This window comes from Streptomyces roseus (genome assembly GCF_001044425.1).
Lineage (GTDB): Bacteria > Actinomycetota > Actinomycetes > Streptomycetales > Streptomycetaceae > Streptomyces > Streptomyces roseus.
This window is the reverse complement of sequence record NZ_LFML01000068.1, coordinates 116,771-224,370: the sequence shown is the minus strand read 5'-3', so window position 1 is coordinate 224,370 and position 107,600 is coordinate 116,771. Positions and strand designations below refer to the sequence as shown.

Sequence of the window (107,600 nt, the reverse complement as noted above, 5' to 3'; positions counted from 1 at the left end):
GTCCGTACCGGTGGTGGGCGCGGGGGTGTGCGCGTCGGTCATGAGAGAGCTCCCTAGAGTGATGTGTGACATTTTACTAGTGGGTGCGAGTCGGCCACAAGGGTCCGGACCCTCCGATCGGCCCGTTCGATCAGGCGTCCGCCGGGGGCAGTTCGGCCAGGTGGCCCAGCGGGACCGGGCAGGACAGGGGCCGCCGGTCGGGCGCGGGCCCGTCCCCGGCCAGGGCGGCGACGGCCGGTCCGCACATGCGGCCCTGGCACCAGCCCATTCCGGCGCGGGTGAGGAGTTTGACCGTACGGGCGTCCCGCGCGCCGAGGTCCGAGACGGCCTCGCGGATCCGGCCGGCCGGGACCTCCTCGCAGCGGCACACGTCGGTGTCCTCGCGGAGCCAGCCGGTCCATCCGTCGGCGGGGCGGTGCGCGGCGCCCATGGCGGCGGCGAAGGCGCGCAGGCGGGCGCGGCGGCGGGCCAGGGCGGCGGGCGCGACCGGGCCGCCGCTTGCGGAGCGGGTGGCGGCGGAGGGGACGCCGGAGCGGGCGGCGGGCGAGTGCGCGGCGACCGAATGCGCGGCGATCTCCCCTTCGAGGAGGGCCAGTTGGGCGCCGCCGATGCCGCCGGTCTCGCCCGCGGACCAGATCCCGGGGACGGAGGTCCGCTGCTCGGCGTCCAGCGCGAGGGCGACGGTTCCGTCGGCGGCCGGCCGCGTGGCGCAGCCGAGGCCGGTCGCCAGCTCCAGCTGCGGGACGAGCCCGTGGCCCACGGCCAGCGCGTCGCACGGGATCCGGCGGGCGGTCCCGGGCACGGGCCGCCAGTGGCGGTCCAGGCGGGCCACGGTGACGGCCTCGACCCGGTCGGCGCCGTGGGCCTCGGTCACGGCGTGCCGGGTGAGGAGGCGGATGTGGCGGCGCAGCAGGGCGCTGCCGTACGTGGCGCCTTCGGCCAGTTTTCCGGGGTTGCGGAGCAGGGCGGGGACGTGCCCGGCGTACGCGGTGTAGGCGGCGGCCTCGACCACGGCCGGCACGCGGGCCCCGGCGGCGGCGAGCGAGCCCGCGACGGCGAGCAGCAGCGGGCCGCTCCCGGCGACGACGACGCGCCGGCCCGGCAGTACGAGCCCGCTCTTGAGCATGGCCTGCGCCCCTCCGGCCCCGACCACCCCGGGCAGGGTCCAGCCGGGGAAGGGCAGTTGCCGCTCGTAGGAGCCGGTGGCGAGGAGCACGGCCCGCGCGTGCACGGTGGCGGCCTCCTCGTCGGGGCCGGTGCCGGCCACGGCGTACAGGGCCCAGCCGTCCGAGCCGTCCGGGACCACCGTCCAGACGTGGTGGGACGGGAGGTAGGTGATGCGGCCTGCCGACCGGTGGGCCTGGAGGGCGGCTTCGCGCTCGGCGAAGGCGGACCACCCGTGGTGCAGGGCTTCGGGGCGCGCGGCCCCGAGTTCCGGCGCGGGGTGGCGGTAGTACTGGCCGCCGGGGCGCTCCCCCGCGTCGAGGAGGGTGACCCGGAGCCCGAGACCGGCGGCGGTCACGGCGGCGGCGAGCCCGGCAGGGCCGGCGCCTACGACGGCGAGATCAGCGGCCGGGTTCGGGTGTGGCATGGCCGGTTCCCTCCTGGGTGGTGACGGTGTCCCCGGGGCGGGCGGGGACGAGGCAGGCGCGCTGGTTCGGGCGGCCGTTGACGGTGACGAGGCAGTCGTGGCAGCTGCCGATCCCGCAGAACGCGCCGCGCGGGGCGCCTCCTTGGCGAGTGGTCCGCCAGGCGAGGATCCCGGCGGCCCACAGCACGGCGGCGATGCTCTGGCCCGCCTGGGCGGTGAGCTCGCGGCCGTCGAAGCGCAGGACGTACGTGGCCTGCGGCGCACCGCCGACGAGGCTGCGCGGGGTGGGGCTCTGGCTCATCGGGGATCCTCCGCGAAGCGGTCCGGCCGGAACGGGGCGGGGGACAGCGGGGGTTGCGCCCCCGCCAGGGCGGCCGCGATCAACACGCCCGTGGCCGGGGCCAGGCCGATGCCGGCCCCCTCGTGACCGCAGGCGTGCAGCAGGCCCGGGATCCGGGGGTCAGGGCCGATCGCCGGGAGGTGGTCCGGGAGGTAGGGGCGGAAGCCGTGGTAGGTACGGAGCACCCGGGCCCGGGCCAGGACGGGGAACAGGGCCGCAGCCTGCGTCGCCAGGCGGCGCAGCGCCTCCACCGACAGCGAGCGGTCGAAGCCGACCCGCTCCCGGGTCGCCCCGATCAGCACCGGCCCCGCCGGCGTCCCCTCGACCACCGCCGAGGACTGGAGCGCCGCCGAACCGCTCGCCACGTCGGAGATATAGTCCGCGGCGTAGACCTTGTGCCGCACCAGCTGCGGCAGCGGCTCCGTCACCAGGACGAACCCGCGGCGGGGAAGCACCGGCAGGGTGACCCCGGCCAGTTCCGCGATGCGCCCGCCCCAGGTCCCGGCCGCGTTCACCACCGCCGGCGCGAGGAGTGCACCGCCGGGCGTACGCACCCCGCGCACCCCCGCCGGCCCCGTCAGGATCTCCGTCACCTCCTGCCCCAGGTGCACCGAGGCGCCCGAGGCGGCCAGCAGTCTCGCCGCGGCCTGGGCCGGCTGGACCTGGGCGTCCTGCGGGTACAGGAAGGCGCCGACCGGCCCCGGGGCCAGATGGGGCTCCAGGTCGCGGAGTTCGCCGGCCCCCGCCTCGACGGCTTCGACCCCGGCTTCGCGCTGGCCGTCGGCGAACGTGCGCAGGGCGGCCAGCGAGGCCTCGTCCGGGGCGACGACGAGCCCGCCCTTGGCCTCGTACTCGATCTCCTGCGGGAGGACGGCCGCGAGTTCGCGCCAGAGGCCGGCCGACAGCAGGGCCAGGTCGAGTTCCGGGCCCGCCTCCTTGTCGGAGACGAGCAGGTTGCCCTCCCCGGCTCCCGTCGTGCCGCCCGCGACGGGGCCGCGGTCGACGACGGCCACGGAGAGTCCGGAGCGGGCCGCGTAGTACGCGGTCGCGGCTCCGACGACGCCGGCGCCGATGATCACGACGTCCACGGGATGTCTCTTGAGCACGGCAGTAATATGTCACATTCTTTAATAGGTGCCTAGGTGCTGGGCACCTGAGCGGCGGGCGGCCGGAGGTGGTGCGGTGGCCGGTCCCCTCCTCCGCCGCGGAAGGGACCGGCCACCGGCGCCCGATCAGCTGCGCAGCGGACCCTCGCAGCTGTAGCTCGACGTGCCCGCCTTGTGGTCGGTCCAGATCTCCACGGGGCCGAAGGAGCAGTTCATGTCGGCCAGGTTGTTGGAGGCCGCGCCCGCCCGGTCGAGGATGAAGTAGTCCACCGTCTCCGACATGTCCTTGAAGTTCTGGTCGTCGCTGCGCCAGTTCTTCAGGTTCGAGGTGATACGGCCGGTGCAGGTGAACCGCCGCTTGCCCGGGTCCCCGTTCTCCACGCAGTCGGGGGTGTTGTACGTGGCGGTCGCGAAGGCCGACTTCACGTTCGCCAGCGCCGCGTCCCTCAGCTGGTCGTTGGGGGTGAAGCTGGTGTTCGGCACGTACAGCTGGTCGACCTTGGCGATCTGCGCGTCCAGGAAGCGGTTGTAGTCGCGCTGGAGGTAGGCGTCCGAGCCCATCCGGTGGCGCCAGGCGTCGTACCCGGCCACGTCGTTGGCCCGCAGGTGGGCGTACATCTCGCGCAGCAGCGAGGGCTTCTCGGTCCACAGGAACTCGAAGAACGTGCCCGCGTAGTTGTAGAAGCGGAAGCCGTCGCCGTCGTAGGTGGCGTTGAGCAGCTGCTCGATCGACATGCGCGGACCACCGCCGGCCGTATCGGCGATGATGCCCTTGACCAGGGACTTGCGGACGGCGATGCCGTTGTCGCGGGTGGCGCCGTCGAAGAACTCGGCCGTGCCCTCGTCCATGGCGGTCGTACGGTCGCCCTCGTACCAGGGACCCTCGCCGAAGAACCCGGGGACGGCGAAGCGGCCGTTGAGGTAGTGCGTGTACTCGTGCCGGAAGAGCTCTTCGAGGGTGAGGGAGGAGTCCTGCGGGACGCGGCGCTGGTAGGTGTAGAAGGTGGCGCCGTTCTCGATGTACATGCCGCCGTTCGCGGTGCCGTACCCGTACAGCATCGTCTGGTAGGTCACGTAGTCGGCGCGGGAGGCGTACAGCACGATGTTCAGCGTGGTGTTGGGGTCGCCGGCCAGCGGCTGGTCGGTCCCGAGGACCCGGTGGAACTGCGTCTTGACCTGCTTGCTGGCGTAGTAGAGCTGGTCGACGGTGGCCCGGTCGAGGGCCGTGCGGACCTTGATGCCGCCGTTGTCGTAGGTGTACGTGTTCGGGAAGAGCATCTTCTCGATGTCCTCCTTGCACACCCCGTACTGCTTGCACGCGTTGTAGGTGTTCAGCCAGGAGACGACCTTGGCCCAGGGCTCGCTGCCCGTGCCCCAGGCCGCCTTGACCGGCTCCAGGAGACCGCCGAGGTCGGCGGATATCTGGTCCTGGAGGCCCTCGATCTGTCCGAAGCGGCCGTACTCGCCCAGCGCGTCGCGGACGACCCACGCGTTGGCGGTGCCCTTGAGGTGGGTGTAGCCGGCGAAGGCCTTGAAGGCGGCCCGGTAGGCGGGGTCGGCCTTGGCCGCGGCGTGGAAGGCGGCGTCCTGGTTGCCCGGGTACACGCCGAGGTAGTTGACGGTGAGGGCGGCGAGGGCCGCACCGCCCCAGTTCGCGTCCGCGCTGGTGGCGGGGTGCGCAGCGTCCAGGGTGGCCAGGACCTTCTTGACCAGCCCGAGCTGGGTCTGGCGCATGCCGGGGCCGGTGGCGTAGAGGGCCTCGCGCAGGGTCCGGGCGTTGGAGGCGGTGGCATCGAAGGTACGGGCCGCGTTGCCGAAGTCGGTGACGGCCCGGCTCATGGCGTCGGCGGTCGCGGCGTCCGTGAGGTCGATCTCCTCGCGCGAGAAGTCGTGGTAGATGGCCGCGTGCAGGTACGTGAACATCTCCTCCAGGTGGGAGGAGTTGCGGCCGTCGTGGGCGGCGGCCAGGCCGGATATCCGGCGGGCGACGGCCTGGACGTGCGCGTCGTCCATGACGGGTGCGAGACGGGCGTCCCAGGTCCAGACGAGCCCGCGCATACAGCCGTCGGCGGTGACGGCCGGGTCGGCGAGGAAGTCGGCGAACTGCTCCGGGCTCAGGCCCGTGATCCCGTCGAGGGTGCAGGGGACGCCCGCGGCGACGCTGCGCGCGACGGGCGCCGCCTGGGCAGCGGCGGCGCGCTCGCGGCCCTTGTCCGCGCCCCCGGTGGGGCGGGCGACGGGGGCGGCGGCCGGGGCGGCACCGGGGACGCGGCCGTCGGCGGCCAGCCCGCCGGGCGCCTGGCCCGTCGCCGGCGCGGCCTCCTTGGGCGAGGCGAGGTGGTCGACCTCGTCGAACGGGTTCGCGCCGGGAGCGCCGGAGGTGAAGGTGCCGGGCACGGCGGCCGGGGCGGGAGCGGCGGCGGGAGCCCGGTCTGCGGTCTGGGACACGGCCTGGCCGGCGGAGGCGAGGAGGGTCACCGCGACGGCGGCGGAGAGGAGGGACGTACGCACAGCTCTGTGCTGGGACACCAAGGACTCCTGGTTGGGAGGGGAGGTGGGGGAAGTGGTGCGCGAAGACGTGGAATGCCTGAACTGCGAATGCCGGAACTGCCCTGCTTCACACGGCGTTTGACGGGGATTAACGTGCCGCGGTGTGAGCTGTAACATAGTAATGTGAAATTGCACTGACAAGCCCTGTGCGCCCACCAGTTCGCGTCTTCTTGAGGGAGCCCCGATGGCCGACACCCCCTCCCGCCTCAACATCGGCAGCCACGACCTGCCGGTATCGCCAGAGTTGTCCCGCTTCATGGCCGCCGACTGGGCGCCGTCCCCCCTGCCCGCCGCCGCGCGGGTCTCCGCGTACGAGGTCACCCCGGCCCGGCGCGAGCGGCTCTCGGCGCGCTTCCCGGGCGAACGGCTGATCGTCCCGGCGGGCGAGCTCAAGGTCCGCAGCAACGACTGCGACCACCGCTTCCGTCCGCACAGCGCGTACGCCTGGCTGACCGGACTGACCGGCGAGGACCAGGTGGGGCACGTCCTGGTGCTGGAGCCCTCCGGCCCGCACGGCCACGAGCCCGTGCTGTACCTGCGCCCCCGCTCCCCCCGCTCCGGCGGCAACGAGGAGTTCTACCGGGACCGCCGCTACGGGGAGTTCTGGGTCGGCCGCCGCCCCGACCTGGCCGAGGCCGAGCGCCTGACGGGCCTGCGCTGCGCCCACCTGGACGACCTGGGCTCCCCGGCGGGGCGCAACGCCGCCACCGACGCCGAACTGGCCTCCGCGCTGTCGGAGTTGCGACTGGTGAAGGACGCCTGGGAGGTCGGGCAGCTCCAGCTCGCCGTCGACCACACCACCGCCGGTTTCGAGGACGTCGTACGGGCGCTCCCGCGCGCCCTGGCGCACCCGCGCGGCGAGCGGTGGATCGAGGGGGTCTTCGGCCTGCGCGCGCGGGCGGAGGGCAACGGCACCGGGTACGACACGATCGCGGCCTCGGGGGCGCACGCCTGCGTCCTGCACTGGATCCGCAACGACGGCCGGCTCGACCGCGGCGATCTGCTGCTGCTGGACGCGGGCGTGGAGACCGACAGCCTTTACACGGCCGACATCACGCGCACCCTACCGCTGTCGGGACGGTTCTCCCCGGTCCAGCGGCAGGTGTACGAACTGGTGCTGGCGGCGCAGGACGCGGGCATCGCGGCGCTGCGGCCGGGCGCCAGCTTCCGGGACTTCCACCGGGCCGGGATGCGGGTGATCGCGGAGGGGCTGGCGGAGTGGGGCGTCCTGAAGGACGCGCGGGGCGACCTGCACCGGCGGTACACGCTGTGCAGCAGCGGCCACATGCTGGGGCTGGACGTCCACGACTGCGCGAAGGCGCGCGCGCAGACCTACCTGGACGGGGTCCTGGAGGAGGGGCAGGTGCTGACGGTGGAGCCGGGCCTGTACCTGCAGCCGGACGACGAGACGCTGCCGCCGGAGCTGCGGGGCATCGGTGTGCGCATCGAGGACGACCTTGTCGTCACGGCGGAGGGCGCCCGGCTGATGTCGGGCGCCCTGCCCCGCACGGTCGCGGGGATCGAGGAGTGGATGGGGGCTCTGCTGGACGGCTGAGCATCCGCCCCACCCCCGTGGAGGCAGATGCCCGGCCGGCCGGGGTCCCGCGCCCGCCCCCTCGCGATCAGTCCCGGATCGGGCCCGGGGCCTGGGACATGCGCAGGCAGCGGAACTCGCCGCGGTCCCAGATCTCCCAGTGGTGCTTGATGCGGTCGCGGGTGTTCGGGCCGTACACGCCGTCCGCGACGAGGCCCTCGGAGGCCTGGACCTTCTTCAGGGCGGCCTCGGTGGCCGGCCCGAACTCGCCGTCCTTGGCGAGGTTGATCTGGCCGTAGCAGAAGTGCATGGTCCACTGCAGGGCCTCGACGCCGTTGCCCGAGGCGCCGCGGCCCATCACGCAGAAGTTGGAGCCGTCCTCGTGGTCGGTGGGCATCCGCATGGTGTAGCCGACGGCGTCCGCGTAGGTGTTGGCGCCCGTACAGGTGGGCATGGCCGCGGACGCGGTGGCCGAGCCGGTGGTCAGCAGGCCGGCGGCGAGGACGGCGATGGTGCCGAGCGAGGCCAGGGTGCGCTTCATGGAACTCTCCGGAAGGGTGGGTGGGCAGGGAGGGCGGGCGGGGAGGGTCAGACGATGCTGGGGATGTATTCGTTGCAGTAACCGGCGTTGGTGACCTTGTCGTTGTAGCCGTAGTTCGGGTCGCCCTCCCACAGGAGCGCGTAGCCGGTGCTCGGGCCGACGACGCCGTCGATCTCGTTGGGGAAGAACGACTTCTGGAAGAAGCGGATCGCCTCGTCCGTCTGGGGGCCGAACTTCCCGTCCTCGGCGATCTGGCCGTGCGAACCCAGGCGCCCGACCCAGTTGTTCGCGAAGGCCCAGTTCAGCTGGTGCTGCACGCACCACACGGCGTGCGTGTTGTTCGTCTGGCCGTATCCGATGTACGGGGCGCCCTGCCGGGCCTGTGCCGTACCGGAGAGGGAGAGGACGGTCAGGGTGGCCGCGGCGGCGAGGGCGGCGGCCCGTGAGGCGGTCTTCTTGAGCATGGCGAATCTGCTTTCCGTGAGGAGCGGGGCGGGGATCGGTACCGGACGGGCTCGACAGGTCGGCGCCGGACAGCCGGAACACTAGGCCGGTTTCGGCCACGTCCCGGTGTCCCGCCCGTCTCCGGGAAGTCCCGGACCGACGGTGGGGTGCTCTCCCGGCGCTTCCGCGCCGCCGGAACCCGGGGTCGGCGCGGAGGAGTCCCGCGAACCGGCCCGGGACGGGCCGCCCGTCCCGGGAGGCCCCCGTCTCGTCCCTGTGCCCGGGACGGTGTTCCCGTCCCGCGGGCCGGGCCCCGTACGGGACGTCCTGGGGAAGGATCCGGCCCCGAACGGCCTTGCCCGGCACCTACATTGCTGGCGTCGGACGGTCCCGGGCCCCTGTGGCACGCCTTGCCCGTCCTCCCTCCCCACTCCCCCGCCGAGGCCGGCGCACGTCCACGACGTCCCGTCGTCGCATGTCGCCCCATGACGCCTCGGTGCGGACGTCACGGAAGAGAAGTCCCTTGAAACGACACAGACGACGGCCGTCGGCCGTCGCCGTGGTGCTCACCACGGCGGCGGCCCTGATGGCTCCGCTCGCGCTGCCCGCCCAGGCGGCGCCCGCTCCGACCGGCACCTCGGGGCAGAGCCCGTCCGCGCCCGGCCCCGACCAGCACCCCACCGCCGTCCCGCCGCGCGACCGGGCCAAGGTGGTCGGCAGCGCCTCGGACCGGGCATGGACCACGTCCGGGGACGCCTCCGGCTTCCACGTGCTGGTCGCCGACGCGAAGGCGGGCTACCCCTGGAAGACGGCGGCCACCCTCGCCGAGCCGGGCTTCGACACCGACACCTGGATCGGCAACGCGTGCGTCACCGCCTCCGGTGAGCGCGCGGTCGTGGCGTACGCGCCCCGCACGTTCACCAACAAGCCGGAGCTGATGACGCGCGGCGCGTTCACCGCCGTGGTCGAGCTGACCACCGGCAAGGTGACGAAGCTGCCGGTGCAGGCCTCCCTGTCGTACTTCTCCCCCGGCTGCGGCGAGGGCGAGACGGCGGTGCTCTCCCAGTTCAGCGACGACGGGGTGAAGGAGAACGCCACCCGGCTGGTCACCGTCGACGCGAAGGCCGGCCGCACGTCGGCCCCGCTGAAGCTGACGGGCCAGGTCACGTCCGCGATCCCCTACGACGGCGGCGAGATCGTCGCGGCCGAGGGCCCGCAGTTGGTCCGTATCGGCAAGGGAGGCAGCCGGCGCCCGATAGCCCGTACGGACCGGGTCCCGTTCCAGATCACCCGGGACGCGGCCGGCGGCATCACCTTCCTGGACGGGCCCGGCGGGCCGGACGCGGGCCCGAAGGCGGTCGGCCAGGTCAAGCACGTCGACGCCGCCGCGGTCCGCTCGGCCGGCAGCGGCAAGGCGAAGCCGCGGCTGGTCGCCTCCGGGCAGCTCAGCGCCCTGGACGTGGCCGGGTCGCCCTCCGGCGAGGTCTTCGTCACCGGCGAGGCCGACAGCAAGGGCAAGCTGCCCGCGCACGTCCACAACCCCGGCGGTCTCGACAAGGGCGCGGTGCTCAGCGTCCGCGGCCAGTCGGCGGTCACCACCCGCTGGGCCCACGGCCAGGACGGCAGCCCGGTCCGGGCCGAACAGGCCGCCACCGAGCGGACCGTCGTCAACCAGGTCAAGGTGCTGGGCACCGGCAAGAGCGTCGCGTTGGAGGCCACGCCCGGGGCCGAGGCCGTGGCCCCGGCCCGGCTCGCCGACGGGCGGGCGCCCTCGCCCGCCCTGCGCTCCTCGGCCGGCCCCACCGGCGCTCCGCAGGGGCCGCTCGCCCCGCAGAGCGTGCAGAACGCGCAGAAGATCCCGTTGGCGGCGGCCGTCTCCGGCGTCTCGGCGGCGGCCGCCTCCTCGCCGCACGACCCCGTCGAGGCGGAGCGCACCTGCGCCGTACCGCGCGGTGACGTGCGCAAGCAGGCCTTCCAGCCCACGCCGCGCCAGGTCGAGTGGGCCGTGGACCAGGCCGTGATCGCGGGCCTGAACCAGCACGTCAACCGGCCGCCCAACTGGAAGGGCACGGGCATGGCGGGCTACAACCCGCAGCTCCTCTTCCCGCTGCGCGTGCTGAGCGGCGACCCCAACGGCTTTGTCGACAAGGCCGACGAGTGGCACATCCCGGCGCAGATCCTGCTGGGCATCACCGCTCAGGAGTCCAACATGTGGCAGGCCGGCCGGTACGTCGTGCCGGGAGCCACGGGCAATCCGCTGATCGGCAACTACTACGGCATCAACTACGCGCCCAACGGAACGCAGGGCGACCCGTGGGCCGTCAACTGGTCGAAGGCGGACTGCGGTTACGGCATCACGCAGATCACCGACGGGATGCGCCTGCCCGGGCACGACCAGCCCACTCTGTCGACCGTGCAGCAGGAGGCCGCGGCCCTCGACTACACGGCGAACATCGCCGCCGGCGCGGACAAACTCGCCGAGAAGTGGAACCAGACCCGCGACGCCGGGCTGACCATCAACAACGGCAAGCCGAAGTACATCGAGAACTGGGCGTTCGCCCTGTGGGCGTACAACGCGGGCTTCTACCCGCAGGCCGACGCGGCGAAGAACAACGGCACCTGGGGAGTCGGCTGGACGAACAATCCGGCCAACCCGCTCTGGAAGGCCAACCGCACCCCCTTCCTGGAAGCGGCCAACGGCGGCGACGACTACTCGCACGCCTCCCACCCGCAGGACTGGCCGTACCAGGAGAAGGTGATGGGCTGGGCGGCCCGGCCGCTCTCGGCGATGTTCAAGCCCGGCGCGATGGGCGTCGCGTACCGCCAGGCCTGGTGGGGCACTCCGGCCGACCGCACCGCGGGGCTGAAGCCCTCGGAGGCGATGTTCTGCGACCCCACCAACGAGTGCGACCCCGACAAGATCGGCCCGGACGACAAGAACGAGCCGGGACTCGGCGCCTGCACCCGGGCCGACCTGCACTGCTGGCACCACCATGCGGTCTCGTACAAGAACTGCGACCAGAACCAGTGCGGCCAGGCGGTACACCGGTTCGACGCCACCTACCCGGAGCAGCCCGACGAGGACTCCTCCTACCCGCCGCGGTGCAGCAGCGGCCTGCCGGCCGGTTCGCTGATCGTCGACGACCTCCCGAACGGCACCCGGCCGGCCGGATCGGACGCCCGCAGCTGCGGCGCGGTCGCATCGGCCGGGTCCTTCGCCTTCGACTTCACCCCGTGGCTCGGCACGTATCCCGGGAAGATCGACACACACCAGGTCGGCGGCGGCTACGGCGGCCACTTCTGGTTCTCCCACGCCCGTGACAAGTTCACCACCGACGGCGGCCGGCTGCTGACCACCGGAACCTGGACGCTGGGCCAGAACATCGGCGGCAGCGGCTGGGCCCGGGTGATGGTGCACATGCCGGACCACGGCGCGCAGACCCGGCAGGCCACGTACACGGTGTACGGGACGGATTCGACGAGCCCCGTACGGGTGGTGCCGCAGCGCACCCGGGAGAACCGCTGGGTGGACCTCGGCGCGTTCCACTTCACCGGCACCCCGAAGGTCTCGCTGAGCACGCACGCCGACGGCGGCAACGGCACCGAGGACGTGGCCTGGGACGCCGCCGCCTTCCAGCCGCTGCCCGGCAGGCCCGCCAACTCCGTCGTCGCCCTCGGCGACTCGTACTCCTCCGGCGAGGGCGCGTCCGTCTCCGGCGGAGCCGACTACTACAAGGAGACCAACTACCGGGACACCACGAACGGCGCCACCCGCGACGCCTGCCACCGCTCCTCCAAGGCCTGGTCCCGGCAGGCCGCGCTGCCCGGCTCCAGCACCTCGATCGGCGCGCTCGCCGATGCCCGCGACCCGTCGATGGACTACCACCTGATCGCCTGCTCCGGCGCCCGTACGTACAACGTCCTCGGCAAGACGGACGGCGGCGGCCAGACGAGTTACGGCGAACTCGCCCAGCTGGACCAGGGCTACCTCGACCAGAACACCACGCTGGTGACGATCTCCATCGGCGGCAACGACACGCTCTTCACGCCCATCTTCTTCTCGTGCCTGGTCACCTCCGAGTTCTGCCAGGCGGACGGGATCGACGACATCGACGTCAACGGGAACAAAACGGGCAAGAAGACGGGGCCGCTGTCGTCCTACGTGCCCGACCGCATCAAGAACCTGGTGCGTCCTCAGATCGTGAAGACCCTGAAGGCCATTCAGGCGCGGGCCCCACAGGCCAAGATCGTGCTGATGGGCTACCCGCCGCTGCTGGAGAACAACGGGAGCTGCCTGGTCACCATCAGCACGCTGGAAGGCCCCTGGCTGAACTCCATCGGCGAGACCCTGCTCCAGGAGATGGACGGGGCGGCCCAGGACGCGCGCGCCCAGGGGGTCAAGGTGTGGTTCTCGAACCCCAAGGAGGCGTTCAAGGGCCAGGCCATCTGCGGATCGCCCGAGACGGTCCACGGCATCGTCACGGACCTGGTCGAGAGCGACGTCCCGAACCTCGACATCGGCGTGGTCAAGGTCGGTGCCTCCGCCCAGTCGTTCCACCCGAAGATCGCCGGCGCGCGGCACTACGCCGACGCGCTGGAGCAGACCCTGCGCGGCATGCAGTGACCTGCTGACACACCGTCCCGTGCCGTCCCACGGTCCCGTGGGACGGCACGGGACGCCGGGACGGCCTTCCGGCTTGTCCCGGCGCCCTTCAATTCCTAGCGTTCACCTGCGACTTCTCGATGAAACGGATTCACATGACCACGCCGACGGCACGACCGCCGCTCCACCGACGCACCCTGCTGGCCGGCGCGCTCTCCCTGGGGGCGGCACTGACCGCGCTGGGCACGGCGGCCGGACGGGTGTGGGCCGCCGACGGTCCGCTGGCATCCAGCTGCGAGGCCTGGGGCGCACGCGCGCCGAAGAGCCCCGTCAAGGTGCTCGCGGCCAGGCCGCAGAAGATCATCGTGCACCACACGGCGACCGCCAACGTGGCCGAGTACGGGCAGGACCGCGCCTTCGCGCTGGCCCGCGCGATGCAGACGTACCAGATGGACACGGAGGGCTGGATCGACACCGGGCAGCACTTCACCGTCAGCCGGGGCGCGTTCGTCACCGAGGGCCGGCACCAGAGCCTGGCCGCGCTGGACAGCGGTACGCAGATCGTCGAGGCCGCGCACTGCACCGGCCAGAACACCGTGGCCATCGGCATCGAGAACGAGGGTACGTACACCACCGAGGAGCCCCGACCCGAGCAGTACGCGGCGCTCGTCGGCCTCTGCGCCCGCATCTGCCTCCAGTACGGGATCCAGCCGTACCAGATCTACGGACACCGGGACTTCAACAACACCCAGTGCCCGGGCGAGCGCCTCTACGCCCTGCTGCCCCAGTTGCGCGCGGACGTGGCGGCCCGGATCGGCGGGGATCCGACGGCTCCGGTGTGGCCGCTGCTGCGTACGGGCGATGTCGGCGAGCGCGTCCGAGTCCTGCAGTGCCTGCTGGTCCAGCGCGGGGCGGCGATCACCCCGGACGGCTCCTTCGGCCCTGCGACCGACGGCGCGGTGCGCGCGTTCCAGAAGCAGATCGGTGCCGGCATGGACGGGGTGGCCGGCAACCAGACCTGGAACCAGCTGTGCGCGCCGGTGGCGCAGGGCGCGGCCGGCGAGGCGGTGAAGGCGGTGCAGAGCCGGCTGTCGGCCCTCGGCTTCCCGACGACGGCGGACGGCGCGTTCGGGCCCGGCACGGCGGCCCGGGTGGCGGCGTTCCAGAGCTCGCGCGCGCTGCCGCAGGACGGCGTCGTGGACGCGCGGACCTGGAGCCGGCTGCTCGCCTGACCTTCGCGCCGGCGGGTAGGGCGAGAACCCCGCTTCGACCGTGGCCCCCCGGGAGTTCGCTCCCGGGGGGCACAGTCATGAGCACGCCACTTCGTGGCTGATACTGTTCCCCGCGGCCAAGGGCCGGGGGGACGGAATGAGCACGAGATGGGGGACTCATCTGATGGCAGGGGGATCAGGGGCAGCCGGTGGCGGCGACGCTCCGAGAGGCGACCTCTTCGCCGAAATGCGCCGGATCAAGGACGCGTCGCAGCTGAGCTACAACCGCCTGGCGGACAAAACGCACTACAGCCGCTCTTCCTGGGAGCGTTTCCTCAACGGCAAGCAGGTCCCGACCCGTATCGCGGTCGAGGAGTTCGCGGCCGCGGCCGGGGCGGATCCCGAACCGCTGCTCGCCCTGCTGGACCTGGCCGTCGTACGCGACGAGGCGGCGGAGGAGCCCGCCGCCAAAGCCGCGGAGCGCCCGAAGCCGGGGCCCGCACCGGTCACGCCCGCGGCGGCGGCACCGAGCACACCGAAGCCGGAAGAAGACACTCCGGTACGGCGGTTCGCCTGGTCCCGGATGCTGCGCGCGGCGGCCGGCGTCGTGGCGGGCGCCCTGCTGGGCAGTCTGCTGACGGTCTTCCTCATCGAACCGGCCGGCGCGGGCACCGCTCGCGACGGCGCCGCCGGGACGACGGGCTCGCCCGCGGCCACGCCCGCGCTGACCCGCCCGAGCGGGCCGGTGAAGGTCGGCTGCAAGAGCGACACCTGCATGCGCCGTGAACCGCAGGCGGAGGACTGCCAGTGGGACGCGATCACGGTGCGCCAGACCTTCCTGCGCGGCATGAGCATCCAACTGCGCTACAGCGAGGCCTGCCAGGCGGTGTGGGGTCGGGTCGAGAACGGCAACATCGGGGACACGGTCATGATCAAGGACAAGCGCAGCTCGTCCGACGAGGCCACGATCCGGATGGAACACGATACCTACACCCGGATGCTGGCCGTCACCCCGGACGCGACGTGGGAGACCATCACGATCTGCGGTGCGATTCCCAGCCAGAAGGAGCAGGAGTGCTCCCCGCTGGGCGCGATCAAGCCCTGACCCGGTCACGGGAAACAGGACGGGACGGCGTCCGGGACACCCCTGGGACGGTCTGAGACGGGTCCCGTCCGCCCGGGAACACCCTTCCCCCACGGGTCCGGGCCTTCCCGGGCCCCTTCTGGGAGGGCGGGCGGGGCGACTTGAAGGGCCCTGCGGCGGCCGACGGCGCGCTGCTAGCTTTCGCCTCGCCGTCGTCCGCCGACACGGCCCATGCCCACGACTCCCCAGGGGGACCCACCCATGAAGCTCAAGCGCACCCTCGCCTCGCTCGGCGCCGTCGCCGCGCTCACCCTCGGCGCACTCACCACGGGTACGGCCACGGCCGGCGCCGCCATGCCCAACTGCTCCGGGTACGCCAAATACCTGGACCGGGCCGGCTACTACGTCAACATCCCGACCGACGGCCAGCAGGGCAGCAACTTCTGCGCGATGCGCCGCGGCGCCTCCGGGGAGCAGGTCCGCTCCCTCCAGGAGACGCTGTGGCAGTGCTACGGCCAGCGCATCGACTCCGACGGCCAGTTCGGGCCGGCGACCGAGACCGCCCTCAAGCGGGTCCAGTCGGCCCTCAACCTCTCGGCCGACGGCGTCTACGGTCCGCAGACCCGCGACGCGCTCAAGTGGAACTGGAACCTCTGGACCACCGGCGGACACCGGTGCCTGCGCCTGACGGAGGCACCGGGCCCGCTCAGCTGAACCTGGGCACTCGGCTAGCGTCCCCCACCGCCACCGCCACCGCCGCCCCCACCGTGGCCTCCGCCGTCGCCGCCCCCACCACCGCCGCCGTCGCCGCCACCGCCGCCGTCGTGGCCGCCACCGCCGCCGCTGTCGTGGCCACCACCACCGCCGCCGCTGTCGTGGCCACCGCCGCCACCGCCGTCGCCACCGCGGCCGGATCCGTTGTCGTTCCAGCCGTTGTCGTGGTTGCCGCTCCAGTTGTTGTCGCCGCGGTCGTCATGGTTGGAGCGGTTGTCGTTCCACCGGCCGTTGTTCCAGTTGTCGTTCCAATTGGCGTTGTCGTGGCGGCCGTTGTTCCGCCAGTCGTTGTCCCAGCACCAGCTGGGCCGGTCGTTCCAGTTGTGCCAGCGGGAGGGGTCGCAGCAGTCGCGCCAGTTGTTGTTCCCGCGCCAGTCGTCGGAGCACCATCCCGAGTTGTGCTGCTGGGTCTGAGGCAGACCTGCGGCGACCGCTCCGCCGACAGGCATCAGTCCGAGCGCGACACCCGCGGCTCCTGCCACGATGGTCGCGGTGATGACACGGCGCATGACGATGCACCTCCGAGGATTGAGACATTCCTTACAAAAAGGTCATTTCCACCCTCACCCCTCCCCGGCCCGCTGTCAAAGGCACCTGGTCAGTGACGCGGCAACCGGAATTACGCCGTATCCAGTACGGCGATGCCGTCCAGTTCCACCAGGGCCGGCTCGTCCCAGAGCCGGACGACGCCGATGACCGCCATCGCCGGGTAGTCGCGGCCGGCCAGCCGACGCCAGATCCGGCCGAGTTCGGGTGCGTGGACGCGGTACGCCTCCACGTCGACCGCGTACACGGTCACCCGGGCCAGGTCCGCCGGTGTCCCGCCCGCCGCCGCGAGGGCCGCCAGCAGGTTGCCCAGCGCGCGTTCGAACTGCTCGGGCAGGGTCTCCCCCACCACCTTGCCCTCGGTGTCGAGCGCGGTCTGGCCCGCCAGGAAGACGAGCCGGGTGCCGCTCGCGGCCACGGCGTGCGAGAAACCGGTCGCCGGGGAGAGCCCCGCCGGATTGATCCGCTGAAGACTCACCGGTAGAGCTCCTTCGCGATGATGGTGCGCTGGACCTCGCTGGCGCCCTCGTAGATCCTCGGCGCCCTGACCTCCCGGTAGAGGTGCTCCAGCAGGTGGCCCCGCTGGAGGGCGACGGCCCCGTGCAGCTGGACGGCGTGGTCCACCACGTACTGGGCGGTCTCCGTCGCCAGCAGTTTCGCCATCGCGGAGCGGCGCGGGACCTCGGGCGAGCCGGCGTCGTACGCGCCCGCCGCCGCGTAGACCAGGAGCCGGGCGGCCTCGGTGCGGGTGGCCATCTCCGCCACCCGGTGGCCCACCGCCTGGAGGTCGCCCAGTACGCCGCCGAAGGCGCGGCGCGCCGCCGTGTGCGCCAAGGTCGCGTCCAGGGCGGCCCGGGCCATGCCGACGGCGAAGGCGCCCACGCTCGGCCGGAACCGGTTCAGGGTGTCCATCGCCACGCGGAAGCCCCCGCCGGGCTGTCCGAGCAGGTCCCGGGGGCCAACCGGGACCCCGTCGAAGGTCAGTCGGCCGATCGGATGCGGGGAGAGCATGTCCAGGGGCTCGCCGGAGAGCCCGGGCCGGTCGGCCGGGACCAGGAAGGCGGTGACCCCCCTGGCGGCGGGGCCCTCGCCGGTCCTGGCGAACACCGTGTAGAAGTCCGCCTCGGGGGCGTTGGAGATCCAGCACTTCTCCCCGCTGAGCCGCCAGCCGCCCCCGGCCGCCGGGGCCCCCTCGGCCCCGCTCCGGCCGGCGCCCCCCTCGGGTACGGCCTCCAGCGCCAGCGCCGCCGCGTCCGAGCCGGCCCCCGGCTCGCTCAGCGCGAAGGCCGCCACCGCCCGCCCGGCCCGCACATGCGGCAGCCAGCGGGCGCGCTGCTCCGGCGTACCCGAGGCGAGCACCGGATGCGCCCCGAGCCCTTGCAGGGCGAGGGCCGTCTCCGCCTCCGTGCACCCGTACGCGAGGGACTCGCGCAGCAGGCACAGCTCCAGCGCCCCCGAGGTGAAGACCCGCTCCAGCAGGCCCAGCTCGCCCAGTGCCGCCAGCAGCGGCCGGTTGACCCGCCCCGGCTCCCCCTGGTCGGCGAGCGGCCGCAGCCGGTCCGCCGCCAGGGCGCGCAGCTGCCCGCACCACTCCTCTTGTTCCGCCCCGAGCGCGAATCCGGTCATCCGAACATCCCCGCTTCTATCGCGTCCTGTTGACTGCCGTCACCATCACGATACGCTCGTAGCGCACTCGTACGGCCCGCTCCGCCACTTCGGCCCCCACCCGGGGTGCCGCTGTCGTTGCAAGGGGGCGCACCCGCCTTGGAGCTCAAGCCTTCCGCCCACGCCGACACCTTCGCGCGCGACCATCTGCCGCCGCCCCACGCCTGGCCGCGGCTCCTCTTCGAGCTCCCCGAACTGGCCTACCCGGACCGGCTCAACTGCGGCGCGGAGCTGCTCGACGCCACCATCGAGCGGTTCGGGCCCGATCGCCCCGCCTTCCTCAGCGGCACCGGCGAGGTGTGGTCGTACGCGGGCCTGCGCAGACGGGTCGACCGCATCGCCCACGTGCTCACGGCCGACCTCGGCGTGGTCCCGGGCAACCGGGTGCTCCTGCGCGGCCCGACCGGCCCCTGGCTCGCCGCCTGCTGGCTCGCGGTGATGAAGGCGGGCGCGGTGGCGGTGACCGTGCTCGCCCAGCAGCGGGCGCAGGAGCTGGCCACGGTCTGCGCGATGGCCCGGGTGCGGCACGCGCTGTGCCACGTGGACGTGCTGGACGACCTGGCCAAGGCGGAGGTGCCCGGCCTGCGGATCACCCCGTACGGCGGGGAGGGCGCGGACGACCTGCTGCGGCTGGCCGACCGGCACCCGGCGCCGTTCCCCGCCGTGGAGACCTCCGCCGACGACGTGGCCCTGATCGCCTTCACCTCGGGGACCACCGGCCGCCCCAAGGGCTGCATGCACTTCCACCGCGATCTGCTCTCGGTCGCCGACACCTTCTCCCGCAACGTCCTGCGCCCCCGGCCCGACGACGTCTTCGCGGGCAGTCCGCCCCTCGGCTTCACCTTCGGGCTCGGCGGCCTGGTCGTCTTCCCGCTGCGCGCCGGGGCCTGCGCGCTGCTGCTCGACCAGGCGGTCCCGCGCCGACTGCTGCCGGCCCTCGCGCAGCACCGGGTCTCGGTGCTGTTCACCGCTCCGACCGCGTACCGGGCCATGCTGGACGAGCTGGGCCAAGGCCAGGTGGCCCCGTACGACCTGTCCGCGCTGCGCCGCTGCGTCTCGGCGGGCGAGAACCTCCCGTCGGCCACCTGGCAGGCCTGGTACGAGCGCACCGGACTGCGGATCATCAACGGCATCGGCGCCACCGAACTGCTGCACATCTTCATCTCCGCGGCCGACGAGGACATCCGCCCGGGGACGACCGGGCGCGTGGTGCCGGGCTGGCAGGCCCGGGTGGTGGACGCCGCCGGGCGGCCGGTCGCGGACAACGAGCCGGGGCTGCTGGCGGTGCGCGGCCCGGTGGGGTGCCGGTACCTGGCGGACCCGCGGCAGGAGGAGTACGTACGGGACGGCTGGAACCTGACCGGGGACACCTACGTCCGGGATCCGGAGGGCTATTTCCGGTACGTCGCCCGGGCAGACGACATGATCGTCTCGGCGGGCTACAACATCGCGGGCCCGGAGGTGGAGGAAGCCCTGCTGCGCCACCCGGACGTGGTGGAGGCGGCGGTGGTGGGGCGGCCGGACGAGCGACGCGGGCAGATCGTGGTGGCGTACGCCGTCGCGCGGGCGGGCGCGCAGCTGAGCGAGGAGGAGCTGCGGGCGTTCATGCGGGCGGAGCTGGCCCCGTACAAGTGCCCGCGCGCCTTCGTCTTCCTGCCGGCGCTCCCCCGGACGGCGACGGGCAAACTGCAGCGGTTCCGGCTGCGCGACGCCCCGCACCCGGCCTGATCGACCCGACACGGCCTAGAGTGAACCCGTGGTCGAGCAGCACACTCCGCGATCGTTGATCGTGACGTTCTACGGCGCCTACGGGCGGTCCTTCGAGGGGCCGGTCCCGGTGTCCGCGCTGGTCCGCCTGCTGGGCGCGGCCGGTGTGGACGCGCCGTCGGTCCGCTCCTCGGTCTCCCGGCTGAAGCGGCGCGGCTTCCTGCTGCCCGGGCGCGCCGCGGACGGCTCGGCGGGGTACGAGCTCTCCGCGGAGGCCCGCCAGCTGCTGGACGACGGCGACCGGCGGATCTACGGGGAGCGTGGCGCCGGGCCCGCGGGGGAATGGCTGCTGGCGGTGTTCTCCGTACCGGAGCAGGAGCGGCACAAGCGGCACCTGCTGCGCTCGCGCCTCGCCCGCCTGGGCTTCGGCGCGGTGGCGCCGGGCGTGTGGATCGCCCCGGCCCACCTGTACGAGGAGACCGGGCACACCCTGGACCGGCTGCACCTGACGGCGTACGTGGAGCTGTTCCGCGGCGGCCACCTCGGCTTCGCCCCGACCGCCGAGGCGGTGGCCCGGTGGTGGGACCTGACCTCGCTGGCCAAGCAGCACGAGGAGTTCCTGGACCTGCACGAGCCGGTGCTGCGCGCCCTGCAGTCGGGTCCGGCCCCCACCGCGGAGGAGGCCTACCGCGGCTACCTGCTCGCCCTGGACACCTGGCGGCGCCTGCCGTACGCCGACCCGGGGCTGCCGCGGGAACTGCTGCCCGCGGACTGGCCGGGCGACCGCGCCGCGGCGGTCTTCACCGACCTGCACGACCGGCTGCGGGACATCGGGGCGGGCTTCGTCGATCCGTAGCCGCTCCCGCGTGCGGCGCCGCCTGCCGCGACGCGGGGAAAAGCACGTGCGCGGGCGCGCGGCCCGGCGCCACCATGGGCCATGACCTGGACGTTCACCCATGACCTGGCGGCCTTTCGGGCCGCGGCGGGTCCGGCCGCGGCCTCCGAGCCCGTGTCCCACACCAGACTGCTGACCGTCCTCGACGCGCTGGAGCGGCGCGGCCCGGCCGCCTACGGGCCCGCCGAGCCCGTCTTCGGCTGGTGGACCGGGGCCGGGGGTGGCGTCGCCGGTGTCGCGCTGTGCACCCCGCCGCACCCGTTGCTGGTCGGGGCGCTGCCCGAGCCGGCCGTGCGCGGGCTCGGGGCCGCCCTCGCCACCGAACCGCTGCTCGCCGGGGTCGGGGCGCTGAACGCCCGGCGCCGCGACGCGGCGACGCTGGCCGCGGCCTGGGGCAGGCCGAGCGAGGTGACCGCGGAGAGCCGGCTGTACCGGCTCGCGGGACTGCTCGCCCCGGCCCCCGCCCCGGCCGGCCGGGCCCGGACCGCCACCGAGGCCGATCTCCGGCTGCTGCTGGACTGGGTCGCGGCCTTCGGGCGGGAGAGCGGGGAGCGGGGCGGCCCGTCCGAGGCCTCCCTGCGCGACCGGCTGTCCTACGGGGGCATGCTGCTCTGGGAGCACGCGGGGAGGCCGGTGTCCATGGCCGGGTTCTTCCGCGTGATCGGTTCGGCCTGCCGCGTCGGCCCGGTGTACACCCCGCCCGGGCTGCGCGGGCGCGGGTACGCGGCCGGGGTCACGCACGCGGCCAGCGGGGCGGCGTACGAGGCCGGAGCCTCGGAGGTGCTGCTCTTCACCGACCTGGCCAACCCGACCAGCAACGGCGTGTACCGGCGCCTGGGCTACACCCCGGTGGAGGACCGGGTCGAGGTGGCGGCCCTGTGAGCGGCGGGCGCGCTGAGCGGCGGCGCTGTGGGCGGCGGCTGAGCCTGTCTCAGCCGCGACCGGTCGGCGGGGTGCGGCTGCCGGCCCGGTACGGGGCGGGCCAGGGCGCGGCCGGGCCTTCGTAGGACTGGTCGGCGGCCGCGTGCAGGGTCCAGTGCGGGTCGTACAGGTGGGGGCGGCCCACGGCGCAGAGGTCGGCGCGGCCCGCCAGCAGCAGGGAGTTCACGTCGTCCCAGGAGGAGATCGCGCCGACGGCGATGACGGGTACGCCGAGCGCGTTGCGGATCCGGTCCGCGTAGGGGGTCTGGTACGAGCGCCCGTACTCGGGGCTCTCGTCGGCCACCACCTGGCCGGTCGACACGTCGATGGCGTCGGCGCCGTGGGCGGCGAAGGCCGCCGCGATGTCCACCGCGTCCTGCGCTGAGGTCCCGCCGGGGGCCCAGTCGGTGGCCGAGATGCGGACGGTCATCGGCCGGTCCGCGGGCCAGACGGCGCGGACCGCGTCGAAGACCTCCAGCGGGAAGCGGAGCCGGTTCTCCAGGGGCCCGCCGTAGGCGTCGGTGCGCCGGTTGGTGAGCGGGGACAGGAAGCCGGACAGCAGGTAGCCGTGGGCGCAGTGCAGTTCCAGCAGGTCGAACCCGCAGCCCGCGGCACGTACGGCGGCGGCCGCGAAATCGGAGCGGATCGATGCCATGTCCGCCGTCGTCAGCGCGCGCGGAACGGCCGAGACGCCCGGCCGGTACGGGGCCTCGGAGGCCGCGACGAGCGGCCAGTTGCCCTCCGGGAGCGGGTCGTCCGTGCCCTCCCACATCACCCGCGTCGAGCCCTTGCGGCCCGAGTGGCCGAGCTGGACTCCGAGCGCGGTGCCGGGCGCACTGGTGTGCACGAAGTCGGCGATCCGGGTCCAGGCAGCCGCCTGCCCGTCCGTGTACAGGCCGGTGCAGCCGGGGGTGATCCGGCCTTCGGCCGATACGCAGACCATCTCGGTCATCACCAGGCCCGCTCCGCCGAGGGCCCGCGCCCCCAGGTGCACGAGGTGGAAGTCCCCGGGCGTTCCCTCGCCGTCCTGCGCGCTGTACATGTCCATCGGGGAGACCACGACCCGGTTGCGCAGGGTCAGTCCGCGCAGCTTCAGCGGTGTGAACATCGGCGGGGTGTGTTCGTCGGGGCAGCCGAAGTCGCGTTCGACGGCCCGGGTGAACCGCTCGTCGCGCAGCCGCAGGTTGTCGTGGGTCACCCGGCGGCTGCGGGTGAGCAGGTTGAAGGCGAACTGCCGGGCGGGCTGGTCCACGTACCCGGCGAGTTCCTCGAACCACCGCATGCTGGCGGCGGCGGCCCGCTGGGTCGAGGCCACCGCCGGCCGCCGGGCGGCCTCGTACGCGGCGAGGGCGGCGGGTACGTCGTCGGGCTCGGCGGCCACGGCTTCGGCGAGCGCGAGCGCGTCCTCCACCGCCAGCTTCGTACCCGAGCCGATGGAGAAGTGCGCGGTGTGCGCCGCGTCCCCGAGGAGGACGACGTTTCCGTGCGACCACCGCTCGTTGACGACCGTGCGGAACTCGGTCCACGCGGAGTGGTTGCCGTGCAGCGGGCGCCCGCGCAGGGCTTCGGCGAAGGTCTTGGCGCAGCGCGCGGCCGACTCGGCCTCGTCGCACAGGTCGAGGCCGGCGGCCCGCCAGACGTCCTCGTGCATCTCCACGATGACGGTGGAGGCGTCGGCGGAGTACGGGTAGGCGTGCAGCTGCATGACGCCGTGCTCGGTCTGCGCGATCTCGAAGCGGAACGCGTCGAAGGCGAAGTCGGCGGCGAGCCAGATGTAGCGGCAGCGCCCGCTCGTCAGGGTCGGGCGGAAGTGCGCGGCGCCGCCCTGCCGCGTCGCGCTGTGCACCCCGTCGGCCGCGACCACCAGGTCGTACGAGGCCGCCAGCGCGGCGGCGGCCGGGGCGGGGGTGCGGAAGCGGAGTTCGACCCCGAGGCCGGCGCAGCGCTCGTGGAGGATCTCCAGCAGCCGGCGCCGGCCGAGGGCGGAGAAGCCGTGGCCGCCGGAGGTCAGCAGCCGCCCCCGGTGCACGATGTCGATGTCGTCCCAGCGCACGAACTCGGCGCCGAGGGCCGCGTAGACCACGGTGTCGGCCCGTTCGATGCCGCCGAGGGTCTCGTCGGAGAGCACCACGCCGAAGCCGAAGGTGTCCTCGGGGGCGTTGCGCTCCCACACCTCGACCGTGTGGCCCTGGCGGGCCAGCAGCGCGGCGGCGTACAGGCCACCGGGCCCGCCGCCGATGACGGCGACCCGCAATGCGCTGCCTGCCGGCATGGCGCTACCTGCCCTTCCACTCCGGGGGCCGCTTCGTGGTGAAGGCGGCGTGGAACTCGGCGTAGTCCCGGCCGTTCATCAGCAGGGCCTGGGTGTTGGCGTCGAGCTCGACCGACGCGGCGAGCGGCATGTCGAGTTCGGCGGTCAGCAGTGCCTTGGTCTGCGCGTACGCGAGGGCCGGCCCGGCGGCGAGGTGCGCGGCGAGTTCGGCGGCGCGTACGCCGGCCTTGCCCTCCTCGGTGACCTCGCTGAGCAGGCCGATGCGCTCGGCCTCCGGGGCGCGTACGGGCTCTCCGAGCATCAGCAGCCGGGTCGCGTGGCCGAGGCCGACGACGCGGGGCAGCAGGTACGCGGCGCCCATGTCCCCGCCGGAGAGGCCGACGCGGGTGAAGAGGAACGCGAAGCGGGCCGTCGGGTCGGCGATCCGGAAGTCGGAGGCGAGGGCGAGGACGGCCCCGGCCCCGGCGGCGACCCCGTGCACGGCGGCGATCACCGGGAAGGGGCATTCGCGGATGGCGCGGACCACCTGGCCGGTCATCCGGTTGAAGTCGAGGAGCTGGGCGGTGTCCATGGCGAGGGTGGCGCCGATGATCTCGTCGACGTCTCCGCCGGAGCAGAAGCCGCGGCCCTCGCCGCCGAGGACGAGGGCGCGTACGGAGCGTTCGCGGGAGAGCTCGGCGAGCAGGTCGCGCAGGTCGGCGTAGGCGCCGAAGGTGAGGGCGTTGAGTTTCTCGGGGCGGTCGAGGGTGACGGTGGCCACGCCGTCCTGCCGGGTCACCCGCAGGTGGCGCCACCGTTCGGTCGCTGCTGTGGAACCGATGAAGGGGCTCACGGGATCGACGGTATCACCACATCGTGACTGCCGTCACAGAAACGCGACACACGGGTGAAGGGGGGTGTGCGGCACCTCCGGGGGCGAAGGTCCCGGTGCCCGGTGACGTCGGCCCCTCCGCGGGACGCCGGGGTGCCCTGCGGCAGCGCGACGGCACTCCGTATCGTTGAAAGCGGAAGTTCCCGCTCCCCGCTCCCCGGCCCCGCTTCCGGCCCCTGCCCCTGCCCCTGCCCCTGCCCCTGCCCCTGCCCACCGGAACGGACGGTCCCGCATGCCCGACGTCTCCGCCTGGCGGATCCCGCTGCCCCGCACGCCCGCCGCCGTGCCGATCGCCCGCGCCCTCGTCCGTACGGCGCTCACCGACGTACCCGCCACGCACACCGACAGCGACACGGCGGAGCTGCTGACCGCGGAGCTGGTCGCCAACGCCGTGGAGCACACCGCCGGCGACGCCCCGATCGAGCTGGTCGTGGAGCTGGGGACGAACGGCTGCCAGGTCGAGGTCCACGACGGGGATCCGCGACCGCCCGGCGTCCTCGGCGCGATCGGCACCCAGGGCACCGCGGGCACCCGCCTGGACGACCTCATGCCCGACCCCTGGCAGGAGCACGGCCGCGGGCTGCTGCTGATCCGCGCCCTCAGCTCGGCCTGCGGCCACCGCCCGACGGCGGACGGGAAGGCCGTCTGGTTCACCCTGGCGGCACGGCCCGCATGACTATGCGGAGCCGGCCCCGCCGTGATCCGAAAGACACGGCCTAGCCGGCGACCGGGCCCGCGAGGGTCGCGACGAGGACCGCCTTGATGGTGTGCAGCCGGTTCTCGGCCTCGTCGAAGACGACGGAGTGCGCGGATTCGAACACCTCGTCCGTCACCTCCAGCGAGTCCAGGCCGTGGCGCTCGTGGATCTCCCGGCCGACCTTGGTGCCCAGGTCGTGGAAGGCCGGCAGGCAGTGCAGGAACTTGACGTCCGGATTGCCCGTCGCGCGCAGCACGTCCATCGTGACGGCGTACGGGGCCAGGGCGCCGATCCGCTCGTCCCAGACCTCCTTGGGCTCGCCCATGGAGACCCAGACGTCGGTGGCGACGAAGTCGGCCTGCGCCACGCCCTCGGCGACCTCCTCCGTCAGCGTGATCCGCGCCCCGCTGGCGGCCGCGAGCTCGCGGGCCCGCACGACCACGGCCTCGGCCGGCCAATACGCCTTCGGCGCGACGATGCGCACGTCCATGCCGAGCAGCGCGCCGGTGACCAGGTACGAGTTGCCCATGTTGAACCGGGCGTCGCCGAGGTAGGCGAAGGCGGTGCGCTCCAGCGGCTTGGCGCAGTGCTCGGTCATGGTGAGCACGTCGGCCAGCATCTGGGTGGGGTGCCAGTCGTCGGTGAGGCCGTTGAACACGGGCACGCCGGAGTGTGCGGCGAGCGCCTCGACGGCCTCCTGGCTGTCGCCGCGGTATTCGATCCCGTCGAACATCCGCCCCAGCACCCGCGCCGTGTCCTTGACCGACTCCTTGTGGCCGATCTGAGAGCTGGCCGGGTCGAGGTAGGTGGTGTGCGCGCCCTGGTCCGCGGCCGCGACCTCGAACGCGCAGCGCGTGCGCGTCGAGGTCTTCTCGAAGATCAGGGCGATGTTCCTGCCCTGGAGGCGGCGCTGCTCGGCCCCGGCCTTCTTGGCGGCCTTGAGTTCGGCGGCGAGCTCGATCAGACCGCGGAACTCGGCGGCGGTGAAATCGAGCTCCTTGAGGAAGCTGCGGCCGACCAGGTCGCTGGCCATGGGGACACTCCAAGGGGTCACACTGACAGGGGATGCTGGAAGTCTATACGATCCCCCGTATTGATATACAGAGGGCCTCAGACCGGATCCCGCTCCACCGGACAGCTCATGCACCGCGGCCCCCCGCGCCCCCGCCCGAGCTCGCTCCCCGGGATCTCGATGACCTCGATGCCCTCCTTGCGCAGGTGGGTGTTGGTCGTCACGTTCCGCTCGTACGCCACCACCACCCCCGGCTCGACGGCCAGCACGTTGCAGCCGTCGTCCCACTGCTCGCGCTCCGCCGCGTGAACGTCCTGCGTCGCGGTCAGCACCCGGATCGAGTCCAGCCCCAGCGCGGAGGCGATCGCCCGGTGCATGTGCTCCGGCGGGTGGTCGGTCACCTTCAGCTCCTGCAGGCCCTCGCCCGGCTCGATGGTGTAGGAGCGCAGCATGCCGAGGCCCGCGTACTGAGTAAACGTATCTCCGTCGACCATCGTCATCACCGTGTCCAGGTGCATGAAGGCCCGCCGCTTCGGCATGTCCAGCGCCACGATCGTCTTCGCCGACCCCGCGGCGAACAGGCCCCGCGCGAGCATCTCCACCGCCTGCGGCGTGGTCCGCTCGCTCATCCCGATCAGCACCGCGCCGTTGCCGATGACGAGCACGTCCCCGCCCTCGATGGTCGAGGGGTAGTCCGCCTGCCCCTGCGACCAGTAGTGGAAGGCCCCGGAGGAGGCGAAGAGCGGGTGGTGCTTGTAGATCGCCTCGAAGTGCACCGTCTCGCGCTGGCGGGCCGGCCAGCGCATGGCGTTGATGGACACCCCGTCGTAGATCCAGGCGGAGGTGTCCCGGGTGAAGAGGTGGTTGGGCAACGGCCCCAGCAGGAAGTCGTCCAGCTCCATCGCGTGGAAGCGGACCGACACCGGCTCCGCGTGCCGCTCCAGGTACTCGCGCTTGGTCATCCCCCCGACCAGCGCCTCGGTCAGCGCGGTCACCGGCAGCTGGTCGAAGACCGCGCGCAGGTGGTCGGTGGCGAGCGGACCGTACTCCTTCTCGTCGAACACCCGGTCCAGGACGAGGTGTCTGGCCTCCGGTACGTCCAGGGCCTCGCACAGGAGGTCTCCGAAGAGGTGCACCTCCACGCCGCGGTCGCGCAGGACGTCGGCGAAACCGTCGTGCTCCTGGCGGGCCCTGCGCACCCACAGCACGTCGTCGAAGAGCAGCGCGTCCTTGTTGCTCGGTGTGAGCCGCTTCAGCTCCAGATCGGGCCGGTGGAGGATGACGCGGCGAAGCCGCCCGGTCTCGGAGTCGACATGGAATCCCATGGCGTACACGTTCGCAGACCGGACGGCTTTTTGACCTGGCGTTCGCTCAGGAGACGCGGCACGGTCGGCATACCCCGCGGTCCCGGCGGCGCCGGCCGGGGTCAGCGCAGGCCGAGGAGCGCGGCCGGGGTGCCGATCACCTCCGGGGCGGTCAGGCCCAGCTTGGGGGTGGTCAGGTTCGGGATGCCGTAGTTGCTGCCGTCCGGCATCGTCAGCGGGGCGCCGACGACCGCGCCGGGGGTGCGGGTGAGCAGGCGGGTGGCCGGGGCCTCCAGCGTGCCCTCGCCGTCCGTCTTCGGGTCGCCGAGCAGGTTCGGCACCGGCGTGCCGACCAGGGTGTCGCCGAGGTCGGTGGTGATCGGCACGACCGGGAGGACCGGGTTGGGGAGCAGGTCGCCCTTGTGGAACCGGGGTGCCTCCGGAGCGCCGACGACGGGCACCGGCACCCCGGTGGCCACGCGCGGGGTGTCCACGCCCAGCGTGGTCTTCACGGCGTCCAGGGGGACACCCACCGGCACCGAGTCGGCCACGGCCGGGGTGGCCGCGCCGGCCGCGGCCATACAGGTCATGAGTGCCGCAATGCTTCCGCGCGCGGTCATCTTCATAGGTGACGTTCCGTCCTTCCAGGGTCGCGGACATTCCGCTGCCCTGGATGAACGATCCCGCCGGTGGTTTTCCCGGCGTTCTCCGGGAAAGTTCCCCCATACGACCTAATTCGGGGCCGTACAGGGGCCTCTCCTTTACGGCGGCGCGTACCGTCCCCCGCTCACAACCGCGGGTCGACCGGCTCCGATTCGAGGGCGAGCACGGCGAAGACCGCCTCGTGCACCCGCCACAGCGGCTCCCCGCCCGCCAGCCGGTCCAGGGCCTCCAGCCCGAGCGCGTACTCGCGCAGGGCCAGCGAGCGCTTGTGCCCCAGGAACCGCTGCCGCAGCTTCTCCAGCTGCTCCGGACGCGTGTACTCCGGACCGTAGATGATCCGCAGGTACTCGCGCCCGCGCACCTTGATCCCCGGCTGGACCAGGCGGCCCTTCCCGTCCCGGGCGTACGCCTGGAGCGGTTTGACGACCATGCCCTCGCCGCCCGCGGCCGTCAGCTCCAGCCACCAGTCGGTACCCGCCCGTACGGAGTCCTCGTCGGCGGTGTCCACCAGGATCCGGCCGGTGCGGCGCAGCAGCCCGGTGCCGGCCGCCTCGTCGGCGGCCACGAGCCGGTCGAGCCAGAACAGCTGCTCGTCGTGGGGTACCGCGGCCAGCGGGCGTCCGGCCGCCGCCAGCAGCTGGAAGGGCGCGAACCGTACGCCGTCCAGCCCGTCCGTGGTCCAGCAGTAGCGGCGGTACGCGTCGGTGAACCGCTCGGCGTCGGCGGCCCGCTCCCGCTGGCGGGCGAGCAGGGCGCCGGTGTCGACGCCCCGCCCGGCGGCCGCGGCCAGGGCGGCGAGGGCGTCCGGGAACACGGCGCGGGAGGCCGCGCCGACCGCGGCGTACTGGTTGCGCAGCAGACCGGTGGACTTCAGCGACCAGGGCAGCAGCTCCCCGTCCAGCAGCAGCCAGTCGGTGGACAGTTCCTCCCACAGGCCGGCGTCGGTGATCGCCCCGCGGAGGCGGGTGAGGACCTCCTCGGTGACCTCGGGGTCCTGGAAGAAGGGCCGTCCCGTGCGGGTGTAGAGCGAACCGGTCGGCCCGTCGACGCCGAAGCGGTCCCGGGCCGCCTGCGCGTCCTTGCAGACGAGGACGGTGGCGCGGGAGCCCATGTGCTTCTCCTCGCACACGACCTGGGCGATGCCGTCCTTGCGGTACTGGGCGAAGGCCTCGGCCGGGTGCTCCAGAAAGCCCTCCGCGGTCGAGGTGGCGGTCGGCGCCATGGTCGGCGGAAGGTAGGGCACCAGCCGCGGGTCCACCGCGAAGCGGCTCATGACCTCCAGGGCGGCGGCCGCGTTCTCCTCGCGCACGGTCACGTTGCCCAGGTGCCGGGTCTCGACGATCCGGCGCCCGTGCACGTCGCCGAGGTCCAGCGGACGGCCGTCGTGTCCGCCCGGCACCTCGGTGGCGAGCGGCCTGACCGGCTCGTACCAGACCTTCTCGGCGGGTACGTCGACCAGTTCGCGCTCGGGCCAGCGCAAGGCGGTCATCTTCCCGCCGAAGACGGCGCCGGTGTCCAGACAGATGGTGTTGTTGATCCAGGCGGTGTTCGGGACCGGGGTGTGGCCGTAGACCACGACCGCCTTGCCGCGGTACTCCTCGGCCCACGGGTAGCGCACGGGCAGGCCGAACTCGTCGGTCTCGCCGGTGGTCTCCCCGTAGAGGGCGTGCGAGCGGACCCGGCCGGAGGTGCGGCCGTGGTACTTCTCGGGCAGGCCGGCGTGGCAGACCACCAGCTTGCCGCCGTCGAGCACGTAGTGGCTGACGAGGCCGCGGATGAACTCCCGCACCTCCTCGACGAACTCCTGCGGCTCACGGCCGAGCTGCTCGATCGTCTCGGCGAGCCCGTGGGTCCGCTGGACCTTGGAGCCCTTGAGGTGGCGGCCGAGCTTGTTCTCGTGGTTGCCGGGCACGCACAGGGCGTTGCCGGTGCCGACCATGCCCATCACCCGGCGCAGGACGCCGGGGCTGTCCGGGCCGCGGTCGACGAGGTCGCCGACGAACACGGCGGTGCGGCCCTCGGGGTGGACCCCGTCCTCGTACCCCAGCTTGGCGAGCAGGGTCTCCAGTTCGGAGGAACAGCCGTGGACGTCACCGATGATGTCGAAGGGGCCAGTGAGGTGGGTGAGGTCGTTGAAGCGCTTCTCCAGGACGACTTCGGCGCTCTCGGCCTCCTCCGGAGTGCGCAGGACGTGCACCTTGCGGAAGCCCTCGCGCTCCAGTCCGCGCAGCGAGCGGCGCAGGTCGCGGCGGTGCCGCTGGATGACGGCGCGGGGCAGTCCGGCCCGGTCGGGGCGCCCTGCGTTGCGTTCGGCGCAGACCTCCTCGGGCATGTCGAGGACGATGGCGATGGGCAGGACGTCGTGCTCACGGGCCAGCTGGATGAGCCCGCGGCGGGCCTCGGCCTGCACGCTGGTGGCGTCGACGACGGTCAGGCGCCCGGCCGCCAGCCGCTTGCCGGCGATGTAGTGCAGGACGTCGAAGGCGTCACGGCTCGCGCTCTGGTCGTTCTCGTCGTCGGCGACCAGACCCCGGCAGTAGTCGGAGGAGATGACCTCGGTGGGTTTGAAGTGCTTGCGGGCGAAGGTGGACTTCCCCGATCCGGTGGCCCCGACGAGGACGACGAGGGACAGGTCGGTGACGGGAAGCACGCGGTTGCCGGTACCGGTCATGCGGCCTCTCCCTCCTTGGCGGTGGCGGTGGCGGTGGCGGTCATGGCGGTGGCGGGGTCTGCGGTGGTGGCCGCGGCGGCGGTGTCGGTCCGGATCCGGGTGAAGACGGCCATCTGGGTCGGCGGCCCCACCTCGGGGTCGTCGTCGCCGACGGGCACGAAGGCCACCTCGTACCCGTGGCGACCGGCCACGGAGGCGGCCCAGCAGCCGAATTCCGCGCGGTTCCACTCGAAGCGGTGGTCACCGTGGCGGACGTGCCCGGCGGGCAGGCTCTCCCAGCGGACGTTGTACTCCACGTTGGGGGTGGTGACGAGGACGGTGCGGGGGCGGGCCGCGCCGAACACCGCGTACTCCAGGGCGGGCAGCCGCGGCAGGTCCAGGTGCTCGATGACCTCGCTGAGCACGGCCGCGTCGTAACCGGCCAGCCGCTTGTCGGTGTACGCGAGCGAGCCCTGGAGCAGCCGGACCCGGCTGCTCTGCTTCTCCCCCATCCGCTCGACGCGCAGCCGCTTGGCGGCCGTGGCGAGGGCCCGCATGGACACGTCGACACCGACGATCTCGGTGAACGACGCGTCCCCCAGCAGCGCCTGGACCAACTGCCCCTGTCCGCAGCCGAGGTCGAGGACCCGGGCCGCGCCGGCGGCGCGCAGCGCGGCGAGGATCGCCTCGCGGCGCTGCACGGCGAGCGGTACGGGCCTCTCCTCGGTGTCGCGCTTCTCGTCCACGGCGTTGTCGAGCTCCTCGACCTCGCTGCCGTCGGCCTCGGCCAGCCGCAGCAGCTCCAGCCGCTCCAGGGCGTCGCGGGTCAGCCGCTTGTGGCGGGCCAGATAACGGGCGCTGATCAGCCCGTTCTCGGGGTGCGCGGCCAGCCATCCGTCTCCGGCGCGCAGCAGCTTGTCGACCTCGTCGGGGGCGACCCAGTAGTGCTTGGCGTCGTCGAGGACGGGCAACAGGACGTAGAGCTGCCGCAGCGCGTCGGCCAGGCGCAGCTCGCCCTCCAGCACGAGCCGTACGTAACGGGAGTCCCCCCACTGCGGGAACTGCTCGTCGAGCGGCAGGGGGTCGGCGCGGACGAGGTCCCAGCCGAGCGGATCGAACAGCCGGTGCACGAGCTCCGGGCCGCCGCGCGCGGGCAGCGCCGGTATCTCGATGCGCAGCGGACGGGTCTGCTCCGCCAGCTCGGGCCGGGCGGTGCACTGCCCCTTGAGCGCGCTGCGGAACACGGAGCCGAGCGCGACGGCGAGCAGCGAGGACGCCGCGTACGGGCGGTCGTTGACGTACTGCGCGAGGGCCGCGTCGGGCGCTCCGCCCCGCCCCCTGCCCTGGCCGCGGCGCACGAGCGCGACGGGGTCGACCTCCAGCAGCAGCGCCGCCGTGCACCGTTCGTCGGCGGCTTCGGGATAGAACACGTGGGCGACGCCGTGGGAGGTGGAGAACGCCTGCGTCTTCCCCGGGTGCTTGTGCAGCAGGAAGCCCAGATCGGTGGCCGGGTGCTCGGCACCGCCAGTGGTGGAGATCGTCAAGAACATGCAGCTCAGGATGGATCCCGCCGGTATTCGGGGGCCACTGGTTTTCCCGCGCCCGCGCCCGCCGCGCCGTGCGCGGATCCCGATTCGGGCAAGTGCCCGTCGCGTTTGCGCCACGCGCTGTACGGTCCGCGGAACACGTCGTTCCCCCGTGCCCCGGCATCCCGGCAGCCCCAGGAGGGCCTCTCCCGTGTACCCGCCGCAGCCCTACCCACCCATGCCCGCGCCCGTGCGCCGCTGGTGGCAGCATCCCGCCCTGATCATCGCTCTGCTGGTCGTGATCCCGCCCGCGGGCATCGCGCTCGCCTGGACGAGCCGGTGGGGGCAGGCCAAGAAGATCACCGCAACGGTCCTCGCCGGCCTGTGGTTCCTGACGCCCTTCCTGGGCGACCCGCCGAAGAAGGCCGAGGCGGACTCCAAGCCGGCCGCCCTCGCGTCCGCCTCGCCGAGCGCGAGCGCCGGCCGGGTCGAGCCGCCCTCCCTCGTCGGCCGGAGCCTGAAGGAAGCGAAGGCCGCGGCGCTCGCCGCCGGGTTCAGGGCGCTCTCGCACGACGCCTCCGACGGGGACGCCGCCCAAGTGGCCGAGGACGGCTGGAAGGTGTGCTTCCAGAGCCTGGTCGCCGAGAAGGCCGGGGCGATACCCGCGCTCGACTTCGGCGTGGTCGCCGCCGACGCCGCGTGCCCCGCGAAGGACGGGGATCCGATCCCCCGTCCGAAGATGCCCAAGGTCGTCGGCCTGACCTTCGCGAAGGCCTCCGAGGCGCTCAAGCCGATCGGCTTCCAGAAGATCGAACCGCAGAGCGCGTTCACGGACGTCACCCTGCCGGCCGCCGTGGACGACTGGGCCGTCTGCTTCCAGGATCCCGCGGAAGGCAAGGAGATCAGCGCCCCGGCTGCCGCTTCCGCCTCGCTGAAGCTGGTGGCCCCGGGGACCGGCTGCCCGGGTACGCCCGACACCCGCCTGCGCCCCGAGCCGGTGCCCACGCATGACGGGGACTCGGGCAGCACGGCATCGGGCGGCTCCTCCTCCGGGGGGTCCTCCTCCGGGGGGTCCTCCTCCGGGGGCTCGTCCTCCGCGGGGTCCTCTGCCGGCGGTTCGTCTTCCGGGGGCTCCTCTTCCGGGGGGTCTTCCTCCGGGGGGTCTTCCTCCGGGGGCTCTGCCGCCTCCGGTGGGTCCGACAGCGGCGGAGGAGGAAGCTCGGGCACCGTCACGCCCGGGGCGTTCTGCTCCCCCGCCGGGGCCACCGGCGTCAGCAAGAAGGGCGTCTCCTACACCTGCAAGGGTCCCGGTCAGCCCCGCTGGCGTCAGTGACGGCCGCCGCCTCCCCAAGTCCCCGCGGCCAGTTCGGTGATGTCCGGCGGGCCGATGCGGCAGCAGCCGCCGATCAGGCGGGCTCCCGTCGTGCGCCAGGCCTCCACGGGCCAGGGGACGGGGTGGGGCGGGGTATGCCAGGTGGCGGTGGCGGCCTCCCAGACCGAGCCGTCGTTGGGGTAGGCGACGAGCGGCTTGGGCGTCACGGAGGCGGCCGCTTCCAGGGCGGGCAGGACGTCCGCCGGGTCGCAGCAGTTGACGCCGACCGCGATGATCTCCGGGGCCCCGGCCGCGAGGGCGAAGGCCTCGGTGAGCGGCTGGCCCGCGCGGGTGCGCGGGCCGTCCACCGTGTAGGTCAGCCACGCGGCCGCACCGGTCCCGGCAAGGACGCCGAGGAGCGCCTCGGCCTCCTCGGCGTCCGGGATGGTCTCCAGCGCCAAGACGTCGGCGCCCGCCGCGAGCAGCGCCTCGATCCTCGGGCGGTGGAAGGCGGCGAGCTCGCGCACGCCCCGCCCGTAGCAGCCGCGGTACTCGGAGCCGTCCGCGAGGACCGCCCCGTACGGGCCGACCGAGGCGGCCACCCAGACCTCGTGGTCGGCGGCCTCGGCCGCCCGGGCCGCCAGCGCGACGCTGCGGTGCAGCAGGGCGGTGGTCCCGTCCCGGTCGTACCCGTGCGCGGCGAAGGCGTCGTACCCGACCTGGTAGCTCGCGGTGATCAGCACCTCGGCGCCGGCCCGCGCGTACGCCGCGTGGGCGGCCTCCACCTGGTCCGGCCGCCCGGCCAGCACCCGGCCGGACCAGAGGCCGCCGGACAGGTCGCAGCCCTGGTCGGCGAGCTGGTTGCTCAGCCCTCCGTCCAGGATCACGACCCTGTCGGCGAGGGCTTCGGCGAGCGGGCGGGACGCGCGGGGCACGGCAGTCCGCCTCCTCAGCCGAGCTGGGACAGGACCTGGGCCGAGATCAGCTCCAGGTGGTCCAGGTCGTCGAGGTCGAGCAGCTGGAGGTAGAGGCGGGAGCTGCCGACGGCCTCGTAGGCGCCGATCTTCTCCACCACCTCGCCCGGGCAGCCGGCCAGGCCGTTGGCCTTCAGCTCGTCCACGTCCCGGCCGATGGCGGCGGCCCGGCGGGCCACCTCGGCGTCGTCCTTGCCCACGCACACCACGAGGGCGTTGGAGTAGACGAGGTCGTCGGCGCCGCGCCCGGCCTCTTCCGCGGCCTGCCTCACCCGGCCGAACTGCCGCTCGCTGTCCACGATCGACGCGAACGGCATGTTGAACTCGTCCGCGTAGCGGGCGGCGAGGCGCGGGGTGCGCTTGGCGCCGTGGCCGCCGATGAGCACGGGGACCTTGGCCTGGGCCGGCTTGGGCAGCGCCGGGGACTTCTCCAGCTGGTAGTGGGTGCCCGCGTAGTCGAACGTGTCGCCGGGGGCGGTCGCCCACAGGCCGGTGACGATGGCCAGCTGCTCCTCCAGCCGGGCCATCCGCTCCGCCGGGAAGGGGATCCCGTACGCCTTGTGCTCCTCCTCGAACCAGCCCGCGCCCAGGCCCAGTTCGACCCGGCCGCCGGACATCTGGTCGACCTGGGCGACCTGGATGGCGAGCACGCCGGGCAGCCGGAACGTGCCGGCGGTCATCAGCGTGCCGAGCCGGATCCGCCGCGTCTCGCGGGCCAGGCCCGCGAGGGTGATCCAGGCGTCGGTGGGGCCGGGCAGGCCGTCCGCCGATCCCATCTTCAGATAGTGGTCGGAGCGGAAGAACGCGTCGAAGCCGAGGTCCTCGGTGGCCTTGGCGACGGTCAGGAGGGTGTCGTAGCTCGCGCCCTGCTGGGGCTCGGTGAAAATACGGAGATCCATGACTCCCATCCTGCCCCGCCCACCCCTCCGGTGCCCCGCCCACCCCTGCCGGGTGAATCTGCGTCAACCGGACGGTCCACCCCCGGCCCCGCCAGTGACCAGCCCGGATGGGGATCGTTGGCCCGGAGGAGCCGGACCGCCCGGCCCGCGCGCCGGCGGCCGTTCGCCGGTGCGTCCACCGCCCCCTTCCGCTTGGGAAGGGCCAGGGCCGAGGAGGCCGCCATGTCCCACGAGGCCGTGCCCGAGGACACCGGGCAGACCGGACAGGCAGCACACGACCACGCACGTCACGAGCCCGTGGCGGCCGCCCGGGGCGGCGCGCCGAAGGGCCTGCTCCAGCAGATGGAAGAGCTGATGGCGGCGCTGAACGCCGACCTGTCGCAGCTCGACGCCGACCTCCAGTCCTCGGCGGACCGCGGCCCCGCCTCGCCGTTGACCCCGGGCAGCCGCACCTCCGAGAGCGAGCGCCCCTCCCACCGGCCGTACTGACCCTGCACGGCGGATGACCCCGCGGGTCCCGTCGCGCACGGCGGGACCCCGAAGCCGCACTCCCCGTACTCACCGCACTCCCGGCCCGCCCGTCAGGGCGCACGCCCTCCCGTCAGGCCACGCCGGAGGCGGACCCGCGCTCGCGGACGGTCAGCCGGCGCAGGACCGCCCGGACCCGGTCGCTCGACTCGTCGGCCGCGTCTATGGACTCTATGCACTGCCAGTACAGACTCTCGTCGTCCGTCGCGCAGGCCACCCCGACCAGGGCTATCCCCACTTCGCCGAGCAGCGCTTGCAGCCCGAGCAGAGCCTGGCGGACATCCGCCACCTCGGTCAGCTGCGCGGCTCTCGGCGGGTAGTCGGGCGTGCTGCCCTCTCCGATCAGGGCCGCTCTGTCGAGCACCCCGCAACCTCTGCCCCCCGCTTCACCCAGCCCCCGTGCCTCCGATCTCAGCTCCGGCGGCCCGGTGACCGCCAGCCAGCTCCCGATCCCCTGCGTGAGCGCCTGGGCCTGCCAGGCCTCGCCCACGATGTCCATCGCCGCCCCGCTCTGTGCCAGCGCGTGCCGGCCGGCCGCGATGAGCCGTACCGCATCCATATGCCGTCCCCCGTCCGCACGACATCCGCCATCCTCACCACTACCCAGAGTGAGGGCAATGGGCCAGTAAAGCCAGGGGTATTCGGAAATCTGTGGACACAATCATGGTTGTGGACGACGCCATCACTCCGAAGAGTGACAATTCGATGTCGGAGCCCCTGTCACCGGGAAGCGGAGCTCGTTCCTCTCGATCTTCGCGGCGAGCGCATCCAGCACATCCACCCCGAGAACCTCACAGAATTGCAGCAGATACGCCAGCACGTCGGCCACCTCATCGGCCACGCGGTGCGCGCTCTCCGGATTTTCCATGACCTTCGCCGACTCCTCCGGGGTCAGCCACTGGAAGATCTCGACCAGTTCGGACGCTTCCACGCTCAGCGCCACGGCCAGGTTCTTGGGCGTGTGGTACGGCTCCCACCCGCGCGCCGCGGCGAACTCGGCCAGCCGGCGCTGGAGTCGGTGCAGCCGCTCGGTCGGGTGCGGCTCTTCCCCGCGCTGTACTCCCTGCTCGTCACTCATGGCGTCAGGTCTACCACCGTCACTCCCGGGGTCACACGGGCGGCCGCGGCCGCAGTCTCCCCCGCCGCCGCCAGCAGGCGGACATGGCCGCGGCCGCAGGAGAGCAGGGCCAGCCTCAGCAGCTCGGCGCACTGGCGCCGGTCGAGGTCGCGGTCGAAGCCCTCGGCGAGGACGGTCAGCGCCTGCCGGGCGGAGAGCAGCTCGGCGGCCGGGTCCATGGCGAGGACCCCGGGGCCGGTCAGCAGGACCAGCGCCAGTGCCAGGAAGCGGAGTTCGCCCGCGCCGAGCCGGCCCAGTTCCGTGGCGGGCGCGGCTCCGCCGCGGTCCAGGACCGCTGTGACCGGGCCGTGCGCGGCGGCCCGTACGTCCAGCCCCTCGACCGGGCCCGCGCATCCGGTCCGGGCGGCCGCGGCGAGCAGCGCGTGGCGGGTGCCGCACTCGTGGCGGGTCCGGCGCAGGACGTCGGCGAGGTTCGCGCAGTCGCCGAGCAGCCGCCCCTCGCCCTGCGGGACGGGTGCGCGCATCCGGTCGGGGCACGGGTCGCAGGGGAACACCGAGCGCAGCGCCACCACCACCTGCTCGGCGGCGGCCAGGACGTGGCGCTGGCCGGCCGTCGAGCCGGCGACGCGCAGCGGCAGCAGGGCGGTGCCGAGCCGGTCGTCGGGGAGCGGGGCCCGGGTGACCCCGACGGCTCCGCCGGTCAGCCAGGAGGCCTGCACGGAGCGCCGACCGGGGTCGCGCAGGGCGGTGGCGAGCAGGATCTGCCCGTCCACCGCGAGCCGTTCGCCGACGATCCGGAGCGTGGGTTCGGCCTGGACGGCGAGGTCGAGGCGGACGGGACCGACGGGGCCGTCGACGGTGCAGCCGACGCGGAACCCGCGCCGCCCCTGTCCGTCGGGCAGCGCCCGGTCGGGGACGCGGCCCCGCGGATCGGGGAACGCCTCCTCCAGGGTGGCCCCGGCCCCGAGCGCGGCCAGCGCCCCGTAGGCGGCGAGGACCTGGGACTTGCCGCTGCCGCTGGGCCCGGCGAGGAAGGTCACGGGGCCCAGCGCGAAGACGGCGCCGCGGTGCGCCCCGAAAGCGGAGAGCCGCAACTCGGTGACGACGGGCCGGTGGTGCACGACGGCGGCAGCCCGAAGCGCGTCGGCGGCGGGAGCGGGAGCGGGAGCGGATAACCGGGCGGGGGCGGGGTCCGCCTGCGCGCCCGAGTCCAAGGTGGCGTCCATGCGCCGGACGGTACGGCCAGCCGGACCCCCGATGGGTCCGGCGAACCGTTCCGCCCCGGCGACCTTCCTACGATCGGGGGACGGCGGCGGCCGCGATCCCCTCGACCTCGGTCCCGACGGGCGCCAGCAGGAACACGTTGCGGTCCACCCGGTGCATCCCGCTGCCCAGCCCGAAGACCACGCCGCTGCTGAAGTCGAGGATCCGCTTGGCCACTTCGCCGTCCGCGCCGGTGAGGTCGAGCAGCACCGGGATCTGCGCGATCAGGTACTCGGCCACCTCCCGCGCGTCGGCGAAGATCTGGACCCGGATCACGACGAAGCGCCGCTGCTCCGCCGCGGACGCCCCCGGCGCCGTGGGGATCGTGCGGTGGTCCACCCGGGAGGGCCACTCGTTGCGACTGCGCAGGGGGACCACCTGCGCGAGCCCCTCCCACTGTTCGTCCGTGACGTCGTACCTGCTCACCGGGCCGCCTCGGCCGTGCGCTTCATGTGCATCCCCCCATCCTCTCGCGTTTCACCCGTTCAGCCCAACTACGACACGAGCGACACGGGGTACTCCCACAGAAGCGAATAGGTTAGGTTAGGCATACCTAAGTCAGCTGCTCACGACGATGGAGAGATCCCGCATGCACACGCCCGGCGCCGCCCCCGCCACCCCGGCCGCCGGCCGGCCCGCCCCTGCCGAGCGGGTCCGGTCGATCCTGGCCGCCGCCCACTCCATGACCGTGGTCACCAACGGGCTGAGCAGCGAAGTCCGCCACCTCGACGGATCGGACCCGATGGGCCGGCTGCACCTGCACCCGTCCGAGCCCGGCGGCGAATCCGAGCACCGGCCCTCCATCCGGCTGGAGTTCACCGACATCGCCCCCACCCCCGTACGGGACCGCGTGCGCGCCCGCGTGACGATCACCGGCCGCCTGCTCACGCCCTACACGGACGAGGGCGCCGACTCCACCTGCATGGAATTCGGCCGGGCCGTCCTGGAGACCGACGAGGGACGCACCTGCGTCGGCCTCGAAGAGCTCGACGCGGCCCGCCCCGACCCCCTCGCCCCGTACGAGGCCGGCATGCTCACCCACCTCCTCGACGACCACGCCGAGCTCGTCACGCTCCTCCTGCGCCTGGTCCGGCCGCTGCCCGCCGCCGCGGTCCTGCGCGTACTGCCGCTCGCCATGGACCGGTACGGGATCACCCTGCGCCTGGAGCTGCACCGCGGCCACCGGGACGTACGGCTCGCGTTCCCCTCCCCGCTGGACGACGTCGAGCAGTCCGGGGTGCAGATCCAGGCCCTGTTCAGCGCGGCCCGGCGGCGCTCGCACCGCAACAGCCTGCCCGCCTGAGAGGTCCCGTACGGGAATAGGGCACCCCGGGCGCCCCGTTGGGGGCGATCATGAAGGCAATCACGTACGACGCATACGGAACCACCCCGAACCTGAAGCTCGTTGACGTAAGCCCGCCCAAGGTCGGCCCCGGCGAGGTGCTGGTCCGGGTCAAGGCGGCCGGCGTCAACCCGGTCGACTGGAAGATCGCCGCCGGATACCTGGACCCCATCCTCGAAGTCCGCCACCCCGTCATACCCGGCTGGGACGTGGCCGGAGTCGTCGAGGCCGTCGGCCCCGACACCTTCGACTTCTCCGTCGGCGACGAGGTCTACGGGTACGTCCGCAAGGAGTGGGTCGAGCTCGGCACCTACGCCGAACTGGTCTCCGCCCCGGTCCGCACGCTCGCCCGCAAGCCGCGGACCCTGACCTTCGAGCAGGCCGCGGGCATCCCGCTGGCCGGCCTCACCGCGTACCAGTCCCTCACCCGCGCGGGCCTCAGGGCCGGCGAGACCGTCGTCATCCACTCCGCGGCCGGCGGCACCGGCTCCTTCGGCGTGCAGATCGCCGTCGCGCTCGGCCTGCGCGTCATCGGCACGGCGGGCGCGCACAACCACGACTACCTGCGCTCGCTCGGCGCCGAGCCCGTCCTGTACGGGGAGGGCCTCGCGGACCGGATCCGCGCCCTCGCCCCCGAAGGCATCGACGCCGGACTGGACTTCCACGGGGACGGCGCCGTCGAAATGCTCCAGTCGCTCGTCAAGGAACGCCCCCGGGTCGTCTCCATCGCCGACTACGAGGCCGCCGCCAAGGGCGCGCACCAGTTGTGGGTGCGCCCGGACACCGCCGATCTGACCTTCCTGGCGGAGCTCGCCGACGCGGGCCGCCTCACGGTCAACGTCGAGCACGCACTGCCGCTCGCCGAGGCCGCGAAGGCCTGGGAGCTCAGCGCGTCGGGCCGCACCCGCGGCAAGATCGTCCTCACCGTCTGACGGCATGCGGCGGCCGCCGGAGTACGAGGCTCCGGCGGCCGCGCGCTCAGCCGGCGGAGCCCCTCAGGAGGCGGCCCGCGCGTACCGGTTCGCCGGGCGCGCGAGGCCGTAGTTCTCGCGCAGGGTCGCCCCCGTGTACTCGGTGCGGAAGAGGCCGCGCCGCTGCAGGATCGGCACCACGTGGTCGACGAAGTCGGTGAGCCCGGTCGGCAGCACGGGCGCCATGATGTTGAACCCGTCGGCGGCGCCCTGCGTGAACCACTGCTCCAGCTGGTCGGCGATCTGCTCGGGCGTGCCCGCGAAGACGCGGTGGCCGCGCCCGGCGCCGAGGCGGGCGATCAGTTCGCGCAGGCTGAGCCCGTCGCGGCGGGCGAGTTCGGCGACGAGGGTGAAGCGGCTCTTGTTGCCGTTGATGTCCCGCTCCTCGGGGAGCTCGGGGAGCGGGCCGTCCAGGGGCAGGCCCGTCAGGTCGGTGCCGAGCATGCCGGAGAGCTGGGCGAGCCCGTACTCCGGCACCTGGAGGTCGGTGAGCTGCTGCTCCAGGGCCTTGGCCTCGGCCTCGGTGGAGCCGATGACGGGGGCGATGCCGGGCAGCACGAGGAGGTCGGACTCGCTCCGGCCGTACTTCGCGAGGCGCGACTTCAGGTCCTTGTAGAAGGTTTGCCCGTCGGCGAGGGTCTGCTGGGCGGTGAAGACGGCCTCGGCGTACCGGGCGGCGAACTCCTTGCCGTCCTCCGAGGAGCCGGCCTGGACGAGCAGCGGGTGGCCCTGCGGGGAGCGGGGCACGTTGAGCGGGCCGGCGACGCCGAAGTACGTACCGCGGTGGGCGGCGGGGTGGAGCTTGTCGGTGTCGGCGTAGATGCCGCGCTCCTTGTCGAGGACGATCGCGTCGTCCTCCCAGCTGTCCCAGAGCTTGGTGGCGACCTCGAGGAACTCGCGGGCGCGCTCGTAGCGCAGGCCGTGTTCGAGGTGCTCGTCCTGGCCGAAGTTGCGGGCCTCGTCCACGGTTCCGGAGGTGACGATGTTCCAGCCGGCGCGGCCGTTGCTGATGTGGTCGAGGGAGGCGAACTTGCGGGCGAGGTGGAAGGGCTCGTTGAAGGTGGTGGAGACCGTGGCGATCAGCCCGATGTGCTCGGTGACGGCGGCGATGGCCGAGAGCAGGGTGAGCGGCTCGAACCCGCCGAGGGCGTTGTAGCGGGCCTTGCCCCAGAGGGCGAGTCCGTCGGCGAAGAAGATCGAGTCGAGCCGCCCGCGCTCGGCGGTCCGCGCCAGCTCCTGGAAGTACCTGAGGTCGGTGACCCGCTCGGGACTGCTGCCGGGGTGGCGCCAGGCCGCGTCGTGGTGCCCGGCGTTCATGAGGAAGGCGTTGAGGTGGAGGGTCCGGGGTGCGGTCATGGTGGTGGTTCCTCGGGTGGGAGAGACGGGTGTCAGGCGGGGACGCGCCAGAGGCTGAGCCGGCGTTCGACGCTGACGAGGAGCTGGTTGAAGGCCACGCCGATGGCGGAGATGGTGACGATGCCCGCGTACATCTCGGGGATCGCGAAGTTGAACTGCGAGGCGTTGATCAGGTAGCCGAGACCCGCCTTGGCGCCGATCATCTCGGCGGCCACGAGGACCAGGATCGAGACGGCGCCGGCCAGCCGGATGCCGGTGAAGATCGCCGGTACGGAGGCCGGGAGGATCACCTTCTGGAACAGCTTCGGCGTGGACAGGTCCATGGACCGGGCCAGTCGGACCAGAGTCGGATCGGCGTTGCCGACGGCGCTGATGGTGTTCAGCAGGATCGGCCAGACGCAGGCGTAGACGACGATCGAGACCTTCGAGGTCTCGCCAATGCCGAGCAGCAGCACGAACACCGGCAGCAGCGCGAGGGCCGCGGTGTTGCGGAACACCTCCAGCAGCGGGCCGAGCAGCACCGCGACGGGGCGGTACCAGCCGATCAGCAGGCCGAGCGGGACCGCGACGACGACGGCGATGCCGAAGCCGCCGAAGGAGCGGACCAGGCTGGCCTGCGTGTGCTCGGCGAGCTGGCCGTTGCCCGCCAGTTCCCACCAGGCCCCCGCGACCTCGCTGACCGGCGGGAGGAAGGTGGAGTCCACCAGTCCGAGCCGGGGCGCCGCCTCCCAGAGCGCGAGCAGGGCGACGATCGCCGCCGAGCGCAGGGCCGCCGCGCGCAGCCACCGGGCGACGGCGCGCAGGACGGCAGGGGCAGCAGGGGCAGCCGGAGCGGGCGGGGCCGGAGCGGGTTCACGTACGGGCGCGGATTCGCGTACGGGCGCGGCCTCCCGTACGGGCGCGGATTCGCGTACGGGCGCGGGCTCCCGTACGGGCGCCGGCGCGGGCGGGCGCCCCCCGTCCGCCCGATCGGCTTCCGCCTCGACCACGGTGCTCTTCGTATCGGTTCCGGTGCTCATACGGTGGCCTCCTCCTTCTCCAGTTGGCGGGCGCGGGCCACCTCGTCGTGGAGCAGGGTCCAGATCTCGTGGCGGTAGCGCGCGAATTCGGGGCTGGAGCGCAGCTCTTCCCCGCCGGCGCCGGTGGCCCGGTCGCCGAAGGAGACGGGGACGGTCTCCTTGATCCGGCCGGGCCGGGAGGTCATCACGGCCACCCGCTGCCCGAGGTACACGGCCTCCTCGATCCCGTGCGTGATGAAGACGACGGTCTTGCCGGTGCGCTGCCAGATGCGGCGCAGCTCGTCCTGGAGGGATTCGCGGGTCTGCGCGTCGAGCGCGGCGAACGGCTCGTCCATCAGCAGGACGTCCGGGTCGTACGCGAGGGAACGGGCGATCGCCACGCGCTGGCGCATGCCCCCCGACAGTTCGTGCGGGTGGCGGTCCTCGAATCCGGCGAGGCCGACGAGGTCCAGGAACTCCCGGGCCCGCTCCTTTCGTTCACGGCGCGGAACGCCGGTCGCCTCCAGTCCGAACTCGATGTTGCCGAGCGCGGTGCGCCAGGGCAGCAGGGCGTACTGCTGGAAGACGATGCCCCGGTCCAGGCCGGGCCCGGTGACCGGCTCCCCGTCGAGGAGGATCCGGCCGGAGGTGGGCCGGGCCAGGCCGCCCAGCAGGTCGAGGAGGGTGGATTTGCCGCAGCCGCTGGGGCCCACGACCACCACGAACTCCCCGGCCCGGATCTCCAGGTCCACGCCGTCGAGGGCGGTGAAGGCGCCCCCGCCGGGGGCCCCGGCCCTCCTGCCCTTCGCCTGCTTGCCCGGGAAGGTCTTGGTCACGGACTCGAACACGATCTTCGCCACGGCGCTCAGCCCTTCCCCTGGCCGTTGAACTCGTTCGTGTACAGGTCGGAGGCCTTGAGCTGGCCCTTCTTGACCTCGCCGCGCTCACCGAGCCAGTCGATCCACAGCTGGAACTCCTTGTCCGCGATCCGGCCGCCGGTCTCGGCCACGCCGTACGAGCGCCAGTACTGGAGCGTGGAGGTGTCCTCGTTGCGGCCCCGCTTCTTGACGATCGCGGTCATCCGGGCGATGACCTCCTCGCGCGGGGTCGTCCGGGACCACTCGATGGCCTTGGCCACGCCGGTCGTGAAGGTCCGTACGGTGTCGGGGTTCTCCTTGATGAACCGCCGGGTCATCACGTACGACCCGGCGCTGAAGGCGCCCAGCAGCTCGTGGTCCTTGAACAGCGGGCGGATGCCGCCGGAGGCGAGGGCCTTGTCGCGCAGGACCCCGCTGAGCACCCCGACCTCGATCTGCTTCTGGCGCAGGGCCTGCTCGGTGTTGACGGGCGGGACCACGAGGGACTCGACCTTCGCCGCGTCGGCCCTGGAGATGCCGCCGCGTTCCAGGTAGATCTCCAGCAGCGCCTGGGCGTGGGCGCCCAGGGTGTTCATGCCGACCTTCTTGCCGATCAGGTCGCGGGGCGAGCGGATCGGGCTGTCCTCCAGGACGTAGTAGCCGAGGTAGGTGTCCTTGTCGGAGCCGTAGTAGGAGATGACGGACTGGATCTGGGCCTTGCTCGCGGCGAGTTTGACGATCGCGCCGTTGAAGGCTCCGCCGAAGTGGGTCTGGCCGGTGGCCGCGGACTGGATGTCCTGGGGGCCGCTGATGGTGTTGCCGACCCAGTCGAGGGTCAGGCCCTCCAGGTAGCCGAGGTCCGCGGCCAGCTCGGGGAGCAGGACCGCGCCGACGGCTCCCTGGTACTTGAGGGTCGTGACCTGCTTGCCGGATCCGCCGGATCCGCCGGTTGCGGTGGCCGTGCCGCAGCTCACCGCGGCCGCCGAGATGCCGAGCAGGGTGAGGAACTGGCGTCGGGAAGTGGTGGAGGCGAGGGCTGCGGGCATGGAGGTGGTCCTTGTTCGGGAATCGGTGGTTTCGGGGCCGCTACGGGGCGGTGGTGGCGAGGGCGGCCGCGGAGGTCTGGGCGCTGAGCGCCCCGGCGAACTCGTCGACGGCCTGGAAGAGGTCCAGCTCCGCCTCGGGCCGCAGCCGGCCGGGGCCGGTCCCGCGCTCGACGGAGGAGTCCAGGACGAACCGGCCGGCGGTGACGTGCCGCGCTCCGAGCGCCGCGAGCACCGGGCGCAGGGCGTAGTCGAGGGTCAGGACGTGGGCGAGGCTGCCGCCGGTGGCGATCGGCAGGACCGTCTTGCCGGCCAGCCCGTCCTGCGGGAGCAGGTCGAGGAAGGCCTTGAGCAGGCCGGTGTACGAGGCCTTGTAGACCGGGGTGGCGACGATGATCCCGTCGGCCTCCGCCACCGCTTCGAGGGCCCGGCGGATCTCCGGTTCGCCGCGGCGGGCGGAGAGGAGATCGGCGGCGGGGAGCTCCCGTACGGCGAGGTGGGCGGTGTCGAACCCGGCGTGGGCGAGCCGGCGCAGCACGTGGTCGGCGACGACGGCGGTACGGGAGTGCGGGGAGGGGCTGCCGGTGAGGGCGAGCAGGGTGGGCACGGTGCCTCCTGGGCTTGGTACGGACTGCGGGTCAGGCGGTGGAAGCGCCCGACGGGATGCCGAAGGACGGGTCGGGGACGGTCTCGGGGCTGATCAGGCGGGACGGCACCCCGTCCGGGCCGACGGGCACGTCGCCGTCGACCGTCACCCGGCGCAGGGTGCGCTCGTGGTCGTCGGAGTCGTCGACGCCGTAGTGCTGGGTGGCGCGGTTGTCCCAGATCGCGACGTCACCGGCCCGCCACTGCCAGCGGACGGTGTTCTCGGGGCGCTCGATGTGCGACTGGAAGAGGTCGACCAGCGCACGGGAGTCCTGACCGGTCAGGCCCTCGATCCGCTGGACGAAGTTGCCGAGGAGCAGGCTGCGTTCGCCGGTCTCGGGGTGGACGCGGACGACGGGGTGCTCGGTGCGGAACTTCGTGGACGTGAACACCTCGCGGTACTGGGCGAGGGCCTCGGGGAGCGCGTCGGGCTTGAGGGCGGCGTAGTCGTACTCGTTGGTGTGGACGGCGCGCAGGCCGTCGGCGAGGGCGCGCAGCGGCTCGGGGAGGTGGGCGTAGGCGGCGGCGGTGTTGGCCCACAGCGTGTTGCCGCCGTACGGGGGGATGGTGACGGCGCGGAGGATGGAGAAGGCGGGGTAGGCGGGGACGAAGGTGACGTCGGTGTGCCACTGGTTGGCGCGGGCGCCGTGGTGGGAGTCGATCCCGAGGGCGTAGCGGCCGTCGGCGGAGGGCACGGTGGGGTGGGCGACGGGCGTGCCGAGCAGCTGGGCGAAGGCTTCGTGGCCGGCCTCGTCGAGGTGGTCCTGGTCGCGGAAGAAGACGACCTTGTGGGCGAGGAGGGCGGCCCGGATCTCGGCGACGGCCTCCGGCTGAAGCTCACCCCCGAGCCGCACGCCCCCGATCTCGGCGCCGATCCGGCCGCCGATCCGGGTGACGAGGGGCTGGGTGCGGGTGGCGGTGGTCATGGGAACTCCTTGGGTGCGTTCAGGGCATGCCGAAGGCGGGTCCGGCACGGGCTGGTCGGGCGGAGCGACGGGAGGGTCCCGGCCCGCGTGCGGGCCGGGGGGACGGGGTGCGACCGCGGGCCGGACGGGTGCCGAGGGCCGGGGTCACGGTCCGCGGGCCACGGTCCTCGGGCCGAACGGACGTCGGGACGGGGACGGCCGGCACGCGGGCCGGCACGCGGCCGTTACGCGGCCGAGGACCGGCTCGGATGGCGAGCGGTCGTCGATGGGGCCCTGGGCGGGGCTCAGGCGCGGCGGGGGGCCTGACAGCGGCCCGGACACGCACCCGGCGCGGTACAGGGGCCGGGGGTGTGGAGCCGCGGGGCGGAAAGCTCGAACGCGGACATGGCTCGGAGCGTGTCAGCCACCCCCGGACGGGTCAAGCCCCGCCCCACACCCCGAAACAAACCCGGACGGGGACCCCCGAGCGCCTCGGAGCCCCACCCCTGACCTGCCCTATCGGCCGCCGCGACGACCGGTTCCCACACCCCCGGACGGCTGAAAACCGTGGCCGGATTTCACGCCCTCGCAACGCGACCGCCACGCACCCGACGGCACCGGCCCGAGAGCGGCCCGAGAGCGGCCCGGCAACGGCACGGGAACGGCCCGGCAACGGCCCGACCACGGCCCGACAGCCCCCGGGCGGCGCCCCGGCCGCAGCCCGGCACCGGACGCCCCGGCGCGCACACCTGTCCCGGGGTGCTCTTTCGTGACCCTCCCCGTCTCACATGAGAGGGGGAGATCACATCCGGTGGTTATAGTCGTTCCCGAGGCGGCCCCCCTAGCATTCGAGCCATGACGGTCCTGCCTGATGACGGGCTCTCCTTGGCCGCCGAGTTCCCTGACGCGACGCATGAGCAGTGGCAGCGCCTGGTAGAGGGCGTTCTACGCAAGTCCGGCAAGGACGTATCCGGCGAAGCCGCAGAAGACGCGTTGTCCACGAAGCTAGAGGACGGGCTCACCACCCGCCCGCTGTACACCGCGCCCGAGGCGGCAGACGAGACCGGGTTCCCCGGGTTCGCGCCGTTCGTACGGGGCGCGACCCCCGCCGGCGGGGCGGCCGGCGGCTGGGACGTACGTCAGCGGTACGTGGGGAGCGACCCCGTTCGCGTGAACGAGGCCGTCCTCACCGACCTCGAGAACGGGGTCACCTCCCTCTGGCTGGCCGTGGGCGAAGGCTGCGGCGGCCTCCCCGTCGACGCGCTGCCCCGCGCCCTCGACGGCGTCTACCTCGACCTGGCCCCCGTCTCCCTCGACGCCGGAGCCGAATACGCCGACGCCGCCCGCGCCTTGCTGCGCCTGTACGCCGACCGGCAGGTGGCCCCCGAGGCCGCCCGCGCGAGCCTGGGCGCCGACCCCCTGGGCCACGAGGCCCGTACGGGTGAGGCCGTGGACCTCGCCGACGCGGTCGGCCTCGCCCGGGAGGCCGCCGCGCACTGGCCCGGCGTCCGCGCGCTCACCGTCGACGCGCTGCCGTACCACGAGGCCGGCGGCTCGGCCGCCGAGGAACTCGGCCTGTCCCTGGCGACCGGTGTCGCCTACCTGCGCGCCCTGACGGAGGCCGAGGCCTCCGGCGCCGGCGCGGAAGGCGACACCGCCCCCGCCGGAGGCCTCGGCCTCCACGCCGCCCTCGGCCAGCTCGAATTCCGCTACGCCGCGACCGCGGACCAGTTCCTCACCATCGCGAAGTTCCGCGCCGCGCGCCGCCTGTGGGCGCGCATCGCCGAGGCCTGCGGCGCCCCCGAGGCCGGCGCCCAGCGCCAGCACGCCGTCACCTCGCCGGTGATGATGACCCGTCGCGACCCGTGGGTGAACATGCTGCGCACCACCGTCGCCTGCATGGCGGCGGGCGTCGGCGGAGCGGACTGCGTCACCGTGCTCCCCTTCGACCACGAGATCGGCCTGCCGGACGCCTTCGCGCGCCGCATCGCCCGCAACACCTCCACCATCCTCCTGGAGGAGTCGCACCTGGCCCGCGTCATCGACCCGGCCGGCGGCTCGTACTACGTGGAGCAGCTGACCGGCGAACTGGCCGAGGCCGCCTGGGAGTTCTTCCAGACGATCGAGAAGGCCGGCGGCCTGGCCGCCGCCCTGCGCTCCGGGCTGGTCGCCGACCGGCTCGCCGCCACCTGGGCCGAGCGCTCCAAGAAGCTCGCCAAGCGCCGTGAGCCCATCACGGGCGTCAGCGAGTTCCCGCTGCTCTCGGAGAAGCCCCTCGACCGCGAGCCCGCCCCGCCGGGCCCCACCGGCGGGCTCCCCCGCGTCCGGCGCGACGAGGCGTACGAGGCGCTGCGCGCCCGCAGCGACGCGCACCTGGCCGCGACCGGGAACCGCCCGCGGATCTTCCTCGCCGCACTGGGACCCGCGGCGGCGCACACCGCGCGCGCCACCTTCGCCGCGAACCTGTTCCAGGCGGGCGGCATCACCCCGGTCCACGACCCGGTGTCGGTGGACCCGGCGACGGCCGCCGGGGCCTACGCGGCGAGCGGCGCGGACGGCATGGCCGTGCTGTGCTCCAGCGATCCGCTGTACGAGGAGCAGGCCGAGGCGGTGGCCGCGGCCCTGCGCTCGGCCGGCGCGACGACCGTGTTCCTCGCGGGCAAGCCCGGCACCTCGGCCGGCGCCGTGGACGAGTACGTCTTCGCGGGCTGCGACGCGGTCGCCGTACTGTCCTCCGTACTCGACCGGATGGGAGTCTCCCTGTGAGCATCCCCGATTTCTCCACCCTCGCGCTGGGCGGCGGCGCCGCCGCGGCCGGGTCCGAGGACCAGTGGCGCGCGGCGGTCAAGGAGTCCACCGGGACCGCCGCCGGAGACCTGCTGTGGGAGACCCCCGAGGGCATCGGCGTGAAGCCGCTGTACACGGGCCGGGACCTGGAGGGCCTCGACTTCCTGCGGACCTACCCGGGCGTGGCCCCGTACCTGCGCGGGCCGTACCCGACCATGTACGTCAACCAGCCCTGGACGATCCGCCAGTACGCGGGCTTCTCGACGGCCGAGGAGTCGAACGCCTTCTACCGGCGCAACCTCGCGGCCGGCCAGAAGGGCCTGTCGATCGCCTTCGACCTGCCCACGCACCGCGGCTACGACAGCGACCACCCGCGCGTCACGGGCGACGTCGGCATGGCGGGCGTGGCGATCGACTCGATCTACGACATGCGGCAGCTCTTCGACGGCATCCCGCTGGACAAGATGACGGTGTCGATGACGATGAACGGCGCCGTGCTGCCGGTCCTCGCCCTCTACATCGTGGCGGCGGAGGAGCAGGGCGTCTCCCCCGACAAGCTCGCCGGGACCATCCAGAACGACATCCTCAAGGAGTTCATGGTCCGCAACACCTACATCTATCCGCCGAAGCCCTCGATGCGGATCATCTCGGACATCTTCGCCTTCACCTCGCAGAACATGCCGAGGTACAACTCCATCTCGATCTCCGGCTACCACATCCAGGAGGCCGGCGCCACGGCCGACCTGGAGCTGGCGTACACCCTCGCGGACGGCGTGGAGTACCTGCGGGCGGGGCAGGCGGTCGGGCTGAACGTGGACGCCTTCGCGCCGCGCCTGTCGTTCTTCTGGGCGATCGGCATGAACTTCTTCATGGAGGTCGCGAAGCTGCGCGCCGCCCGCCTGCTGTGGGCGCGGCTCGTCAAGCAGTTCGACCCTCAGAACGCCAAGTCGCTCTCGCTGCGCACCCATTCGCAGACCTCGGGCTGGTCGCTGACCGCCCAGGACGTCTTCAACAACGTGACGCGCACCTGCATCGAGGCGATGGCGGCGACCCAGGGCCACACCCAGTCGCTGCACACCAACGCCCTCGACGAGGCGCTCGCGCTGCCGACGGACTTCTCGGCGCGCATCGCCCGCAACACCCAGCTCCTGCTCCAGCAGGAGTCGGGGACCTGCCGGTCGATCGACCCGTGGGGCGGCAGCGCGTACGTCGAGAAGCTGACGTACGACCTCGCGCGCCGGGCCTGGCAGCACATCCAGGAGGTCGAGGCGGCCGGCGGCATGGCGCAGGCCATCGACGCGGGCATCCCGAAGCTGCGCGTGGAGGAGGCCGCCGCCCGTACGCAGGCGCGGATCGACTCGGGGCGCCAGCCGGTGATCGGCGTGAACAAGTACCGGGTGGAGAACGACGAGCAGATCGACGTGCTCAAGGTCGACAACTCCTCGGTGCGCACGCAGCAGATCGAGAAGCTGCGCCGGCTGCGCGAGGAGCGCGACGAGGCGGTCACGCAGGACACCCTGCGGGCGCTGACGAACGCGGCCGGGCGCGGCGACGGCAACCTGCTCGCGCTGGCGGTGGACGCGGCGCGCGCGAAGGCGACCGTGGGCGAGATCTCGGACGCGCTGGAGAAGGTGTACGGGCGGCACGCGAGCCAGATCCGTACGATCTCGGGTGTGTACCGCACCGAGGCAGGGGAGTCCCCGAACGTGGAGCGCACGCGCGCACTGGTCGACCGCTTCGAGGAGGCGGAGGGCCGTCGTCCGCGCGTCCTGGTCGCCAAGATGGGCCAGGACGGGCACGACCGCGGCCAGAAGGTGATCGCCACCGCCTTCGCCGACCTGGGCTTCGACGTGGACGTCGGCCCGCTGTTCCAGACCCCGGCGGAGGTGGCCCGCCAGGCCGTCGAGGCGGACGTCCACGTGGTGGGCGTGTCCTCGCTGGCGGCCGGTCACCTGACCCTCGTACCGGCGCTGCGCGAGCAGTTGGCGGAGGAGGGCCGCGAGGACATCATGATCGTGGTGGGCGGGGTGATCCCGCCGGCCGACGTACCGACGCTGCTGGAGATGGGCGCGGCGGCGGTGTTCCCGCCCGGCACGGTGATCCCGGACGCGGCCCACGACCTGGTGACGCGGCTGGCCGCGGATCTGGGCCACGAGCTGTAGGCGCGGCGGATGCCTCCGAAGATCGAGATCGAGGCCTACGCGAAGGGGGTGCTCGGCGGGAAGCGCGCGTTCGTCGCGCGCGCCATCACCCTCGTCGAGTCCACCCTGCCCGCCCACCGCGCGCTGGCGCAGCAACTGCTGACGGAGCTGCTCCCGCACACGGGGCGGGCGCGCCGGATCGGGATCAGCGGGGTGCCGGGGGTCGGCAAGTCCACGTTCATCGACGCGTTCGGCACGATGCTGACCGGGCTGGGCCACCGGGTGGCGGTCCTCGCGGTGGACCCTTCCTCCACGCGCACGGGCGGCTCCATCCTCGGCGACAAGACGAGGATGGAACGCCTGTCGGTGGACCCGGCGGCGTTCGTACGCCCCTCCCCCTCGGCCGGCACGCTGGGCGGGGTGGCGAAGGCGACCCGCGAATCCATGATCGTGATGGAGGCGGCGGGCTACGACGTGGTCCTCGTCGAGACGGTGGGCGTGGGCCAGTCGGAGACGACGGTCGCCGGCATGGTGGACTCCTTCCTCCTGCTCTCCCTGGCCCGTACGGGCGACCAGCTCCAGGGCATCAAGAAGGGCGTGCTGGAGCTGGCGGACGTCCTCGCGGTGAACAAGGCGGACGGGCCCCACGAGCGCGACGCGAAGGCGGCGGCGCGGGAGCTGTCGGGCGCGCTGCGCCTGATGCACCCGGCGGACGCGGCCTGGACCCCGCCGGTCCTCACGTGCAGCGCGCGGGAGTCGGCGGGTCTGGACGAGGTGTGGAACCGCCTGGAGCAGCACCGCCGTCTGCTGGACGCGGGAGGCCGTCTGGCGGCCAAGCGGGCGCAGCAGCAGGTGGAATGGACCTGGTCGATGGTGCGCGACGAGCTCTTGGACCGGCTGCGCGGCAACCCGGCGGTACGCAAGCTGTCACCCGGCCTGGAGGCGGCGATCCGTGCGGGCACGGTCACGCCCACCTCGGCGGCGGACCGCATCCTGGCGGCGTTCGGCACCGGCGGCGGCTGAGCGGGGGGGCGGCTGAGCGGCGGGGGCGGCGGAGCCGCCCCCGCGAGCACCGGCCTCAGGCGGTGACGAGCGCCGGTCCGTCCGAGGACACGCTGCGCCGCAGGATGCGGACGCGTTCCGCCTCGTCCTCGGAGGCGAGCAGCGCCGACAGCACGGCGATCCGCGCCTGCGGGGCGCGCAGGGTGCCGGTCGCGACGGCTCCCGCCGCCACCAGGTCCACCGCGCCGCCGTGCGTGTAGATCTCCGTCACCGGCCCGGCGGGAACCCGTGTGGTCAGCGCGACCAGCACGCCGCGCGCGATGGCGTCCCGTACCGCGTCCACGATCTCGGGGGTCGCGTTCCCGGCCCCCGTACCGACCAGCACGAGCCCCCGGGCGCCCGCCGCGACCGCCGCGTTCAGGAGCACCGGGTCCCCGTCGGCGTGGTGCATGACGACGTCCACCCGCGGCGGCACCTCCGGCATCGCCGGCAGCGGGAGCGGCTCGGGGCGCTGCGGGGCGCGCAGCATCGTGACCTTGCCGAAGCCGATCTTCCCGAGCAGTTCCTTCGAGGGGTCGGCGAACGCGTCCAGCGCCACCGCCTGCGTCTTGACCGTGCCGCGGGCCGCGTGCACGCGCCCGCCGAAGGCGATCAGCACGCCGAGCCCGCGCGTGCTCGCGGCGGTGAGCAGCGCGTCGTACAGGTTGCCGGGGCCGTCCCCGTCCGCGGTGCCCATGGGCCGCTGCGCGCCGGTGAAGACCACGGTGCGCGGGTCGTGGTGGTGCAGGTCGACGAGGAACGCCGACTCCTCCAGGGTGTCGGTGCCGTGCGTGACGACGATGCCGTCCACGCCCGGATCGGCGAGCACCTCGTGCACGGTGCGGAGCAGGGTGAGCTGGTGGGCGGTGGTGAGCCGGGGGCTGTTCACGCTGAACAGGTCCACCACCTCGATGGTGATGTCCTCGGGCAGCGGCGCGGTGGCCATGACCTCACGCCCGTCGGCGTCGGCCGCGAAGCCGGCACCCTGCCAGCGGCTGGCTATCGTGCCGCCGGTGCTGATGACGACGATCCGTCCCATGGCCACCCTTCCGTTCACTCGTCCACAGGTCGCACACACGTACCCAAAGCAGCAATGATAGAGCGATATGGACGCAATGTGATTGCGTCTTCCACTCGGCGCACCGCTTGCCCCTGGTGGATAATTGCTCCATGGACGCGATCGACCGAGAAATCTTGCGCGAGCTACAGGCCGACGGCCGCCTCAGCAACCAGGAGCTGGCCCAGCGCGTCGGCTTGACCCCCTCCCCCTGCATGCGGCGGGTACGCCAGCTCGAACAGGACGGGGTGATCCAGGGCTACCGCGCGGTGATCGCCCCGGAAGCGGTCGACCGGGGCTTCGAGGTCCTCGTCTCGGTGGAGGTGCGCCGCGACCGGGAGGCGGTCGAGGCCTTCGAGGCCGCTCTCCAGGACATCCCCGACGTCATCGAGGCCTACCGCCTCTTCGGCAGCCCCGGCTGCCTGCTGCGCATCGCGGTGGCGGACCTGCGCGCGTACGAACGCCTCTGGATCGAAAAGCTGACGGCCCTCACGGGCATCACCGAGGTCAACTCCCAGATCATCATGAAGCGCATCAAGGAACCCACGGGCCTCCCGGTCGACCGCTGACCCCGCTCCCGGACGTCGGCGCCGGCGCCGGCGAAGGGGACATGGTCTGCCTCGGGCCGTTGAGGCACGGACCGGACTGCGATTTGAATGGGAGCCATGAGCAACACACTGGGATTCGGACGGGACGATCTGCGGCGACTGGCCGGGGCCCGGTCGTTCGAGCGCGGCCTCGGATACCTGTCGAGTGTGTCCGCTCTGGAGATCGGGGAGAGGACGATTACCGCCACCGTCGACGGCACCGACGTCTACGGGGTCGAGCTGACGGAGCACGAGAACGGCCTCACCGGGTGGTGCGACTGCCCCTACGGGCAGGAAGGCAACTTCTGCAAGCATTGCGTGGCCGTGGGTCTGGCCGTCCTGGAGCAAGCGGAGTCGGTACCGAAGCATCGTGCTGCCGCCGCATCCCGCGGCCGACAGTTCACCACCTGGCTGGAGACCCGAACCCGGGACGAACTCCTGTCTCTGGTAAGGGAGCAGATCGCGGCCGACCGTCACCTGCGCCGGCGGCTGGAACTGCGGGCAGCTGCCGCCGGCGACGATCCCGGCGCCGTACGGGAGCGCATCCTGGCTCTGCTCGACACGCGGCCCTTCGCCCGGTACGGCTGCGTCGAGTACGCGGACGCCCGTGCCTACGGGCTCCAGGCCGCGGAGGCGGTATCCGTAGTGCGCACGCTGACGGAGACCGGGAGGGCGACGGAAGCCGTAGGGCTGTCACGGTCCGCGATCGAAGCGCTCGCCCGGACGTACGGGGAAATCGACGACTCGGGCGGGGTCGTCGGCGATGTGGCGGACGGACTGGCCGCAGCCCACCTCGAGGCCTGCCTCGCAGCCCACCCGGATCCGGACCAGACCGCCGACTGGCTGGTGGACCATCTCCTGAGCGACCTGAGCGACGCCACGGGCATCCTCCTGCCCGAATACGCGGACGTCCTGAAGGCGGCGGGCCTGTCACGTGCGCACGAACGCGCCGCGGCAGCCCTACGCGAGAACCCCGAGCACTGGGCCGCGAAAGACCTCATGGACCAACTGCTGCGCATGGAGGGCAGCGTGGACGCGCTGATCGCCCTCCACGCCGCGGACCTGGACCCGTCGGGCGCCACCCACCTGCTGATCGCCCAGGAGCTGGAGCGAGCGGGCCGCCCGGCCGAAGCCCTGGACTGGGCGGAACGCGGCCTGCGTGAGGCGGATCCCGGCCACGGCCCGGATCCGCGCCTGGTGGACTTCGCGTGCGAGCGCCACATCCGGGCCGGCCGCCCGGCCGATGTCGTGCGCATCCGTCGTGAGGTGCTCCTGCGCCGCCGCTCCCTCACCGCGTACCAGCAGCTGCGTACGGCAGCCCGCGCGGTCGGAGGCTGGGAAGAGACCGAGCGGACTCGGGCACTGGACGCGCTCCGCGCGGATGCCCGGTCCCACAAGGGCCTCGGGCGTCCCCGCTCTGCCCTGGTCGACGCCTTGCTGGACGACGGCGACCTCGACGCGGGCTGGGACGCGGCCGGCGAAGGCCACGCCGACGACACCCAATGGCTCATCCTCGCGGAGCGCACCCGGAACGAACGCCCCGCAGACGCCCTGGCCGTCTACCTCCGACTGATCGGCCCGCTCCTCACCCGCACCGGCGACGCCACGTACGAGCGCCTGACGGAGCTACTCCTCAGCGCCCGCGCCTGCCACCGCGCTCTGGACACGGAGGACGAGTTCGCCATCTACATGACCACCCTCCGCACAGCCCAGAAACGCAAGCGCAATCTGACGGCGCTGCTCGACCAACACGGCCTGTAGCTCCGCACGACCCGGGCCACGGTCCGCGGGCGGGGGGAGAGACGGCCGCGCTCTCCGGTCATGGCGCCGCCAATGCGCAGAGCCATCCTCGGAGCACATCCCCCGATCTCCGCCATGCTGCGCGGTCTGTTGATGCTCCTCGGCCGCACCCACGGGGGCCGCCGGGAGCGGATCGGTCCTGCACGTCGGCGGGGATCCATGCAGTCACAGCTGCCTCACGGCATAGGTCATGTGCTGTAAGTTCCCGACCCGCAGCCAGGTACTGAAGTTCCCCGTTCCCCCTCGGCCGAGACCCTGCGCGCAGTCACGCAACCAGCTCTCGCCGCCGCTGGCAGCCGCGCCCCGGAAGCCCGGATGTGCGAGGTACTCATGGGCGATTGCACGGTTGCGCGCGGTCCGGGTGTTGCCCGAGGCAAGCATCCTGCCGAGCACGAAGCTCCCGTCGAGCGTGTAGCGCAAGAAGCCCCAGGACGGTCCACCACCTGAGCGAGGGGCCCGGCTGATGGCTTCGGCGGGCTGGATCCCGTAGTCACGGTAGCTGAGCAGTTCGCGGTACGAACGACCGCTGACACCTATCTCGTGCCATATGCGCCAATCCGTTCGGGGCACTTCGCACAATCCGTGGTCCAGCATGTCGGCTGAGACGTGGGGGAATCCGCCGCCGAGGACAGCGGCAGTTCGCCAGGGAGCGAGCGGGACGAGAGAATCCAAGGCGCGCAGTGCCTCTTTGCCCGCGTCGGGCCTGTCGGCGCGAACGGCGCCCAGGTCCAAGAGGAGATCCACCCGGACTACCGGGTCGGACCGCTGGAGCAGGTGGCGAACATCGTCGCTGGTACGGCTGTCCCACTCCCCCAGAACCCGAACGCGTACCCCCAGCCCGTCACCGGCCGCCCGGGCCGTCTCCAGTGCCACGGCCTGCTGTGCCTCGGGCCTTCCCGGCCCGGTCACCGGGCGCAACGGCCCGAAGGAGCCAGCTTCGGGCAACAGCTTTGCGAGTACGGGCAACTCCTCCGTGCCGGCGAAGGGGGCATCCAGCCACGCAGGACGGTATCGCTGGACCCTGGACACCGCGGCCAGATCCCCTACGGACCTGCGCGGCGAGCTCCGCCGGCGACAGTCCTGGGCGCGGCGGCAGGTTTCAAACGGGCGCCAGTGCATTCTGGGCGGCCGGCTGGAGTCGAGAGTAGGCGGCGACCGCATGCGGCCGGGTCGGTAGGACAGGAACGTACAGCGGCCCGGTCATGGCGGCTTCCCCCTTTGGCGCTGCCCGCGAGCTACCCCTCCGGCACCAGGGTGAGCATTCGCGACGAACGAGGAAAGGGTGCCCTTTCGGCCATCATTCGAGCTTCCGGAGAAACGGCTGTACCGCTGTTGCGCCCGGCACGTTCAGCGAACGGTCCCGACGCCCCCTAGCCTCGGATCGTGATTCGCCGCCTGACTGCATGATCCACGCACTGCCATAGGATGACGAAGACAATCTCAGCGGCCCGCCGGGCTTCCGCTCCACTTCACGTGGCACCGAAGGACACGCCCCCACCCGCACGAGCTACTCCGTGCTGCCTGGGGGCGATTTCTTGCTGTTCCGTGAGTCCGCCGCGTCCTTGGCCAACCGCACTCGCCTTGAGAGCCGGCTGGCGGAGCTACTCAGCGAGAACTTCCTTCACCGGCACGGCCACAAGCCGCACGCTGCGGAGGTTCGCTCCTGGGAGCGCAGCATTCCCGCCCTCACCCACGCTCTGGTGGAAGCGGGTCTCGGTGAGGTCGAGATGCTGCTGGAGTACGGGCTGCCGCTGACGAGCAAGCGCGCGGACGTGGTACTGGCCGGTGTGCATCCGGTTTCCGGCGAACCATCGTACGTCGTCGTGGAACTCAAGCAGTGGACCGAGGCCCAGCCTGTGGACGACGATCCGCTGCGGTGCAGCGTGCCCTCCTACCGCGAGCCCGTACTGAACCCCATCGAACAGGTACGGGGCTACTGCGACTACCTGGTCTCGTTCAACGGGGCCCTCGAACAGAGCCCCGACTCCGTCGCCGGAGTGGCTTTCCTCCACAACGCAGCCGAGGTCAGGGTCTCCGGGCTGCGCGAAGTCGAGGAGGACCGCCGCGGCCGCATGTTCACCGCTGATCAGCGCGGTGCGTTCCTCGATTTCCTGCGTTCGAAGCTGGCCGCAAAGCCTGGCGCAGCCGCCGCCGACGATCTCCTGCAGGCCAGGGTGCGGCCGTCCAAACAGCTGATGACCGTGGCCGCCAACGAGGTCCGCGACCGGGAGCAGTTCGTCCTGCTGGACGAACAGCGGGTCGCCTACGAGACGGTGATGGCGGCGGTGCGCAGGGCGCACCGCTCCAACCGCAAGCAGGTGGTCGTCGTGACCGGCGGCCCCGGATCGGGCAAGAGCGTGATCGCCCTGTCCGTACTCGGCGACCTGTACCGGCGCGGAGTATCGGCCCTCCACGCCACCGGATCGCAATCGTTCACGAAGACCATGCGCAAGGTTGCGGGCACCCGCAAGCCCGAGGTCCAGCGCCTGTTCCGTTACTTCAACAGCTTCATGGAGGCCGAGCCCAACGGCATCGAGGTGCTCGTGTGCGACGAGGCACACCGGCTCCGCAAGACCTCCGCCAACCGCTACACGAAGGCCTCCCTGCGCACGGGACGCCCCCAGGTGGCGGAGCTTATCGACGCGGCACGGGTACCGGTTTTCCTCCTCGACCAGCACCAGGTGGTGCGTCCCGGCGAGATGGGAACGGTCGAGCAGATCAGCCAGGCTGCGGCCGAACAAGGAGTGGACTTCACGCTGGTGAAGCTGGACAGCCAGTTCCGGTGTGGAGGCAGCGACGCCTACTTGCGTTGGGTGACCGGTCTCCTGGGCCTGGAGGGCGAGGGACCGATCGAATGGGAGCCCGACGGCAAGCTGGAGCTGCTGACAGTGGACAGCCCGCAGGAGCTGGAGGAGTTCCTCGGCGGCAAACGTGCGCTTGGGTACGGCGCCCGGCTCTCCGCCGGCTACTGCTGGAAGTGGACCACGAAGATCACTCCGTCGATGACGTCACTCCCCCCGGACGTGGTCATCGGCAATTGGTCGAGGCCGTGGAACCTGTACGGCGACCGATCCTTTCTGGGCGCACCGCCGGCTCCGCTCTGGGCGACCGAACCCGCGGGGTTCGGCCAGGTCGGCTGCGTCTACACCGCCCAGGGCTTCGAGTACGACTGGTCGGGCGTGATCATAGGCCCCGACCTGGTCTGGCGGACCGACCGCTGGGTGGCCGACCGTACCGCCTCGAAGGACCCTTCCTTCACCAAGGCGACACCGGATGATGATGTCGACCGCCTCATCCGCAACACCTATAAGGTGCTCCTGACCCGCGGCATGATCGGAACGGTCGTCTACTCGACGGACGCCGAGACCCGCGCGAAGCTTCGCTCACTGATTCCCACAGCCCGATGATCCCGAAGGGGTTAACATCATTGGGCTGCGCACCTTCCCGGAGGGTACGAGGCGGTGGTGCATGGGCCGGCTCCAACAGGTGGCGAATGCTGAATGGTTGTGCCCGTCAGGTGGCGACACCTGACGTGGGCGTGGATACCCGGTAGGGCGTCCCCCTGCCATTCCGCATCTCACTGCTCTGGAGTGGCCATGACCTCGGTCGAGTACAAGTCTGCGCGTCGTGAGCGGATCCGCGAGATCCTGATCGACATCGCTGCGGGAGTCGTCTCCAACCTTCTGGTGGCGGCTCTGGCCGCGGTTGCGAGCCTGCTCTTCTGACGCAGGCGGGTGACGGGCCCGGAGAGCCCGCCACCCACTTCCTCGGCGTTGTGCGTCAGAACAGCTTCAGGTCCGGGCCCTTCGTCTCCTTCGCCTTCCGCTTCCGCTTGCTTCGACCGCCCGCTCCTCGGCGCGGCCTCGGAAGATGCGGCTTGCGGGCCTCCGGTGGCAGGTTCGCCCAGGTGGGACGCAAGTCGTGGATCTCGACTTCACCGACGAGTTCCTTGAGGTAGGCACGCGTCTCGGCATCGGTGGAGTAGAGGACCGTTGCGCGGCTGGCCCTGGTCATCAGCACGTGGTAGGCGTGGCGGATCAGTCGGCCGAATTCCTCCTCGTCAACGCTGCCCGGTCGCACCTTGGGGTCGAACGAGCCGGGCAGACCCACCCGCTTGATCTTCGAGCCCTCTTCCTTGCACTCTTTGCCCCGGCGAAAGACCCACTTGTCTCCACGGCGCACCATGTCCTCGCCCATGATCACCCCGCACCAGTCCCATTCGAGACCTTGCGCCGTGTACACGCAGCCGATCTGTCCGAGCCCGTTCGCATCGACGGACCAGGTCTTCGCCGGAGGCGCCTGACCTCCGGCGCAATAGCTGTCACTGTCGGCGTTCCACGGACGGTGCCAGTCACCGATCCGTACATCGGCCTCGAGTCGGCGTTCTTTGCCGAGCGGTTTCGTCCAGGGCCAGCAGTAGCCCGCGACGATCCGTCCGGACGCGCCCGCCAGCGCTTCGGTACGGATGATCCGTTCGAGCTCCTCGGGAGTGTCCGCCACTTCGATGTGCATCAGCCCGTCCGGCCGCCACTGCTCGACGGGCTCGCCAGAGACTCCGAGCATCGCCCGTACCCACCGGATGTACTCGTCGCTGCCGCCACACCGGAACTGCTCCCGGAGATTGCTCGGGACGAGTCGGGCGTCGTGCCTCCTGGCCGCGTCCTCGATGAGGGCTGCGGTGCCGACCTCGTTCGGCCGGACCGACTGGCCCTCGTCGAGGAAGAAGACGGTGAGCCGGGCAGCCGCCAGAAGCTCGTCGACCTGCGGGCCGGTGCCCCAGTCCTCCGGCTTCCAGAACCGGTTCGTGGACCGATCGCGCAGACGGTGCGCCTCATCGCAGATCAACACGTCCAGCGGCGGGTCCGGCGGAGTGACGAAGCTACTGAAGTAGGTGAAGGACTCCCTGAACTCCCGGTCTCCGTAACCGACGTGCTCCTGAAGTGCTCCGTTGAAGGCCCTGCTACCGCTGGCGTACTTGACCGTCCGCCCCTGCGCCTCCAGTTCCGCTTTGATCTGGAGGCCGATCGCGCTCTTGCCCGTACCGGCTCCACCGGTCACCAGGAAGACCACGCGCCGTTCGTCCGGGACGAGGGCAGGACGTTCGGGATCCGGGAGTACCTTCGCGGCAGCCTCCAGGACTTGATCAGCGACCTCTTTCTGCGCTCCCCGCAGGGTGAATACGGTGTCGTCTCCGCGGGACTCGATCATCGCGTCGAGCAGGGGCGTGTTACGCAGCCCCATCCTCTGCAGCATGGTCTCCGCTTGGGACATGGCACCGTCTTCCGCGAAGTGCCGGCGGAGGGCGGACAGCAACTGCTCCCGCCGGTCACGCGTGTAGACATGTGCGTAGGCGCCCACCGGTGCATCCACGTCGATCAGGGGGCGCACCGAATCCTCCGTGGCGTTGTGCAGGTAGGCGAAACCACCGCACGCGAAGTCGACGTTCCCGAAGGGTCCGCGTTCGCTCGTGAACGCCCTGTAGTACTCGCGCAATTGAAGAGCCGGGTGCTTCTTCTCGCCCATTCCCGTCACGTGGACAAGCTCCGCGGTGGCCCGTTCCACCCGCGTCACCATCGACCAGCGCTTCAACTCGACCAACTGCACGGACGGCCCGCTCCGCTCCGGATGCCGGCCCACCAGGACGACGTCGATGAGCCGGGGATCACCGGGCCGGTCACCCTCGTCGATCGTCGCGGCGCATTCGACGATCATCTCCACGTTCCCGCGCCCTGCCGCAACGAGGTCGTTCGCAAGGCTCACCAGGCTCTCCGCCCATGCGGACCGCTCGGACAGCGAAGCGTCGGCTCCCCGGAAATGCCGCCATCGGGCGGCAAGGTGCGGGACCATACGGCGGCGAGCGTTCAGCGTGAGCAGATCTTGTGCCGACAACTTCAGCAAAAGCATGGACACGTGGTGGTTCCCCCAGGGCACGAGTGACTCGTGCGGGTGGGGGCATGTCCTCGTCGGAAGCCCGTCGGGCCGCATTTCGGTTCCGGTGATCTTAAGGAACGTCGCGACGTCCAGGTACGCCGCCACGGCCGTCGGCCGAAACCATGGCCATCATGGCCGGATCACACGTGGCTACACCGAGTCCAAATACGATCACGAACACCGCGGTTTGGAGCCCATCCGGGAGAAGCTCCCGGATCCGTGGCGTGCCTGGTTGCTTCGCCCTCACCGCGAACAGGACACGTCCGCGAGATCGCTCTCCTCGTCATCACCCCCGGCGGCGCCTGCACGACCGAGCTGAAAGCACAGCCCCCGGTCTCTCTGACCCGGCGTGCGGACGCATGCCTCGCCGAATGGCGAGAGGCGGATGCGCCGGACGTGGCGCACCCTGGCGCGTCCCTGATCACTCGTCTGGGCAGGGATGTGCGCTGGTGGACGTGGGCCGGCTACCGCGCGAACTCGACACGCAGCGACGCTGCCGTCGATCGCCGACCACGTTAACGGAGGTGCGGCTTTGGTGTCGCCCGACGTCGACCCCCGGGCGGTGCGCGGCCACAAGTTCTCAGCCGATTGCCCCACAGACTCGCGGCGGCAACCGACTCGGCGCACCTCGCCGATTTCGACGGAGCACGCAGCAGCCTGGAAGGCCCGGTGCGCTTCCACACCGGGTCCTCCTCATAAGCCTTCTGCGGACACGACGAGGCCGACGCGTCTGCAGAAGACCCCGGTCAGGCGTCTTCGCGGATCGGCTCCAGGATCGCCACGCACTCCACGTGGTGGGTCATCGGGAAGAGGTCGAAGGCGCGGAGGGTGCGGGGCTTGTAGCCGGCTTCCTTGAAGTACGCCAGGTCGCGGGCCAGGGCCGCCGGGTCGCAGGCCACGTACGCGATGCGGCGGGCGTTCAGGCCCGCCACATGGCGGACCGTCTGCTTGCCCGCGCCCGCCCGCGGGGGGTCCAGGACGACCAGGTCGCACTCGGTGATCCCGGTCTTCGGGAGGACCGACTCCACCTTGCCCTGCTCGATGCGGACCCGGGGGAAGTCCGCCAGGTTGTGCCTGGCGTCCTCGACCGCGCGCTTCGTCGACTCGATGCCGAGCACCGCGCCCGTCTCGCCCAGGCGTTCGGCGAGGGCCCCCGCGAAGATGCCCACGCCGCAGTAGAGGTCGAGGGCCATCTCGCCCTTGCGCGGCATCAGGCCCTGCATGACGGCCTTGATCAGGGTGTCGGCGGCCTGCGGGTGGACCTGCCAGAAGCCGCCCATGCCGACGCGGTACGTACGGCCGTCCGCGCGCTCCCGGACGAAGGGGCGGCCGTGGACCCGGTGGACCCCGCCGTCCTTCTCCTCGACCCGCAGGACCGAGACCGGCTTGTCGAGCTCCACGAGCGGGAGGCGGCCGCCCGGGCGCGGGGTGAGGACGACCTGGCGGTCCTGGGAGCCGGTCGCGGCGATCGCCTCGACCGTGGCCATCTGGGGCCAGTCCTGCTTCTCGATGCCCAACTCGCTGACGCCCGGCGCCGCGATCATGCAGTGGTCGACCGGCTCGATGTCGTGCGAGCGGTGCTTGCGTAGGCCCGCGCGGCCGGTCTCGTCGATGGCGTACTGGACGCGGGTGCGCCACTGCGGGACCTGGCCCGCGGGCAGCTTGTCGCCCTCGGCCGGCATGACCGTACCGTCCCAGCCGGCCTCCTCCGGGGTGAGCCCGGCGAGCCGCAGCAGCTGCTCGGCGACGACCTCGCCCTTGAGCCGGCGCTGGGCGCCCGGCTTGGCGTGCTGCCAGTCGCAGCCGCCGCACTTGCCGGGGCCGGCGTACGGGCACGGGGCCTCGACCCGGTCCTTGGACGCCTCCACGACCGTGATCGCGTCGGCGCGCAGGAAGCGGGAGTCCGCCTCGCCTTCCGTCACGCGCGCGATGACCTTCTCGCCGGGCAGGGTGTGGCGGACGAAGAGGACACGGCCGTCGGACGTCCGGGCGATGCAGTGGCCGCCGTGCGCGACGGGGCCGACCTCGACCTCGTACTCCTCCCCGACCAAGGACTGCTTCTCGTTCTGCTCGGTCATGGTGGGGAGACTCCAAAACATAAAATGGGAACGGCCGGACGACCGACCCACCAGTTTACGTGGATCTCGTCCGGCCGTTTGCCAAGCCCCCAGGGCACCACGTGCCCCCGGCAGCTACTTGCCCGCGCGGTCCTTCGACCGCGGGGTGTCCACCGGTCCGCGGCGCACCGCACCCGGGGCGTTCCACTCCTGGCGCTTCTTCGCCCGCCGCTTCGCGAGCTCCGAGGACTCCAGCTGGTAGGGCACCGAGGTGACCATGACGCCGGGGGTGAACAGCAGGCGACCCTTGAGCCGCAGCGCGCTCTGGTTGTGCAGCAGGTGCTCGTACCAGCGCCCGACGACGTACTCCGGGATGTACACGCTGACGGCGTCGCGCGGGTTCTCGCTGCGCAGGCCCTTCACGTACTCGACCACGGGGCGGGTGATCTCGCGGTACGGGGAGTCGAGGATCTTGAGCGGTACGTTGATCCCGCGCCGCTCCCACTCCTCCTTCAGCGCCTTCGTCTCGGCCGGGTCGACGCTGATGCTGAGCGCCTCCAGGGTGTCGGAGCGGGTCAGCTTGGCGAAGGCCAGGGCGCGCAGGGTGGGCTTGTGCACCTTGGAGACCAGGACGATGGAGTGGACCCGGGAGGGCCGCACGCTGTCGTCGCTGGGGCCCTCGGCGGCGGCGATCTCGGCGGCGACGCGGTCGTAGTGCTTGCGGATCGCGGTCATCGTGCCGTAGAAGATCACCATGCCCAGCAGGGCGACCCAGGCGCCGTGCGTGAACTTGGTGGCGAGGACGACGACCAGCACCAGGCCGGTGAAGAGCGCGCCGAAGGTGTTGATGGCCCGGGAGCGGTGCATCCGGCGCCGTGCGGCCTGGTCCTTCTCGGTCCGCAGGTGGCGGTTCCAGTGCCGGACCATGCCGATCTGGCTGAGCGTGAAGGAGACGAACACGCCGACGATGTAGAGCTGGATCAGCTTGGTGGAGTCGGCGTCGTAGATCCACACGAGCAGGATGGCCGCGCCGGCGAGCAGCACGATGCCGTTCGAGAAGGCGAGCCGGTCACCGCGGGTGTGCAGCTGACGCGGCAGGTAGCGGTCCTGCGCGAGGATCGAGCCGAGCAGCGGGAAGCCGTTGTACGCGGTGTTCGCGGCCAGGAACAGGACGAGCGCGGTGGCGGTCGCCAGCACGATGAACAGGAAGCTGCCGTTGCCGAAGACGGCCTCGGCCACCTGGGAGATCACCGGGTGCTGGACGAAGTCGGGGCCGACGGGGACGCCGTTGTCCAGCAGGTTCGTCGCGGGGGCCTCGGCCATCCGCACGTTGGTGGCCATGGCCAGGCCGATGATCCCGCAGAACATGGTGACCGCCAGGGCGCCCATCAGGGCGAGCGTGGAGGCGGCGTTCTTGCTCTTGGGCTTGCGGAAGGCGGGGACGCCGTTGCTGATCGCCTCGACGCCGGTCAGCGCGGCACAGCCGGAGGAGAAAGCTCTCAGCAGCAGGAAGACCAGCGCGAAGCCGGCCAGCCCCTGGTGCTCGGCCTTGATCTCCAAATGGGCCGTCGGGGCCTGCATGGTGTCGCCCGCGACGAGGCCGCGCCAGGCGCCCCAGGCGATCATCACGAAGACGGCTCCGACGAACACGTACGTCGGAATGGCGAAGAGCTTCCCGGATTCCTTCACGCCGCGCAGATTCATCAGCGTGAGCAGCAGAATCATGATCACCGCGGAGAGCACCTTGTGCTCGATGACGAAGTCCACGGCGGAGCCGAGGTTCTCGACGCCGGAGGAGATCGACACGGCGACGGTCAGGACATAGTCGACGAGCAGCGCGCTCGCGACGGTGAGTCCGGCCTTCGGCCCGAGGTTGGTGTTGGCGACCTCGTAGTCGCCGCCGCCGCTCGGGTACGCGTGGACGTTCTGGCGGTAGGAGGCGACCACGGTGAACATCAGCACGACGACCGCGAGGGCGATCCAGGGGCTGAAGTGGTAGGCCGAGACGCCGGCGATCGACAGGACCAGCAGGACCTCGCCAGGGGCATATGCCACCGAGGAGAGCGGGTCGGATGCGAACACGGGCAGGGCGATCCGCTTGGGGAGGAGCGTTTCCCCGAGGCGGTCGCTGCGCAGCGCCCGGCCGATCAGGATCCGTTTGGGCACGTCGGTCAGTTTGGACACGCAGAGGATCGTAAGCGTTCGAAATCGGCCTGACGAACCCCACACCCCTGTTACAGGGCAATGACACCCGCATTGAGACCCTGCGTGGACGGCAAAGGCCACATGGGGGACCGCCCGTGTGTAGCTTGGGCCGTGGTCTGAGACCCTGTGAAGCCAGAGCATGCAATGAGGCTGGGAACCAGCGAGCGCTGACAGCCGGAAGGACGGCCGTGCACATCGTCATTATGGGCTGCGGAAGAGTGGGCTCCGCCCTCGCGCAGACCTTGGAACAGCAGGGGCATACGGTCGCTGTCGTCGACCAGGACCCCACCGCATTCCGCCGGCTGGGAGCCGGATTCGGCGGGCGCCGCGTCACCGGGGTCGGCTTCGACCAGGACACGCTGCGCGAGGCCGGGATCGAGGAAGCGGGCGCCTTCGCCGCGGTCAGCAGTGGTGACAATTCCAACATCATCGCCGCCCGCGTGGCGCGCGAGATGTTCGGTGTCGAGAACGTCGCCGCCCGCATCTACGACCCCAAGCGCGCCGAGGTCTACCAGCGCCTGGGCATCCCGACCGTCGCGACCGTGCGGTGGACCGCCGACCAGATGCTGCGCCGGCTGCTGCCGTCCGGGGCCGAGCCGCTGTGGCGCGACCCGAGCGGCGGGGTCCAGCTCGCCGAGGTGCACACCTCCGCCGCCTGGATCGGGCACAAGGTGAGCAAGCTCCAGGAGGAGACCGGCGTCCGCGTGGCGTTCCTCACCCGACTGGGCGAGGCGATGCTGCCGACCTCCCAGACGGTGCTGCAGGAGGGCGACCTCGTCCACGTGATGATGCGTACGGACGAGATCGACAAGGTCGAGGCGTCCTTCGCCGAGGGCCCCGAGGAGGCACACGCATGAGGGTCGCGATCGCCGGAGCCGGCGCGGTGGGCCGCTCCATCGCGGGTGAGCTGCTGGAGAACGGGCACGAGGTGCTCCTCGTCGACAAGGCGCCGACCGCCATCTCCGTGGAGCGGGTGCCGCAGGCCGAGTGGCTGCTGGCCGACGCCTGCGAGATCACCTCGCTCGACGAGGCCGCGTTGCAGCGCTGCAACGTCGTCATCGCCGCCACGGGCGACGACAAGGTCAACCTGGTCGTCTCCCTGCTGGCCAAGACCGAGTACGGGGTGCCCCGGGTCGTGGCGCGGGTCAACAACCCGAAGAACGAGTGGCTCTTCAACGAGTCCTGGGGCGTGGACGTGGCGGTCTCCACTCCGCGCCTGATGTCGGCCCTGGTCGAGGAGGCCGTCAGCGTCGGCGACCTGGTACGGCTGCTGCGCTTCAGCCACGGCGACGCCAACCTCGTCGAGCTGACCCTGCCCGCCGACTCCTCGGTCGCCGGCACCCAGATCAGCGAGATCAGCTGGCCCGAGGACACCTCGCTGGTCACGATCATCCGCGGCAACCGGGTCCTCACCCCGCACGCCGAGGAGACCCTGGAGCCCGGCGACGAACTCCTCTTCGTGGCCGCCCAGGCCCGTGAGGAGCAGCTGGAGGACCTCCTCCAGGCCCGTCACTGACGGGGCCCGTACGCACGAGGGAGGGGCGGGCAGCCGGTCGGCTGCCCGCCCCTCCCTCGTGCACGGCCCCGCCGGCCCTACGGGGTCCCGGCCTTGCGGGCCTTCTCCGCGGCCTCCTCGGCCTCCCACTCCGCGATCACGTCGATCGGGGGCGGGGCCTTGGCCAGGAAGACCCACGTGAAGTACACCGCGAGCACCATCGGCGGCAGCTTCAGCGCGATCAGCACCCAGCCCAGCTGGGTCGCGTCACCCCACCAGTACAGCGGGAAGAGGATCGCGTACTTCGCGAGGAAGATGAGCCCCCAGGCCAGGCTGGCCTTGGTGTACGCCTTCTTCCGCCCGGGATTGCGCGTCCGCCAGGACAGGTTCTCCTTGAAGACCGGTCCCAGGATCACGCCCAGCAGCGGGAATCCCACGAGCGCGGAGAGCGTGAAGGCCACGCCCAGCCCGGCGCCGTAGATCATGCCGGGCAGGTAGAAGCCCTTCGCGGTGCCCGTGAACAGGGCGAAGGCCACGCCGACGCCCACGCCGAAGACCCCGCTGAACGCGTGCTTGACGGTGTCCTTGCGCAGCAGGCGCACGATCACGAGCAGGACGGCGACCGCCCCCGCCGCGATCGCGGACATCTTCACGTCCTTGTTGACCGTATAGATCATCACGAAGAGGAGCCCGGGGAGCATCGTCTCCACGGTGCCGCGGACGCCTCCGAACGCGTCGAAGAGCGCCGCCTGCGTCACGGCCTTCTGGTCCGCGGACGGTTCGCCCGCGGGATCCGGGGTGATCGGTTTGTCGAGTGACGTCACCGGCTACTGCTCCTGTCCGAGCGGTCGGAGTTCGTACTTCGGGTTGAAGAGGACCCGGCGGCCGTGGCTCATCGAGATCCGCCCCGAGGCGATCATGCGCCGCCCCGGTTCGATTCCCACGATCGAGCGACGCCCGAGCCAGACCACGTCCAATGCCGCGGAGCCGTCGAAGAGCTCCGCCTCCAGGGCGGGCACCCCGGCGCGGGGGCGGAGGGTGACGGTGCGCAGCGTTCCCGTCACCTTGACTATCTGGCGGTCGTGGCAGTCGCAGATCCGCGTGCACCCGGCGGCTTCTGCGTCCTCCTGCAGCTCCGCCGAATGCAGGTCCTCCTGCGAGGTGGACAGCCGCTCTATCATCCTCCGGAACCGGCCCGCCGGCCTGACCGGCTTGACGGACTTCTCGGGACGCGGTTCAGCACTCATACAGGAAGCGTACCGGCGCCGCCGCTACCGCTCGAAGCGGTATCCCATGCCCGGTTCGGTGATGAAGTGCCGCGGATGGGAGGGGTCCGCCTCCAGCTTGCGCCGCAGCTGGGCCATGTAGACCCGCAGGTAGTTGGTCTCGGTGCCGTACGAGGGACCCCAGACCTCCTGGAGGAGCTGCCTCTGGCTGACCAGCTTGCCGCCGTTGCGGACCAGCACCTCCAGGAGGTGCCACTCGGTGGGCGTGAGCCGTACGTCGCGTCCCTCGCGCACGGCCTTCTTGGCGGCCAGGTCCACCGTGAAGCCGTCGGTCTCCACGATCACCTCGTCCTCACCGGAGCCGGCTGCCGGCTCGGCCCGGCGGACGGCCGCGCGCAGCCGCGCCAGCAGCTCGTCCATGCCGAACGGCTTGGTGACGTAGTCGTCGGCCCCGGCGTCCAGGGCCTCGACCTTCTCGTCGGAGCTGTGCCGGGCCGAGAGGACCAGGATCGGCACCCGGGTCCAGCCGCGCAGGCCCTTGATCACCTCGACGCCGTCCATGTCGGGCAGGCCCAGGTCGAGGACGACCACGTCGGGGTGGCGGGCGGCCGCGAGCTCCAGGGCCTGGGCCCCGTCCGCCGCGGCGTCGACCTCGTACTTGCGCGCCTTCAGGTTGATCACGAGGGCTCGGACGATCTGCGGCTCGTCGTCCACCACGAGCACCCGGGTCATTGAGGTCCTGCTTTCTGTCGTACGGGGTCGGGATCGGCTGGGTCGGGATCGGCGCCGCCGGAGGATAGGCCGTCGTCGGCGCCGACGGGTACGCCGTCGTCCGGCGCGGCGCGTTCCGGTCCGCTGCCGTCCGGCGCGGCGCGCTCCGGTCCGCTGCCGTCCGGCGCGGCGCGCTCCGGTCCGCTGTCGCGCGTCGCCGCGCGCAGGGTCAGCACCATGGTCAGTCCGCCGCCGGGGGTGTCCTCGGCGGCGAGGGTTCCGTCCATCGCCTCGGCGAAGCCGCGGGCCACCGCGAGGCCGAGGCCGACCCCGGCGCCGCGCGGAGCGTCCCCGTGCCGCTGGAAGGGGGCGAATATCCGGTCCTTGGCCTCGTCGGGCACTCCCGGCCCCCGGTCCACGACGCGTACCTCGACCCGGTCGCCCAGGTGGCTCGCCCGGACCAGCACCCGCTGGCCGGTCGGGCTGTACTTGACGGCGTTCTCCACCACGTTGGCAACGCTCCGCTCCAGCAGCCCGGGGTCCACCGCCACCATGGGCAGGGTCTCCGGAACGTCCAGGAGCACGCTGTCCTCCGGTACGCCGCCCAGCGCCATCGGAACGACCTCGTCGAGGTCGATCTCCCGGATCAGCGGGGTCACGGTGCCGGTCTGCAGCCGGGACATGTCGAGCAGGTTGCCCACGAGGTGGTCGAGCCGGTCGGCGCCGTCCTCGATGCCTTCGAGGAGCTCGGCCCGGTCCTCCTGCGACCAGTCCACGTCGTCGGAGCGCAGGGAGGACACGGAGGCCTTGATGGAGGCCAGCGGCGTACGGAGGTCATGGCTGACGGCGGCCAGCAGCGCGGTCCGGATCCGGTTGCCCTCCGCCAGCCGGCGGGCCTCCTCGGCCTCCCCGACCAGCCGCTGCCGGTCCAGGACCACGGCGGCCTGCGCGGCGAAGGCGCCGAGCACGCGCCGGTCCTCGGCGGGCAGCACGCGGCCGGAGAGGGCCAGCGCCATGTCGTCCCCGATGGGCATGTCCACATCGGCCTCCTCGGGGCGGCCGACCGGATGCGGGCCGACGCTGCCCGCCCGCCGCCAGGGGTCGACGTCGCTCGTGCGCTCCAGCAGGGCCACGGACTCCATGGCGAAGGTCTCGCGCACGCGCTCCAGCAGCGCGTCCAGCGTGGTCTCGCCGCGGAGCACGCTGCCGGCCAGGAAGGAGAGGATCTCGGACTCGGCGCGCAGCCGGGCGGCCTGGTGGGTGCGCCGGGCGGCGAGGTCGACCACGGAGGCCACGGAGACCGCCACCCCGAAGAAGACGGCGATGGCCACGATGTTCTTCGGGTCGGAGACGGTGAACCGGTGGACGGGCGGGGCGAAGAAGTAGTTCAGCAGGAGCGAGCCGAACGCGGCGGAGGCCAGCGCCGGCCAGAGCCCGCCGAGCAGGGCGGCGGCCACGGTCAGCGAGAGGAAGAGCAGCATCTCGTTGGCGAGGCCGGGATCGGCGCTCACGTGCGTGAGCAGGACGGCCAGCAAGGCGGGCAGGAGGATCCCGACGATCCAGCCGGCGACGATCCGGGGGCGGCCGAGCCGGGCCGCGGAGCGGACCACCGGCAGGCCGCGGCCCCGGGCGACCTCCTCGTGCGTGACGATGTGCACGTCGAGGTCGGGGCCCGAGTCGCGGGCCACCGTGGCCCCGACGCCGGGGCCGAACACGTACTGCCAGGCCTTGCGGCGGCTGGAGCCGAGCACGATCTGGGTGGCGTTGACCCCTCGGGCGAAGGCGAGCAGCGCGTCGGGAATGTTGTCGCCGATGACGTGGTGAAACGTTCCGCCAAGATCTTCGACCAGCGTCCGCTGGAGCGCGAGCTCCTTCGGTGAGGCCGCGGTCAGCCCGTCGCTGCGGGCGATGTAGACGGCGAGGATCTCGCTGCCCGAGCCCTTGGCGGCCATCCGGGAGGCGCGGCGGATGAGGGTGCGGCCCTCGGGGCCGCCCGTCAGCCCGACGACGATCCGCTCGCGGGCCTGCCAGGTCGAGCGGATGCCGTGCTCGCCCCGGTACTGCTGGAGGTATTCGTCGGCCCGGTCGGCGACCCACAGCAGCGCCAGCTCGCGCAGGGCGGTGAGGTTGCCGGGCCGGAAGTAGTTGGACAGGGCCGCGTCGACCTTGTCGGGCTGGTAGATGTTCCCGTGCGCCATCCGCCGGCGCAGCGCCTGCGGGGACATGTCGACGAGCTCGATCTGATCGGCCCGCCGCACCACCTCGTCCGGCACGGTCTCCCGCTGCCGCACCCCGGTGATGGACTCCACCACGTCGCCGAGCGACTCCAGGTGCTGGATGTTGACGGTGGACACCACGTCGATGCCCGCCCGCAGCAGCTCCTCCACGTCCTGCCAGCGCTTGGCGTTGCGCGAGCCGGGGACGTTGGTGTGGGCGAGCTCGTCCACCAGCGCGACCGCGGGCCGGCGCGCCAGTACGGCGTCCACGTCCATCTCGGTGAACTGGGCGCCCCGGTACGGGAGCTGCCGGCGCGGGATCTGTTCCAGCCCGTGCAGCATCACCTCGGTCCGCGGCCGCCCGTGGTGCTCGACGAAGCCGACGGCGCAGTCGGAGCCCCGCTCCACCCGGCGGTGGGCCTCGGACAGCATCGCGTACGTCTTGCCCACACCGGGTGCCGCGCCGAGGTAGATCCGTAGCTTGCCGCGTCCCATGGGCCCATTCTCCGGGACGTTTGTGCCGATCACGCACCTTTTCCCCGCTGCCCGGCCATCCATACGGATCCCTGACGCCGCCGGGGTACGGCAGCGGGCCGTACCCCCGAAGGAGTACGGCCCGCGGCCGGAAACGGTCGGTCGGTGCCCGCTCGGCGTCGGTCAGCGGACCTCGGTGATCGTCGGACCCTGTTCCAGCTGACCCATGCCGCCGGAGAAGCGCGAGCCCTCCTGGTCGTCGGTCTGCACGCCGTCCGGCACCATCTGGGCGTCGTTCGGCAGCTTCAGCACGATCGGGTCGCGCGGAGCCATCGGGCCGTCGCCGCGCACGATGACGGTCTCGCGGAAGATCTGCTCCAGCACGCCCGCCGACTCGGGGCGCACGGCGCCCTGGCCGGAGATGACGCCGCGCAGGAACCAGCGCGGGCCGTCGACGCCGACGAAGCGGACCAGCTGGGCACCGGTCTGGCCGTCGGGCATCGGTACGGGCACCTGGGCGCGCAGCTCCCAGCCCAGCGGACCCTCGACCTCGTCGATGATGCCGCCCTGCTGGGTGATGCCCGTGGCGATCTCCTCGCGGACCTCGCCCCAGATGCCTTCCTTCTTGGGCGCCGCGAAGGCCTGCAGCTGTACGGCGCTGTCGCCGAGGACGACCGTCGCGGCGACGATCGCGTCACCGGCCACCTCGACGCGCAGCTCCATGCCCTCGACACCCGGTACGAGAATGCCGCCGAGGTCCACGCGACCCTCCTCGGGTGCGCCGGGCACCTCGGAGACGTCCCACGGGCCGTCGGGCCGCGGGGCCGGCGGCAGGTTCACCCTGCGGGGCGCGGACTCGGTGCCGAGCTCCTCGCCGCCGTCCTGCTCATCGCCCGCCACGCCGTCCACGACCTGCTCGGCCGCGCCGCCGTCCTTGGCGGAGTCGTTCTTCTTGCGACGTCCGAACACGTCACTGTCCTTCCCGGTCGGATACGACCGAAGCGTAGCCATTCCCACCCTGCTGACCAGCGCCGGATCCGGCCACGGCCGCATGACCGCCGGTGGAGCCGAAACCCCCCTCGGCCCGCGCCGAGCCGGGAAGTTCCGCCACCTCGTGGAAGCGCACCTTCTCGACCCTCTGGACAACCAGCTGGGCAATGCGGTCGAAGCGCTCGAACCGGACGCTCTCGCGCGGGTCGAGATTGACCACGATCACCTTGATCTCCCCACGGTACCCGGCATCCACCGTCCCGGGGGCATTCACGAGCGCGAGCCCGCAGCGCGCGGCAAGGCCCGAGCGCGGGTGCACGAACGCCGCGTACCCGTCGGGCAGGGCGATGGACACCCCCGTGGGCAGTACGGCCCGCTCCCCGGGCTCCAGCACGGCCGCCTCGGTGGTCACCAGGTCGCAGCCGGCGTCGCCGGGGTGGCCGTACGCGGGCAGGGGCACCTCGGGGTCGACCCGCTTGATCAGCACGTCGACGGGCGGGTGGTTGTTCTCAGACATCAGGGGTTCACCTCGAAGGCGCGCGTGCGCCTGACCTGGTCCGGGTCGGACATCGCCGCCCGGATCTCCTCGGGCCGACCGTTGTCGATGAAGTGGTCGACCTTCACCTCGATGAAGAGCGCGTCCGCGCGCACGGCGACCGGGCCCTGGGGCCCGCCTATCCGGCCGACCGCGGTGGAGTAGATCTTGCGCCCGGCGACGGCGGTCACCTCGGCCTCCAGGTACAGCACGGTGCCCACGGGCACCGGCCGCACGAAGTCGGTCTCCAGCCGGCCCGTCACCGCGATGACGCGCAGCAGCCAGTTCAGGGAGCCCAGCGTCTCGTCGAGCGCGGTGGCGAGCACGCCGCCATGGGCGAGGCCGGGGGCGCCCTGGTGCGCGGGCTTGACGGTGAACTCGGCGCTGACGCGGACGCCCTCCCCGGCACGGGCCTCCAGGTGGAGTCCGTGGGGCTGGCCCTCGCCGCAGCCGAAGCAGTGCCCGTAGTGCGCGCCGAGCGGCTCGCCGGGCGCGGGGGCGTCGGGGTGCCGGACCGGTGCGGCTGCATCGTCCGGGGGCGTCAACGCTGTGTTTCGTCCACTCACAGGCGCAGACCTTACCCGCGCCGCTGCCCACCGGTCGCCCCGTGGCAGGCTTGACTCCATGCAGCTCTCCCCCGCGCACCACGACGAACGTCTGACCGCCCCCCGCTCCTGGTGGGCCATCGCCGTACTGATCGGCCTGGCGTGCGCGCTGATGCTGCTGCCGCTGGGGACGCTGCCGCTGCTGGCCGGGCTCGTCGGGGGCACCGCGCTGGCGGGGATGCTGGTGAGTTCGTACGGCTCCGCGCGCGTGCGCGTGGTCAACGGTGCGCTGGCGGCGGGCGAGGCACGGATCCCGGTGGCGGCGTTGGGCGAGCCCGAGGTGCTGGACGCGCAGGAGGCGCTCGCCTGGCGCACGCACAAGGCGGACGCGCGCGCGTTCATGCTGCTGCGCAGCTACGTGCCGACTGCGGTGCGCGTTCCGATCACCGACCCGCAGGACCCGACCCCGTACGCGTACGTCTCCACGCGCGAGCCGCAGGCGCTGGTGGCGGCGATCCGGGCGGCCAGGGGCTGATCGGCGGGGGCCCGGCGGGGGTCGCGCGCGGGTCAGGCCGGGGGCCAGTCCTCGTCGGCGCCTTCGAGTGCCGCCCTGGTGGCCTCGGGAAGGGGCTGGGAGGGCTGCTCAAGGGGCGGGAGCTGCGGGAGCGAGTCCCACGCCACGGCCCGGCTCCGCAGGTCGGCACGGACCTTCTCGGCGAGTTTGCGGGTGTCGCGGTGGTTCATGACCGCGCCGACGGTGGCGCCCACCATGAACGGCAGCAGGTTCGGCAGGTTGCGGAACGTCCGCTTCATGATCTGTTGGCGCAGTTCGCGCTTCATCTGGCCGCCGAGCGCGACGTTCAGCGTCGTCGGCTTGGTCAGGTCCACCCCGCGCTCTTCCGTCCACGCGGTCAGGTAGGCGAAGCTGCGGTCCTTGAGGTTCCCCGGTGGCCGCTGGCCGTACACCTCGTGGAGTTCGGCGACGAGCTTGAGCTCGATGGCGGCGACCCCGGTGATCTCCGCGGCGAGTTCGGCGGGCATGGCGGGCGGTACCGGCAGCATGGCCGCGGCTCCGATGCCCGCGCCGACGGTGGAGGTGCCGTACGCGGCGCCCGCGATCAGCTTGTCGGCAAGCTGATCGGGACCGAGGCCCGGGAACTGCGCGCGCAGGGTCGCGAGGTCCCGAACCGGAACGCGCGGTGCGTTCTCGATGACGCGGTCCGTGATGTGCAGGACGGCGGCCCTGACATGTTCGCCGCCCTTGCGCACACCGCTCGTGACGGCTTGCAGCCGACGAGTCCCGGACCTGCGCCGGGCTCCCTCGTCGGACTCTGCGGCCGACGGCACCGCCGCGGCGGTGCCGGACGACACGGCGGGTACGCCCGAGGCCGCTGGGTCCGTTTCCGGACCCGTGGCCACCTCTTGCGTCTCCGCCGGATCACCAGCTTTACGGAAGCGGCGCTTCCGAAACGGTGTCGAGCCGGTCACGGCCGACGCCTCTCAGTCGCAGTCGCGGCAGATCGGCTGGCCGTTCTTCTCGCGGGCCAGCTGGCTGCGGTGGTGCACCAGGAAGCAGCTCATGCAGGTGAACTCATCGGCCTGCTTGGGCAGCACCCGGACGGCCAGTTCCTCGTTGGAGAGGTCTGCGCCGGGGAGCTCCATGCCCTCCGCCGCGTCGAAGTCGTCGACATCGACGCTCGAAGACGACTTCTCGTTGCGCCGGGCCTTCAGCTCTTCGATGCTGTCGTTGTCGACGTCGTCGTCGGTCTTGCGTGGGGTGTCGTAGTCCGTTGCCATTGTTCGCTCTCCCCCTCTGGGATTTAGCGGTGTCTCAGCGCACGTAACGCGCGAGAGGCCGGACTTGTGCCCGACCTGAGGCGGAGATTTTGCCTCACATCAAGGTCTGTTACTCAATCGACACCCAGCCGCCCACCTGAAGGAGCGATTGGCTGGGATGACGACCGGGACCGTACACGGTCCGGGGGGCGTCTTGCACAAACGCCACCCCGTGTATTTCCCGCTGTTCGAGGGGCGGGAAACCCGGACTTCCCGGGCTTTCCGGCCTCCTCGGGGGTCACTGAACGCGCATGACCCGACACTCGCCAATGTGATCGATCACACAGGCGCCACCTCGGCCACCCCCTCGGCATTCAGCCAACAGCGAACAGGCGGCCGGGGACTCACAGGGGCAAAGTGACACGCATCACGAGGCCACCCCCCTCGCGCGGCGCCGCCGAGATGCGTCCGCCGTGAGCGCGGGCCACGGAGCGCGCGATCGACAGGCCGAGCCCCACACCCTTGTCACTGCCCGTTCGCTCCGTACGCAGCCGCCTGAAGGGCTCGAAGAGGTTGTCCACCTCGTACGCGGGAACCACGGGACCCGTGTTCGAGACGATGAGGATCGCCTGACCGTGCTGGGACTCGGTGGTGACCTCCACCCAGCCGCCCTCCGGCACGTTGTACCGGACGGCGTTCTGCACCAGGTTGAGCGCGATCCGCTCCAGCAGGACGCCGTTGCCCTGCACCACGGCGAGCGCACGCTCGCCGCGGATCTCGACGCCCTTCACGGCGGCCTCGCCGCGCGCCTGGTCGATGGCGCGCGAGGCGACCTCCGCCAGGTCCACGGGTTTGCGCTCCACTATCTGGTTGTCGCTGCGGGCCAGCAGCAACAGGCCCTCCACCAGCTGCTCGCTGCGCTCGTTGGTGGCCAGCAGCGTCTTGCCCAGCTGCTGGAGCTCCACCGGCGCACCCGGGTCCGACAGGTGCACCTCCAGCAGCGTCCGGTTGATCGCCAGGGGTGTGCGCAGCTCGTGCGAGGCGTTCGCGACGAACCGCTGCTGCGCGGTGAAGGCGCGCTCCAGCCGGTCGAGCATCTCGTCGAAGGTGTCGGCGAGCTCCTTGAGCTCGTCGTCCGGCCCGTCCAGCTCGATCCGGCGGGTCAGGTCGGAGCCGACCACCCGGCGGGCGGTCCGGGTGATCTTGCCGAGCGGCAAGAGCACCCGGCCGGCCATCGCGTAGCCGAAGGCGAACGCGATGATGCTGAGACCGAGCAGGGCCATGAGCGACCGGCTGAGCAGCTCGTCCAGCGCGTGCCGGCGCTGCTCAAGGATGCAGGTGTTGATCGCGGCGTTGAACTGGTCGTACATCTGGCCCTTGCCGACCACGCCAGGGCACGTGCTGGTGACCTGGATGTCCGTGCCACCCACGATCTTGAACGGCAGGCCGTTGCCCTCCCGAAGCGCCTGCGCCGCCAGCAGGTAGATGATCGACAGCAGCAGGATGCCGGCGATCAGGAACATCCCGCCGTACAGCAGCGTGAGGCGTATGCGGATGGTCGGCCGCAGCCAAGGGAAGGGACCCTCGGGCTGGCCGGGGTCCCAGGTCGGTCTCGGCGGCACCGTTGGCGGTGCCGGGGTCGCCGCCACCCGCGTCAGATCCGGTAGCCGGAGCCGGGCACGGTCACGATGACCGGCGGCTCCCCCAGCTTGCGCCGCAGGGTCATGACCGTCACCCGCACCACGTTCGTGAAGGGGTCGGTGTTCTCGTCCCATGCCTTCTCCAGCAGCTGCTCGGCGGAGACGACGGTCCCCTCGCTCCGCATGAGGACCTCCAGCACCGCGAACTCCTTGGGCGCCAGCTGCACCTCCCTGCCCTCACGGAACACCTCGCGCCGGTTCGGGTCCAGCTTGATGCCCGCGCGCTCCAGTACGGGGGGCAGGGCCACGGTGGTGCGCCGGCCCAGGGCGCGCACGCGGGCGGTCAGCTCGCTGAACGCGAACGGCTTGGGCAGGTAGTCGTCCGCGCCCAGTTCCAGGCCCTCCACCCGGTCGCTCACGTCGCCGGACGCCGTGAGCATCAGCACGCGCGTGGGCATGCCGAGCTCGACGATCTTGCGGCAGACGTCATCGCCGTGCACGAGCGGGAGGTCCCGGTCGAGCACGACCACGTCGTAGTCGTTCACCCCGACGCGCTCCAGGGCCGCGGCGCCGTCGTACACGACGTCCACGGCCATGGCCTCCCGGCGCAGCCCGGTGGCCACCGCATCGGCGAGCAGCTGCTCGTCCTCGACGACGAGTACGCGCACGTCGTTTCCTTCCATCGAGCCCTGAGGGCACACGTGTATTGCGTCGTCCATCCTGCCCGTTTCAGCCGTAAACCGGCTGTAAGGCGCCCCTCCGGGGCCCGCGGGGGCCGGACGTGAGGATTCCCTCGCCTCCCGAGGTTTCTGGGCCCAGGGTGCCGGGGAGGACGTCACCACACCCCAACCACTCCCTGACGGCGGACTGCCACGTGCCGCCGCCGACCCACGAAGAGGGGGCGAACCCACCATGGACGCATTCAGCGCGGGTCTCCTGCAGCGCATCCGGGCCACGCAGTCGGACCTCGACCAGGCACGCGCAACGGGCGACGACTTCCTCGTGGAAGTGGAACAGGCGGAACTGGAAGATCTCCAGCGCCTCGCCGCAGAGCACGGCGTTCCCGTCTCCGTCTGCTGACGACCTCAGTCCAGCCAGAACCCCGGCGGCCGCATCGCGGCAGCCGGGGTTCCCTCATGCCGGGGTCCCCTCATGCCGGGGCGGCGGCGCCGGTCAGTCGTGCCAGGCCCCGGCCTCCTCCAACAGCGGCTGGAGCGAGGCGAACACGGCGGGGGTGGCGGCCAGTGCGAGCTCCCCCGAGGCGGGCTGCCCGGGCCGCCCGCCCGTGAGCGCCCCGGCCTCCCGGGCGATCAGCTCGCCCGCGGCCAGGTCCCAGGGGTTCAGCCCGCGCTCGTAGTACGCGTCCAGCCGCCCGGCGGCCACGTCGCTGAGGTCGAGCGCCGCCGATCCGCCGCGCCGGATGTCCCGGACCCGGGGGATCACCCGCCGGGCCACCTCCGCCTGCTGCTCCTTGCGCGCCTGGAGGTAGGCGAAGCCGGTCCCGACCAGCGCCTGGTCCAGCGGCGCCGCCGGCCGGCAGGCGAGGCGGACCCCGTCCAGCCAGGCCCCGCCGCCGAGCACCGCCCGGTACGTCTCGCGCCGCATCGGGGCCTCCACGACCCCGGCCACCGTCCGGCCCCCGTACTCGGCGGCGATGGACACGCTCCAGCTCGGCAGCCCGTAGAGGTAGTTCACCGTGCCGTCCAGCGGGTCCACGACCCACCGCACCCCGCTGGTCCCGGGAACGTCCGCGCCCTCCTCGCCCAGCAGCCCGTCCCCGGGCCGGCGCCGCGCGAGGATCCCGGTGATCAGTTTCTCCGCCGCGATGTCCATCTCGGTCACCACATCGATCGGGCTGCTCTTGGTCGCCGCCACCGCGAGATCGGCCGGCCGTCCGTCGCGCAGCAGTTCGCCGGCCTGCCGGGCGGCGTCCAGCGCCACGTCCAGCAGTTCGGCCTTCAGCTCTTCGGGGATCACGCTCGCCCTTTCCTAGGCGTACGGACTGTCGGCGCCCGCGGCCGCCGGCCGGGGCCCGCGCGCCGGGCAGCAGCCCACCGCGCACAGGTCGTGGCTGGGCCCGAGCAGCCCCAGCGCGCACCGCTCCACCGGCTCGCCCCGCTCCGCGGCGGCGCGCTCCAGCACCAGCTCGCGGACCGCCGCCGCGAACCGCGGGTCGGCCCCGACGGTCGCGGACCGGGCGATCGGCAGCCCGAGTTCGGCGGCCTTGGCCGTCGCCTCCGTGTCGAGGTCGTACAGGACCTCCATGTGGTCCGAGACGAACCCGATCGGCACCATCACCACGGCGGGCGCCCCGGCCCCGTGCAGCGACTCCAGGTGGTCGCAGATGTCCGGCTCCAGCCACGGGATGTGCGGTGCGCCGCTGCGCGACTGGTAGACGAGCTCCCAGGGCAGCTCCGTGCCCGTCCGGGCCCGTACCGCGTCCGCGATCACCCGGGCGACGTCCAGGTGCTGCTTGACGTACGCCCCGCCCTCGCCGTCGGCGGTGTGCTCCTCGACCGGGCCCGAGGTGTCGGCGGAGGCGGTGGGGATCGAATGGGTGGTGAAGGCGAGGTGCGCGCCGGAGCGCACCTCCTGCGGCAGTGACTCCAGCGCGGCGAGCACCCCGTCGACCATCGGCTGCACGAAGCCGGGGTGGTTGAAGTAGTGCCGCAGCTTGTCGACCCGGGGCAGTTCGGCGACGCCGTCGGCGGCCAGCGCCGCCAGCGCGTCCGCAAGGTTCTCGCGGTACTGCCGGCAGCCCGAGTACGAGGCGTACGCGCTGGTGGCGAGCACCGCGATGCGGCGGCGCCCGTCGGCGGCCATCTCCCGCATCACGTCGTCGAGGTAGGGGGCCCAGTTCCGGTTGCCCCAGTACACGGGCAGGTCCAGCCCGTGCTCGGCGAAGTCCTTGCGCAGGGCGTCCAGCAGCTCGCGGTTCTGCCCGTTGATCGGGCTGACCCCGCCGAAGCCGAAGTAGTGCTGCCCGACCTCCTTGAGCCGCTCGCGCGGGATGCCGCGCCCGCGCGTGACGTTCTCCAGGAACGGCACGACGTCGTCGGGCCCTTCGGGACCGCCGAAGGAGAGGAGCAGGAGGGCGTCGTAGGGGGCGGCGAGGCCTTCGGCCGGGGTCGAGGCGGCGGCGCGGAGCTGGTCTGACATGGTCCGAATCCTGCCACCCGGCGTCCCCGGCCGGGAAGCGGCCCGGCGGCGCGCCCCGGCCCAAGCTGGGTAAGGTGACCCTAAGTTCTCTTCGGATCCGGTCCTGGCCCTGGGTCTTGATCCCGGCCCTGGCCCTTTGCCTTGCCCTGGCCCGGTTCCGGTCCGGATTCTCCCCGTGCGGGTGCCTTGTCGGCGGTCGTAACCTGTATGGGCCAATGACGTCCCTTACGGAGGGCACCTTGCCCAGTCCCTACCGCGCGATCTTCGCGGCCCCCGGCACCCTGGGGTTCAGCGCCGCGGGCCTCATCGGCCGCCTGCCCATATCCATGGTCGGCGTCGGCATCCTGACGATGATCTCCGAGATCACCGGCCGCTACGCGATGGCGAGCGCCCTCACCGGCACCCTCGCCCTGGCCGCCGCGTTCATCGGCCCCCAGGTCTCCCGCCTGGTGGACCAGTACGGACAGCGGCGGGTGCTCCGCCCCGCCACCCTCGTCTGCGTGGCCTCGGTCGCCGTCCTGCTCGCGGCCGCCGCCAACGGGTGGCCGGACTGGACCCTGTTCGTCTGCGCGGGCGTCGCCGGCTGCGTGCCGAGCGTGGGCTCGATGGTCCGTGCCCGGTGGACCGTGATCTACCGGGACTCCCCGCGTGAACTGCACACCGCCTACTCCTTCGAGTCCGTCGTCGACGAGGTCTGCTTCATCTTCGGCCCGATCATCGCCATCGGCCTGTCCACCACCTGGTTCCCCGAGGCCGGCCCGCTGATCGCCGCCCTGTGCCTGCTCGTCGGCGTCTGGCTCCTGACCGCGCAGCGCTCCACCGAGCCCGAGCCGCACCCGCGCGAGGAGCACGGGGACCGCACCTCCGCCCTGCGCTCCCCCGGACTCCAGGTCCTGACCGCGACGTTCGTGGCGACCGGCGCGATCTTCGGGTCCATCGACGTGTCCACGCTGGCCTTCGCCGGGGAGCAGGGCCACAAGTCCGCCGCCAGCTTCATCCTGGCCGTCTGGGCGTTCGGATCCTGCCTGGCGGGCATCGTCTTCGGCCTCCTCCACCTCAAGGGCAAGACCGAACGCCGTTGGGTACTGGGCGTATGTGCGATGGCCGTGAGTATGATCCCCCTCCTACTGGCCGGGAACCTTCCGTTTCTGGCCGTGGCGCTCTTCGTCTCGGGCCTCGCCATCGCTCCCACGATGATCACCACGATGGCCCTGATCGAGGCGCACGTACCACGCGCGAAGCTGACCGAGGGCATGACCTGGATCAGCACCGGCCTCGCGGTCGGCGTCGCGGTCGGCTCGTCGGTGACCGGACTGGTCATCGACGCCTCCGGGGCGCGCAGCGGGTACGTCGTCTCCATCTCGTCGGGGGTGGCCGCGGCGGCGGTTGCGTTCGCGGGATACCGCCGGCTGACGAAGCCGGCGCAAGGGGAGGAGCCAGCAACCGATGGGGACGGCGACAGCAGGACGCACCAGCAAGGCGATCGCGTGGCATAACTGGGCGGGCACGGTCACGGCCACCCCCGCCCGGGTGGTGACCCCGGCCTCGGTCGGGGAGCTTCAGGAGGCGGTGCGCCGGGCCGCCGAGGACGGGCTGAGGGTGAAGGCGGTCGGCACCGGCCACTCCTTCACGGCGGCCGCCGCGACCGACGGCGTTCTCGTACGTCCGCAGGCGCTGGCCGGGATCCGGCAGATCGACCGGGCCGCCGGCACCGTGACGGTGGCCGCGGGGACGGTGCTCAAGGACCTGAACCTGGCCCTGGCGCGGGAGGGCCTCTCGCTCACCAACATGGGCGACATCATGGAGCAGACGGTCTCCGGGGCCACCAGCACCGGAACCCACGGCACCGGCCGCGACTCCGCCTCCATCGCGGCCCAGATCCGCGGCCTGGAGCTGGTGACGGCCGACGGGCGGCTGCTCACGTGCTCCGAGAAGGAGAACCCGGACGTCTTCGCGGCCGCCCGCATCGGCATCGGCGCCCTCGGCATCGTCACCGCGATCACCTTCGCCGTGGAGCCGGTCTTCTTCCTGACCGCCCGTGAGGAGCCCATGGGCTTCGACCGGGTGACCGCGGAGTTCGAGCAGCACTTCACGGAGAACGAGCACTTCGAGTTCTACTGGTTCCCGCACACCGGCAACTGCAACACCAAGCGCAACAACCGCAGCCAGGGCCCCGCCGCCCCGCCCGGAGCCGTGAGCGCCTGGGTCGAGGACGAGCTGCTGTCCAACGGCGTCTTCCAGGCCGTCAACTCCCTCGGCCGCGCCGTCCCGGCGACCATCCCCTCCATCGCCCGGATCGCCAGCCGCGCCCTGTCGGCGCGCACCTACACGGACATCCCGTACAAGGTGTTCACCAGCCCGCGCCGGGTGCGCTTCGTGGAGATGGAGTACGCGCTCCCGCGCGAACAGGTGGTGGGGGCGCTGCGCGAGCTCAAGTCGATGGTGGACCGCTCCTCGCTGCGCGTCAGCTTCCCGGTGGAGGTGCGGACGGCTCCGGCGGACGACATCGCGCTGTCGACGGCCTCGGGGCGCGAGACCGCTTACATCGCGGTGCACATGTACAAGGGCACCCCGTACCAGGCCTACTTCACGGCTGCCGAGCGGATCTTCACCGCGCACGGCGGGCGGCCGCACTGGGGCAAGGTGCACACGCGGGACGCGGAGTACTTCGCCGGCGTCTACCCGCGCTTCGGCGAGTTCACCGCACTGCGCGACCGGCTGGACCCGGACCGGCTGTTCGGCAACGACTACCTGCGCCGGGTGCTGGGCGAGTAGACACGGCCCGCCCGGGCTCAGGGAGCCTGCTGCCGCCCCTTGTCGCTCGGGGCCGGTGTGGGGGTGGGCTTCGGAGTCGGGGTGGGGGTGGGCTTCGGGCTCGGGCTCGGCGGGTTCGGGCTCGGCGCCGGGTCACCGGAGCCCGAGGAGCCCGAGGAGCCGCTGGAGCCTGAGGGGTCCGGGGAGGCGGGGCCGGTGCTGGGCGGCCGGTCCGGGCCCCGGTCGCCGTGCGGGGCCGAAGGGCTCGGGGAACTCCCGGATCCCGGGGTCGCCCCGCCCCTGCCGCCGGTGCCGGGCTCCTTGCCGGGGCCGGCCGGCTCCTCGTCGGCCGCCTTGCGCGTTCCGCCGGACCAGATGGTTCCGCCGCCCTGGCTGATCGCCGTGCCGGAGAAGGCCTCGTACGCCCCGAGCCCGCCGAGCGCGATGGCGAAGGCGGCGCCCGAGGCCACCGCGGTCCGCTTCCAGCCCCGTACGCGGGTGCCGTGCACGGTGGCCTCGCCGAACTCCCCCGAGGGCGCCGCGGCGCGGAGCGTCAGGGTGCCGTCGGGCGCCTTCTCCCCGCCGGGCGACGGGACCTGACGGGCCCTGGGGCGGATGGCGCTCTCGCGGAGCTGGTCGCCGGTGCGCTTGAAGAAGTGCTGGATGACGGGGCCGCCTGCGGTGGCGACCACGCTCACCACGCCGGCGCCGAGGATGGTCCCGTAGACGCCCAGTTGCGAGGCGAGCAGGGCGGCCGCGACGGTGGCGAGGGAGGAGCCCGCGATCTGGGCCACGCTCAGATCGAGGTTCTTCTTCTCGCCGCCGTCGGCACCGCCGGCGCCGCTCGCGCCGCCCGACCCGCCCGACCCGCCCGACCCGCTCGGAGCGGAACCCGGTTCGCCCTCCGGCACGGCCTTCTGACCCATCCTCATCCCCTGTGTGTGCTGCCTCTCGCGACGTCTCACGCTTCACCGCTCTCAGCAGTTACTGACCGCCGAGCGAAACGATTAGTTCCGTTTCGGGGGATTCTGTGAAGCAGGACACGCGAATTCGGGTGCGGGCGCAGGTCCCGCCCGATTCAGGGCAGCACAACTCCCGCCGCCCGCGACAAGTTCGGCGGCGCGGCGGTCCACCCAGGTGGCCCGAATGGAGTACTGTGGCGAGCCCGGGGGCCGTCCTTCCTCACGGATGTCCGGACTCGGGAGAGGGGGCCGACTGATGGAGAAACGGCACTCGAGACCGGTGATGCCGCGGCATTGCACGCATTCCTGATGCGCACAGTAACCGTTCGGTCACTGTGCGTGCCCAACAGGTAACCGTGCCATAACGGCGATCAAGGGCGCATGCCCGACACGCCGGTTGAACTCGGCAAGGTTGTGGCAGGCTGCACCCGGGCAGGCCACACTCGACTAGCGGAAGCAGCGACGCACGTGACGTCGGCAGGCACCACCCGGGAGGTCCCCATGCCCGAACTGCGTGTCGTGGCCGTCTCCAATGACGGCACACGACTGGTGCTCAAGGCTGCGGACAGCACGGAGTACACGCTTCCGATCGACGAGCGGCTGCGGGCTGCCGTGCGCAACGACCGCGCGCGCCTGAACCAGATCGAGATCGAGGTGGAGAGCCACCTCCGCCCCCGTGACATCCAGGCGCGCATACGAGCCGGTGCCTCCGCCGAGGAGGTCGCCCAGCTCGCGGGCATCCCCGTCGACCGCGTACGCCGCTTCGAGGGCCCGGTGCTCGCCGAGCGCGCGTTCATGGCCGAGCGGGCCCGCAAGACGCCCGTGCGCCGCCCCGGCGAGAACACCGGACCCCAGCTCGGCGAGGCCGTGCAGGAGCGGCTGACGCTGCGCGGCGCCGAGAAGGAGTCCGTGCAGTGGGACTCCTGGCGCCGCGACGACGGCACCTGGGAGGTCCTCCTCGTCTACCGGGTCGCGGGCGAACCGCACTCGGCGAGCTGGACGTACGACCCGCCGCGCCGGCTGGTCGTGGCCGTGGACGACGAGGCCCGCTCGCTGATCGGCGAGGCCGACGACCTCCCGGCGACGCCGGAGCCCAGCTTCCCGTTCGTACCGAGGATCGCGCGACTGCCGCGGGACCGGCCGCTGGACCGCGCCCTGGACCGGCAGTTGGAGCGAGCCGCCCCCAGCGCGGCGCCCGCGCCCGAGCCTGAGGAGGAACGGGACACGCTGACGAGTCTGCTGGAAGCCGTGCCCAGCTTCCGCGGCGACCTGGTGGTCCCCGAGCGCCCCGAGCCCGAGGCGGAGGAGCAGCCGGAGGCGGAGGAGCCCCCGGCGGCCTCGGCCGGCGCCGGCGCCGCGTACGCGGACGTCCTGATGCCGCGTACGGTGGCGGGCCACCGGGAGCGGCTGACGGGCACGACGGACCGGCAGGCGGAGGCCGACGGCGTCCGACCCGGCCGCCGCGCGGCGGTCCCGAGCTGGGACGAGATCGTCTTCGGCACGCGCCGCAAGAAGCAGGAGTAACGGAGCAGCCGCCCCTGGCCCCGGCCGCCGGCCCCGCCGCCGTCGGAGGCGCGGGGCCGGAGGCACGAGCCGGGACTGCGGACCCGCAGGAGGGGCCGGAGTCCCCGCCCCTACTGCGGGTCCGGACCGGTGGCCACGGGCCGCGCCGGGTCCGCGGACCATTCCGACCAGCTGCCCGCGTACAGGGCCGCCGAGATCCCCGCCACCTCCAGCGCCAGCACCTCGTGCGCCCCCGAGACCCCGGAACCGCAGTACACGCCGACCGGCGCCGCACCCGAGACGCCCAGCCCGGTGAAGCGCGCCCGCAGGGCGTCCGCCGCGAGGAACTTCCCGTCCGCGTCCACGTTCTCGGTCGTCGGCGCCGACACCGCGCCCGGAATGTGCCCGCCGACCCGGTCGATCGGCTCGATCTCGCCCCGGTACCGCTCCCCCGCCCGCGCGTCCAGCAGGATGCCGTCGCGCGCGAGCGCCGCCGCCGCGTCCGCGTCCAACAGCCCCACCGCTCCCGGGTTTGGCTTGAAATCGCCCTCCGTAACGGTGACGGCATCCTCCGTTACCGGACCGCCCGCCGCCGTCCACGCGGCCAGCCCGCCGTCCAGCACCCGCACGTCCGTGTGACCCGTCCAGCGCAACAGCCACCACGCCCGGGCGGCGGCCCAGCCCTGACCCCCGTCGTACACGACCACCGGCGCGTCGGCCGAGACCCCGGCCCGGCGCATGACGGCCCCGAACTCCTCCGTCTGCGGCAGCGGGTGGCGGCCGCCCGATCCCGGCGGACCTGCCAGTTCGCGGTCGAGGTCCACGTACACGGCCCCCGGCAGGTGACCGGCGTCGTACGCGGAGCGCAGGTTCGGACCGCCCAGCTGCCAGCGGACGTCGAGCAGCACGGGCGGCCGGGAACCGGCCAACTCGGCCATCAGTTCGGCGGCGGAAACGATCGCGGAGGGTGCGGGATTCTCAGTCATGCGGCCCATCTTCCTCCCCGCTCCGCGGCCCGTGTGACAAGCCTCGGACCGACAGGCCGCATCGATTCGGTCATCTCTGCCCGCAACGGCGAAACCCGGCCGGTCGAGGCGCGCCGGACCCGCCGTAGTGGAAGCATCTGGTCCGGGATGAGCGACACGGAGGAGACGGCTGACATGACCGAGGAACCGGAAGAAACGCGGCGCCCGCCCGGCACCCCGTGCTGGTCGAGTCTGATGGTGCACGGCCTGGGGACCACCGAGGCCTTCTACACCGACCTGTTCCGCTGGGAGTACGAGCCCGGCCCCCAGCCGTTCGGCCCGTACGTCCGCGCCCTCCTCGACGGCCAAGAGGTGACCGGCATCGGCGAGATGCCCCCGGACCGGGACCTTCCGGTGGCCTGGACCACCTACTTCGCCACCGACGACGCGGACTCGACGGCCGAGACGATCCGCTCCTGCGGCGGCACGGTCGCGGTGGGGCCCCTGGACGCGGGCGGCGAGGGGCGGCTGGCGATCTGCTCCGACCCGCTGGGGGCGATCTTCGGGATCTGGCAGGCCGAGGAGCACATCGGGACCCGGGTGTCGGGCGTCCCCGGCACCCCGGTCTGGGCCGAGCTGGTCACACAGGACACCTCGACCGTGGGCAAGTTCTACCAGCACGTCTTCGGCCACGAGGCCGAGACGCACGCCGCGGCCGCCTCGGAGTTCGACTACGTGACGCTGCTGCTGGACGGGCGTCCGGTCGCCGCCGTGCACGGGGTCGGCCGCTCGCTCCCGCACGACCGGGGCCCGCACTGGATGACGTACTTCGAGGTCGAGGACGTGGACACGGCCGCCGCCCGGGTGCAGCGGCTCGGCGGCCGCGTCATCCAGCCGCCCCGCGAGGGCCTGACCGGCAGGGTCTCCACGGTCACCGACCCGGAGGGCGCGGTCTTCACACTCGTCCAATCCCGCCCCGCACCCGGCCGCTGACCGCCAGGGGGCCTGGACGCGGCCGACCACGGCGACGCCCCAGGGAGAAGGCGGGGACGCGGGCCGGCGCGCCGCCGGCCCGTACCTCCGAAGGGCCGGCCTCCCCGTGTGCGCCGTCAGGCGTCGTGGTTGACGGGGAGGACGTCCGGGGACAGGGCGCCCGCGCGGGCCGCGGCGCTCGTCATGCGCTTGCGGTGGTGGCGGCGGCAGAGGACCTCGTAGCCGATCTCCTCCGCCGGGCGGTTCACGTCGCCGACCACCACCTGGGCGCCCTCCACCACCATGGCGCCGCCCACCGTACGGGCGTTGTGCGTGGCGCGGGCGCCGCACCAGCACAGAGCCTCCACCTGGAGCTGCTCCAGGCGGTCCGCCAGTTCGATCAGCCGCTGCGAGCCGGGGAAGAGCTTCGTGCGGAAGTCCGTGGTGATGCCGAAGGCGAAGACGTCCAGGCCGAGGTCGTCGACGATGCGGGCCAGCTGGTCGATCTGGTCGGGCGCGAGGAACTGCGCCTCGTCCACGATCACGTAGTCCGCCTTGCCGCCCTGGGACAGCTGCGCGACCAGGTAGCCGTACAGGTCCATGCCCTCCGGCGCCTCGATCGCCTCCGTGACCAGGCCCAGGCGGGAGGAGAGCTTGCCCTCGCCCGCCCGGTCGTCACGGGTGAAGATCACGCCCACCAGGCCCCGCGCGTCGCGGTTGTGGGCGATCTGGAGCGCCAACGTACTCTTCCCGCAGTCCATCGTGCCGGAGAAAAACACCAATTCGGGCATGGAGGGAACGGGGCCTTTCGAGTCGTGGTCGGCGGGAGCGGCGTACGGGGCGGGCGGGGGAGGTGTGCGGGTCGGTCGTCTCAGGTGCGGATTTCGAGCAGCGGAACCAGCTGCTCCGCCGCCGTCATGGAGCCGTGCATCCCGGCGAGCGCCGATTCGTTGGGTTCGTTCACGGACGCGGTGATCGCGGCATCGGCCTGCGCGGCGGCGACCACGTCGCCGATCCGGCCGAGGACGCGCTCGTCGCACTCCCCCGGCGGGCCGAACCAGCCCAGCTCCAGGGCCTCTTCGCGGCTCGCGATCCAGAACCGGTCGCCCAGCACCTCGCGCCACACGGTCAGGACGTCGGCCTCGGCGCCGGGGACTGCGTACACGTGCCGGGCCCGGCCCTCGCCGCCGAGCAGGGCCACGCCCGCGCCCAGCTCCCAGTCCTCGTCGTAGTCGATCCGGGAGTCCTCGTCGAAGGGGATGTCCACCATGCCGTGGTCGGCGGTCACGTACAGCGCGGTGCGCGGCGGGAGTTGTCCGGCGAGCCGCTGCACGAGCCGGTCGACGTACATCAGCTGGCCGCGCCAGGCGTCGGAGTTCACGCCGTGCCGGTGGCCGGCTCCGTCGAGCTCGCTGTAGTACGTGTACACCAGCGAGCGGTCGCCCGCGGCGAGGCGCTCGCCCGCGAGGTCCATCCGCTCCTCGCCGGTCATCCGGCCGAGGAAGGTGCCGCCGCTCAGCGCGACCTTGGTGAGCGGGGTGGTCTGGAAGGCGGGCGAGGACACCTGGGCCGTGGCCACCCCCGCCTTGTCGGCCAGCTGGAAGACGGTCGGGTACGGCTGCCAGGGCTTCGGCGGGGTCCACGGGTGCCAGCGGAGCTGGTTCATCAGCTCGCCGGTGGCCGGGTTGCGCACGGTGTAACCGGGCAGGCCGTGCCGGGCGGGCGGCAGGCCGGTGCCGACGGAGGCCAGCGAGGTGGCGGTGGTCGCGGGGAAGCCCGCGGTGATCGGGCGCCCGGTGCCGCCGCGCGAGGTGCCGAGGAGGGAGTTCAGGTACGGGGCCTCGTCCGGGTGGGCCTTGATCTGCTCCCAGCCCATGCCGTCGACGAGGAACACGCAGTTCCGGTCGGCCGGGGTGAGCTCGGGGATCGAGGCGGTGAACCCGGGAACGCCCTGGCCGGCCACTAGGGTCGGCAGCAGGTCGGCGAGCGAGCCGGTGCCGTACTCCGGGACGGGGGCGCCGGTGAGGTCCAGCAGCTCCGGCTCGTCCCAGTTCGACGGTGCGAAATGGGACATCAGCGGGCGGAGGTGGACGTGGCTGCCGTTGCCTCACTGAGCGCCTGCGCGAAGACGAGGGTCTGGCGGACCGCCTCCGGGCCGTCGCCGGCCTCGCTGACGCGCAGGCTGAGGTCGTCGGCGGTGGAGTTGCCGGTGTAGCCGTGGTCGGAGTCGCAGTTCGGGTCGCCGCAGGCGGCGGGCTCCAGGTCGATCCGGGAGACCGCGCCCCAGCCGATGGTCAGGACGACCTCGCGGGGCAGGGTGCCCGGGGTGTACGACTCGGGGTTGGCGACGACGCGGCTGAGCACGACGGAGGAGATCGCGCCGATCTTGACGGACTCGGTGGAGGTGGTCGCGTACGGGGACGGGGACCCGGCGTCGGCGGCCTGCTCGTCGGTGTGGCTCACGATGAAGCGGTTGCCCGTCAGGACCAGGACCGTGACGTGCCGGCGCACCTCGTTGGAGTCGAAGGTCGTCTCCTGGTGGACCAGGTACGACGAGATCGGCTCGCCGCCCACCGCGGCCTCCACGGCCTCGGCCACGAGGGCCGGGTAGTAGCCGCTGCGCTCGATCGCCGTGCGCAGCCCCTGGGTCGTCGTACCGGATTTCGCCATGGGGTCCATCCTAAGGCCCGTACGGGGCACCCCGGGCGCGCGCGGACGCGTCTTCCCGAGGTTGCGGTGCCGGTCAGTAGCTCGGGAGCGTGCGGGGGCCGAGGTCGGTGCGGGCCGGCGGGTGGGCGACCCGGACGGTGGCGCCGAGTACCGAGAGGCCCTCGGTGGCGACGACCACGGGTTCGAGCGTGACGCCGACCACCTCGGGGTGGGCGTCGACGAGCCGGGACAGCCGCAGCAGGAGCTCTTCGAGGGCGGCGGTGTCGACGGGGTCGCTGCCGCGCCAGCCGAAGAGGAGGGGCGCGGTCCGGATGGACCGGATCAGCCCGGCGGCGTCCCGGTCGGTGGCGGGGACGAGGCGGTGGGCGGTGTCGCCGAGCAGCTCCGAGGCGACGCCGGCGAGCCCGAAGGAGAGGACGGCTCCGGCGGCCGGGTCGATGACGGACCGCACGACGGTGTCGACCCCGCGCGGCACCATGGCCTGGACCACGGGGAGCAGTTCGCCGGGGGTGCCGAGGAGGCCGGTCAGCTCCTCGTACGAGCGGCGCAGGTCGGCCTCGGTCGCGAGGTCGAGGCGTACGCCGCCCAGGTCCGCGCGGTGGCGCAGGTGCGGGGCGGTGGTCTTGAGGGCGACGGGGTAGCCCAGGCTCCGGGCGGCCCGGACGGCGGCGTCGGCGGAGGGCGCGGGCAGGGTGGGCAGGACCCTGATCCCGTAGTGGGCGAGGAGCGCGGCGGCGTCGGGCTCGGTGAGGGTGAGGACGCCCGCGCCGGCGCCCTCATCGGAGCCTTGCCCCGCGCCGAAGTCGGCGAGGAGGGCGGCGAGCCGGGCGGCGGCCCCGGCCTCGTCGATGTCCTCGTACTCGGGGACCTGTCCGGTGTCGGCGACGGCCCGGCGCCACTGGCCGTAGCGGACGGCCTCGGCGACCGCGCGTACGGCGCGCTCGGCGGCCGGGTACGCCGGGATCCGCACGTCCGGTCTGGCGTATCCGCCCTCGTCCTCGTCGGTGGGGCGCGTGCGCGGAGCCAGCGCCCCGGCCGGGGACAGGGCGTCGACGAGCTCGGCCAACTCCACGTGGACCACCGCCACCGGCTTGCCGGGGTGCGCGGCGACCGCGTCGCGCAGGGCGCCCGCCAGGTCGTCCTGCGGCTCCTGCTCGTTCACCCACGGGATCACGGTGACGATCACCGCGTCGCTCTCGGCGGAGCCGAGGGCCTCGCCCAGTGCCGTGCGGAAGTCCGCCGCCGTCGCCGCGGTCGTCAGGTCCTGCGGGGCTCCGGGCCGCAGCCCCTGCGCGAGGCAGGCGTCGTACGAGAGGACTCCGAGCGACTCGGAGTTCCCGAGGATCGCCACGCGCGGCCCGGCCGGCAGCGGCTGCGAGGCCAGCAGCAGTCCGACGTCCACCAGCTCCGTCACCGTGCCGACCCGGATCACCCCGGCCTGGCGCAGCAGGGCGGAGACGGTGGCCTCCGGCAGTCTGGTCCCGGGGACCACGTGGCCCGCGGGGGTGTGGCGGCCGCCCCGCGCGACGACCACCGGCTTCACGGCCGCCGTGCGCCGCGCGAGGCGGGTGAACTTCCGCGGGTTGCCCAGGGTTTCGAGGTACATCAGCGCCACGTCGGTGGCCTCGTCCTCGTACCAGTACTGGAGGATGTCGTTCCCGGAGACGTCCGCCCGGTTGCCCGCCGAGACGAAGGACGACAGCCCCTCGCCCCGCCGCAGCAGCGCGGAGAGCAGCGAGATGCCGATGGCCCCGGACTGGGTGAACAGCCCGATGCGGCCGCGGGCCGGGGCGGGCGCCGGGGTCAGGGAGGCGTTGAGCCCGACCTCGGGGGCGGTGTTGATCACGCCGTACGCGTTGGGTCCGATCAGCCGCATCCCGTACGAGCGCACCTGGCGCACCAGTTCGCGCTGGCGGTCGAGGCCGGCGGCGCCGCTCTCCCCGTACCCGGCGGACAGCACCACGAGCCCCTGCACCCCGTGCTCGCCGCAGGCGGCCACGGCCTCGGGGACGCGCTCGGCGGGGACCGCGATCACCGCGAGGTCGACGGGGGCCCCGACGGCGCCGAGCGCGCGGTAGGCCCGTACGCCGTCCAGCAGATCGGTGGTGGCGGCCTCGTTCACGGCGTAGAGGTGGCCGCGGAAGCCGCTGTCGCGCAGGTTGCGCAGGGCCGCCGCGCCGACGCCACCGCCGGAGCGGCTGACGCCGATGACGGCCACCGAGCGGGGGGTCAGCAGCCGCTGCACGGAGCGGGCCTCGGCGCGCTGCTCGCGGGCGCGCTGCACGGCCAGGGACTCGGCGGTGGGTTCGAGGTCGAGGGTGAGGTGGACGGAGCCGTCCTCGAAGCTGCGCTTCTGCTCGTACCCGGCGTCCTTGAACACCTTGATCATCTTGTTGTTGGCGGGCAGCACCTCGGCGGCGAACCGGCGGATGTCCCGCTCGCGGGCGACCGCGCCGATGTGTTCGAGCAGCGCGGAGGCGACCCCGCGGCCCTGGTGGGCGTCCTGGACGAGGAAGGCGACCTCGGCCTCGTCGGCGGGTGCGGAGGCGGGCCGGCCGTCGGGGCCGATCCGGTCGTAGCGGACGGTGCCGATGAACTCCTCGCCGACGGTCGCCGCGAGCCCGACCCGGTCCACGTAGTCGTGGTGGGTGAAGCGGTGCACGTCGCGGGCGGAGAGCCGGGGGTAGGGCGCGAAGAAACGGTAGTACTTCGACTCGTCGGAGACCTGCTCGTAGAAGCTGACCAGCCGGCCCGCGTCCTCCGTGGTGATCGGCCGGATCCGGGCGGTGCCGCCGTCGCGCAGGACGACGTCCGCTTCCCAGTGGGCCGGGTACGAGGGGTCCGACGCGGTGGTCATGCGGCGATCTTAAGGCCAGGACCGGCCGAACGGCTCCTGCGCGGCGCACGCGGCAAGCACGGGCAAACCAGTGCAAGCTGGGGTAGGTCGAACGGCGGTGGATTCGGGCCGAAGGTCGGTCCGAGCATGAGGAGCGTCGTGAGAGACTGGTCTAGACAACCGTAAGAACCTGAAGGGCATCACCATGGCAGAGCGCCGCGTCAACGTCGGCTGGGCCGAGGGCCTGCACGCTCGTCCCGCCTCGATCTTCGTCCGCGCGACGACCGCTTCCGGCGTCCCGGTGACCATCGCGAAGGCCGACGGGAACCCCGTCAACGCCGCGTCCATGCTCGCGGTGCTGGGCCTGGGCGCGCAGGGCGGCGAGGAGATCGTCCTCGCGTCCGACGCCGAGGGCGCCGAGGCGGCGCTGGACCGCCTCGCGAAGCTGGTCGCCGAGGGTCTGGAAGAGCTCCCCGAGACCGTCTGACCCTTCGGGTTCACCCCGGGCACACGCAGGAGCCGCGGCCACCACCGATATTCCGGTGGCCGCGGCTTCCGCGTTTCGCGCCTCTTCCGTATTCGGGAATTAACCCGGCGAGCAGGGTGAGAGCATGAACGGCGTGAATTAAATCGCGGGTCCCACTCTTTGATACCCGCCTATTGTTAATGCCGACCGCCCGCCGTGTTTACGGCATGTTGCGAAGTCCTCACGCGCAGCCGGTGCGCCCCGGCGGCGCGGTCCGCGTGCATCGCCGTCAGCGCGCGGGCCCGTTCGGCGTCCCCGCGCGCGACCGCGTCCACGATCGCGCCGTGCTCCGCCCAGGAGTCCACGGGCCGGGCCGGCGCCTCCACGGCGTACATCCAGGCGACCTTGTGGCGCATCTGCGTGAGCAGCACGATCAGCCCGGGGCTGCCGGAGGCCTGGGCCAGGGTCTCGTGGAACCAGCCGCCCAGGGACCGCAGGTCCTCGCCCTGGCCGCGCCGGGCCCGCTCCTGGCCCAGCCTGACCAGCCCGCGGAGCACCCTGAGGTGGCCCTCGGTGCGCCGCCGGGCCGCGCGCGCGGCCGCCAGCGGCTCCAGCACCAGCCGCAGCTCCAGGAGGTCGGCCGCCTCCTGCTCGGTGGGTTCGGCGACGCAGGCGCCCGCGTGCCGCCGGGTGGTGACGAAGCCCTCCGACTCCAGGGTCCGCAGCGCCTCACGGACGGGGACGCGGGAGACCCCGTACCGGCGGGCCAGCAGTTCCTCGGTCAGCCGGGCGCCCGGTTCGAAGACCCCGGAGACGATGTCTTCGCGGATTGCCGTGCATACCGCGTGCGCAGGAATTCGCAAGTCCGGACCTCCGCCTATTTCCGACTGCCGACCGACCACCTTACGGGGACTCTATTGCACCGGGCGATAAATTCCGAGCGCGAGCGGAAATAGCGGGTGTTTACAGCCAGCACGAAGGCCCCGGCTCGGGGAGCCGGGGCCTTCGGTGAGTGCGGGGTGGTGCGGGTCAGACGTCGACGCCGTGGCTGCGCAGGTACGCGACCGGGTCGATGTCCGAGCCGTACTGGGCGCCGGTACGGGCCTCGAAGTGCAGGTGCGGGCCGCTGGAGTTGCCGGTGGAGCCGGACAGGCCGATCTGCTGGCCGGCGCTGACCTGGTCGCCGACGGAGACGCTCAGCGAGGACATGTGGCCGTACTGCGTGTACGTGCCGTCGGCGTGCTTGATGACGACGTTGTTGCCGTACGCGCCGCCCCAGCCCGCCTCGACCACGGTGCCGGTGCCGACCGCGTGCACGGTGGTGCCGGACGCGGCATGGAAGTCGATGCCGGTGTGGCTGCCGGAGGACCACATGCCGCCGCCCGCGTGCCACTGGGTGCTGACGTAGGAGTCCTCGACGGGGACCACGAAGGTGTTGAGGCGCTTGCGCTCCTCCTCGCGGGCGGCGCGCTCGGCGGCCTCCCGCTCGGCCTTCGCCTTCTCCTCGGCCTTCTGCTTGGCCTCTGCGGCGCGGGCCTTGGCCTCTGCTTCCGCCTTCGCCTTGAGGGCCGCGGCCTCGGCCGCGTGCTCCTGGGCGTCGGCCTGGGCCTCGATCTGGCCCTGGAGGTCCTCGGCGGTCACGACCGCGTTCAGGCCGGTGTCCTCCATGGAGGGGGCCTTGTCCGACGCGGCGAACGCCGGGCCTGCGAGGGAGCCGACGACACCGGTGGTGGCGAGGGCGGCGATGCCGGCGTAACCGGCGGTCTTGCGGCTCAGACGACTGGAACCACGGTGCTTACCGGCGGCACGACTGCCAAACGCCATGAAGAGGTTGATCCTTTCCTTCCCTCTCGCCTACCGGGTTAGCTGACGGGTTCGGAGCAGGAAGGTCTCCTACGGGCCCCCTCTTGCGAGGCGGTCCGATTCACCCCAGGGACGCATGTGGGTCCCCGGCTCCCCAGGCTCGCGCCTGACGGGGACTCGGCGATCGCTGCCCGGTGCCGCGGATGCGGCGGGTACAACTGACGGACAGCACGGCTGACGCTAGGCGGATCATCAGTCAATCGCCAAACAGGCGCGCGTTTTTGTTGCATACGCCACACCCCATACGAGTAGCCTCTCCACGAAATAGACAAAAGGGGCCCCGGCGGACAAGCCGCCGGAGCCCCTTGGAATGCAGGTCAGTTGGTGACGACGGTGACCTCGCCGATGCCCAGTGCCCGTACCGGCTCCTCGATCTGCGCGGCGTCGCCCACCAGGACCGTGACCAGGCGGTCCACCGGGAAGGCGGCCAAGACGGCCGACGTCGCCTCCACCGTGCCCGTTTGGGCCAGCTGCGCGTACAACCGCGCCTGGTAGTCGTCCGGGAGCTCCTGCTCGACCTGGTCGGCGAGCGTGCCGGCGACGGCCGCGGCCGTCTCGAACTTCAGCGGGGCCACTCCCACCAAGTTCTGCACCGCCACGTCCCGTTCGGCGTCGGTCAGGCCGCCCTCCGCGAGGGTGCGGAGCACCTTCCAGAGGTCGTCGAGCGCCGGACCGGTGTTGGGGGTGTCCACCGAGCCGCTGATGGCGAGCATCGAGGCGCCCTTGCCGTCGGCCGTGGAGCGCAGCACCTGGCCGAAGGCGCGCACGCCGTACGTGTACCCCTTCTCCTCGCGCAGCACCTTGTCCAGGCGCGAGGTGAGGGTGCCGCCCAGGCAGTACGTGCCGAGCACCTGCGCCGGCCAGACCCGCTCGTGCCGGTCCGGCCCGATGCGGCCGATGAGCAGCTGCGTCTGGACCGCGCCGGGCCGGTCCACGATGACCACGCGGCCGGTGTCGTCGGCGGTGACCGGCGGGACCGGGAGCGGCTCGGCACAGTCGCCGGTCCAGGCGCCCAGGGTCTCCCCCAGGACGTCGTCCAGGTCGATGCCGGTCAGGTCGCCGACGACCACCGCGGTGGCGGTGGCGGGGCGTACGTGGGCCTCGTAGAAGGCGCGTACGGCCGCCGAGTCGATCCGGGCGACCGTCTCCTCGGTGCCCTGGCGCGGCCGGGACATCCGCAGGGTCGGCGGGAAGAGCTGCCGGGAGAGCTCCTTGGCGGCCCGGCGCTGCGGGTTGGCCAGCTCGTGCGGGATCTCGTCGAGCCGGTTGCGCACCAGCCGGTCGACCTCGCTGTCGGCGAAGGCCGGGGCGCGCAGCGCCTCGGCGAGCAGGCCGAGCGCCTTGTGCAGGCGGGAGGCCGGGACCTCCAGGGAGACCCGCAGGCCCGGGTGGTCGGCGTGCGCGTCGAGAGTGGCGCCGCAGCGCTCCAGCTCGGCCGCGAACTCCTCGGCGGAGCGCTTGTCGGTGCCCTCGGACAGCGCGCGGGCCATGATGGTCGCCACGCCGTCCAAGCCCTCGGGCTCGGCGTCCAGCGGGGCGGCGAGGTTGACCTCGACCGCGACGACCTGCTGGCCGGGCCGGTGGCAGCGCAGCACGGTCAGGCCGTTGGGCAGCGCGCCGCGCTCGGGGGCCGGGAAGGCCCACGGCCGGGCCTGGCCGGGCTGGGGCTGCGGGTGGAAGGTCATCGTGACGGCTGCGGTGTCGCTCACTGCTCCGCCCCTTCGTTCTCGTCGCTCTCACCGTTCTCGCCGGCTTCTGCCGGGAGCGGCTCGTACACCAGCACCGCGCGGTTGTCGGGGCGCAGTCGGGCCGCGGCCACGGCCTGCACCTCCTCGGCGGTGATGTCGAGGACGCGCCCGACGGCGGTCAGCGCCAGCTGCGGGTCGCCGAACAGCACCGCGTAGCGGCACAGTTCGTCGGCGCGCCCGGCCACCGTGCTGAGCCGGTCCAGCCACTCCCGCTCCAGCTGTGCCTGGGCACGCTCCATCTCCTCGGCCGTGGGGCCCTCGGCGGCGAACCGCGCGAGCTCCTCGTCGACGGCCGCCTCGATGGCGGGCACCTCGACGCCGCTGGAGGTCTTCACGTCCAGCCAGCCCAGGGAGGGGGCGCCGGCGAGCCGCAGCATGCCGAAGCCGGCGGCGACCGCCGTCTGGTCCCGGCGTACGAGGCGGTTGTGGAGCCGGGAGGACTCGCCGCCGCCCAGCACGGTCAGCGCCACGTCGGCGGCGTCGCACTCGCGGGTGCCATCGTGCGGGAGCCGGTAGGCGGCCATCAGCGCGCGGGCCGGGACCTCCTCGACGATCTCCTCGCGCAGCTGGCCGCCCATGATCTCGGGCAGCGTGCCGTCGCGCGGCGGCTGCTTGCCGTCGTGCCCGGGGATGGTGCCGAAGTACTTCTCGACCCAGGCGAGCGTCTGCTCGGGGTCGATGTCGCCGACGACCGACAGCACCGCGTTGTTGGGTGCGTAGTACGTGCGGAAGAAGGCGCGGGCGTCCTCCAGGGAGGCCGCGTCCAGGTCGGCCATGGAGCCGATCGGGGTGTGGTGGTACGGGTGGCCCTCGGGGTAGGCGAGGGCGGTCAGCTTCTCGAAGGCCGTGCCGTACGGGACGTTGTCGTACCGCTGGCGGCGCTCGTTCTTGACGACGTCGCGCTGGTTCTCCATGGACTCCTCGTCCAGGGCGGCCAGCAGCGAGCCCATGCGGTCGGCTTCCAGCCAGAGCGCGAGCTCCAGCTGGTGGGTCGGCATCGTCTCGAAGTAGTTGGTGCGCTCGAAGCTGGTGGTGCCGTTGAGCGAACCGCCGGCCCCCTGGACCAGCTCGAAGTGCCCGTTGCCGGGTACGCTCGCCGAGCCCTGGAACATCAGGTGCTCGAAGAGGTGAGCCAGGCCGGTCCGTCCCTTGACTTCGTGGCGCGAGCCGACGTCGTACCAGAGGCAGACCGCGGCGACCGGGGTCAGGTGATCCTCCGAGAGCACCACGCGCAGGCCGTTGGCCAGCCGGTGCTCGGTCGCTGTCAGGCCGCCGGAGCCGGCCTGGGCTGTGGCCGTGTGACCCATGGGCATGTGGTCCCTTCGATCGCGATGCAGAGTTTTCCGTCAGACCTGCCACTGTATGCAAGCGCGTCGGGCACCGGAGAAGTTCCCGCTGACACTCACCCGCGCCTCCGTCCGGGGGTGACCCCAGGGTCGGAGTCGGCGTTGTCGGTGCCTCGGGCCACAATGGTCCGCGACAACCCCGTCCACGCCGATCAGACAGCCAGCCACCCGCCAGACCCCCAGCACACTTTCTTTCTTGGTTAAGGAGCCGCGCAGCGATGGCCCGCCGCAGCACGAAGACCCCGCCGCCGGAGGATTTCGAGGAGAAGATCCTCGACATCGACGTCGTCGACGAAATGCAGGGCTCCTTCCTCGAGTACGCGTACTCGGTGATCTACTCCCGCGCCCTGCCCGACGCCCGGGACGGCATGAAGCCGGTACACCGGCGCATCGTCTACCAGATGAACGAGATGGGCCTGCGCCCCGACCGCGGCTACGTGAAGTGCGCCCGCGTCGTCGGCGAGGTCATGGGCAAGCTGCACCCGCACGGTGACGCGTCGATCTACGACGCCCTCGTGCGCATGGCCCAGCCCTTCTCGATGCGGCTGCCGCTGGTCGACGGCCACGGCAACTTCGGTTCGCTCGGCAACGACGACCCGCCGGCCGCGATGCGTTACACCGAGTGCAAGATGGCGGACGCCACGTCGCTGATGACGGAGTCGATCGACGAGGACACCGTCGACTTCACCGCCAACTACGACGGCCAGGAGCGGGAACCGGTCGCGCTGCCCGCGGCGTACCCGAATCTGCTGGTCAACGGCGCGTCCGGGATCGCGGTCGGCATGGCCACCAACATGCCCCCGCACAACCTGGGCGAGGTCATCGCGGCCGCCCGCCACCTGATCCGCTACCCGCAGGCGGACCTGGAGGCGCTGATGCGCTTCGTACCGGGTCCGGACCTGCCCACGGGCGGCCGGATCGTGGGCCTCTCGGGGATCAAGGACGCCTACGAGAACGGCCGCGGGACGTTCAAGATCCGCGCCACGGTGGCCGTGGAGAACGTGACGGCGCGCCGCAAGGGCCTGGTCGTCACGGAACTGCCCTTCACGGTCGGCCCCGAGAAGGTCATCGCGAAGATCAAGGACCTGGTCGGCTCCAAGAAGCTCCAGGGCATCGCGGACGTCAAGGACCTCACCGACCGCTCGCACGGCCTGCGCCTGGTCATCGAGATCAAGAACGGCTTCCACCCGGAGGCCGTCCTGGAGCAGCTGTACAAGCTGACGCCGATGGAGGAGTCCTTCGGCATCAACAACGTCGCGCTGGTCGACGGCCAGCCGCTGACCCTGGGCCTCAAGGAGCTGCTGGAGGTCTACCTCGACCACCGCTTCGAGGTCGTGCGCCGCCGCAGCGAGTTCCGCCGCGGCAAGCGGCGCGACCGGCTGCACCTGGTCGAGGGCCTGCTCGTGGCCCTGGTCGACATCGACGAGGTCATCCGGATCATCCGGGACAGCGACAACTCGGCGCAGGCGAAGGAGCGGCTCATCGAGCGCTTCTCGCTGAGCGAGATCCAGACGCAGTACATCCTGGACACCCCGCTGCGCCGCCTGACGCGCTTCGACCGGATCGAGCTGGAGTCCGAGCGCGACCGGCTGACGGGCGAGATCGACGAGCTGACCGGGATCCTGGACTCCGACACGGAGCTGCGCAAGCTGGTCTCCACGGAACTGGCCGCGGTCGCCAAGAAGTTCGGCACCGAGCGCCGTACGGTCCTGCTGGAGTCGGCGGGCACGGCGGTCGCCGCGGTCCCGCTGGAGGTGGCGGACGACCCGTGCCGGGTCCTGCTGTCCTCGACGGGCCTGCTGGCGCGCACGGCCAACGGCGACCCGCTGCCGGAGGAGGAGGGCGGCGCCCGCGCGAAGCACGACCTGATCGTCTCGCAGGTCGCCGCGTCGGCCCGGGCCGACGTGGGCGTGGTCACCTCGTACGGGCGGCTCCTGCGGCTCGCGGTGATCGACCTGCCGCAGCTGCCGGACACCCACGCCGCGCCGAACCTGGCGGGCGGGGCGCCGGTCTCGGAGTTCCTCTCCGGGCTGGAGGCGGACGAGAAGGTGATCTGCCTGACCTCGCTGGACGAGTCCTCCCAGGGCCTGGCGCTCGGCACCGAGCAGGGCGTGGTCAAGCGGGTCGTGCCGGACTACCCGGCGAACAAGGACGAGCTGGAGGTCATCACCCTCAAGGAGGGCGACCGGATCGTCGGCGCGGTCGAACTGCGCACGGGCGAGGAGGATCTGGTCTTCCTCACCGACGACGCCCAGCTGCTGCGCTATCCGGCGGGCCAGGTGCGCCCGCAGGGGCGCCCGGCGGGTGGCATGGCGGGCATCAAGCTCTCCGAGAACGCCAAGGTGATCCACTTCTCGGCGGTGGACCCGGCGCGCGACGCCGTGGTGTTCACGGTGGCGGGCTCGCACGGGACGCTGGACGACTCGATGCTCTCCGGGAAGCTCACGCCGTTCGACCAGTACCCGCGCAAGGGCCGGGCCACCGGCGGCGTGCGCTGCCAGCGGTTCCTGAAGGGCGAGGACCTGCTGGTGCTGGCCTGGGCCGGCAACGCGCCGGTGCGTGCGGCCGGGGCGAACGGCAGCCCGGCCGAGCTCCCGGCCGTGGACCCGCGCCGAGACGGTTCGGGGACCGCGCTGCCCGCGGTCGTCGCCGCTCTGGCGGGGGGCGCGCTGTAGGACGTACTGCGGCATTCGGGTGGTGCGACCGGGGGGACGTACCACCCGAATGCCGACTAGTGTTTTCCCTCTGGGTGTTGGTGGGGGGAGTACAGAGCTGATGAGTCGTCGGCCGGGCGGATTGATCGGGGACTGGGCCGAGGCCCAGCGCCGGCAGCAGCAGACGCAGGTGATCCAGCAGCGGGAGGCGGAGCGCCGGCTGGTGGCGTACGAACGGGACCGGCAGCGGACCCAGGAGCGGGACGCGAACCGCAGCCACCGCCAGTTCCGCGAGGGCGAGGCCCTGCGGCGGACCGCTCGGATCGAGGCCGAGGTGGAGGCCCTCAAGGGGCTGCTGGTGGCGGGCTGCCGTGGGCCCGCGTTCCGGATCTCGGCCCTGGCCCGGTCCGAGGAGCTGGAGCCCTTCAACCCCGGCGCCCTGGCGCATCCGGTGCCCATGCCGCACATCGAGCAGTTCCAGCAGCAGAGCAGCGGCTGGACGCTCGGATCCGGCCACCGGGCGCAGGCGGAGCGGGAGGCCCACGCCCGGTACACCGAGGCCTGGCAGGCGGCGAGCGCCGCGGAGGCGCAGCGCCGGCGCCAACTGGACGCGTACCGGCAGCAGTACGACCGGTGGGCCGCCGAGCAGCTCGCCGGGGTACGGGCGCACAACAGCGGGCTCACCGAGCTGGCCGCAGCCCTGCGCGGGGGCGATGCCGAGGCGGCGGTGGAGTACTTCTCGGCGGCCCTGTACGCCTCCGCGGCCTGGCCCGAGGCGCTGCCCCGGCAGGTGGCGGCCGCCTACGACCCGGCGGCGCGCCAGCTGGTGCTGGACTGGGAGCTCCCCGGATTCGCGGTGGTGCCGGAGGCCAGGGCGGTGCAGTACCTGCCCAGCACGGACCAGGACAAGATCAAGCCCCGCCCGGTGACGGAGCGTCGGGGCCTCTACCGGGACCTGCTGGCGCAGTCCATGCTGCTGGTCGTGCGCGAGCTGTACGCGGCGGACGAGTTCGGCGTACTCGACTCGGTGGTGGTCAACGGGTTCGTGGACGCCCACGATCCGGCGACGGGCCGGGAGGCACGGGTGGTCCTGGCGACCGTGCCGGCGCAGCGCAGCGCCTTCGCGGGGCTGCGCCTGGAGCAGGTCAGCGCCGTGGACTGTCTGGTGTCGGGGCTGGGCGGCCTGCTGTCGGGGCGACCCGACCAGCTGACGGCGGTGCGCCCCGGGCGGCGGCCCGACGAGGTCGGCGGCGGGGTCGTCAGCCACGGCGGGAGGGCGGCCGGCTCGGACGAGGACGAGCCGGACCTCTTCGCGATGGATCCGATCGCCTTCGAGAACCTCGTCGCCGAGCTGTTCCGGGCGATGGGCATGGAGGCGGTGACCACGCAGCGCTCGGGCGACGGCGGGGTGGACGTGGAGGCACTGGACCCGGCACCGATCCGGGGCGGGCGGATCGTGGTACAGGTCAAGCGCTACCGGAACACGGTGCCGCCGACGGCCGTGCGTGATCTGTACGGCACGGTCCAGGACAAGGGGGCGAACAAGGGGGTGCTCGTCACCACCGCGTCCTTCGGGCCCGGGTCGTACACCTTCGCCAACGGCAAGCCGCTGGAGTTGGTTCCCGGGGCGGATCTCGTCGAGCTGTTGCACCAGTACGGGCTGCGCGGACGGCTCGGCGGCGGCGCCCCGGCGCAGCGCGCGCCCGAGCCGGCAGCTCCCGCGGGCGACCACAACGTGCTCGGCATGTCCTGGTCGGGCTCGGTCGCGCTGGACGTGTGCGCCCTCGTCTGCACGGGCAACCGGGTTTTGAGCGAGGAGCACTTCGTCTTCTACAACAACCCCCGGACCCCCGACGGTTCGGTGCGCGCACGCGCGCACGCGGAGCCGGACAAGGCGGCTCTGGAGGTCTGCTTCGACGCCCTGCCCGCGGCCGCCGACCGGCTGGTCCTGGTGGCGGCGATCGACCCGGACGCCGATCCGCACGCCGACCTGGCCGGGTTCACGGACGCCCACATCCGCCTGCTGTCGGCGAGCGGCGAGGAACTCGGCCGGCTGGAGGTCTCCGACGGGCGGGCCGGGGAGACCGCGCTGGTACTCGGCTCGTTCCGCCGCCGCCCCAACGGCGACTGGGACTTCGTGATCGGCGGCAAGGGCTACCGCGGCGGGCTGGAGTCCCTGCTGGGCGATTACGGGGTCGATGTCGCCTGACCGCCGCTACGGCTCCTCCGGGTCGGCGACGAACTCATGCGGCTCCGGTTCGGGTTCGTCGGCCGGACGCGCCGGGCGGTCGACGTAGCGCAGGACGCCCCACATGCTCTCCGGCGGCGCGTGCTGGGGGGCCGGTTCGCGGCAGGCCTCCAGCTCGCCGAGGAGCGCGGGGCCGTCCGTACCGGCGCCGATCAGGACCAGTTGGCTCCGGCGCGGCTCGCCCCGGCCCCAGGGGCCCGGCACGAAGCGCAGGAAGCGGCCGACGGCGTGGACCTCGTAGCGCTCCTCGTGGCCGGGGACGCCGAAGTGGACGTAGCCCTTGATCCGGTACAGCCCGGCGGGGCGGCGGTCGAGGAAGTCGATGAACCGGCGCGGGTTCAGGGCCTGCTCGGATACGAACTCCGTGCTGTCGTAGAGCGTGTGGGCGTGCCCGGTGTGGTCCTCGTGACCGGAGTCCTCCTCCCCTGCGCCGGACTCCCTGGCCTGGGAGATCAGGTCCTCGAAGGACAGCTGGCCCCGGGTCTCGGTCCACGGGCGCCGGTCGAAGAGCAGCTCCGGATCGATCCGGCCGTGGTCGGCGGCCACCACCGGTGTGCCGGGGCAGAGCGCGGCCAGCTCGCATGCGATCCGGGTGAGGGCGGCCGGCTCCGCCCGGTCGGTCTTGTTCAGCACCACCAGGTCCGCGACGGCCAGGTGGCGGTCGGTCTCGGGGTGCTTGGCCCGGGTCGCGTCGAACTCCGCCGCGTCCACGACCTGGACCAGCCCGCCGTACCGGATCGCCGGGTTCTCGCTGGCCACCAGCATCCGGATCATCTCCTGGGGCTCGGCCAGCCCGCTCGCCTCGATGACGATCACGTCGATGCGGTGGACGGGTGCGGAGAGCTTCTCCAGGTAGGCGTCCAGCTCGCTGCCGTCGACCGCGCAGCACAGGCAGCCGCCGCCGAGCGAGACCATGGAGTCGCCGACCTGGCCCGCCACGGCCATCGCGTCGATCTCGATCGAGCCGAAGTCGTTGACGACGACCCCGATCCGGGTGCCTCCCCGGTTGCCGAGGAGGTGGTTGAGCAGCGTCGTCTTGCCGGATCCGAGGAATCCGGACAGCACGATGACGGGAATGGGCTGGACGGGCGGCCGGACGGGCGGCTGATCGGACTGCTGCGCGGGCTGACTGCTGTTCACACGGCCGATCGTAGTCAGCCGAGCGCCGGAACCGGCTCGGGCGGGGTCGGGCCCGCGTACCGCGCGGCCGGACGGATGATCTTCGAATCGGCGGCCTGTTCGAGGATGTTCGCGCTCCAGCCGACCACGCGCGCCGCACAGAAGGTCGGGGTGAACATCTCGCGCGGCAGCCCACACAGCTCCATGACCACTCCGGCGTAGAACTCCACGTTGGTGTGCAGCTCCCGCCCCGGCTTGAGCTCGGCGAGGATCTGCTCGACGCGGCGCTCCACTTCCACGGCGAAGTCCACGAGGGGGCCGCCGAACCCGAGGGCGATCTCCCGCAGCATGCGCGAACGCGGGTCCTCGGTGCGGTAGACGGGGTGGCCGAAGCCCATGATCCGGTCCCCGGCGAGCACCCGCTCGCGGATCCACGGCTCGATGCGCTCCGCCGTGCCGATGGCGTCCAGGGTGTCCAGGGCCCGGCTGGGCGCGCCGCCGTGCAGCGGGCCGGAGAGGGCGCCGATCGCCCCGGTGAGGGCGGCGGCGACGTCCGCGCCGGTGGAGGCGATCACGCGCGCGGTGAAGGTCGAGGCGTTGAAGCCGTGGTCGATGGTCGAGATCAGGTACTGCTCGACGGCCCGCGCCTTGACGGGGTCGGGTTCCCGGCCGGTGAGCATGTACAGGTAGTTGGCGGCGTACGGGAGGTCCGCGCGCGGCTCGACCGGCTCCAGGCCCTGTCCCAGCCGGTGCAGGGCCGTGAGCAGGGTCGGTACGGCGGCGCAGGCGGCCAGCGCGTCGGCGGCCCGCCGCCCGGGGTCGATGTCGTACACCGGGCGGAACCCGGCGGAGGCGCCGAGCAGGGAGAGTGCGGTCCGCAGCCCGGCGAGGGGGCCGGAGAGCGCGGTGGCCCGGGCCAGGGCGGGCAGCGCGTCGCGCACCGCGTCGGGCAGTCGGCGCAGCGGGGCGATCTCGGCGGCGAAGGCGGCTCGCTCGGCGGCGTCGGCCGGGAGGGAGCCGCGGAACATCAGGTGCCACACGTCCTCGAAGGTGCGGCTCGCGGCGAGCTCGACGGCCGAGTACTGGCGGTAGTGGTAGAAGCCCTCGCGGCCTCGGACGTCACCGAGTTCGGTCTCGGTGACCACGACTCCCGCGAGACCGCGGGGTACTTCGACGGTGGTGTTCATGGATCGACCATCCATCATGGATTGAATCATTGTCAATATTGATTGAATCAATATATGTAGGGTGGGCCTCATGAACGACCAGGCGGACGACCAGGCGGACGGCGAGCGCCGGATCAGCACCCGGCAGGCGGCGGAACTGCTGGGGGTGAAGCCCGCGACGGTGTACGCGTACGTCAGCCGCGGCCAGCTCACCAGCCGCCGCGATCCGGTCGGCCGTGGCAGCAGCTTCGACGCGCGCGAGGTGGAGGCCCTGGCCCTGCGCAGTCGGCGCGAGGCGGCGGCGCCCCCGGGTGGGGAGCTGTCCGTACGCACCTCGCTCACGCTCATCGAGCCCGACCGGTACTACTTCCGGGGCGTGGACGCCGTCGATCTGGCGTCCAGGTACCGCTACGAGGAAGTCGCCGAGTGGCTCTGGACCGGGACCCTGCCGCGCGGCGCACGGTTCACGGCTCCCCCCGAGGCGCTGGCCGCCGCCCGGCGCGCGGTGGCCGCGCTGCCCGAGCACAGCGGTCCGATCGACCGGCTCCGGGTGGCGACGGCCGCCGCCGCGGTGACGGATCCGCTGCGCTTCGACCTGTCCGAGGAGGCCGTACTGGGCTCCGCGCGCTGCCTGGTCCCGACGCTGGTCGGCGCACTGCCCGAGGTGGGCGCGGCCGGCTGGCGCGGGGACGGGCGGCTGGCCCGGCAGCTGTGGAGCCGGCTGACGGCGCGGGAGCCGGACCCGGACGCGCTGGCCGTGCTGGACCTGGCCCTCACCCTGCTCATCGACCACGATCTGGCCGCCTCCACCCTGGCCGTACGGGTGGCCGCGTCCGCGCGGGCCCATCCGTACGCGGCGGTCTCGGCCGGCCTCGGCGTACTGGAAGGCCCGCTGCACGGCGCCGCCGGACGGCTCGCGCACCGGATGCTGGCGGAGGCGCTGGAGCGGGGCGGGGCCGCACCCGTGGTCGCGGACCACCTGCGGGCGGGCCGGCGGGTTCCGGGGCTCGGGCACCGCCTGTACGAGGGTGAGGACCCGCGGGCCGCGGCGCTGTTCGCCCGCTTGGAGGGGGTGCCGCAGGCCGGTCCCGCGCTGGCGGCCGCCCGCGAGGTCGTCGCGACGGCGGCGGCCCGGCGGGGCGGGCTGCACGCCAATGTGGACCTGGCGCTGGCGGTGCTCACGGTGTCCTGCGGGATGCCCGCCGAGGCCGGGGAGACGGTGTTCGCCGTGTCCCGGACCGCGGGCTGGATGGCGCACGCGTTGGAGGAGTACCAGG

Annotated in this window: 90 protein-coding genes, 1 pseudogene and 1 riboswitch; of the genes and pseudogenes, 33 read left to right on the top strand and 58 right to left on the bottom strand. The window is 72.5% G+C overall.

The window, feature by feature from the left end:
- Positions 1–130 precede the first annotated feature (130 nt).
- From ACS04_RS18085 to ACS04_RS18070, 4 genes are all read right to left on the bottom strand, one after another.
- Positions 131–1,591, bottom strand: coding sequence for an FAD/NAD(P)-dependent oxidoreductase (locus ACS04_RS18085; RefSeq protein WP_048477659.1), 1,461 nt, complete (start codon positions 1,589–1,591; stop codon positions 131–133).
- Entirely contained in the window at positions 1,566–1,892 is a 327-nt protein-coding gene (locus tag ACS04_RS18080) for a (2Fe-2S)-binding protein (RefSeq protein ID WP_048477658.1), read from the bottom strand. Before ACS04_RS18080 ends, ACS04_RS18085 begins: the two co-directional genes overlap by 26 nt.
- Positions 1,889–3,037, bottom strand: coding sequence for an NAD(P)/FAD-dependent oxidoreductase (locus ACS04_RS18075; RefSeq protein ID WP_048477657.1), 1,149 nt, complete (start codon positions 3,035–3,037; stop codon positions 1,889–1,891). Before ACS04_RS18075 ends, ACS04_RS18080 begins: the two co-directional genes overlap by 4 nt.
- Before the next feature lie 126 nt (positions 3,038–3,163).
- Positions 3,164–5,566 carry a collagenase gene (locus tag ACS04_RS18070; protein WP_048477656.1) on the bottom strand — a complete coding sequence of 801 codons (2,403 nt, stop codon included), beginning with the start codon at positions 5,564–5,566 and terminating at the stop codon, positions 3,164–3,166.
- Between the two features lie 205 nt (positions 5,567–5,771).
- Between ACS04_RS18070 and ACS04_RS18065 the strand changes: the two genes are divergently transcribed.
- The gene (locus ACS04_RS18065; protein ID WP_048477655.1) at positions 5,772–7,142 is read left to right on the top strand and encodes an aminopeptidase P family protein; all 1,371 of its coding nucleotides are present in this window, start codon (positions 5,772–5,774) and stop codon (positions 7,140–7,142) included.
- A 67-nt stretch (positions 7,143–7,209) separates the two neighbouring features.
- On the opposite strand, the gene ACS04_RS18060 is transcribed toward ACS04_RS18065, so the two are convergent.
- Positions 7,210–7,662: a peptidoglycan-binding domain-containing protein gene (locus tag ACS04_RS18060; protein ID WP_053080812.1), complete on the bottom strand. Its 453-nt coding sequence runs from the start codon at positions 7,660–7,662 to the stop codon at positions 7,210–7,212.
- Between the two features lie 47 nt (positions 7,663–7,709).
- Positions 7,710–8,126 carry a peptidoglycan-binding domain-containing protein gene (locus ACS04_RS18055; protein ID WP_048477654.1) on the bottom strand — a complete coding sequence of 139 codons (417 nt, stop codon included), beginning with the start codon at positions 8,124–8,126 and terminating at the stop codon, positions 7,710–7,712.
- Positions 8,127–8,629: 503 nt separating this feature from the next.
- Here ACS04_RS18055 and ACS04_RS18050 point away from each other — a divergent pair.
- The 4 genes from ACS04_RS18050 to ACS04_RS18035 all read left to right on the top strand — a co-directional run bounded on the left by ACS04_RS18050 (position 8,630) and on the right by ACS04_RS18035 (position 15,718).
- Entirely contained in the window at positions 8,630–12,730 is a 4,101-nt protein-coding gene (locus ACS04_RS18050) for an SGNH/GDSL hydrolase family protein (protein ID WP_245236430.1), read from the top strand.
- Positions 12,731–12,864: 134 nt separating this feature from the next.
- The gene (locus ACS04_RS18045; RefSeq protein WP_048477653.1) at positions 12,865–13,941 is read left to right on the top strand and encodes a peptidoglycan recognition protein family protein; all 1,077 of its coding nucleotides are present in this window, start codon (positions 12,865–12,867) and stop codon (positions 13,939–13,941) included.
- Positions 13,942–14,104: 163 nt separating this feature from the next.
- Positions 14,105–15,025 (top strand): helix-turn-helix domain-containing protein, encoded by a 921-nt coding sequence (locus ACS04_RS18040; RefSeq protein WP_048477652.1) that lies wholly within the window; start codon positions 14,105–14,107, stop codon positions 15,023–15,025.
- A gap of 240 nt (positions 15,026–15,265) precedes the next feature.
- Positions 15,266–15,718, top strand: coding sequence for a peptidoglycan-binding domain-containing protein (locus ACS04_RS18035; protein ID WP_048477651.1), 453 nt, complete (start codon positions 15,266–15,268; stop codon positions 15,716–15,718).
- 14 nt (positions 15,719–15,732) lie between these two features.
- Here ACS04_RS18035 and ACS04_RS38655 read toward each other — a convergent pair whose 3' ends face one another.
- The 3 genes from ACS04_RS38655 to ACS04_RS18015 all read right to left on the bottom strand — a co-directional run bounded on the left by ACS04_RS38655 (position 15,733) and on the right by ACS04_RS18015 (position 17,950).
- Positions 15,733–16,287, bottom strand: coding sequence for a hypothetical protein (locus ACS04_RS38655; RefSeq protein ID WP_167352591.1), 555 nt, complete (start codon positions 16,285–16,287; stop codon positions 15,733–15,735).
- A gap of 110 nt (positions 16,288–16,397) precedes the next feature.
- Positions 16,398–16,802 (bottom strand): RidA family protein, encoded by a 405-nt coding sequence (locus tag ACS04_RS18020; RefSeq protein WP_048477648.1) that lies wholly within the window; start codon positions 16,800–16,802, stop codon positions 16,398–16,400.
- Positions 16,799–17,950, bottom strand: a complete 1,152-nt coding sequence (locus ACS04_RS18015; protein ID WP_048477647.1) for an acyl-CoA dehydrogenase family protein — start codon at positions 17,948–17,950, stop codon at positions 16,799–16,801. The genes ACS04_RS18020 and ACS04_RS18015 overlap by 4 nt, the downstream gene beginning before the upstream one ends.
- Before the next feature lie 138 nt (positions 17,951–18,088).
- On the opposite strand from ACS04_RS18015, the gene ACS04_RS18010 reads away from it, so the two are divergent.
- The 3 genes from ACS04_RS18010 to ACS04_RS18000 all read left to right on the top strand — a co-directional run bounded on the left by ACS04_RS18010 (position 18,089) and on the right by ACS04_RS18000 (position 21,473).
- Positions 18,089–19,717, top strand: coding sequence for an AMP-binding protein (locus ACS04_RS18010; RefSeq protein WP_048477646.1), 1,629 nt, complete (start codon positions 18,089–18,091; stop codon positions 19,715–19,717).
- 28 nt (positions 19,718–19,745) lie between these two features.
- On the top strand, positions 19,746–20,552 hold the full coding sequence (locus ACS04_RS18005) for a PaaX family transcriptional regulator (RefSeq protein WP_048477645.1): 807 nt from the start codon (positions 19,746–19,748) through the stop codon (positions 20,550–20,552).
- An 81-nt stretch (positions 20,553–20,633) separates the two neighbouring features.
- On the top strand, positions 20,634–21,473 hold the full coding sequence (locus ACS04_RS18000; protein ID WP_048477644.1) for a GNAT family N-acetyltransferase: 840 nt from the start codon (positions 20,634–20,636) through the stop codon (positions 21,471–21,473).
- A gap of 49 nt (positions 21,474–21,522) precedes the next feature.
- Here the strand turns inward: ACS04_RS18000 and ACS04_RS17995 are convergent, their stop codons facing one another.
- Positions 21,523–23,784, bottom strand: coding sequence for a bifunctional salicylyl-CoA 5-hydroxylase/oxidoreductase (locus tag ACS04_RS17995; protein WP_048477643.1), 2,262 nt, complete (start codon positions 23,782–23,784; stop codon positions 21,523–21,525).
- A gap of 4 nt (positions 23,785–23,788) precedes the next feature.
- The gene (locus tag ACS04_RS17990) at positions 23,789–24,616 is read right to left on the bottom strand and encodes an enoyl-CoA hydratase family protein (protein ID WP_048477642.1); all 828 of its coding nucleotides are present in this window, start codon (positions 24,614–24,616) and stop codon (positions 23,789–23,791) included.
- Between the two features lie 271 nt (positions 24,617–24,887).
- Here ACS04_RS17990 and ACS04_RS17985 point away from each other — a divergent pair, with 271 nt between their 5' ends.
- Positions 24,888–25,331 (top strand): ATP-binding protein, encoded by a 444-nt coding sequence (locus tag ACS04_RS17985; protein ID WP_048477641.1) that lies wholly within the window; start codon positions 24,888–24,890, stop codon positions 25,329–25,331.
- A 40-nt stretch (positions 25,332–25,371) separates the two neighbouring features.
- Here ACS04_RS17985 and argF read toward each other — a convergent pair whose 3' ends face one another.
- From argF to ACS04_RS17960, 5 genes are all read right to left on the bottom strand, one after another.
- Positions 25,372–26,385, bottom strand: coding sequence for an ornithine carbamoyltransferase (gene argF, locus ACS04_RS17980; RefSeq protein WP_048477640.1), 1,014 nt, complete (start codon positions 26,383–26,385; stop codon positions 25,372–25,374).
- A 77-nt stretch (positions 26,386–26,462) separates the two neighbouring features.
- Positions 26,463–27,689: an arginine deiminase gene (locus ACS04_RS17975; RefSeq protein ID WP_048477639.1), complete on the bottom strand. Its 1,227-nt coding sequence runs from the start codon at positions 27,687–27,689 to the stop codon at positions 26,463–26,465.
- Between the two features lie 101 nt (positions 27,690–27,790).
- Entirely contained in the window at positions 27,791–28,258 is a 468-nt protein-coding gene (locus ACS04_RS17970) for a hypothetical protein (RefSeq protein ID WP_245236429.1), read from the bottom strand.
- 197 nt (positions 28,259–28,455) lie between these two features.
- Positions 28,456–31,002, bottom strand: a complete 2,547-nt coding sequence (locus ACS04_RS17965) for a polynucleotide kinase-phosphatase (protein WP_048477637.1) — start codon at positions 31,000–31,002, stop codon at positions 28,456–28,458.
- Positions 30,999–32,531 carry a 3' terminal RNA ribose 2'-O-methyltransferase Hen1 gene (locus ACS04_RS17960; RefSeq protein ID WP_048477636.1) on the bottom strand — a complete coding sequence of 511 codons (1,533 nt, stop codon included), beginning with the start codon at positions 32,529–32,531 and terminating at the stop codon, positions 30,999–31,001. Before ACS04_RS17960 ends, ACS04_RS17965 begins: the two co-directional genes overlap by 4 nt.
- A gap of 214 nt (positions 32,532–32,745) precedes the next feature.
- On the opposite strand from ACS04_RS17960, the gene ACS04_RS38195 reads away from it, so the two are divergent.
- Positions 32,746–33,840 carry a PASTA domain-containing protein gene (locus ACS04_RS38195; RefSeq protein ID WP_158977319.1) on the top strand — a complete coding sequence of 365 codons (1,095 nt, stop codon included), beginning with the start codon at positions 32,746–32,748 and terminating at the stop codon, positions 33,838–33,840.
- On the opposite strand, the gene mmuM is transcribed toward ACS04_RS38195, so the two are convergent.
- Positions 33,834–34,754, bottom strand: coding sequence for a homocysteine S-methyltransferase (gene mmuM, locus ACS04_RS17950; protein WP_048477635.1), 921 nt, complete (start codon positions 34,752–34,754; stop codon positions 33,834–33,836). The genes ACS04_RS38195 and mmuM overlap by 7 nt on opposite strands.
- A gap of 14 nt (positions 34,755–34,768) precedes the next feature.
- The gene (locus ACS04_RS17945; protein ID WP_048477634.1) at positions 34,769–35,692 is read right to left on the bottom strand and encodes an LLM class F420-dependent oxidoreductase; all 924 of its coding nucleotides are present in this window, start codon (positions 35,690–35,692) and stop codon (positions 34,769–34,771) included.
- A 222-nt stretch (positions 35,693–35,914) separates the two neighbouring features.
- Between ACS04_RS17945 and ACS04_RS17940 the strand changes: the two genes are divergently transcribed.
- Entirely contained in the window at positions 35,915–36,181 is a 267-nt protein-coding gene (locus tag ACS04_RS17940; protein WP_245236428.1) for a hypothetical protein, read from the top strand.
- 112 nt (positions 36,182–36,293) lie between these two features.
- Here the strand turns inward: ACS04_RS17940 and ACS04_RS17935 are convergent, their stop codons facing one another.
- From ACS04_RS17935 to ACS04_RS17920, 4 genes are all read right to left on the bottom strand, one after another.
- On the bottom strand, positions 36,294–36,779 hold the full coding sequence (locus tag ACS04_RS17935; RefSeq protein WP_048477633.1) for a DUF6099 family protein: 486 nt from the start codon (positions 36,777–36,779) through the stop codon (positions 36,294–36,296).
- Positions 36,780–36,902: 123 nt separating this feature from the next.
- The gene (locus ACS04_RS17930) at positions 36,903–37,298 is read right to left on the bottom strand and encodes a nucleotide pyrophosphohydrolase (RefSeq protein ID WP_048477632.1); all 396 of its coding nucleotides are present in this window, start codon (positions 37,296–37,298) and stop codon (positions 36,903–36,905) included.
- Positions 37,295–38,524, bottom strand: coding sequence for an AAA family ATPase (locus ACS04_RS17925; protein ID WP_245236427.1), 1,230 nt, complete (start codon positions 38,522–38,524; stop codon positions 37,295–37,297). The genes ACS04_RS17930 and ACS04_RS17925 overlap by 4 nt, the downstream gene beginning before the upstream one ends.
- Before the next feature lie 67 nt (positions 38,525–38,591).
- Positions 38,592–38,987, bottom strand: a complete 396-nt coding sequence (locus tag ACS04_RS17920) for a cell division protein SepF (protein WP_048477630.1) — start codon at positions 38,985–38,987, stop codon at positions 38,592–38,594.
- 163 nt (positions 38,988–39,150) lie between these two features.
- Between ACS04_RS17920 and ACS04_RS17915 the strand changes: the two genes are divergently transcribed.
- On the top strand, positions 39,151–39,864 hold the full coding sequence (locus ACS04_RS17915; RefSeq protein WP_048477629.1) for a DUF2470 domain-containing protein: 714 nt from the start codon (positions 39,151–39,153) through the stop codon (positions 39,862–39,864).
- Positions 39,865–39,914: 50 nt separating this feature from the next.
- Entirely contained in the window at positions 39,915–40,835 is a 921-nt protein-coding gene (locus ACS04_RS17910; protein WP_048477628.1) for an NADP-dependent oxidoreductase, read from the top strand.
- A 63-nt stretch (positions 40,836–40,898) separates the two neighbouring features.
- Here the strand turns inward: ACS04_RS17910 and ACS04_RS17905 are convergent, their stop codons facing one another.
- Genes ACS04_RS17905 through ACS04_RS17880 form a run of 6 tightly spaced genes read right to left on the bottom strand, consistent with a single transcriptional unit; the run spans position 40,899 to position 46,699 of the window.
- Complete coding sequence (locus ACS04_RS17905; protein ID WP_048477627.1) at positions 40,899–42,230, bottom strand: LLM class flavin-dependent oxidoreductase; 1,332 nt, start codon at positions 42,228–42,230, stop codon at positions 40,899–40,901.
- Positions 42,231–42,262: 32 nt separating this feature from the next.
- A complete protein-coding gene (locus ACS04_RS17900) occupies positions 42,263–43,249 on the bottom strand; it encodes an ABC transporter permease (protein ID WP_048477626.1) in 987 nt (328 codons plus the stop codon).
- Positions 43,246–44,088 (bottom strand): ABC transporter ATP-binding protein, encoded by an 843-nt coding sequence (locus ACS04_RS17895; RefSeq protein WP_048477625.1) that lies wholly within the window; start codon positions 44,086–44,088, stop codon positions 43,246–43,248. Before ACS04_RS17895 ends, ACS04_RS17900 begins: the two co-directional genes overlap by 4 nt.
- A 5-nt stretch (positions 44,089–44,093) precedes the next feature.
- Positions 44,094–45,131, bottom strand: a complete 1,038-nt coding sequence (locus ACS04_RS17890) for an ABC transporter substrate-binding protein (RefSeq protein WP_048477624.1) — start codon at positions 45,129–45,131, stop codon at positions 44,094–44,096.
- 40 nt (positions 45,132–45,171) lie between these two features.
- Entirely contained in the window at positions 45,172–45,735 is a 564-nt protein-coding gene (ssuE, locus tag ACS04_RS17885) for an NADPH-dependent FMN reductase (RefSeq protein ID WP_048477623.1), read from the bottom strand.
- A gap of 31 nt (positions 45,736–45,766) precedes the next feature.
- A complete protein-coding gene (locus ACS04_RS17880; protein WP_048477622.1) occupies positions 45,767–46,699 on the bottom strand; it encodes a TauD/TfdA dioxygenase family protein in 933 nt (310 codons plus the stop codon).
- Positions 46,700–47,533: 834 nt separating this feature from the next.
- Between ACS04_RS17880 and ACS04_RS17875 the strand changes: the two genes are divergently transcribed.
- Genes ACS04_RS17875 through meaB form a run of 3 tightly spaced genes read left to right on the top strand, consistent with a single transcriptional unit; the run spans position 47,534 to position 52,629 of the window.
- Positions 47,534–49,444: a methylmalonyl-CoA mutase family protein gene (locus tag ACS04_RS17875; protein ID WP_048477621.1), complete on the top strand. Its 1,911-nt coding sequence runs from the start codon at positions 47,534–47,536 to the stop codon at positions 49,442–49,444.
- Positions 49,441–51,627, top strand: a complete 2,187-nt coding sequence (gene scpA / locus ACS04_RS17870; RefSeq protein WP_048477620.1) for a methylmalonyl-CoA mutase — start codon at positions 49,441–49,443, stop codon at positions 51,625–51,627. Before ACS04_RS17875 ends, scpA begins: the two co-directional genes overlap by 4 nt.
- Before the next feature lie 9 nt (positions 51,628–51,636).
- Positions 51,637–52,629, top strand: a complete 993-nt coding sequence (meaB, locus tag ACS04_RS17865; protein WP_048477619.1) for a methylmalonyl Co-A mutase-associated GTPase MeaB — start codon at positions 51,637–51,639, stop codon at positions 52,627–52,629.
- Between the two features lie 55 nt (positions 52,630–52,684).
- On the opposite strand, the gene ACS04_RS17860 is transcribed toward meaB, so the two are convergent.
- Complete coding sequence (locus ACS04_RS17860; RefSeq protein WP_048477618.1) at positions 52,685–53,686, bottom strand: asparaginase; 1,002 nt, start codon at positions 53,684–53,686, stop codon at positions 52,685–52,687.
- A gap of 131 nt (positions 53,687–53,817) precedes the next feature.
- Here ACS04_RS17860 and ACS04_RS17855 point away from each other — a divergent pair, with 131 nt between their 5' ends.
- Together ACS04_RS17855 and ACS04_RS17850 are read left to right on the top strand one after the other, a co-directional pair.
- Positions 53,818–54,273, top strand: a complete 456-nt coding sequence (locus ACS04_RS17855) for an Lrp/AsnC family transcriptional regulator (protein ID WP_048477617.1) — start codon at positions 53,818–53,820, stop codon at positions 54,271–54,273.
- A 96-nt stretch (positions 54,274–54,369) separates the two neighbouring features.
- Entirely contained in the window at positions 54,370–56,052 is a 1,683-nt protein-coding gene (locus tag ACS04_RS17850; RefSeq protein WP_048477616.1) for an SWIM zinc finger family protein, read from the top strand.
- 204 nt (positions 56,053–56,256) lie between these two features.
- Here the strand turns inward: ACS04_RS17850 and ACS04_RS17845 are convergent, their stop codons facing one another.
- Positions 56,257–57,120, bottom strand: a complete 864-nt coding sequence (locus ACS04_RS17845) for a beta family protein (protein WP_048477615.1) — start codon at positions 57,118–57,120, stop codon at positions 56,257–56,259.
- 506 nt (positions 57,121–57,626) lie between these two features.
- On the opposite strand from ACS04_RS17845, the gene ACS04_RS17840 reads away from it, so the two are divergent.
- Positions 57,627–59,498, top strand: coding sequence for a DUF2075 domain-containing protein (locus tag ACS04_RS17840; RefSeq protein ID WP_048477614.1), 1,872 nt, complete (start codon positions 57,627–57,629; stop codon positions 59,496–59,498).
- A 189-nt stretch (positions 59,499–59,687) separates the two neighbouring features.
- A complete protein-coding gene (locus tag ACS04_RS39350; protein WP_245236426.1) occupies positions 59,688–59,816 on the top strand; it encodes a DUF6408 family protein in 129 nt (42 codons plus the stop codon).
- Positions 59,817–59,871: 55 nt separating this feature from the next.
- Here ACS04_RS39350 and ACS04_RS17835 read toward each other — a convergent pair whose 3' ends face one another.
- Positions 59,872–61,995 (bottom strand): DUF2075 domain-containing protein, encoded by a 2,124-nt coding sequence (locus ACS04_RS17835; RefSeq protein ID WP_048477733.1) that lies wholly within the window; start codon positions 61,993–61,995, stop codon positions 59,872–59,874.
- 342 nt (positions 61,996–62,337) lie between these two features.
- Here ACS04_RS17835 and ACS04_RS40435 point away from each other — a divergent pair.
- Positions 62,338–62,721: pseudogene (locus tag ACS04_RS40435) on the top strand (DEAD/DEAH box helicase); the annotation flags it as partial.
- A 47-nt stretch (positions 62,722–62,768) separates the two neighbouring features.
- Here the strand turns inward: ACS04_RS40435 and ACS04_RS17830 are convergent.
- The gene (locus tag ACS04_RS17830) at positions 62,769–64,100 is read right to left on the bottom strand and encodes a class I SAM-dependent RNA methyltransferase (protein ID WP_048477613.1); all 1,332 of its coding nucleotides are present in this window, start codon (positions 64,098–64,100) and stop codon (positions 62,769–62,771) included.
- Between the two features lie 114 nt (positions 64,101–64,214).
- Complete coding sequence (locus tag ACS04_RS17825; RefSeq protein ID WP_048477612.1) at positions 64,215–66,263, bottom strand: APC family permease; 2,049 nt, start codon at positions 66,261–66,263, stop codon at positions 64,215–64,217.
- Positions 66,264–66,472: 209 nt separating this feature from the next.
- On the opposite strand from ACS04_RS17825, the gene ACS04_RS17820 reads away from it, so the two are divergent.
- Positions 66,473–67,141 (top strand): potassium channel family protein, encoded by a 669-nt coding sequence (locus ACS04_RS17820; RefSeq protein WP_030154367.1) that lies wholly within the window; start codon positions 66,473–66,475, stop codon positions 67,139–67,141.
- Entirely contained in the window at positions 67,138–67,800 is a 663-nt protein-coding gene (locus tag ACS04_RS17815; RefSeq protein WP_048477611.1) for a potassium channel family protein, read from the top strand. Before ACS04_RS17820 ends, ACS04_RS17815 begins: the two co-directional genes overlap by 4 nt.
- Before the next feature lie 77 nt (positions 67,801–67,877).
- Here the strand turns inward: ACS04_RS17815 and ACS04_RS17810 are convergent, their stop codons facing one another.
- From ACS04_RS17810 to ACS04_RS17780, 7 genes are all read right to left on the bottom strand, one after another.
- Positions 67,878–68,603, bottom strand: coding sequence for a DUF3159 domain-containing protein (locus tag ACS04_RS17810; RefSeq protein WP_048477610.1), 726 nt, complete (start codon positions 68,601–68,603; stop codon positions 67,878–67,880).
- A gap of 3 nt (positions 68,604–68,606) precedes the next feature.
- Entirely contained in the window at positions 68,607–69,026 is a 420-nt protein-coding gene (locus ACS04_RS17805; protein WP_078864903.1) for an OB-fold nucleic acid binding domain-containing protein, read from the bottom strand.
- 24 nt (positions 69,027–69,050) lie between these two features.
- The gene (locus ACS04_RS17800) at positions 69,051–69,737 is read right to left on the bottom strand and encodes a response regulator (protein ID WP_048477608.1); all 687 of its coding nucleotides are present in this window, start codon (positions 69,735–69,737) and stop codon (positions 69,051–69,053) included.
- Complete coding sequence (locus ACS04_RS17795; protein ID WP_078864901.1) at positions 69,734–72,427, bottom strand: sensor histidine kinase; 2,694 nt, start codon at positions 72,425–72,427, stop codon at positions 69,734–69,736. The genes ACS04_RS17800 and ACS04_RS17795 overlap by 4 nt, the downstream gene beginning before the upstream one ends.
- A 162-nt stretch (positions 72,428–72,589) precedes the next feature.
- Positions 72,590–73,375, bottom strand: a complete 786-nt coding sequence (locus tag ACS04_RS17790; RefSeq protein WP_048477607.1) for a DUF3710 domain-containing protein — start codon at positions 73,373–73,375, stop codon at positions 72,590–72,592.
- 1 nt (position 73,376) lies between these two features.
- Positions 73,377–73,913, bottom strand: coding sequence for a dUTP diphosphatase (gene dut / locus ACS04_RS17785; RefSeq protein WP_048477606.1), 537 nt, complete (start codon positions 73,911–73,913; stop codon positions 73,377–73,379).
- A complete protein-coding gene (locus ACS04_RS17780; protein WP_048477605.1) occupies positions 73,913–74,497 on the bottom strand; it encodes a PaaI family thioesterase in 585 nt (194 codons plus the stop codon). Before ACS04_RS17780 ends, dut begins: the two co-directional genes overlap by 1 nt.
- A gap of 58 nt (positions 74,498–74,555) precedes the next feature.
- On the opposite strand from ACS04_RS17780, the gene ACS04_RS17775 reads away from it, so the two are divergent.
- Positions 74,556–75,011 carry a DUF3093 domain-containing protein gene (locus ACS04_RS17775; RefSeq protein ID WP_048477604.1) on the top strand — a complete coding sequence of 152 codons (456 nt, stop codon included), beginning with the start codon at positions 74,556–74,558 and terminating at the stop codon, positions 75,009–75,011.
- Between the two features lie 32 nt (positions 75,012–75,043).
- On the opposite strand, the gene ACS04_RS17770 is transcribed toward ACS04_RS17775, so the two are convergent.
- From ACS04_RS17770 to ACS04_RS17755, 4 genes are all read right to left on the bottom strand, one after another.
- Positions 75,044–75,964, bottom strand: a complete 921-nt coding sequence (locus tag ACS04_RS17770) for a hypothetical protein (RefSeq protein ID WP_048477603.1) — start codon at positions 75,962–75,964, stop codon at positions 75,044–75,046.
- A gap of 12 nt (positions 75,965–75,976) precedes the next feature.
- Positions 75,977–76,273, bottom strand: coding sequence for a DUF4193 domain-containing protein (locus tag ACS04_RS17765; protein WP_030154344.1), 297 nt, complete (start codon positions 76,271–76,273; stop codon positions 75,977–75,979).
- 383 nt (positions 76,274–76,656) lie between these two features.
- Positions 76,657–77,901, bottom strand: coding sequence for a sensor histidine kinase (locus ACS04_RS17760; protein ID WP_048477602.1), 1,245 nt, complete (start codon positions 77,899–77,901; stop codon positions 76,657–76,659).
- Between the two features lie 5 nt (positions 77,902–77,906).
- Complete coding sequence (locus ACS04_RS17755; protein ID WP_030154340.1) at positions 77,907–78,560, bottom strand: response regulator transcription factor; 654 nt, start codon at positions 78,558–78,560, stop codon at positions 77,907–77,909.
- A 244-nt stretch (positions 78,561–78,804) separates the two neighbouring features.
- Here ACS04_RS17755 and ACS04_RS38650 point away from each other — a divergent pair, with 244 nt between their 5' ends.
- Positions 78,805–78,972 (top strand): hypothetical protein, encoded by a 168-nt coding sequence (locus ACS04_RS38650; RefSeq protein ID WP_167352592.1) that lies wholly within the window; start codon positions 78,805–78,807, stop codon positions 78,970–78,972.
- A gap of 93 nt (positions 78,973–79,065) precedes the next feature.
- On the opposite strand, the gene ACS04_RS17745 is transcribed toward ACS04_RS38650, so the two are convergent.
- Together ACS04_RS17745 and ACS04_RS17740 are read right to left on the bottom strand one after the other, a co-directional pair.
- On the bottom strand, positions 79,066–79,869 hold the full coding sequence (locus tag ACS04_RS17745; protein ID WP_209441718.1) for an inositol monophosphatase family protein: 804 nt from the start codon (positions 79,867–79,869) through the stop codon (positions 79,066–79,068).
- Positions 79,870–79,881: 12 nt separating this feature from the next.
- Positions 79,882–81,051: a ferrochelatase gene (locus ACS04_RS17740; RefSeq protein ID WP_048477600.1), complete on the bottom strand. Its 1,170-nt coding sequence runs from the start codon at positions 81,049–81,051 to the stop codon at positions 79,882–79,884.
- A 239-nt stretch (positions 81,052–81,290) separates the two neighbouring features.
- Between ACS04_RS17740 and ACS04_RS17735 the strand changes: the two genes are divergently transcribed.
- Positions 81,291–82,547 carry an MFS transporter gene (locus tag ACS04_RS17735; RefSeq protein ID WP_048477599.1) on the top strand — a complete coding sequence of 419 codons (1,257 nt, stop codon included), beginning with the start codon at positions 81,291–81,293 and terminating at the stop codon, positions 82,545–82,547.
- On the top strand, positions 82,498–83,826 hold the full coding sequence (locus ACS04_RS17730) for a D-arabinono-1,4-lactone oxidase (RefSeq protein WP_048477598.1): 1,329 nt from the start codon (positions 82,498–82,500) through the stop codon (positions 83,824–83,826). The genes ACS04_RS17735 and ACS04_RS17730 overlap by 50 nt, the downstream gene beginning before the upstream one ends.
- A gap of 17 nt (positions 83,827–83,843) precedes the next feature.
- Here the strand turns inward: ACS04_RS17730 and ACS04_RS17725 are convergent, their stop codons facing one another.
- A complete protein-coding gene (locus tag ACS04_RS17725; RefSeq protein WP_053080809.1) occupies positions 83,844–84,731 on the bottom strand; it encodes a hypothetical protein in 888 nt (295 codons plus the stop codon).
- A gap of 537 nt (positions 84,732–85,268) precedes the next feature.
- On the opposite strand from ACS04_RS17725, the gene sepH reads away from it, so the two are divergent.
- Positions 85,269–86,291, top strand: a complete 1,023-nt coding sequence (gene sepH, locus ACS04_RS17720) for a septation protein SepH (protein ID WP_048477597.1) — start codon at positions 85,269–85,271, stop codon at positions 86,289–86,291.
- A gap of 110 nt (positions 86,292–86,401) precedes the next feature.
- On the opposite strand, the gene ACS04_RS17715 is transcribed toward sepH, so the two are convergent.
- The gene (locus tag ACS04_RS17715) at positions 86,402–87,256 is read right to left on the bottom strand and encodes a sulfurtransferase (RefSeq protein WP_048477596.1); all 855 of its coding nucleotides are present in this window, start codon (positions 87,254–87,256) and stop codon (positions 86,402–86,404) included.
- A gap of 174 nt (positions 87,257–87,430) precedes the next feature.
- Here ACS04_RS17715 and ACS04_RS17710 point away from each other — a divergent pair, with 174 nt between their 5' ends.
- The gene (locus tag ACS04_RS17710) at positions 87,431–88,228 is read left to right on the top strand and encodes a VOC family protein (protein WP_048477730.1); all 798 of its coding nucleotides are present in this window, start codon (positions 87,431–87,433) and stop codon (positions 88,226–88,228) included.
- Between the two features lie 116 nt (positions 88,229–88,344).
- Here the strand turns inward: ACS04_RS17710 and ACS04_RS17705 are convergent, their stop codons facing one another.
- The 4 genes from ACS04_RS17705 to ACS04_RS17690 all read right to left on the bottom strand — a co-directional run bounded on the left by ACS04_RS17705 (position 88,345) and on the right by ACS04_RS17690 (position 93,734).
- Positions 88,345–88,998 carry a thymidine kinase gene (locus tag ACS04_RS17705; protein WP_048477595.1) on the bottom strand — a complete coding sequence of 218 codons (654 nt, stop codon included), beginning with the start codon at positions 88,996–88,998 and terminating at the stop codon, positions 88,345–88,347.
- A gap of 80 nt (positions 88,999–89,078) precedes the next feature.
- The gene (locus ACS04_RS17700) at positions 89,079–90,281 is read right to left on the bottom strand and encodes an alkaline phosphatase family protein (protein ID WP_048477594.1); all 1,203 of its coding nucleotides are present in this window, start codon (positions 90,279–90,281) and stop codon (positions 89,079–89,081) included.
- On the bottom strand, positions 90,281–90,886 hold the full coding sequence (locus tag ACS04_RS17695) for a DUF5998 family protein (RefSeq protein WP_078864899.1): 606 nt from the start codon (positions 90,884–90,886) through the stop codon (positions 90,281–90,283). The genes ACS04_RS17700 and ACS04_RS17695 overlap by 1 nt, the downstream gene beginning before the upstream one ends.
- Before the next feature lie 64 nt (positions 90,887–90,950).
- Positions 90,951–93,734 (bottom strand): bifunctional acetate--CoA ligase family protein/GNAT family N-acetyltransferase, encoded by a 2,784-nt coding sequence (locus tag ACS04_RS17690; RefSeq protein ID WP_048477592.1) that lies wholly within the window; start codon positions 93,732–93,734, stop codon positions 90,951–90,953.
- Between the two features lie 184 nt (positions 93,735–93,918).
- On the opposite strand from ACS04_RS17690, the gene ACS04_RS17685 reads away from it, so the two are divergent.
- Positions 93,919–94,200, top strand: a complete 282-nt coding sequence (locus tag ACS04_RS17685) for an HPr family phosphocarrier protein (protein ID WP_048477591.1) — start codon at positions 93,919–93,921, stop codon at positions 94,198–94,200.
- A 176-nt stretch (positions 94,201–94,376) separates the two neighbouring features.
- On the opposite strand, the gene ACS04_RS17680 is transcribed toward ACS04_RS17685, so the two are convergent.
- The 4 genes from ACS04_RS17680 to ACS04_RS17665 form a co-directional block, all read right to left on the bottom strand.
- The gene (locus tag ACS04_RS17680) at positions 94,377–95,042 is read right to left on the bottom strand and encodes a GntR family transcriptional regulator (protein ID WP_048477590.1); all 666 of its coding nucleotides are present in this window, start codon (positions 95,040–95,042) and stop codon (positions 94,377–94,379) included.
- A 166-nt stretch (positions 95,043–95,208) separates the two neighbouring features.
- Positions 95,209–96,003: a M23 family metallopeptidase gene (locus ACS04_RS17675; protein ID WP_048477589.1), complete on the bottom strand. Its 795-nt coding sequence runs from the start codon at positions 96,001–96,003 to the stop codon at positions 95,209–95,211.
- Between the two features lie 12 nt (positions 96,004–96,015).
- A riboswitch (cyclic di-AMP (ydaO/yuaA leader) is annotated at positions 96,016–96,175 on the bottom strand.
- 184 nt (positions 96,176–96,359) lie between these two features.
- Entirely contained in the window at positions 96,360–97,727 is a 1,368-nt protein-coding gene (locus tag ACS04_RS17670; protein ID WP_048477729.1) for a M16 family metallopeptidase, read from the bottom strand.
- Positions 97,728–97,747: 20 nt separating this feature from the next.
- Positions 97,748–99,103, bottom strand: coding sequence for a M16 family metallopeptidase (locus ACS04_RS17665; protein WP_209441717.1), 1,356 nt, complete (start codon positions 99,101–99,103; stop codon positions 97,748–97,750).
- 251 nt (positions 99,104–99,354) lie between these two features.
- Between ACS04_RS17665 and ACS04_RS17660 the strand changes: the two genes are divergently transcribed.
- The gene (locus tag ACS04_RS17660) at positions 99,355–101,811 is read left to right on the top strand and encodes a DNA gyrase/topoisomerase IV subunit A (protein ID WP_048477587.1); all 2,457 of its coding nucleotides are present in this window, start codon (positions 99,355–99,357) and stop codon (positions 101,809–101,811) included.
- Between the two features lie 100 nt (positions 101,812–101,911).
- Positions 101,912–103,999 (top strand): restriction endonuclease, encoded by a 2,088-nt coding sequence (locus tag ACS04_RS17655; protein WP_209441716.1) that lies wholly within the window; start codon positions 101,912–101,914, stop codon positions 103,997–103,999.
- A gap of 6 nt (positions 104,000–104,005) precedes the next feature.
- Here the strand turns inward: ACS04_RS17655 and ACS04_RS17650 are convergent, their stop codons facing one another.
- Together ACS04_RS17650 and ACS04_RS17645 are read right to left on the bottom strand one after the other, a co-directional pair.
- Complete coding sequence (locus ACS04_RS17650; RefSeq protein WP_048477585.1) at positions 104,006–105,178, bottom strand: CobW family GTP-binding protein; 1,173 nt, start codon at positions 105,176–105,178, stop codon at positions 104,006–104,008.
- 14 nt (positions 105,179–105,192) lie between these two features.
- On the bottom strand, positions 105,193–106,359 hold the full coding sequence (locus ACS04_RS17645) for a citrate synthase (RefSeq protein WP_048477728.1): 1,167 nt from the start codon (positions 106,357–106,359) through the stop codon (positions 105,193–105,195).
- A gap of 55 nt (positions 106,360–106,414) precedes the next feature.
- Here ACS04_RS17645 and ACS04_RS17640 point away from each other — a divergent pair.
- On the top strand, positions 106,415–107,600 hold a 1,186-nt coding region (locus tag ACS04_RS17640), incomplete at its 3' end, for a citrate synthase (protein ID WP_063839283.1).

Excerpts from the sequence above, each read along its gene's own strand:
- ACS04_RS17775 (WP_048477604.1), top strand. The coding sequence starts at position 74,556 with ATGCAGCTCTCCCCCGCGCACCACGACGAACGTCTGACCGCCCCCCGC.
- ACS04_RS18040 (WP_048477652.1), top strand. The coding sequence starts at position 14,105 with ATGGCAGGGGGATCAGGGGCAGCCGGTGGCGGCGACGCTCCGAGAGGC.
- ACS04_RS17970 (WP_245236429.1), bottom strand. The coding sequence starts at position 28,258 with ATGACCTGTATGGCCGCGGCCGGCGCGGCCACCCCGGCCGTGGCCGAC.
- ACS04_RS17930 (WP_048477632.1), bottom strand. The coding sequence starts at position 37,298 with ATGAGTGACGAGCAGGGAGTACAGCGCGGGGAAGAGCCGCACCCGACC.
- ACS04_RS17890 (WP_048477624.1), bottom strand. The coding sequence starts at position 45,131 with ATGCCCGCAGCCCTCGCCTCCACCACTTCCCGACGCCAGTTCCTCACC.
- ACS04_RS17765 (WP_030154344.1), bottom strand. The coding sequence starts at position 76,273 with ATGGCAACGGACTACGACACCCCACGCAAGACCGACGACGACGTCGAC.
- ACS04_RS17875 (WP_048477621.1), top strand. The coding sequence starts at position 47,534 with ATGACGGTCCTGCCTGATGACGGGCTCTCCTTGGCCGCCGAGTTCCCT.
- ACS04_RS18035 (WP_048477651.1), top strand. The coding sequence starts at position 15,266 with ATGAAGCTCAAGCGCACCCTCGCCTCGCTCGGCGCCGTCGCCGCGCTC.
- ACS04_RS17815 (WP_048477611.1), top strand. The coding sequence starts at position 67,138 with ATGAGGGTCGCGATCGCCGGAGCCGGCGCGGTGGGCCGCTCCATCGCG.
- ACS04_RS17655 (WP_209441716.1), top strand. The coding sequence starts at position 101,912 with ATGAGTCGTCGGCCGGGCGGATTGATCGGGGACTGGGCCGAGGCCCAG.
- ACS04_RS39350 (WP_245236426.1), top strand. The coding sequence starts at position 59,688 with ATGACCTCGGTCGAGTACAAGTCTGCGCGTCGTGAGCGGATCCGCGAG.
- ACS04_RS17850 (WP_048477616.1), top strand. The coding sequence starts at position 54,370 with ATGAGCAACACACTGGGATTCGGACGGGACGATCTGCGGCGACTGGCC.
- sepH (WP_048477597.1), top strand. The coding sequence starts at position 85,269 with ATGCCCGAACTGCGTGTCGTGGCCGTCTCCAATGACGGCACACGACTG.
- ACS04_RS17685 (WP_048477591.1), top strand. The coding sequence starts at position 93,919 with ATGGCAGAGCGCCGCGTCAACGTCGGCTGGGCCGAGGGCCTGCACGCT.
- ACS04_RS18055 (WP_048477654.1), bottom strand. The coding sequence starts at position 8,126 with ATGCTCAAGAAGACCGCCTCACGGGCCGCCGCCCTCGCCGCCGCGGCC.
- ACS04_RS38650 (WP_167352592.1), top strand. The coding sequence starts at position 78,805 with ATGGACGCATTCAGCGCGGGTCTCCTGCAGCGCATCCGGGCCACGCAG.
- ACS04_RS17880 (WP_048477622.1), bottom strand. The coding sequence starts at position 46,699 with ATGACCACCGCCACCCGCACCCAGCCCCTCGTCACCCGGATCGGCGGC.
- ACS04_RS17860 (WP_048477618.1), bottom strand. The coding sequence starts at position 53,686 with ATGGGACGGATCGTCGTCATCAGCACCGGCGGCACGATAGCCAGCCGC.
- ACS04_RS17965 (WP_048477637.1), bottom strand. The coding sequence starts at position 31,002 with ATGACCGGTACCGGCAACCGCGTGCTTCCCGTCACCGACCTGTCCCTC.
- ACS04_RS18000 (WP_048477644.1), top strand. The coding sequence starts at position 20,634 with ATGACCTGGACGTTCACCCATGACCTGGCGGCCTTTCGGGCCGCGGCG.
- ACS04_RS17975 (WP_048477639.1), bottom strand. The coding sequence starts at position 27,689 with ATGGGATTCCATGTCGACTCCGAGACCGGGCGGCTTCGCCGCGTCATC.
- ACS04_RS17710 (WP_048477730.1), top strand. The coding sequence starts at position 87,431 with ATGACCGAGGAACCGGAAGAAACGCGGCGCCCGCCCGGCACCCCGTGC.
- ACS04_RS17690 (WP_048477592.1), bottom strand. The coding sequence starts at position 93,734 with ATGACCACCGCGTCGGACCCCTCGTACCCGGCCCACTGGGAAGCGGAC.
- ACS04_RS17925 (WP_245236427.1), bottom strand. The coding sequence starts at position 38,524 with ATGGACGCCACCTTGGACTCGGGCGCGCAGGCGGACCCCGCCCCCGCC.
- ACS04_RS18065 (WP_048477655.1), top strand. The coding sequence starts at position 5,772 with ATGGCCGACACCCCCTCCCGCCTCAACATCGGCAGCCACGACCTGCCG.
- ACS04_RS17695 (WP_078864899.1), bottom strand. The coding sequence starts at position 90,886 with ATGGACCCCATGGCGAAATCCGGTACGACGACCCAGGGGCTGCGCACG.
- ACS04_RS17985 (WP_048477641.1), top strand. The coding sequence starts at position 24,888 with ATGCCCGACGTCTCCGCCTGGCGGATCCCGCTGCCCCGCACGCCCGCC.
- ACS04_RS17645 (WP_048477728.1), bottom strand. The coding sequence starts at position 106,359 with ATGGATGGTCGATCCATGAACACCACCGTCGAAGTACCCCGCGGTCTC.
- ACS04_RS17700 (WP_048477594.1), bottom strand. The coding sequence starts at position 90,281 with ATGTCCCATTTCGCACCGTCGAACTGGGACGAGCCGGAGCTGCTGGAC.
- ACS04_RS17665 (WP_209441717.1), bottom strand. The coding sequence starts at position 99,103 with ATGCCCATGGGTCACACGGCCACAGCCCAGGCCGGCTCCGGCGGCCTG.
- meaB (WP_048477619.1), top strand. The coding sequence starts at position 51,637 with ATGCCTCCGAAGATCGAGATCGAGGCCTACGCGAAGGGGGTGCTCGGC.
- ACS04_RS17725 (WP_053080809.1), bottom strand. The coding sequence starts at position 84,731 with ATGGGTCAGAAGGCCGTGCCGGAGGGCGAACCGGGTTCCGCTCCGAGC.
- ACS04_RS17715 (WP_048477596.1), bottom strand. The coding sequence starts at position 87,256 with ATGACTGAGAATCCCGCACCCTCCGCGATCGTTTCCGCCGCCGAACTG.
- ACS04_RS17730 (WP_048477598.1), top strand. The coding sequence starts at position 82,498 with ATGGGGACGGCGACAGCAGGACGCACCAGCAAGGCGATCGCGTGGCAT.
- ACS04_RS17960 (WP_048477636.1), bottom strand. The coding sequence starts at position 32,531 with ATGTTCTTGACGATCTCCACCACTGGCGGTGCCGAGCACCCGGCCACC.
- ACS04_RS18085 (WP_048477659.1), bottom strand. The coding sequence starts at position 1,591 with ATGCCACACCCGAACCCGGCCGCTGATCTCGCCGTCGTAGGCGCCGGC.
- ACS04_RS17915 (WP_048477629.1), top strand. The coding sequence starts at position 39,151 with ATGCACACGCCCGGCGCCGCCCCCGCCACCCCGGCCGCCGGCCGGCCC.
- ACS04_RS17805 (WP_078864903.1), bottom strand. The coding sequence starts at position 69,026 with ATGAGTGCTGAACCGCGTCCCGAGAAGTCCGTCAAGCCGGTCAGGCCG.
- ACS04_RS18080 (WP_048477658.1), bottom strand. The coding sequence starts at position 1,892 with ATGAGCCAGAGCCCCACCCCGCGCAGCCTCGTCGGCGGTGCGCCGCAG.
- ACS04_RS18060 (WP_053080812.1), bottom strand. The coding sequence starts at position 7,662 with ATGAAGCGCACCCTGGCCTCGCTCGGCACCATCGCCGTCCTCGCCGCC.
- ACS04_RS38195 (WP_158977319.1), top strand. The coding sequence starts at position 32,746 with ATGCCCGCGCCCGTGCGCCGCTGGTGGCAGCATCCCGCCCTGATCATC.
- ACS04_RS17740 (WP_048477600.1), bottom strand. The coding sequence starts at position 81,051 with ATGTCAGACCAGCTCCGCGCCGCCGCCTCGACCCCGGCCGAAGGCCTC.
- ACS04_RS17945 (WP_048477634.1), bottom strand. The coding sequence starts at position 35,692 with ATGGATCTCCGTATTTTCACCGAGCCCCAGCAGGGCGCGAGCTACGAC.
- ACS04_RS38655 (WP_167352591.1), bottom strand. The coding sequence starts at position 16,287 with ATGCGCCGTGTCATCACCGCGACCATCGTGGCAGGAGCCGCGGGTGTC.
- ACS04_RS17660 (WP_048477587.1), top strand. The coding sequence starts at position 99,355 with ATGGCCCGCCGCAGCACGAAGACCCCGCCGCCGGAGGATTTCGAGGAG.
- ACS04_RS17855 (WP_048477617.1), top strand. The coding sequence starts at position 53,818 with ATGGACGCGATCGACCGAGAAATCTTGCGCGAGCTACAGGCCGACGGC.
- ACS04_RS17670 (WP_048477729.1), bottom strand. The coding sequence starts at position 97,727 with ATGACCTTCCACCCGCAGCCCCAGCCCGGCCAGGCCCGGCCGTGGGCC.
- ACS04_RS17835 (WP_048477733.1), bottom strand. The coding sequence starts at position 61,995 with ATGCTTTTGCTGAAGTTGTCGGCACAAGATCTGCTCACGCTGAACGCT.
- ACS04_RS18045 (WP_048477653.1), top strand. The coding sequence starts at position 12,865 with ATGACCACGCCGACGGCACGACCGCCGCTCCACCGACGCACCCTGCTG.
- ACS04_RS17675 (WP_048477589.1), bottom strand. The coding sequence starts at position 96,003 with ATGGCGTTTGGCAGTCGTGCCGCCGGTAAGCACCGTGGTTCCAGTCGT.
- ACS04_RS17910 (WP_048477628.1), top strand. The coding sequence starts at position 39,915 with ATGAAGGCAATCACGTACGACGCATACGGAACCACCCCGAACCTGAAG.
- ACS04_RS17830 (WP_048477613.1), bottom strand. The coding sequence starts at position 64,100 with ATGACCGAGCAGAACGAGAAGCAGTCCTTGGTCGGGGAGGAGTACGAG.
- ACS04_RS17940 (WP_245236428.1), top strand. The coding sequence starts at position 35,915 with ATGTCCCACGAGGCCGTGCCCGAGGACACCGGGCAGACCGGACAGGCA.
- ACS04_RS18015 (WP_048477647.1), bottom strand. The coding sequence starts at position 17,950 with ATGACCGGATTCGCGCTCGGGGCGGAACAAGAGGAGTGGTGCGGGCAG.
- dut (WP_048477606.1), bottom strand. The coding sequence starts at position 73,913 with ATGTCTGAGAACAACCACCCGCCCGTCGACGTGCTGATCAAGCGGGTC.
- ACS04_RS17935 (WP_048477633.1), bottom strand. The coding sequence starts at position 36,779 with ATGGATGCGGTACGGCTCATCGCGGCCGGCCGGCACGCGCTGGCACAG.
- ACS04_RS17900 (WP_048477626.1), bottom strand. The coding sequence starts at position 43,249 with ATGAGCACCGGAACCGATACGAAGAGCACCGTGGTCGAGGCGGAAGCC.
- argF (WP_048477640.1), bottom strand. The coding sequence starts at position 26,385 with ATGGCCAGCGACCTGGTCGGCCGCAGCTTCCTCAAGGAGCTCGATTTC.
- ACS04_RS17800 (WP_048477608.1), bottom strand. The coding sequence starts at position 69,737 with ATGACCCGGGTGCTCGTGGTGGACGACGAGCCGCAGATCGTCCGAGCC.
- ACS04_RS17705 (WP_048477595.1), bottom strand. The coding sequence starts at position 88,998 with ATGCCCGAATTGGTGTTTTTCTCCGGCACGATGGACTGCGGGAAGAGT.
- ACS04_RS17905 (WP_048477627.1), bottom strand. The coding sequence starts at position 42,230 with ATGACCGCACCCCGGACCCTCCACCTCAACGCCTTCCTCATGAACGCC.
- ACS04_RS17795 (WP_078864901.1), bottom strand. The coding sequence starts at position 72,427 with ATGGGACGCGGCAAGCTACGGATCTACCTCGGCGCGGCACCCGGTGTG.
- ACS04_RS17995 (WP_048477643.1), bottom strand. The coding sequence starts at position 23,784 with ATGCCGGCAGGCAGCGCATTGCGGGTCGCCGTCATCGGCGGCGGGCCC.